At 64.8% G+C, this 91,844-nt stretch carries 91 protein-coding genes (1 of these 91 cut by a window edge); 44 read left to right on the top strand and 47 right to left on the bottom strand.

The genetic code is table 11. The annotated features are described in order from the left end of the window. The 6 genes from CO669_RS35720 to CO669_RS21910 form a co-directional block, all read left to right on the top strand. On the top strand, positions 1 to 904 hold a 904-nt coding region (locus CO669_RS35720), incomplete at its 5' end, for a hypothetical protein (protein WP_198964175.1). Between the two features lie 90 nt (positions 905 to 994). Next, complete coding sequence (locus CO669_RS21930) at positions 995 to 2,152, top strand: phosphotransferase family protein (RefSeq protein WP_097662007.1); 1,158 nt, start codon at positions 995 to 997, stop codon at positions 2,150 to 2,152. Further along, positions 2,149 to 3,219, top strand: coding sequence for a T3SS effector HopA1 family protein (locus tag CO669_RS35715; protein ID WP_158228781.1), 1,071 nt, complete (start codon positions 2,149 to 2,151; stop codon positions 3,217 to 3,219). Before CO669_RS21930 ends, CO669_RS35715 begins: the two co-directional genes overlap by 4 nt. Next, a complete protein-coding gene (locus CO669_RS21920; RefSeq protein WP_158228780.1) occupies positions 3,216 to 4,556 on the top strand; it encodes a lanthionine synthetase LanC family protein in 1,341 nt (446 codons plus the stop codon). The genes CO669_RS35715 and CO669_RS21920 overlap by 4 nt, the downstream gene beginning before the upstream one ends. A gap of 15 nt (positions 4,557 to 4,571) precedes the next feature. Then, positions 4,572 to 6,095 carry a S8 family serine peptidase gene (locus CO669_RS21915; RefSeq protein ID WP_097662004.1) on the top strand — a complete coding sequence of 508 codons (1,524 nt, stop codon included), beginning with the start codon at positions 4,572 to 4,574 and terminating at the stop codon, positions 6,093 to 6,095. A gap of 39 nt (positions 6,096 to 6,134) precedes the next feature. Beyond that, a complete protein-coding gene (locus CO669_RS21910; RefSeq protein WP_097662003.1) occupies positions 6,135 to 6,365 on the top strand; it encodes a hypothetical protein in 231 nt (76 codons plus the stop codon). 51 nt (positions 6,366 to 6,416) lie between these two features. On the opposite strand, the gene CO669_RS21905 is transcribed toward CO669_RS21910, so the two are convergent. The 4 genes from CO669_RS21905 to CO669_RS21890 all read right to left on the bottom strand — a co-directional run bounded on the left by CO669_RS21905 (position 6,417) and on the right by CO669_RS21890 (position 11,532). Further along, a complete protein-coding gene (locus CO669_RS21905; RefSeq protein ID WP_198964174.1) occupies positions 6,417 to 8,429 on the bottom strand; it encodes a putative bifunctional diguanylate cyclase/phosphodiesterase in 2,013 nt (670 codons plus the stop codon). Between the two features lie 296 nt (positions 8,430 to 8,725). Next, positions 8,726 to 9,610, bottom strand: coding sequence for a BJP family subclass B3 metallo-beta-lactamase (gene blaBJP, locus CO669_RS21900; protein WP_097662001.1), 885 nt, complete (start codon positions 9,608 to 9,610; stop codon positions 8,726 to 8,728). Positions 9,611 to 9,762: 152 nt separating this feature from the next. Next, entirely contained in the window at positions 9,763 to 10,038 is a 276-nt protein-coding gene (locus tag CO669_RS21895; protein ID WP_097662000.1) for a hypothetical protein, read from the bottom strand. Between the two features lie 63 nt (positions 10,039 to 10,101). Continuing rightward, complete coding sequence (locus CO669_RS21890) at positions 10,102 to 11,532, bottom strand: hypothetical protein (protein ID WP_245444429.1); 1,431 nt, start codon at positions 11,530 to 11,532, stop codon at positions 10,102 to 10,104. 182 nt (positions 11,533 to 11,714) lie between these two features. Here CO669_RS21890 and CO669_RS21885 point away from each other — a divergent pair, with 182 nt between their 5' ends. Beyond that, positions 11,715 to 12,050: a hypothetical protein gene (locus CO669_RS21885; protein WP_097661998.1), complete on the top strand. Its 336-nt coding sequence runs from the start codon at positions 11,715 to 11,717 to the stop codon at positions 12,048 to 12,050. Between the two features lie 62 nt (positions 12,051 to 12,112). On the opposite strand, the gene CO669_RS21880 is transcribed toward CO669_RS21885, so the two are convergent. Beyond that, the gene (locus tag CO669_RS21880) at positions 12,113 to 12,385 is read right to left on the bottom strand and encodes a hypothetical protein (RefSeq protein ID WP_097661997.1); all 273 of its coding nucleotides are present in this window, start codon (positions 12,383 to 12,385) and stop codon (positions 12,113 to 12,115) included. Positions 12,386 to 12,541: 156 nt separating this feature from the next. Here CO669_RS21880 and CO669_RS21875 point away from each other — a divergent pair, with 156 nt between their 5' ends. Next, positions 12,542 to 13,351, top strand: coding sequence for an ABC transporter substrate-binding protein (locus CO669_RS21875; protein ID WP_097661996.1), 810 nt, complete (start codon positions 12,542 to 12,544; stop codon positions 13,349 to 13,351). On the opposite strand, the gene CO669_RS21870 is transcribed toward CO669_RS21875, so the two are convergent. Both CO669_RS21870 and pstS read right to left on the bottom strand, forming a co-directional pair. After that, on the bottom strand, positions 13,325 to 14,023 hold the full coding sequence (locus CO669_RS21870; RefSeq protein WP_097661995.1) for an ABC transporter permease: 699 nt from the start codon (positions 14,021 to 14,023) through the stop codon (positions 13,325 to 13,327). The genes CO669_RS21875 and CO669_RS21870 overlap by 27 nt on opposite strands. A gap of 265 nt (positions 14,024 to 14,288) precedes the next feature. After that, positions 14,289 to 15,344, bottom strand: a complete 1,056-nt coding sequence (gene pstS / locus CO669_RS21865) for a phosphate ABC transporter substrate-binding protein PstS (RefSeq protein WP_097661994.1) — start codon at positions 15,342 to 15,344, stop codon at positions 14,289 to 14,291. Between the two features lie 402 nt (positions 15,345 to 15,746). Here pstS and CO669_RS21860 point away from each other — a divergent pair, with 402 nt between their 5' ends. The 4 genes from CO669_RS21860 to CO669_RS21845 all read left to right on the top strand — a co-directional run bounded on the left by CO669_RS21860 (position 15,747) and on the right by CO669_RS21845 (position 20,121). After that, positions 15,747 to 16,598 (top strand): 3-hydroxybutyryl-CoA dehydrogenase, encoded by an 852-nt coding sequence (locus CO669_RS21860; RefSeq protein WP_097661993.1) that lies wholly within the window; start codon positions 15,747 to 15,749, stop codon positions 16,596 to 16,598. Positions 16,599 to 16,893: 295 nt separating this feature from the next. Then, on the top strand, positions 16,894 to 17,358 hold the full coding sequence (locus tag CO669_RS21855) for a group III truncated hemoglobin (RefSeq protein WP_097662026.1): 465 nt from the start codon (positions 16,894 to 16,896) through the stop codon (positions 17,356 to 17,358). A 263-nt stretch (positions 17,359 to 17,621) separates the two neighbouring features. Next, entirely contained in the window at positions 17,622 to 18,275 is a 654-nt protein-coding gene (locus tag CO669_RS21850) for a QcrA and Rieske domain-containing protein (RefSeq protein ID WP_097661992.1), read from the top strand. A 118-nt stretch (positions 18,276 to 18,393) separates the two neighbouring features. After that, a complete protein-coding gene (locus CO669_RS21845) occupies positions 18,394 to 20,121 on the top strand; it encodes a methanol/ethanol family PQQ-dependent dehydrogenase (RefSeq protein ID WP_097661991.1) in 1,728 nt (575 codons plus the stop codon). An 82-nt stretch (positions 20,122 to 20,203) separates the two neighbouring features. Here the strand turns inward: CO669_RS21845 and CO669_RS21840 are convergent, their stop codons facing one another. The 7 genes from CO669_RS21840 to xoxF5 form a co-directional block, all read right to left on the bottom strand. After that, positions 20,204 to 20,461, bottom strand: coding sequence for a hypothetical protein (locus CO669_RS21840; RefSeq protein ID WP_097661990.1), 258 nt, complete (start codon positions 20,459 to 20,461; stop codon positions 20,204 to 20,206). Positions 20,462 to 20,533: 72 nt separating this feature from the next. Continuing rightward, positions 20,534 to 22,846, bottom strand: coding sequence for a xanthine dehydrogenase family protein molybdopterin-binding subunit (locus CO669_RS21835; RefSeq protein ID WP_097661989.1), 2,313 nt, complete (start codon positions 22,844 to 22,846; stop codon positions 20,534 to 20,536). Position 22,847: 1 nt separating this feature from the next. Beyond that, positions 22,848 to 23,300, bottom strand: a complete 453-nt coding sequence (locus CO669_RS21830; protein WP_094891237.1) for a (2Fe-2S)-binding protein — start codon at positions 23,298 to 23,300, stop codon at positions 22,848 to 22,850. Positions 23,301 to 23,946: 646 nt separating this feature from the next. After that, on the bottom strand, positions 23,947 to 24,510 hold the full coding sequence (gene gfa / locus CO669_RS21820) for an S-(hydroxymethyl)glutathione synthase (RefSeq protein ID WP_097661988.1): 564 nt from the start codon (positions 24,508 to 24,510) through the stop codon (positions 23,947 to 23,949). A gap of 34 nt (positions 24,511 to 24,544) precedes the next feature. After that, the gene (locus tag CO669_RS21815; RefSeq protein ID WP_097661987.1) at positions 24,545 to 25,654 is read right to left on the bottom strand and encodes an S-(hydroxymethyl)glutathione dehydrogenase/class III alcohol dehydrogenase; all 1,110 of its coding nucleotides are present in this window, start codon (positions 25,652 to 25,654) and stop codon (positions 24,545 to 24,547) included. A 71-nt stretch (positions 25,655 to 25,725) separates the two neighbouring features. Next, positions 25,726 to 26,256: a c-type cytochrome, methanol metabolism-related gene (locus tag CO669_RS21810; protein ID WP_097661986.1), complete on the bottom strand. Its 531-nt coding sequence runs from the start codon at positions 26,254 to 26,256 to the stop codon at positions 25,726 to 25,728. Between the two features lie 71 nt (positions 26,257 to 26,327). Then, the gene (gene xoxF5, locus CO669_RS21805; RefSeq protein ID WP_097661985.1) at positions 26,328 to 28,133 is read right to left on the bottom strand and encodes a lanthanide-dependent methanol dehydrogenase XoxF5; all 1,806 of its coding nucleotides are present in this window, start codon (positions 28,131 to 28,133) and stop codon (positions 26,328 to 26,330) included. Positions 28,134 to 28,647: 514 nt separating this feature from the next. On the opposite strand from xoxF5, the gene CO669_RS21800 reads away from it, so the two are divergent. Next, the gene (locus CO669_RS21800) at positions 28,648 to 29,616 is read left to right on the top strand and encodes a helix-turn-helix domain-containing protein (RefSeq protein WP_097661984.1); all 969 of its coding nucleotides are present in this window, start codon (positions 28,648 to 28,650) and stop codon (positions 29,614 to 29,616) included. 59 nt (positions 29,617 to 29,675) lie between these two features. Here CO669_RS21800 and CO669_RS21795 read toward each other — a convergent pair whose 3' ends face one another. From CO669_RS21795 to CO669_RS21775, 5 genes are all read right to left on the bottom strand, one after another. After that, complete coding sequence (locus tag CO669_RS21795; RefSeq protein WP_097661983.1) at positions 29,676 to 30,101, bottom strand: hypothetical protein; 426 nt, start codon at positions 30,099 to 30,101, stop codon at positions 29,676 to 29,678. Between the two features lie 226 nt (positions 30,102 to 30,327). Then, entirely contained in the window at positions 30,328 to 31,341 is a 1,014-nt protein-coding gene (locus CO669_RS21790; RefSeq protein ID WP_097661982.1) for a tripartite tricarboxylate transporter substrate binding protein, read from the bottom strand. Positions 31,342 to 31,516: 175 nt separating this feature from the next. Next, complete coding sequence (locus CO669_RS21785; RefSeq protein WP_097661981.1) at positions 31,517 to 32,446, bottom strand: substrate-binding periplasmic protein; 930 nt, start codon at positions 32,444 to 32,446, stop codon at positions 31,517 to 31,519. Then, entirely contained in the window at positions 32,443 to 32,799 is a 357-nt protein-coding gene (locus tag CO669_RS21780) for a c-type cytochrome (protein ID WP_097662025.1), read from the bottom strand. The genes CO669_RS21785 and CO669_RS21780 overlap by 4 nt, the downstream gene beginning before the upstream one ends. An 11-nt stretch (positions 32,800 to 32,810) precedes the next feature. Next, positions 32,811 to 34,475: a methanol/ethanol family PQQ-dependent dehydrogenase gene (locus CO669_RS21775; protein ID WP_097661980.1), complete on the bottom strand. Its 1,665-nt coding sequence runs from the start codon at positions 34,473 to 34,475 to the stop codon at positions 32,811 to 32,813. Between the two features lie 331 nt (positions 34,476 to 34,806). On the opposite strand from CO669_RS21775, the gene lanM reads away from it, so the two are divergent. The 4 genes from lanM to CO669_RS21755 all read left to right on the top strand — a co-directional run bounded on the left by lanM (position 34,807) and on the right by CO669_RS21755 (position 36,968). Then, positions 34,807 to 35,199, top strand: coding sequence for a lanmodulin LanM (gene lanM / locus CO669_RS21770; RefSeq protein WP_097661979.1), 393 nt, complete (start codon positions 34,807 to 34,809; stop codon positions 35,197 to 35,199). A 231-nt stretch (positions 35,200 to 35,430) separates the two neighbouring features. After that, entirely contained in the window at positions 35,431 to 35,511 is an 81-nt protein-coding gene (gene pqqA, locus CO669_RS21765; RefSeq protein ID WP_035663753.1) for a pyrroloquinoline quinone precursor peptide PqqA, read from the top strand. A 207-nt stretch (positions 35,512 to 35,718) separates the two neighbouring features. Next, positions 35,719 to 36,561, top strand: coding sequence for a DUF6662 family protein (locus CO669_RS21760; protein WP_245444427.1), 843 nt, complete (start codon positions 35,719 to 35,721; stop codon positions 36,559 to 36,561). Between the two features lie 197 nt (positions 36,562 to 36,758). Continuing rightward, the gene (locus CO669_RS21755) at positions 36,759 to 36,968 is read left to right on the top strand and encodes a hypothetical protein (protein WP_097661977.1); all 210 of its coding nucleotides are present in this window, start codon (positions 36,759 to 36,761) and stop codon (positions 36,966 to 36,968) included. A 9-nt stretch (positions 36,969 to 36,977) separates the two neighbouring features. Here CO669_RS21755 and CO669_RS21750 read toward each other — a convergent pair whose 3' ends face one another. The 4 genes from CO669_RS21750 to CO669_RS21735 are packed head-to-tail and all read right to left on the bottom strand — an operon-like array spanning position 36,978 to position 39,813. Further along, on the bottom strand, positions 36,978 to 37,331 hold the full coding sequence (locus CO669_RS21750) for a hypothetical protein (protein ID WP_097661976.1): 354 nt from the start codon (positions 37,329 to 37,331) through the stop codon (positions 36,978 to 36,980). 44 nt (positions 37,332 to 37,375) lie between these two features. Then, on the bottom strand, positions 37,376 to 38,086 hold the full coding sequence (locus tag CO669_RS21745) for an ABC transporter ATP-binding protein (protein ID WP_097661975.1): 711 nt from the start codon (positions 38,084 to 38,086) through the stop codon (positions 37,376 to 37,378). Continuing rightward, positions 38,076 to 38,813, bottom strand: a complete 738-nt coding sequence (locus CO669_RS21740; RefSeq protein ID WP_094971816.1) for an ABC transporter permease — start codon at positions 38,811 to 38,813, stop codon at positions 38,076 to 38,078. The genes CO669_RS21745 and CO669_RS21740 overlap by 11 nt, the downstream gene beginning before the upstream one ends. Position 38,814: 1 nt before the next feature. Next, the gene (locus tag CO669_RS21735) at positions 38,815 to 39,813 is read right to left on the bottom strand and encodes an ABC transporter substrate-binding protein (protein ID WP_198964173.1); all 999 of its coding nucleotides are present in this window, start codon (positions 39,811 to 39,813) and stop codon (positions 38,815 to 38,817) included. 87 nt (positions 39,814 to 39,900) lie between these two features. Here CO669_RS21735 and CO669_RS21730 point away from each other — a divergent pair, with 87 nt between their 5' ends. Further along, positions 39,901 to 40,260, top strand: coding sequence for a hypothetical protein (locus tag CO669_RS21730; protein ID WP_097662024.1), 360 nt, complete (start codon positions 39,901 to 39,903; stop codon positions 40,258 to 40,260). A 187-nt stretch (positions 40,261 to 40,447) separates the two neighbouring features. On the opposite strand, the gene CO669_RS21720 is transcribed toward CO669_RS21730, so the two are convergent. Both CO669_RS21720 and CO669_RS21715 read right to left on the bottom strand, forming a co-directional pair. Next, positions 40,448 to 41,266: a quinoprotein dehydrogenase-associated SoxYZ-like carrier gene (locus CO669_RS21720; protein WP_198964172.1), complete on the bottom strand. Its 819-nt coding sequence runs from the start codon at positions 41,264 to 41,266 to the stop codon at positions 40,448 to 40,450. Positions 41,267 to 41,324: 58 nt separating this feature from the next. Further along, positions 41,325 to 42,251, bottom strand: coding sequence for a quinoprotein relay system zinc metallohydrolase 2 (locus tag CO669_RS21715; protein ID WP_097661973.1), 927 nt, complete (start codon positions 42,249 to 42,251; stop codon positions 41,325 to 41,327). A gap of 156 nt (positions 42,252 to 42,407) precedes the next feature. Between CO669_RS21715 and CO669_RS21710 the strand changes: the two genes are divergently transcribed. Both CO669_RS21710 and CO669_RS21705 read left to right on the top strand, forming a co-directional pair. Continuing rightward, a complete protein-coding gene (locus CO669_RS21710; protein WP_198964171.1) occupies positions 42,408 to 43,289 on the top strand; it encodes a substrate-binding domain-containing protein in 882 nt (293 codons plus the stop codon). Continuing rightward, positions 43,286 to 43,843 carry a PQQ-dependent catabolism-associated CXXCW motif protein gene (locus CO669_RS21705; RefSeq protein WP_097661971.1) on the top strand — a complete coding sequence of 186 codons (558 nt, stop codon included), beginning with the start codon at positions 43,286 to 43,288 and terminating at the stop codon, positions 43,841 to 43,843. Before CO669_RS21710 ends, CO669_RS21705 begins: the two co-directional genes overlap by 4 nt. 123 nt (positions 43,844 to 43,966) lie before the next feature. On the opposite strand, the gene CO669_RS21700 is transcribed toward CO669_RS21705, so the two are convergent. The 6 genes from CO669_RS21700 to CO669_RS21675 form a co-directional block, all read right to left on the bottom strand. Next, positions 43,967 to 44,266, bottom strand: coding sequence for a copper-binding protein (locus CO669_RS21700; RefSeq protein ID WP_097661970.1), 300 nt, complete (start codon positions 44,264 to 44,266; stop codon positions 43,967 to 43,969). Positions 44,267 to 44,396: 130 nt separating this feature from the next. Then, positions 44,397 to 45,005, bottom strand: coding sequence for a hypothetical protein (locus tag CO669_RS21695; RefSeq protein WP_097661969.1), 609 nt, complete (start codon positions 45,003 to 45,005; stop codon positions 44,397 to 44,399). Further along, complete coding sequence (locus CO669_RS21690; RefSeq protein ID WP_097661968.1) at positions 45,002 to 45,850, bottom strand: lanthanide ABC transporter permease protein PedC; 849 nt, start codon at positions 45,848 to 45,850, stop codon at positions 45,002 to 45,004. Before CO669_RS21690 ends, CO669_RS21695 begins: the two co-directional genes overlap by 4 nt. Next, positions 45,847 to 46,653, bottom strand: a complete 807-nt coding sequence (locus tag CO669_RS21685; RefSeq protein ID WP_097661967.1) for a lanthanide ABC transporter ATP-binding protein PedB/LutE — start codon at positions 46,651 to 46,653, stop codon at positions 45,847 to 45,849. Before CO669_RS21685 ends, CO669_RS21690 begins: the two co-directional genes overlap by 4 nt. After that, positions 46,650 to 47,618 (bottom strand): YVTN family beta-propeller repeat protein, encoded by a 969-nt coding sequence (locus CO669_RS21680; RefSeq protein ID WP_198964170.1) that lies wholly within the window; start codon positions 47,616 to 47,618, stop codon positions 46,650 to 46,652. Before CO669_RS21680 ends, CO669_RS21685 begins: the two co-directional genes overlap by 4 nt. A gap of 8 nt (positions 47,619 to 47,626) precedes the next feature. Continuing rightward, positions 47,627 to 48,808: a lanthanide ABC transporter ABC transporter substrate-binding protein PedA1 gene (locus CO669_RS21675; RefSeq protein WP_097661965.1), complete on the bottom strand. Its 1,182-nt coding sequence runs from the start codon at positions 48,806 to 48,808 to the stop codon at positions 47,627 to 47,629. A 60-nt stretch (positions 48,809 to 48,868) separates the two neighbouring features. Between CO669_RS21675 and CO669_RS21670 the strand changes: the two genes are divergently transcribed. Then, the gene (locus tag CO669_RS21670; protein ID WP_097661964.1) at positions 48,869 to 49,441 is read left to right on the top strand and encodes a DUF3280 domain-containing protein; all 573 of its coding nucleotides are present in this window, start codon (positions 48,869 to 48,871) and stop codon (positions 49,439 to 49,441) included. Positions 49,442 to 49,621: 180 nt separating this feature from the next. Here the strand turns inward: CO669_RS21670 and fghA are convergent, their stop codons facing one another. Together fghA and CO669_RS21660 are read right to left on the bottom strand one after the other, a co-directional pair. Continuing rightward, entirely contained in the window at positions 49,622 to 50,467 is an 846-nt protein-coding gene (gene fghA / locus CO669_RS21665) for an S-formylglutathione hydrolase (RefSeq protein ID WP_097661963.1), read from the bottom strand. Positions 50,468 to 50,542: 75 nt separating this feature from the next. Further along, complete coding sequence (locus CO669_RS21660) at positions 50,543 to 51,163, bottom strand: response regulator (protein WP_014493646.1); 621 nt, start codon at positions 51,161 to 51,163, stop codon at positions 50,543 to 50,545. Between the two features lie 142 nt (positions 51,164 to 51,305). Here CO669_RS21660 and CO669_RS21655 point away from each other — a divergent pair, with 142 nt between their 5' ends. The 6 genes from CO669_RS21655 (at position 51,306) to CO669_RS21635 (ending at position 58,470) form a co-directional block, all read left to right on the top strand. Beyond that, positions 51,306 to 52,664, top strand: coding sequence for a histidine kinase (locus tag CO669_RS21655; RefSeq protein WP_198964169.1), 1,359 nt, complete (start codon positions 51,306 to 51,308; stop codon positions 52,662 to 52,664). A gap of 163 nt (positions 52,665 to 52,827) precedes the next feature. After that, the gene (locus tag CO669_RS21650) at positions 52,828 to 55,299 is read left to right on the top strand and encodes a TonB-dependent receptor (RefSeq protein WP_097661961.1); all 2,472 of its coding nucleotides are present in this window, start codon (positions 52,828 to 52,830) and stop codon (positions 55,297 to 55,299) included. Between the two features lie 89 nt (positions 55,300 to 55,388). Further along, entirely contained in the window at positions 55,389 to 55,724 is a 336-nt protein-coding gene (locus CO669_RS21645; RefSeq protein WP_245444424.1) for a hypothetical protein, read from the top strand. 140 nt (positions 55,725 to 55,864) lie between these two features. After that, the gene (locus CO669_RS36090; protein WP_198964168.1) at positions 55,865 to 56,032 is read left to right on the top strand and encodes a hypothetical protein; all 168 of its coding nucleotides are present in this window, start codon (positions 55,865 to 55,867) and stop codon (positions 56,030 to 56,032) included. Between the two features lie 60 nt (positions 56,033 to 56,092). Then, on the top strand, positions 56,093 to 56,494 hold the full coding sequence (locus CO669_RS21640; protein ID WP_097661959.1) for a hypothetical protein: 402 nt from the start codon (positions 56,093 to 56,095) through the stop codon (positions 56,492 to 56,494). Positions 56,495 to 57,084: 590 nt separating this feature from the next. Then, positions 57,085 to 58,470, top strand: a complete 1,386-nt coding sequence (locus CO669_RS21635; protein WP_245444422.1) for a hypothetical protein — start codon at positions 57,085 to 57,087, stop codon at positions 58,468 to 58,470. Between the two features lie 19 nt (positions 58,471 to 58,489). Here the strand turns inward: CO669_RS21635 and CO669_RS21630 are convergent, their stop codons facing one another. Continuing rightward, positions 58,490 to 59,188: a GntR family transcriptional regulator gene (locus CO669_RS21630; RefSeq protein WP_097661957.1), complete on the bottom strand. Its 699-nt coding sequence runs from the start codon at positions 59,186 to 59,188 to the stop codon at positions 58,490 to 58,492. 145 nt (positions 59,189 to 59,333) lie between these two features. Between CO669_RS21630 and CO669_RS21625 the strand changes: the two genes are divergently transcribed. The 7 genes from CO669_RS21625 (at position 59,334) to CO669_RS21595 (ending at position 67,331) form a co-directional block, all read left to right on the top strand. Beyond that, positions 59,334 to 60,233 carry a VOC family protein gene (locus tag CO669_RS21625; protein ID WP_097661956.1) on the top strand — a complete coding sequence of 300 codons (900 nt, stop codon included), beginning with the start codon at positions 59,334 to 59,336 and terminating at the stop codon, positions 60,231 to 60,233. Next, on the top strand, positions 60,230 to 61,852 hold the full coding sequence (locus CO669_RS21620) for a bifunctional 3-(3-hydroxy-phenyl)propionate/3-hydroxycinnamic acid hydroxylase (protein ID WP_097661955.1): 1,623 nt from the start codon (positions 60,230 to 60,232) through the stop codon (positions 61,850 to 61,852). The genes CO669_RS21625 and CO669_RS21620 overlap by 4 nt, the downstream gene beginning before the upstream one ends. Next, complete coding sequence (locus CO669_RS21615; protein ID WP_097661954.1) at positions 61,849 to 62,694, top strand: fumarylacetoacetate hydrolase family protein; 846 nt, start codon at positions 61,849 to 61,851, stop codon at positions 62,692 to 62,694. Before CO669_RS21620 ends, CO669_RS21615 begins: the two co-directional genes overlap by 4 nt. A gap of 74 nt (positions 62,695 to 62,768) precedes the next feature. After that, positions 62,769 to 63,746: a Bug family tripartite tricarboxylate transporter substrate binding protein gene (locus CO669_RS21610; RefSeq protein ID WP_097661953.1), complete on the top strand. Its 978-nt coding sequence runs from the start codon at positions 62,769 to 62,771 to the stop codon at positions 63,744 to 63,746. A gap of 122 nt (positions 63,747 to 63,868) precedes the next feature. Continuing rightward, positions 63,869 to 65,329 carry a GH1 family beta-glucosidase gene (locus CO669_RS21605; RefSeq protein WP_097661952.1) on the top strand — a complete coding sequence of 487 codons (1,461 nt, stop codon included), beginning with the start codon at positions 63,869 to 63,871 and terminating at the stop codon, positions 65,327 to 65,329. 123 nt (positions 65,330 to 65,452) lie between these two features. After that, on the top strand, positions 65,453 to 66,685 hold the full coding sequence (locus tag CO669_RS21600; RefSeq protein WP_097661951.1) for an acetyl-CoA C-acetyltransferase: 1,233 nt from the start codon (positions 65,453 to 65,455) through the stop codon (positions 66,683 to 66,685). Positions 66,686 to 67,028: 343 nt separating this feature from the next. After that, entirely contained in the window at positions 67,029 to 67,331 is a 303-nt protein-coding gene (locus CO669_RS21595; protein ID WP_025037698.1) for an HU family DNA-binding protein, read from the top strand. 72 nt (positions 67,332 to 67,403) lie between these two features. Here CO669_RS21595 and CO669_RS36085 read toward each other — a convergent pair whose 3' ends face one another. From CO669_RS36085 to CO669_RS21580, 4 genes are all read right to left on the bottom strand, one after another. Next, positions 67,404 to 67,559: a hypothetical protein gene (locus tag CO669_RS36085; RefSeq protein ID WP_198964167.1), complete on the bottom strand. Its 156-nt coding sequence runs from the start codon at positions 67,557 to 67,559 to the stop codon at positions 67,404 to 67,406. A 5-nt stretch (positions 67,560 to 67,564) separates the two neighbouring features. Beyond that, on the bottom strand, positions 67,565 to 69,970 hold the full coding sequence (gene lon, locus CO669_RS21590) for an endopeptidase La (RefSeq protein WP_097661950.1): 2,406 nt from the start codon (positions 69,968 to 69,970) through the stop codon (positions 67,565 to 67,567). Between the two features lie 8 nt (positions 69,971 to 69,978). Beyond that, the gene (locus tag CO669_RS21585; RefSeq protein WP_097661949.1) at positions 69,979 to 70,362 is read right to left on the bottom strand and encodes an Hsp20/alpha crystallin family protein; all 384 of its coding nucleotides are present in this window, start codon (positions 70,360 to 70,362) and stop codon (positions 69,979 to 69,981) included. A 177-nt stretch (positions 70,363 to 70,539) separates the two neighbouring features. Next, positions 70,540 to 71,103: a YciE/YciF ferroxidase family protein gene (locus CO669_RS21580; RefSeq protein ID WP_097661948.1), complete on the bottom strand. Its 564-nt coding sequence runs from the start codon at positions 71,101 to 71,103 to the stop codon at positions 70,540 to 70,542. A 146-nt stretch (positions 71,104 to 71,249) separates the two neighbouring features. Here CO669_RS21580 and CO669_RS21575 point away from each other — a divergent pair, with 146 nt between their 5' ends. The 3 genes from CO669_RS21575 to CO669_RS21565 all read left to right on the top strand — a co-directional run bounded on the left by CO669_RS21575 (position 71,250) and on the right by CO669_RS21565 (position 74,483). Further along, positions 71,250 to 71,876: a MarC family protein gene (locus CO669_RS21575; protein WP_097661947.1), complete on the top strand. Its 627-nt coding sequence runs from the start codon at positions 71,250 to 71,252 to the stop codon at positions 71,874 to 71,876. Positions 71,877 to 72,033: 157 nt separating this feature from the next. After that, entirely contained in the window at positions 72,034 to 72,687 is a 654-nt protein-coding gene (locus CO669_RS21570) for an L-fuculose-phosphate aldolase (RefSeq protein WP_198964166.1), read from the top strand. An 8-nt stretch (positions 72,688 to 72,695) separates the two neighbouring features. Then, on the top strand, positions 72,696 to 74,483 hold the full coding sequence (locus CO669_RS21565; protein WP_097661946.1) for a chloride channel protein: 1,788 nt from the start codon (positions 72,696 to 72,698) through the stop codon (positions 74,481 to 74,483). A gap of 12 nt (positions 74,484 to 74,495) precedes the next feature. On the opposite strand, the gene CO669_RS21560 is transcribed toward CO669_RS21565, so the two are convergent. Next, positions 74,496 to 74,741: a DUF2798 domain-containing protein gene (locus CO669_RS21560; protein WP_097661945.1), complete on the bottom strand. Its 246-nt coding sequence runs from the start codon at positions 74,739 to 74,741 to the stop codon at positions 74,496 to 74,498. Between the two features lie 290 nt (positions 74,742 to 75,031). On the opposite strand from CO669_RS21560, the gene CO669_RS21555 reads away from it, so the two are divergent. The 4 genes from CO669_RS21555 to uraD all read left to right on the top strand — a co-directional run bounded on the left by CO669_RS21555 (position 75,032) and on the right by uraD (position 79,125). Next, positions 75,032 to 75,445 carry a hypothetical protein gene (locus CO669_RS21555; protein WP_198964165.1) on the top strand — a complete coding sequence of 138 codons (414 nt, stop codon included), beginning with the start codon at positions 75,032 to 75,034 and terminating at the stop codon, positions 75,443 to 75,445. Between the two features lie 1,437 nt (positions 75,446 to 76,882). Beyond that, on the top strand, positions 76,883 to 77,296 hold the full coding sequence (locus tag CO669_RS21545; RefSeq protein ID WP_097661944.1) for a DUF3830 family protein: 414 nt from the start codon (positions 76,883 to 76,885) through the stop codon (positions 77,294 to 77,296). Continuing rightward, on the top strand, positions 77,297 to 78,232 hold the full coding sequence (gene puuE / locus CO669_RS21540) for an allantoinase PuuE (protein WP_097661943.1): 936 nt from the start codon (positions 77,297 to 77,299) through the stop codon (positions 78,230 to 78,232). It begins immediately after the preceding gene. Positions 78,233 to 78,237: 5 nt separating this feature from the next. Further along, a complete protein-coding gene (gene uraD, locus CO669_RS21535) occupies positions 78,238 to 79,125 on the top strand; it encodes a 2-oxo-4-hydroxy-4-carboxy-5-ureidoimidazoline decarboxylase (protein WP_097661942.1) in 888 nt (295 codons plus the stop codon). On the opposite strand, the gene CO669_RS21530 is transcribed toward uraD, so the two are convergent. Beyond that, positions 79,122 to 81,848, bottom strand: a complete 2,727-nt coding sequence (locus CO669_RS21530; RefSeq protein WP_097661941.1) for a molybdopterin-dependent oxidoreductase — start codon at positions 81,846 to 81,848, stop codon at positions 79,122 to 79,124. The two genes, uraD and CO669_RS21530, sit on opposite strands and share 4 nt — an antisense overlap. After that, positions 81,845 to 82,669, bottom strand: coding sequence for an FAD binding domain-containing protein (locus CO669_RS21525; RefSeq protein ID WP_097661940.1), 825 nt, complete (start codon positions 82,667 to 82,669; stop codon positions 81,845 to 81,847). Before CO669_RS21525 ends, CO669_RS21530 begins: the two co-directional genes overlap by 4 nt. 148 nt (positions 82,670 to 82,817) lie before the next feature. On the opposite strand from CO669_RS21525, the gene CO669_RS21520 reads away from it, so the two are divergent. Continuing rightward, on the top strand, positions 82,818 to 84,170 hold the full coding sequence (locus tag CO669_RS21520; RefSeq protein WP_097661939.1) for an 8-oxoguanine deaminase: 1,353 nt from the start codon (positions 82,818 to 82,820) through the stop codon (positions 84,168 to 84,170). A 102-nt stretch (positions 84,171 to 84,272) separates the two neighbouring features. Here the strand turns inward: CO669_RS21520 and CO669_RS21515 are convergent, their stop codons facing one another. From CO669_RS21515 to CO669_RS21500, 4 genes are all read right to left on the bottom strand, one after another. After that, positions 84,273 to 85,349, bottom strand: a complete 1,077-nt coding sequence (locus tag CO669_RS21515) for a BMP family ABC transporter substrate-binding protein (RefSeq protein WP_198964164.1) — start codon at positions 85,347 to 85,349, stop codon at positions 84,273 to 84,275. Positions 85,350 to 85,424: 75 nt separating this feature from the next. Continuing rightward, entirely contained in the window at positions 85,425 to 86,342 is a 918-nt protein-coding gene (locus CO669_RS21510; protein WP_097661937.1) for an ABC transporter permease, read from the bottom strand. Next, on the bottom strand, positions 86,329 to 87,420 hold the full coding sequence (locus tag CO669_RS21505) for an ABC transporter permease (RefSeq protein WP_097661936.1): 1,092 nt from the start codon (positions 87,418 to 87,420) through the stop codon (positions 86,329 to 86,331). The genes CO669_RS21510 and CO669_RS21505 overlap by 14 nt, the downstream gene beginning before the upstream one ends. Continuing rightward, entirely contained in the window at positions 87,404 to 88,993 is a 1,590-nt protein-coding gene (locus tag CO669_RS21500) for an ABC transporter ATP-binding protein (protein ID WP_502694500.1), read from the bottom strand. Before CO669_RS21500 ends, CO669_RS21505 begins: the two co-directional genes overlap by 17 nt. Positions 88,994 to 89,438: 445 nt before the next feature. On the opposite strand from CO669_RS21500, the gene CO669_RS21495 reads away from it, so the two are divergent. Next, entirely contained in the window at positions 89,439 to 90,812 is a 1,374-nt protein-coding gene (locus tag CO669_RS21495) for a hypothetical protein (protein WP_097661934.1), read from the top strand. A gap of 44 nt (positions 90,813 to 90,856) precedes the next feature. Here CO669_RS21495 and CO669_RS21490 read toward each other — a convergent pair whose 3' ends face one another. Further along, the gene (locus CO669_RS21490) at positions 90,857 to 91,078 is read right to left on the bottom strand and encodes a hypothetical protein (RefSeq protein ID WP_097661933.1); all 222 of its coding nucleotides are present in this window, start codon (positions 91,076 to 91,078) and stop codon (positions 90,857 to 90,859) included. A 347-nt stretch (positions 91,079 to 91,425) separates the two neighbouring features. Between CO669_RS21490 and CO669_RS21485 the strand changes: the two genes are divergently transcribed. Continuing rightward, positions 91,426 to 91,608 (top strand): hypothetical protein, encoded by a 183-nt coding sequence (locus tag CO669_RS21485; protein ID WP_097661932.1) that lies wholly within the window; start codon positions 91,426 to 91,428, stop codon positions 91,606 to 91,608. Between the two features lie 20 nt (positions 91,609 to 91,628). Here the strand turns inward: CO669_RS21485 and CO669_RS21480 are convergent, their stop codons facing one another. Next, on the bottom strand, positions 91,629 to 91,844 hold the end of the coding sequence (locus CO669_RS21480; RefSeq protein ID WP_097662020.1) for a vWA domain-containing protein. Its footprint extends 1,176 nt past the window's final position; the window shows 216 of its 1,392 coding nt (coding positions 1,177-1,392); its start codon lies off the right edge, out of view; the stop codon is at positions 91,629 to 91,631.

The following is a 91,844-nucleotide window of genomic DNA, read 5'->3' as shown; positions in this document are numbered from 1 at the left end:
GAACTGCAACATCACGGTGTTCACGCTGTGCACGCCGGTCTGTGGCCAGGCGGCCGGGATGCCGCAGGGCGGGATGCAGCAAGGCGGCGGGATGTCACCGCAGGCGACATTCGGTCCGGTGAACTGCAACATCACGGTGTTCACGCTGTGCACGCCGGTCTGTGGCCAGGCGGCCGGGATGCCGCAGGGTGGGATGCAGCAGGGCGGCATGCAGCAAGGCGGCGGGATGTCACCCCAGGCGACGTTCGGTCCGGTGAATTGCAACATCACGGTGTTCACGCTGTGCACGCCGGTCTGCGGCCAGGCGGCCGGGATGCCGCAGGGTGAGATGCAGCAGGGCGGCGGGACGTCACCGCAGGCGACATTCGGTCCGGTGAACTGCAACATCACGGTGTTCACGCTGTGCACGCCGGTCTGTGGCCAGGCGGCCGGGATGCCGCAGGGTGGGATGCAGCAGGACGGCGGGATGTCACCGCAGGCGACATTCGGTCCGGTGAACTGCAACATCACGGTGTTTACGCTCTGCACGCCGGTTTGTGGCCAGGCGAATGGCCCGCAGGGTGGCGGTATCGGTGGTCCCGTTCATCTGATGACGATTACGCCGACCTGCAATCCGCCGACGCTGCTGACCTGTCCGAGCGTCATCGTTCATTGCCCGATCACCGTTAATCCGGGATGCCTGCGACATACCCTGATCTGTCCGGTCACCGTTGGCCCAACCTGTCCGCGACCGACGCTGACCTGCCCGATCGTGACGCTGCACTGTCCGATTCCGAGTATCGCGTGCGGCGGTCACGGCCCGTTTGGTGGGCAACAGGGACCGGGACTGGCGCCGCAAGCAACGTTTGGCCCGGTTCAGTGCAACATCACGATCTTTACGGTGTGCACGCCCGTCTGTGGCTGAGCCATTCCGCGTGGGTCGAGGACAAGTCCTCGACCCACGCAACCTCTGCATCGTCCAAAGCCGTCTGCCTCCCCGGCGCGAGGTCACTCGATGTTCCTGACAGCAAGCAACGTGTTTCACTATCTGCGGGACGTCGGCCAGCTTTCCTCGCATGACATCGTCGAAGAGAATTTCAGGGTCGTCGAGATCGGGCGGCGCAATCGCAATTTCCGTATCCTGCGCAACAGTGGCCCGTCGCTGTTCGTGAAGCAGATTCCCATCGTCCATCCGGAAACGATCGTTTCCTTTCGGCGCGAGGCGGCCGTGGCCCAGATTGCTTCGGAAGCGGCGCCGGAATCGGCCCTGAAAAAAGTGCCGCCAACGCTGCGGCGTTACGATCCGCGCGTGCACGTGCTGGTCTATGACGCGCTCGATCCCGCTGAAACACTGTCCGATCTGGTTCGGAAGGCGCAATGCGTTCCGACCACGGTGGCGCGGCGCTGGGGACGTACCCTGGCGGCCTGCCACATCGAGACCGCGCGCCCCGGCTCCCTGCTGCGGGTCGCCGCAGTGCTCAGCGGCGATCCTCCCTGGGTTCTGAGCATGGGCCAGAAGGCCGAGATGGTCATGCCGAACATGAATGGCGGGCGGCGACAGGTCGTCGACGTCATCCGGTCGCTGCCCGAGCTCTATGGAGGGCTTGCCGAGCTGAACGCCCGGTGGCGCCGCATCTGCCTCATGCATGGTGATATGAAGTGGGACAATGTCCTGCTGGTCGGCGAGAGCGGCGAGGATCGCGAGCTGCGCATCATCGACTGGGAGCTGGCCGATCTCGGAGATCCACTGTGGGACGTCGCCAGCGCCTTGTGCACGTTCGTGCAGCTTTGGCTGCTGAACCTGCCTCTGCAGCAGATGCCGGGCGACCCGCAATGGATCCTGTCTCAGGCGACGTCGCAAATTGCCGCGGTCAAGCCCCCGGCACTGGAGTTCTGGAACGGTTATTGCGAGGTCGCCCGCATCGCGATCCCGATCGACCAGAGCGAGCTGGCGCTCTCGGGCCGGCTGGTCGGCGCGCGGCTTGTCCTGCTCGCCTTCGAGCTTCTTTCGGCAGATGCGGCCGCGATCACGCCGCACGCGGCAGCCGCGCTGCAAATGGCGCGCTATTTCCTCGCAGACCCTCTCCGCGCTTGCGGCGATCTGTTCGGCATCACAGCGCAATCCATTCGCGCTCCCGCCGGTTCGATGATGAATGAGGGCTGGTTGTCATGAGCATGCCCGCAGCGTTATCCGACGACCAGCGCCTGGATGCCTTGTTGGCGAATCTCGAGATCATGTCGCCGGTACAGTTCCGGGTCGGCGGTGGCCCGCTGATGAACGCAACCAGCGTGCCGAGGCATGCGACGCCTCTTCAATCGCAAAATGGGGCCCGTGACGGCCTGACCGTGCAGTTGCGCGACGCGCTTGCCTCCGTGGTCTATTTCGTGGCCTACAGCCGGGTCTACGAAGGCGGGCCCTTCGACCTCGAGGCCCAGCAATGGCATCTGTCCCACGATGCGTCGTTCTGCACGGGGCTGCGCGCCCATAACCCCACGATCGCGCGATCGGAGCCCGGCTGGAAAGTGTTCCAGCTCGAGCAGAATGGTGCGATTCACGTGCAGAAGGGCGAAAGCGCGACAATGCTCCAACAGGGCCGGTATGCGTTCCCGGGCGGCTACGCGCGCATACCGATGATCGGCGAGTTCGTCGAAATTCCCGTGGTGCCGGACTCGCTCACCGAGCAGGCAGGAAGTTATTTCGCCTTTGGCGATACGATCGCGAGCGATTACGACTTCGCCCGCCTGACGCGCTTCTATTTCAACGCCGCTGCGGACGAGGCGTCCTGGCTCCTGACCACGGTCGGGACCCTGTTCAACCGCTACCTGATTCCATACCGGTTCAAATGCTCGGTCGATCCGGCGGGCTACAACCGCACCGACAGTGTGGTCGTCTATCTCGCTCGCCGCTTCCTGCCCATTGCGTTGCGCCTGCTGGCACCGTTGCGGGACGAGATCGCGGCGCGTCTCAGGCCCGGTACACCGCTGTTCAGCGCGCCGCTGCTGGACGGCATGGGCGGCGCGGACGATCCCGCATCCGGGGAGAGTTTCGGCCAGTCGCGCAGCCGGCTGATCGCGGACGGGATCGTCGATGCATGGGAGGCCGGTCACGCGGATCCAGCGGGCCGCCGCGCTGCGGTCGAGGCGCGATTTTCGACCAGGGGAATCAGCCTGCAGCACCCTTACCTGGCGCAGGGGCTCGTCGATCTCTATGGCTGGCCTGCCGTCAGGGGCGCGACATGATGGAACAGCCGCACAGTGCCTTGCCGGGCCGCGCCGACGTCGCCGCGAAGGTCCGCTTCCTCACCGTCGCAGATACGATCGGGCGAACGCTGGTGCGCGACGCAATCTGGCACGAGGACAGATGCAACTGGCTCATCTGGACCAAGGAGCCGGTCGGAGGTGCCTTCAGCTCGGTGTATCGCGCCGCAGGTGTCGACTTTTACCAGGGCGTCGGCGGCATCGCGCTCTTTCTTGCCCAGCTCGTCGCGTTTACGGGTGACCGGTATCAGCGTGAAACGCTGGGCGGAGCCGTGCGCCAGGTGATGGCGCGACTTCGCGAGCCCATGCAGGACCGCATCGGGCTTTATTCGGGAATGCTGGGTGCCGCAAAAGCCGTCATATCGAGCGGCGAGATCGCGGACGAAAGCGAGTGGATCGACTTTGGGCTGGAGCAGCTCGAGACCATTAGCCGTTCATCGCCCGAGCCGTCGCAGATCGATCTTCTGAGCGGATGTGCCGGAGCAATCGTGGCGCTCGTCGAGATCGCGCAACGCTACGGCCGCCAAAACTTGCTGCAGGAGGCGCATCGCCTCGCCGAATTCCTGCTGAGCAGGGCGCAGCATGCCCGAGATACCGTGTCCTGGCCGACCAATATCGGCGAAGGGCGAAACTTGCTGGGGCTTTCGCATGGCACGGCGGGCATCGCGCTCGCATTGCTCGAACTGAATGCGGTGTCTCCCGACAAGCGTTATCTCGATGCCGCACGCGGCGCGCTGCGGTACGAGCGGCAGCACTTCAATGCATTGCAGAACAACTGGCCGGACTATCGCGCGCTCCACGGCGCGCCGCACGACGCAACCTCCTTTCCGATCGCCTGGTGCCACGGCTCGACCGGAATTGGGCTGTCGCGGTTGCGCATTCGACAGCTTCTGCCGGACGATCCGCAGATACTTCCCGAGCTTGATGTCGCGATCGCCAACGCAATTCGTGCCATCAATGCGCCGATCCATCCCTTGAGCACGGACTTCAGCCTCTGTCATGGCGTGACGGGGAGCGGGGATTTTCTGCTCCTGGTCGGGATGCTCTTTGGCCGCGCCGACGGGGTCATGGCGGCGGAACGGCTCGGTGACGCCGGCATCGAGGCGTTCGACAAGCCTCGTCTGCCGTGGATCTGCGGCGTTCCGGACGCGGGGCAAACTTCGTCGCTGATGATCGGCACGGCCGGGATTGGCCACTTCTATCTGCGTCTGTACGATCCAGTCGCGGTTCCGAGCATCCTGCTTCCGATCGGCGCGAAAGGTTCCGTTGATCTCTCGGCGTCGAAGCCCGATGCACCGGTCAGACCATCAGCGAACTGAACGGGAGTGACAGCAATGGCCAAGCAGCGTTTCGTCGTTTCGCAACTGATCTCGAAATACGCGGCCGGCCAGCGCCGCACCGATGCCCTCGAGATGTTCAGCGCCCGCCTCGACCGTGTCCTGATGCCTGCCGTCAATATCGTCAGCGACACCGAAGGCGGTACCAAGGGACAAACTGAACGCCGTGTCGTCGTGTTCGAGGCCGATCCGGTCGAGGTTCAGTCGAAGGGCGCCGAACTGACCGCCGATACGATCATCGAGCCCGAATTGCTCCGCGTGCCAGCGGTCTATTATCCGGCGGGATTGTCTTTGGCTGCGGCCGAGATCGAGGGGCCGTCTCTGGGGACGGGAGCCACGCTCGATCTCTTTCTCCAGGGCGCGCGCGGCGATCCGGTTGCATCTGCCGAGGTCGTCGTCCGCTTCAACAGTACGCAAGGCGCGGCAACGTCGCTGCTGGGAGGCGGGTTCTCCAGCGCGGCGGGCAAGGTGTCGCTGCCTTTCGATCCCAATCAGTGGCGCCCGAACCTGGCCGTTGCGCAACCGGTCGGCCAGTACTGGACCGCGATCCTGCAAATGCCGCAGTCGGGACAGGCGTTTCAACTCCAGGACCTGCCGCAGAACGGACCGTCCGGCTGGTGGCACTATCTGAGCGGGCTGTCGTCGTTCCGCGCCGACGCCGGCAAGGGGATCAAGGTCGGCGTGATCGATTCCGGCGTCGGACCGCATCCCAATCTCCAGCATGCCGTTCCCATCGGCTCGTTCCTGGACGGAAACTTCGTCGCCGGCGCCGCACTGGATGCGCGAAACCACGGGACTCACGTCAGTGGAATCATCGGTGCGCGTCCGCCCCAGGGCAGCGGCGAGTTCTCGGGGATTGCTCCCGGCGCCGACCTCTACGTCGCCCGCATCTTCACCAAGGACGGCGGCGGCAACCAGGGTGACGTCGCCAACGCCATCGACGTGCTGTCGCAGCAGCATGGCGCCGACATCATCAATATGAGCATTACCGGGGCCCCGTCCAGCATCGAGCACGATGCGGTCATTGCGGCGTTCGACCGCGGAACCGTGTGCGTCTGTGCCGCCGGCAACCAGAATGGTTCTCCGGTCGGCTATCCCGCGGCCTATCCCCAATCGGTCGCGGTCTCTGCGCTGGGGATGCCGAATGCGGCGCCCGTAACCTCCTTGCCAGCCCTGAATGCGCCGACGCAACCCGACAGAAGCGGCTTTGGCGGGCTGTTCCTGGCGTCCTTCAGCAACATCGGACAGATCTATTGTGCCGCACCGGGCAACGGAATTGTGTCAACCATCCCGACCAATGCGCTGTATCCCGGACCCTATGCCGACATGTCGGGGACCTCGATGGCCTCGCCGCTGGTGGCGGGCGTGCTTGCAAATCTGCTCGAGGGGGATCAAATCTACAGGCGGATGGAGCGCAACGTTCAGCGTGCCATCTACGCGAAAACCGTTCTCGGTCGCCATGCCCTGGGAATTGGTCTCAGCTCGACCTATCAGGGATACGGGCTTGCGCGCATGGTATGACCGGGATCTCGCCGAAACGCTGGAGTTCGGATAGTTGCCATGAGTGAAGAAGTGAAGAATGTCGTTGTGGCTCCACGCCTGTCGGCGCGGGACCAGGTCCCCGGTGACTGGCAGGAGCGCATCGCGCGAACGCCGGGCATCGAGGTCGTCGGGAAGAGTGTTGGCCGGCTGCAGCTCAGAGCAACGGATCAGGCGCTGAAGGATGCGCTCTCGGAATTCGGCGATCTCCTGCACCATGAGACGACGCTTCCGCGGAATCCCGCGGACTAGCCGTCAGTCGGAAGGTGGACGGCGGGGGCGGAGCGATCGCGGACGTCATGGTCATGCGCCGGCCGCGGCCCGCATCGGTTCGCCGAGGCGCTGACGTTCGTTCGCCAGATAGTCGGCGATCGCATCGGCCGGCATGGGTTTTGCGAAATGGTAGCCCTGGATGAATTCGCAGCCCAGCCGGCGCAGGCTGTCGAGCTGGGCGCTGGTCTCGACGCCTTCGACGACGCAGGCGATCTCCATGTCGTCGCAGAGGCCCGCGAGAGACTTGATGATCTTGTGACTGACCGGATTCTCGTTGATCTCGGCGACGAAGCTGCGATCGACCTTGATCTTGTCGAGCGGCAGCCGGTGCACGTGGCTTAGCGACGAATAGCCCGTGCCGAAATCGTCCAGCGAAATGCCGCAACCCATCGCCTTCAGAGTCGCGATCGACTGCTGCGCGCGTACGAAATCGAAGGTGACGGCCGTCTCGGTGATCTCGAAATCGATCCGGCGGGGCGACAGGCCGCTTTTCTCGATGATCGAGATCAGCGGCAAAATGCCCTCGGCAGCGCAGACGTCGTGGGCGGACAGGTTGAACGACAGGCGGATGTGATCGGGCCAGGTTCTGGCCGTCGCGAGCGCGCGCGCCAGCAGCACCTGCGTCAGGGGGCGGATCAGGCCGATGCGCTCCGCGGCGGGAATGAAGTCGGCGGGAGAGACCCAGCCGAGGCGGGGGCTGTTCCAGCGCGCCAGGGTCTCGAAACCCGCGGTGTGCTCGCTCACGGCATCGACGATGGGCTGGAACACCAGCTCCATCTCGGCGCCAAAATCGGAGGTGCGCAGCAGGTTCTCGATGACGCCGCGGCTGCGGATCTCGGCTTCGAGCTCGCTCGAGAAGATCACGGTGCGGCCGCGCTGATGGCGCTTGGCGTGATAGAGCGCGTAGTCGGCGCATTCATAGAGCGCTTCCGACGTCGTCGCGGAGTCCGGGAACAAGGCAAAGCCGATCGAGCAGGACAACCCGGTATGGGCGGTGTCGAGCTGGTAGGGCAGCTTGACCTGGCCGCCGATGCGTTCGCCGAGCCGCATCAGGTCCGTGTCTTCGGGATCACCGCACACCACGAGACCGAACTCGTCGCCGCCGAGCCGTGCAAATTCCACGCGCTGCGGGCCGAAGCCCTCGCAGACCTCGCGGATGCGCTTGCCCGCCTCGATCAGGACGCGGTCGCCGACCGAGTGGCCGTAATTGTCGTTGATCGGCTTGAAGCCGTCGAGGTCGATGATGCCGACGGCGACGCGAACGTGCCTGCGCTCGGCGTCGGCAAAGGCGCTCGACAGCTCGGCGAAGAAGCGGCGGCGGTTCGGCAGCTCGGTGAGGGAATCGAGATTGGCGAGGCGGAAGTTCTCGTCCGAGAGCGCCTGCGTCGCCGCCTGCTGCGCGAGCAGAGACTTGCGGCTGGCAACGAGGTCGGCGAAGTCGCGGTAGTAGATGAACAGCACCGTCACCATCGCGCCGGAAACCAGCAGATTGTTGACGGCGATCGCCTTCAGCGTCGGCTCACCCGTGGCGAAGAAGAACAGCACGTAGGGTACGTCGACGATCAGCGTCACGATCAGCGCGGCCGAACGCAGATGCATCAGCGAGAAGATGCAGCCGATCACCGTGACCGCCATGTAGAAGGCGACCTGACTCTTGGCGAAGGGATCGCCATAGGGGTAGAGCGCGAAGGACCAGGCGGTGAAGCCGGCGCCGATCGGCAGGGTCAGCCAGTTGGTGGCGCGCAGATTGCGCAGGATGTCGGCGTCGCTGCGCACCAGGTGGCGCTGGCGCAGCCACCAATAGGTTCGCAGGCCTGCGAGCACGGTCAGCACGCTCGGCACGATCATCGTCAGCCAGTCCGGCGCCACGTTCACATAGGTGTAGGCGACGGCGATCGTGTTGCTCATCAGGATGAAGTAGAGCAGTGGGACCTGCTTGGAGAAGGCGTTGAACTGCGCGCGCATCAGATCCGGATTGTCGGCCGGAACGTGAAACAGCCGCATTGCGGCGGCGACATGAGACTTCAAATTGGCGACAGGCATTGCAATACGCGCCCCGGATCCCCTGAAAACAGGAGCGATCTTGCATAGCGGGGGTAAAGGGCGCGTTAGGTTGATCCTGCGCCAAGGGGACAGCGCGGGTTGCGCGCTACCGCATCCCTGCCGGTGGCGCGCGCTGGTGAGGCCGCATTAACGATAAGAGGCGGCCTCAGCGACCGGATCGGCCGCAAATGCCCTGCGATGTGTCCGCTACGCTTTGCTAACCATGCGCGCCGGCGCAGCGACTTGCCGCACCTCTCTCGGGTGGGGAGAGGTGCGGCAGCGGCAATCGGATGGCGCTACTTCTTCTCCAGCGCGGCGGTCTGCTTGGCGAGCTGCTTGTCGAATTCCTCCGACAGGCCCGTTGCGTAGGTCGCAAGCTCGTCCGGTTTGACGAACGGGTTTGGCGCGCCGTCCTTCACCTGCGCGCGCTTGGCCTGCATGCCATAGACTTCCGGATGGGGGCCGAGCAGCACGTCGATCTTCATCGCTTTCACTTTGGCATAGGTCGCGCGATAGTCGTCGACGATGCCTGGATAGGTCGGCTGGCCGATCAGCCGGTTCAGTGCCACCGTGCCGCTGCAGAAGAACAGCACCTCGCGGGCCTGGTCGCCGTCCTTGACGGTCATCTCCCAGCTCGTGCAGCCCGGCGAGTGGCCGGGCGTTGCATGCGCGATGAGCGTGGTGTCGCCGAGCGTGACCTTGTCGCCTTCCTTCACGACACGGTCGACCTTCACCGGCGGGAAGGCGAGGTCCTCGTTCTTCTCGTCGCCGGGATAGTAGCCGCCTTCGAGCAGCGGCTTGTCGCGCTCGCCCGCCACGAGCTGCGCGCCCGTCTCCTTCTTGATCTCGGCGAAACCGCCGGTGTGATCGAGATGGGCGTGCGAGTTGAGGATGATCTTGATGTCGGCGACGTTGAAGCCGAGCTTGGCGATGCTGTCCTTGATCGTGCCGGTGGACTGCGGCATCGCCGTATCCATCAGGATCAGGCCCTGCGATGTCTTGATGACGTAGACGGCAATGCCTTCGGTCCCGACATAGTAGATGTTGCCGATGAGCTGGAACGGCTCGAACGGAGCCGTCCATTTCTGCATGACCGCTGCCAGGAAATCCTTGATGGTCTGCGCTCGCGCGCCCGTTGCGAACAGCGCCAGCGCGCACAGCACGGCCGTGAGTGTTCTCATTACTTGTCTCCCATATTGTTCTTGTCGTTTTGATCGGGCGGACGTCGCGGCTCGACCTGCGCGCAGGTTACGTTGCAGCCGACGTTGCGGGCAACAGCTTCGCGGCAGGAAAATTGCTGGACCGCGCGGGAATAGCGCGCGACGCGGAACGCCTACCGCCCGATCGTGACGCCCGCGGTCGAGCGCAAGGCGCCTCTCAGGCTGGTCGCGTTCATGTCGTCGAGCATCTGTCGCGTCAGCACCGTGGTCTGGCCCGGCGTGTCCAGAATTCGCTCTCCGCGCGACGACGAGAGCCTGTCGGCCTTGTAGGAACCGGCCTGATCGCCGGTGGTGCGGGCCGCGACGGCATCGCGATGCCGTTGGCCTGCGAATGCCGGCTGCGAGATGCAGAAGGCGACCACGACCAGAAGCAACGAGCTGGCACGCATAGGAAATCTCCCATGTCGGAAGATCAGCCTAGCACATCGGAGCGGCGGTCGCAGGAGAAAGGATCAGGCGAGGGCGGCTTGGCGTTCGCGTGCCGGCTCGCGGGCGCGCTCGGGTTTCCCGGGCTCGGCGAGCCGTGTGAAGCTGCGATGGCTCGCCTGCGCGGGGGCCTCGACGATGACGCCCTCACAGACGATCTGTCCGCCGAGCAGCTTGAATTCCAGCTTGTCGTAGCGCGGCATCGTCTCGCCGGGCTCGGGCGGCAGGAGTCCAACGCTGCCCTGGATGTTCAGCGTGGCTTCGCCTGTGCCGTGAAGTCGCGGATTCCACATCCTGATCCCGCTTTCCGCCCAGCGCTGCCGGATCAGCGCGGCGCGATCGGCAGGCTCAGCGGGTCTCGCGCGAACCTTTGGCGCGCTGCGGACCTCCGGGGACGGCGACACGAGTGCCGGAGCCGGCGCGATGTCGGTGACGACGCTCGCCGCATCGGTGGAGCCCGCGTCCACCGCGGCGACGGGCGCGGCGATCTCCACCGCAACCGGCGCGATGATGACTGCGTCGGCTGGCAAGGAAACGCTGTCGAGACGCTCCTCTGGAGCGGCCTCTGCCGGGACTTCGGCATCGGCAGATGTGACACACAGTTCGCTGACGGTCGGCTCGACGTCCACCATGACGTCGGAGGAATGATCGTCGGCGTCCACGAGGGCAGGGGCATCAAGCGCCGCACTCTCGATCTCGACGGGCAACGGCGACGCTTCCGCCGTGACGACGGGCTCGGCTTCGGCCGGAAGGGACTCGTTGCTGACGACGAGGTCGGCGGCGTCGATCGCTTCGCCGACGCCGTCGAAAGGCTCCGCGTCGCCGGACTCGACCTCAGCCGAGATCTCCACACCAGAATCGGTGCTGACGACGGGGGCGGGGACGGCCGCTGCCGTGGTTTCGATCTCGGCCACCTCGATGGCCGGGACCTCAGTCTCCTGCTCGGCGACTTCGGCGATGTCGGGTGGCGCCTCGCGGGAGGACTCCTCGCTGACGCCGGCATCCGTTGGTGATGCCGGCGGGCTCTCCGCGATGACGGAGATCGCGGTATCATCCTGGGCAGGGGAAGCGATGGCGGCGCTCTCGGCCTCGTGCTGCACCGAAACCGTGCTGGTCTCGCTGGTGTCGGTCGGCGCTGATTCCGCAAGACCTTCGACCTTGGTGCGCTCTGCCGTGATGTCTTGGGCCGCGATATCCGGGACTACGACGTCTTGGGCCGCAATGCGCTCAGCCACAATATCGTCGGCGATGACGGGCGAGACGTCTGTGGCGACCGGCGTGACGTCAAGGCTACCGTCATGCGGCACGGGCCGAAGCCGGGTGAATGCCCATTTCACCGCCGGGATACGGCGCAGCAACGATATCAGTCTCGAAAGCACTAGGAGTTGTCCAAGAGGTACTCGGCGTGAGGCAATCGCTGATTCGTCAGCAATATGAAAAACTGCCCCGCCCGTCACACCCCTGTCAATGTGGGTGAGACCAATTGCAGAACATCAGCGACGTTCGCCGCGTGTGGTGGTGACGGCACAACGTGATCAGCCATCGTGGATTCTACGGAACGACCGGTCAATGTGACAGCGACCACAGTAAGACCGCGCCGAAATCGACACGCTGTCCTTCATCGCGAAGGAGAGCAAACGTGATCCACAGGACCTGTCTGGCCGCAGTCGTCGCCGCCTTCATCAGCATGCCGGCGCTTGCGGATGAGCTGACGCCGAAAATCGCCGCTCACCTCATTCCGCCCAATGCGGAAATCCACATCTCCTGGACCAGCCCGGCGTCCGACCCTGAGGGCCGCACGATCGAGGTGGTCTGCGGCGAGGTCACCGTTCGCAACGACAGGGGCTTTTCGACGTCGTCCTTTGCGTATGTCATCGACGACGACAAGCTTTGGCTGGCCTGGAAGGTCGAGTGGATGAAAGCGCCGGAACCGCAGGGCGTCCGCCGCGTGATGAGATATTGTCCCGGCCGTTGATCGACATTGCTCGGCCTGCGGGAGGGGACGATGATCCCCTCCCGGCGTCTTCGGTCGTTCGGCTATTTGCCGGCGCCCGCGGAGCCGCCGGCCTGGCTGCCCATATTGTTGGTGTTGGTACCACCGGCGGAGGGGTGCTGCGCGCCCTTGCTGTCGCTGGCCTCGTTCTGCATGTTCGACGCGCGTCCGGTGGTCATGCCCTTGGTCGCGGGACCGCGCGACGAGGGGCCGACCTCGCCCTGACTGGACGCGCCTGGCGCGGGTTGTGTCTGCGCGAAGGCGCCGCCAATCGCAAGCGCCATGAGGCATGCGGATGCCAAGACGACAGTCTTCATCTCATTCTCCTCTGGATACAACGTCAGGACAACCTGCACGCGGAAAGGACGTTCCTAACCGGCCGTGCCGCGGCCTAGGGTATCGCGCGCGTGGGGTTCCCTGAGTTGTTCTCTCGGGGTAGTTTGGATCCTCCGGGATCTGGTGCAGGACGAGACATGAAAAGGATAGTCGCGATCGGAGCGGTTCTGCTCTGGTCCAACCTCGCTTTCGCGCAGGATCGCGCCATCACGGTGGCCTCGACCACCTCGACGGAACAATCGGGCCTGTTCGGTCATCTGCTGCCGCTGTTCGAGAAGGCCACGGGCGTGAGCGTGAAGGTCGTCGCCGTCGGCACCGGTCAGGCGCTCGACATCGGGCGGCGCGGCGATGCCGACGTGGTGTTCGTCCATGACGGGGTCGCCGAAGACAAGTTCATGTCGGAAGGGCAGGGCGTGAAGCGCTTCGACGTCATGTACAACGACTTCGTCATCATCGGCCCCAGAAGCGATCCCGCCAGGATCGCCGGCGGCAAGGACGTCACGGACGCGCTGCGCAAGATCGCAGCGGCCAGGGCGCCGTTCATTTCGCGCGGCGACAAGTCCGGCACGCACGCGGCCGAGCTGAGGCTATGGAGAGACGCGGGCGTCGATCTCGGTGCCGGCAAGGACAATTGGTACCGGGAGATCGGTCAAGGCATGGGCCCGGCGCTGAACATGGCCTCGTCGTCAAACGCCTATCTGCTGTCGGACCGCGGCACCTGGCTGTCATTCAAGAACCGGGGCGAACTCGCCATCCTGACCGAAGGAGACAAGCGCCTCTTCAATCAATACGGCGTCATGCTGGTCAATCCCGAGAAGCACCCGAACGTAAAGGTGAAGGACGGGCAGGCCTTCGTCGACTGGCTGGTATCGTCAAAGGGGCAGGATGCGATCGCCGGGTACAAGGTCGGCGGCGAGCAGCTATTTTTCCCCAACGCGTCCCACTAGCACGAAGGCGACCGTCGACACCGCCACGCTGAGCGCGAGCAGGATCAGTCCGAGTCCGAGCGCCAGCGGCAGGTCGCCCTTGCTGGTCTCCAGCGCGATCGCCGTCGTCATGGTGCGGGTGAAGCCGCGGATGTTGCCGCCGACGATGATGATGGCGCCGACTTCGGCAATGGCGCGCCCGAACGCCGCGAGAAAGGCCGTCAGCAGCGAGGTCCGGCCGAGCGCGAACAAGAGCGCCATGCTGCGGAAGACCGATAGTCCGTCGATCCGGGCGAGGTCGCCGTACTCCGCCCACAACAGGCTCGCGGGCCGATGCACCAGCGCGACCACGATCGGTGTGGCGAGCAGCGTCTGGGCGATCACCATGGCGGCCGGCGTGAACAACAGTCCGGCCACCCCGAGCGGGCCCGACCGCGACAGCAGAAGATACAGCGCGAGCCCGACCACCACCGGTGGAAGCCCGAGCAGCGCATTGGTCAGCACGATGATCACCTGCCGGCCGCGGAAACGGGTGATCGCGAGCAGGGCCCCGATCGGCGCGCCGATCATGAGGGCAATGATGCTCGCAGTCAGGCTGACGCGCACCGACAATGCGACGATGCCGAGCAGCTCGGCGTCGGCTTCGCCGATGAGCGAGAACGCAGCGCCAATGGATTGGGTGAAATCGTTCATCCGAGCCTGGGCGTCGGCGCCGGCCGGAGTGCCGCGGGGGCGTTGGCATCGGGGATGGGGAGGCGTTTCACGAAGGATTTCCTGCGAGTGGCGCAGTGCAATGCAGTGGCGCGATCGCGTTCCGCAGGCACTTGTGCTGGGCCTGCGACAGGAGGGGCGTTCCTCGCAGCAGGCCGATCACAGAATACTCACGTGGAGCAGTTTGCAAACCCGATTCGGCTGGAATTCAACGTCGCGGGCGGGAGGACGCGCGGCCTGCTCGGCATCAACGCTTGCCAGTGGCCGATGCCGAAACCGTCGAAGCTGTCCCAATGCTCTCCCGCCAATAGCGCTCGATCTGCTCAATCAAGGCGGGAGGGAGCGGAACGTAGTTGAGCGTCCGGGCCTCGGACTTGCCGTTCTCGAGGGACCAGCGGATGAAGTCGATGGCGGCTGCAGAGCGCTCCGGGAATTTCGGGGTCTTCGGCATCAGCACGAAGGTCGTCGCCGTGATCGGGTAGGCGTCTTCACCGGGTGCGTTGGTGAGGACCAGATGAAAGTCCTTTTCCGCCGTCCAGCTCGCGCTCGCGGCCGCGGCCTGGAATGACGCGGCATCGGGCACCACGTCATTGCCGGCGCTGTTCTGCACGATGCCGAAGGAAATCTTGTCGAGGCGCTGCAGCGCGTAGGTGTATTCGAGATAGCCGATCGCGCCGGGAATGAGGCCGACGAGCGAGGCGACGCCGTCATTGCCGCGGCCGCCGAGGCCGAGCGGCCATTCGACCGAGGTGCCTTCACCGACGCTTGCCTGCCATTGCGGGCTGACCTTCGAAAGATAGTTCGACCAGTTGAACGTGGTGCCGGAGCCGTCGATGCGGTGAACCACCGTGATTGGCGCTTTTGGCAAGCTGATGTCGGGATTGATCGCCGCGATCGCCGGGTCGTTCCAGGATTTGAGCTTGCCGAGGTAGATGTCGGCGAGCACCTGCCCGGTGAAGCGGATCTGGCCCGGTTTGACGCCGTCGATATTGACCACGGGGACGACGCCTCCGATCACGATCGGGAATTGCATCAGGCCAAGCCTGTCGAGCTCCTTCGGATCGAGCGGCATGTCGCTGGTCCCGAAATCGACGGCGTCGGTCTTGATCAGGCTGAGACCGGTGCTCGAGCCGACGGCTTGATAGCTGACGATGTTTCCGGTCTTCGCCTTGTATGCGTCGGTCCATCTCGTCATCACGGGCGAGACGAAGGTCGAGCCGGCGCCTTTGATCTCGCCTGCCAAGCCTTGCGTTGCGACGAGCAGGACGGCGAGGACGAGGGGGAATGCAAAATGTTTCTTCATTTGCGCAATGCTAACGGGGTGGACGCGAGGCCGATGTGGTTGATGTCACAATCGCGCGGCGAGGCATTCGCGCTGGCCATTACGCGCTGACTGCACCACGTCGCTGGCGGCGCTGCGTCGTCCGATTGGTGGAGATCGAGAGCTGTCGGAAGCGTGCTGGGACCACCCTCGGTCCGCGGCGCGGCGCCGGAGAGGCGCAGGCGCTATCTCGGGCTCGAATTGCCCGCCAGACGGCCAAATCGGGCCTTTTCGGGCCCGGCGGCGGCTTTATTCCAGCCAAGGATGCTTTAAGGAGAGGGCGGATCAGGTCGCCGCCGCCCGCCGGCGGTGCTAGACCCTGACGCAGGAACAATGGGCCGTGCCGCGCCGGCACGCCCGCAAGGATGAGAAGGATATGAGGCAATGATCCAGACCGTTGGCATCATCGGGGCAGGGACCATGGGGAACGGCATCGCACAGATCTGCGCGGCGGCCGGGCTCTCGGTCGTGATGGTCGACATTTCCGATGCCGCCGTGAACCGCGGCCTTTCGACCGTCGGCGGCAGCCTCGAGCGCCTGGTCAAGAAGGAGAAGATGTCGGCGGCCGATCGCGAAGCGACACTCAAGCGCATCACCGGCACCACCGACCGGGCCAAGCTGTCGGATTGCGACCTGGTCATCGAGGCCGCGACCGAGAACGAGGAGCTCAAGGTCAAGATCCTGAAGGACCTCTGCGCCACCTTGTCGCCGCGCACGCTGGTCGCGACCAACACCTCGTCGATCTCGATCACCAAGCTCGCCGCCGCGACCGATCGTCCCGATCGCTTCATCGGCATGCACTTCTTCAATCCGGTGCCGGTGATGGCGCTGCTGGAATTGATCCGCGGCCTGCAGACCTCCGACGACACCCATGCCAAGGCCCTCGATTTCGCCAAGCGCGTCGGCAAGGTGGCGATCACCGCCAAGAACAGCCCGGGCTTCGCGGTCAACCGCATCCTGTGCCCGATGATCAACGAGGCGATCTTCGCGCTGCAGGAAGGAATCGCGACGGCGGAGGAGATCGACGCCGGCATGAAGCTCGGTTGCAACCATCCGATCGGACCGCTGGCGTTGGCCGATCTTGTCGGGCTCGACACCATGCTTTCGGTGATGGAGGTCTTTTACAAGGGCTTCAACGATCCCAAATATCGGCCAGCGCCGCTGCTGAAGGAGATGGTCGATGCCGGCCATCTCGGTCGCAAGACCGGGCAGGGCTTTTACAGCTACGGGGCGTGATCTCGTCATCGCGACAAAGACGGTCCCGTAGGGTGGGCAAAGCGACTTGTCCGCCGTAGCTCGAAGAGCGAAGGCGGAAGCGTGCCCACGTTCCGTGGCCGTATCGGACTGACGGTGGGCACGGCGCAAGCGCGCCTTTGCCCACCCTACCAGGCTGATCAAGATGCAGGCGCCGGGCTCGTCGTGCCCGCCGCAGGATCCCGCACTTTGCGCTACGACAAAGACGTCGCGCGCGATTGGCCCGACAATGTCGAACGGGCGGCCCCGCGGGAACAACCGAACGGATAACAAAGGCATGTCGGATCGACTGAAGGCCGAGCGCGAGGCTGCGGCCGCACGGCGGAACCTGCTGACCCAGGATGCGATCGAGCGCACCGGGATCAGCGAAGAGATGATCGGGGAGCTCGTCACCCGCTTTTATGGACGCGTGCGCGAGGATGCAGAGCTGGGGCCGGTGTTCGGCGTCGTGCAGAACTGGGACGAGCATCTCGCCAAGCTCAAGGATTTCTGGTCCTCGGTCGTGCTGATGAGCGGCCGCTATCACGGCTCGCCGATGCGGGCGCATCTGCCGCTGAGCCTGGTAGGTGGGCATTTCGACCGCTGGCTCGATCTGTTCGAGCAGACCGCGCGCGAGGTCTGCCCACCCCCGGCAGCCAGCTTGTTCATCGATAAGGCCCGCCGCATCGCCGACAGTTTCGAGATGGCATCTGCGACCGTCGCCGGTTCAATCGCTGCGCCGCGTCACGTGCTGAGGTCCTGACCTCAACCGGCTGCCTGCGGATGATGCAGCGATATCGCGCTGCGTTCGCACAGCGTCATGGATAGCGCGCTGCACCAATTCCGACATCGTCGGTCTGATCTGCAAAATCATCATGCCGATCGCGCGGTGTGATGTTGAAATTGCAAAAACGCGCTTGAATGCGTTGATGGTCTTTCAATCAACGCGAGCAAAGCCATATTGATGCGCTGCGGTGCCAATTCTTCGCCTTGTTTTCGGCAGAGTTCCAGCGCCTGCTTGTGGACATGTCCCGCGCATCGTTCACGACCAATTCCTCATCGTCCGAGAGCACCACGGAACCTGAAGCCGACGCGCGCGCCGAGCAGACGCGGCGAACGATTCTGCTTGGCGCAATCGCCACCACCGCCTGCCTCTGTTGTTCCGCGCACGCACGCGCGGACGAGGATCCGCCTGGGTCTGACGAGCGGCCCCAGAAGGGCGATGTGCTCGTCTTCTCCGAAGGCGACAAGGAGGGAAAGCTCATCACCGCGGCCGACCTGCCCGCCGGCGGACCGCCGGTGCATGCCTGGCCGAAGGATCCCAAGACATCGGTGGTGCGCAGCGCCTCCCGGCTCAACGAGATCCTGATCATCCGGCTTGATCCCGCCGAGCTCGACGACAAGACCCGCGAGCGCGCCGTCGACGGCATCATCGCCTATTCGGCGATCTGCGCCCATGCCGGCTGTCCCGTCACCGCCTGGGTGAAGAGCGATGTCGGCGACAAGGAGGTGTTCAAGTGCATGTGTCACAACTCCGAATACGACCCCCGTGCGGGCGCACAGGTCGTGTTCGGGCCGGCGCCGCGACGGCTCGCGGCGCTGCCCTTGGCGCTCTCTGACGGCTCGCTCAGCGTCGCCGGCAACTTCATCGGAAAGGTAGGTGGCGCGCAGCCGGGATGACGGACGGTGCGGGCTCGCGCCCGCGTCACGACAGGTCGTATCCGCCGACGGGCGGACGACAGGATGAACGACAAGAATTCACGACAAGAATTCAAACGGATGAAAAAGGGGAACGTCCATGACCAGGAAGCAATGGCTATTGTCCGGCTTCGTCGCTTTTACCTGTCTTGCCTCGACCGCCGCCGTGGCTGGCCCGATCGAGAATTACTCGCCCGTCACCGCGCAGCGGCTGGAAAATCCGGAGCCAAGCAACTGGATGCTCTATCGGCGCACCTATGACGGCCACGGCTACAGCCCGCTCGAACAGATCAACACCTCCAACGTCAAGAACCTCACGCCGGTCTGGACCTTTGCCACCGGCGTCGTCGAAGGCCACGAGGCGCCGCCGATCGTCAACAACGGCGTCATGTTCGTCGCGACCCCGATGGGGCAGGTGATCGCGCTGAACGCGAAGACCGGCGACGAATATTGGCGCTACAAGCGGCAGCTCCCCGACGATCTGTTCCAGCTGCACCCGACCAGCCGCGGCGTCGGCCTCTGGGAGGACAAGCTCTACCTCGCCACCACCGACGACCACGTCGTCGCGCTCGATGCCAAGACCGGCAAGGTGGTGTGGGACACCAAGGTCCAGGACTACAAGAAGGGCCAGTACATGACCCTGATGCCGCTGATCGTCGACGGCAAGGTCATCGTCGGCGGCTCCGGCGGCGAGTTCGGCGTGCGTGGCTACGTTGCCGCCTATGACGCCAAGGACGGCAAGGAGCTGTGGCGGACCTTCACCATTCCGGGCGAAGGCGAGCCGGGTCATGAGACCTGGCAGGGCGACGACTGGAAGAACGGCGGTGGCTCGGCCTGGATGACCGGCAATTACGACAAGGAGACCAAGACGATCTATTGGGGCGTCGGCAACGCTGCGCCGTGGCCCGGCGAGACCCATCCGGGCGACAATCTCTACACCTCCTCGGTGCTCGCGCTCGATCCGAACACGGGCAAGATCAAGACCCATCACCAGTATCACCAGAACGATTCCTGGGACTGGGACGAGGTCGAGGCACCGATGCTGATCGACCTGCAGCGCGACGGCAAGACCATCAAGAGCCTGGTCCATCCGGGGCGCGATGCGATCTTCTGGATACTCGAGCGCACGCCAACCAAGATCAACTACGTCGCCGGCTGGCCGTTCGTCTCCACCGACGTCTGGAAGGGCATCGAGCCCGAGAGCGGCAAGCCGATCGTCGACCCCGCGCACAAGCCGGTGATCGGCAAGCGCGTCGAGTTCTGCCCGTCGCTGTGGGGCGGCAAGGACTGGCCGTCGGCGGCGTACAGCCAGAAGACGGGTCTCGTCTACGTGCCCGCCAACGAGAATTTCTGCGGCGGCTTCACCGGCGAGAAGGTCGCCCTCAAGCCCGGCGAGCTCTGGCTCGGCACCAAGCCGGAGGACATCGGCTTGAAGACGAAGCCGGGCGCCGACCATTTCGGCGAGCTGCAGGCCTGGGATCCTGCGACGGGCAAGAAGGTGTGGCAGCACAACTTCCCGAAGTCGCAGCTGTTCGGCTCGGTGACGGCGACCGCGGGCGATCTCATCTTCGTCGGCGGCACCAATGATCGCAACTTCCGCGCCTTCAACGCCAAGACCGGCGAGCTGCTCTGGGAGCAGAAGACCAACTCCGGCATCATGGGCATGCCGGTGTCCTATGAGATCGACGGCAGCCAATACATCGCGATCCAGTCGGGATGGGGCGTGGACGCCCAGCGCATCCAGGATGCACTGGTGACCAACAACATCGGCATCGAAGCCAATGTGCCGCAAGGCGGCGTCATCTGGGTGTTCGCACTCAAGAAGTAGCTCCGCGGGCGGATCGAAGACAGCGGAGCAGCAAGGGGGGTGGCGAATGCGGCGGACGGCAACGTCCGCCGCATTCTTGTTCCTACTTCCCCGTCCGCTCCACCTTGTCCTTTTCCTTCTGATTCATCTCCTGAACCTTGGGATCGGGAGTGTGCTGCCCGGTGGTCTGGGTGGTCGAGGCGGGCGGGGCGTTGGCGTTCGGCAGCGAGTTCTGGTCGGGCGTGGCGGGGCGCGTGGCCGTGGTTGGCGGCGTCGTGTTGCCCTGGGCGAACGCGCCTGCGGCCGTCAAAAGAAAGGCGCCCGACAGCGACACTGCGAGCGCCCTTGAGATGTTGGTCATCGATCTGCTCCTGTCAGATCGATGAAAACGGCGCGAGACGGCTTGTGTTCCGTCTCGCGCTGCCGTTTCGGCTCACGCCTCCAATTGCTTGCCGATCGGAAGCGAGCGGATGCGTTTTCCCGTCGCTGCGAAGATCGCATTGATCAGCGCCGGCGCAAACGGCGGGACACCGGGCTCGCCGACGCCGCTCGGCGGCGTGTCCGGTCCGGGCGGCACGATGTAGACGTTGGTCACGACAGGAGATTCGTCGATTCTGACGACCTGGAAGTCGTCAAAATTCTTCTGCTGCACCTTGCCGTCCTTGAAGCTGATCTCGCCGTATTTGGCGAGGCTCAGTCCCATGATCGCGGCGCCCTCGATCTGCGAGGCGATCCGCTCGGGGTTGACATAGGTGCCGCAATCGATCGCGGTGTCGACCCTCGGCACCGTCAGCTTGCCCTTGTCGTCGACGGCGACCTCGACGATGGTCGCGATATAGCTGACGAAGCTGCGGTGCACGGCAATGCCGAGACCGTGGCCCTTCGGCACTTGACGGCCCCATTGCCCCTTCTCGGCGACCAGCTCGACCACCTTGCGCAGGCGCGCGGTGTCGATCGGGTAGCTGTCCTGGGGCTCGCCGTAGTTCCAGAGGTCCTTCACGTTCGGCTTGACGATGCGGGGCGAGCCGATCAGCTCGAGCAGCATGTCTTTCTGGTCGCGCCCCGTCGCCTGCGCGATCTCGCCAACCATCGACTGCACGGCGAAGGCGCGCGGAATGTTCGAGACCGAGCGGAACCAGCCGATGCGGGTATGCGCGGCTGCTTCCGGATTCTCGCAGGAGATGTTGGCGATCTCGAACGGCATGTCGGCGAGGCCCATGCCGACCTCGAACGGCGCCTGGTGCACCGTGCCGGCGGCGAAGGTCGAGGCGATGCTGGGCGCCACGCTGCGGTGGCGCCAGGCGATCACCTTGCCGCTCTTGTCGAGGCCGGCCTCGATGCGCTCGGCCGAGACGGTGTGCAGGAAGCCGTTGCGAATGTCGTCCTCCCGCGTCCACTGCACCTTCACGGGCGTGCCGAGCTCCTTCGACAGCAGGGCGGCCTCGAGCGCAAAGTCGCATTTCGACTTGCGGCCGAACCCGCCGCCGAGCAGGGTCACGTTGACGGTGACGTTGCCCTCGGGAATGCCGAGCGTCTTGGCGACGTCGTCACGGGTTCCGCCCGGGCTCTGCACCGGCGCCCAGATCTCCGCCTTGTCGCCCTTGACGTCGGCCACCGCCACCGGCGGCTCCATGCTGACATGAGCCAGATGGGGGATGTAGTACTCGCCGACGATGACCTTGTCGGCGCCCTTCAAAGCGGCGTCCGCATCGCCCTCCTGGCGCACCACGAGGCCCGGCTTGCGCGAGGCCTCCTCGAGCTCCTTGCGGAAGGCGACCGAGTCGTACTTGGCGTTGGCGCCGTCGTCCCAGACCAGCTTCAACGCGTTGCGGCCCTTGATCGCCGCGCCGGTGTTGCGGGCGATCACCGCGACGCCGCCGAGCGGCTGGAACTTTGACGGCCACGGCCATCCCTGGACCTTCATCACCTTCTCGACGCCGGGAACTTTCAGCGCCGCATCCGGATCGAACGAGACCAGCTTGCCGCCGGTCACCGGCGGACGCGCGATCACGGCATATTTCATCCCCGGTAGCCGCACATCGGCGCCGTAACGCGCCTTGCCGGTGGTGATGTCGTGGAGATCGACGATGCCGATCTGGCCCTTGGTCAAATAGCGGAAGTCCTTGGCGTCCTTGAGCTTGAGGCCTTCGATCGCGGGCACCGATTCCTTGGCGGCATCGGCGGCGAGCTCGCCGAAGCCGAGCTTGCGGCCGCTCGCGCTGTGGACGACCTCATGATTGACGGCCTTGACCTCGGTCGCCGGCACGCCCCAGCGCTTGGCCGCGGCCTGCTCCAGCATGGTGCGGGCCGAAGCGCCGATCTGGCGCATCGGAAGCAGGTAATGCCGCGTGCTGCGCGAGCCGTCGGTATCCTGGTTGCCGAACTTGACCTCGTCGCCATGGGCCTGCTGCACCTTGACCCTGGACCAGTCGGCTTCCATCTCCTCGGCCACGATCAGCGGCAGGCTGGTGCGGACGCCGGTGCCCATCTCGGAACGGTGTCCGACGATGGTGACGATGCCGTCAGGCGCGACCGAAACGAAGACGCGCGGATCGACCACGACGCCGTGCGGCATCTTGCCGGCGCCGGTCTCATAGGCAAACGCCTGGCGCGTCATCACGGGGGCGGCGAGAACGAAGCCGCCAGTGATGCCGAGCCCCTTCAGGATGCTGCGGCGCGAGACCTTCTCGATCTTGACGTGCTTTTCGAACCCACGGAGCTTGCCGGGATTGTCGATGAAATTCATGTCACACTCCCGTCGATGCGAGATGGACCGCGTTCTCGATGCGCTGGTAGCAACCGCAGCGGCAGATGTTGCCGGACATCGCCTCGCGGATCTGGTCATGCGAGGGCTTCGGGTTGTCCATCAGAAGCGCGGCGGCCTGCATGATCTGGCCGGCCTGGCAGAAGCCGCATTGCGGCACGTTGACCTGGCGCCAGGCCTTTTGCACCGGATGATCGCCGTTCGGATGCAGGCCCTCGATGGTCGTGACCTCGCGTCCGGCAACGTCGTTGATCGACGTGATGCAGGAGCGCACCGCTTCCTTGTCGACGATGACGGTGCAGCTGCCGCACAGGGCCTGGCCGCAGCCGAACTTGGTGCCGGTCAACCCGGCCTCGTCACGCAGGAACCAGAGTAGCGGGAGATCCGGGTCGCCGTCCCAGCTCTGTTCCTGGCCGTTGATCTTCACCTTGATCATGATCATCCCTCGCTCTTCATAAGCATGCCAAATTCAAAACGCGCCGATGCCAGTCGGCGCAGTGCCAGTTGTGTCGTGTCGTCGCATCATCACCCGCGATCCCGCACGGGCAGATCCCGGCAGGCGGCCGCAATGCGAATCTCGATGTCCGGATGTGTTCGATACCTCCCGTGCTTGTTCTTGGTTGATTGTATTTCGCGCGGCATCGTGACGGCCCGACCGTAGCAGGGATCGCGCCGGCCCGGCGTTCACAGCCGGGTGTTCTCACCGGGAAAAGACTGCATCGATGATTTGTCAAAAGCAGGGCGCGGCATCACGCCGCGTGAACCGCGCGTTCGCTGGCGGGCAGGTGCAACAAAAAAGGCTTCGTCCGCCAGAATGACTGCGCGGACGAAGCAAGATGCCTCAGTCGAGGGAGGGAGAAACGCAGCGGACCGGGGACTTCAAGTCGGAAGTTGGCGGCACTGCGCAGTCATTCAGAGACCAGGACTGAGGAGCTGATGCCCTCACAGACGCGTGGTACGAAGCGGCGCATCGCCGCCATGGTCTTAAAGTGCGGACCGGTCCGGCTCGCTGGCGGAGGTCGTCGCCAGCGAGCCGGGGAGGTCTGGCCGAAGCTCGGACCCGGCCAGCCCGGAGGGCTTTCCTAGGCAGCCTTGGCTTTCGCCACGTGGGTCGCGATCGCGTCCATCAGTGCCGGTGACAGGCAATCATAGGGCTCGAGCCCGATTTCCTTCAGCCGCGAACGGATGCCCGCCATCTGCTCCGGCTTCACGCCGGATTCGATCACGGAGGAGACGAAGGCGGCGAATTGCGGCGCCTGCGAACCCTGCTCCTGGAACAGCTCGGGATGGATGAAGTCGAGGCCGTAGAACGGGTGGCCCTTGTTCTCGATGCGGCCGTACATGTGCGTGCCGCAGGCCTTGCAGGCGTAGCGCTGGATCACGGCGGAGGGATCGACGATGTGGAGCTTGTCGCCGTTCTCGAGCACGGTGACGTTCTGGCGCGGCACCACGGCGACGACGGAGAACGTTGCGCCCTGCGGCTTCCAGCATTTGGTGCAGCCGCAGGCGTGGTTGTGGGCGACGTCGCCCTTGATGCCGACCTTGACCTGGTGGTCCTTGCATTTGCAGGCGAGCGTGCCGCCGGCGAAGCTGCCGCTGCCCTGTTTGAGGCCGTTGTCGATCGATGGATGGAGTGCAACAGTCATGGGTCGATCCTCCTTGGGGGTGACGTCTTCCGGTTCAGTACACGACGACGGAACGAATGGATTTGCCCTCATGCATGAGGTCAAAGCCCTTGTTGATCTCTTCGAGCTTGAGCACGTGGGTGATCATCGGATCGATCTGGATCTTTCCGTTCATGTACCAGTCCACGATCTTCGGCACGTCGGTCCGGCCGCGCGCGCCACCGAAGGCGGTGCCGCGCCAGTTGCGCCCGGTGACGAGCTGGAACGGACGGGTGGCGATCTCCTTGCCGGACTCGGCAACGCCGATGATGATCGAGGTGCCCCAGCCGCGATGGCAGGCCTCAAGTGCCTGGCGCATCACGGTGGTGTTGCCGGTGCAGTCGAAGGTGTAGTCGGCGCCGCCGTCGGTGAGGCCGACGAGATGCTGGACGATGTCGCCAGTGACCTTCTTCGGATTGACGAACTCGGTCATGCCGAACCTGCGGCCCCAATCCTCCTTGGCGTCGTTGATGTCGACACCGATAATCTTGTCGGCGCCGGCCATCTTGGCGCCCTGGATGACGTTGAGGCCGATGCCGCCGAGGCCGAACACGACCACGTTGGAGCCCGGCGTGACCTTCGCGGTGTTGACGACGGCACCGACGCCGGTGGTGACGCCGCAGCCGATGTAGCAGCTCTTGTCGAAGGGGGCGTCCTCGCGGATCTTGGCGACCGCGATCTCCGGCAGCACGGTGAAGTTCGAGAAGGTCGAGCAGCCCATGTAGTGGTAGACCGGCTTGCCCTTGTAGGAGAAGCGGCTGGTGCCGTCGGGCATCACGCCCTTGCCCTGCGTTGCGCGGATCGCGGTGCACAGATTGGTCTTCTGGCTGAGGCAGCTTTTGCACTGCCGGCATTCCGGCGTGTAGAGCGGGATGACGTGGTCACCCGGCTTCACCGAGGTCACGCCCGGGCCGATCTCGCGGATGATGCCGGCGCCCTCATGACCCAGGATCGACGGGAAAATGCCCTCGCTGTCGAAGCCGTCGAGCGTATAGGCGTCGGTATGGCAGATGCCCGTCGCCTTGATCTCGACCAGGACTTCGCCGGCCTTCGGTCCTTCCAGATCGAGCTCGACGATCTCGAGCGGCTTCTTTGCCTCGAAAGCGACGGCGGCACGTGTCTTCATCGTAAACTCCTCAGATTCTCGTCAGGCGCCAAGAGTTCGCCAAGAGTTCGTCTCGGCAGTCCTCGTAACGTTCATTTATGGCCCATGCAGGCGTCTTCGGCCTTGGTGTAGGCTTCCGTCTTCGCTTCCTTGTTGGCCGGACGCTGCCGGCCCCATGCCTCGGTGGAGCGCGCGCGCAGATAGACGTACAGGTCGTCCATGTAGCAGGCGACGTTCGGGTTATCGCCGAAGGCTGGCATCACGTTCTCCTGCGCAGTCGAGATGTTCTTGCGACCGGAGGCGACCACGCCGAGGAAATCGCCGTAGCTCATGGTCTTGACGGAATCCTTGAGCGCCGGCGCGTAGGTGGAGCCCATGCCGTCGGGTCCGTGGCAGACGTGACAGTCGGAGTGATAGCGGCGGTATCCGGAATAGGTGAACCAGTCCACGGTGCCGTCCGCGGAAATCTTGTAGGTCGGGTTTCCGTCCTTATCGAGCCACTTCCCGTCGTCTTCCTTCTTCACGGCGGTCGGGTCGCCCGGACCTTCCGCGACCGCAATTCCTCCGGACGCAACCAGGATCGTCGCAGCAATGGCAAAGCAGATTTTACGCAAGAGATTCATCCTCGAAGGAGCCCGGGGGAGACGAGCCGGCGCGTGGAGTTGATCCACGCGCCGGAGCGATGCTGAGGGGCCTAGTTCGGCAGCGAGAACACGGTCAGCGTACCGCCGAGAGCCGTGTAGTTGCTGAGGGCCGCGTAGCCACCGACCGCGCCGAGACCTGCGGTCGGATCGGTCAGGCCTGCGGCCAGACCAATGCCGGCCCAGCCGCCGACGCCGGAGAGCACTGCGACATACTGCTTGCCGCCGTTCTCATAGGTGGTGACGTTGCCGATGATGCCGGAGGGAGTCTTGAACTTGTAGAGCTCCTTGCCGGTCTTGGCGTCGACCGCCTTCAGATAGCCTTCGAGCGTGCCGTAGAACACCACGCCGCCGGCGGTTGCGAGCGCACCCGACCAGACCGAGAACTGCTCCTTGTTCGACCAGACGATCTTGCCGGTCTTGCCGTCCCAGGCGATGAAGTTACCCATGTGGGTTTCACCCTGCGGCGGATACATCGAGAGCGTCGCACCCACATAGGGCTGGCCCGCGGTGTAGCTCACCTTGAACGGCTCGTAGTCCATGCAGACGTGGTTGGTCGGAACGTAGAACAGCTGCGTGTCCGGCGAGTAGGCTGCCGGCTGCTCGTCCTTGGTACCGAGCGCGGCCGGGCAGATGCCCTTCACGTTGTGGTCTTCACCGGCCTTGTCGGTCGAAGCTGCGTCGAGCACCTTCGGACGTCCGTAGGTCGGCGAGTTCTTGTCCATGTCGACGCCGGAGGTCCAGTTCACCTTCGGATCGTACTTTTCGGCGACCAGAAGCTCACCGGTGGCGCGATCGAGCGTATAGCCGAGGCCGTTACGATCGAAGTGCGTCAGCAGCTTGCGCGCCTGGCCGTTGATCGACTGATCCGAGAGGATCATCTCGTTGACGCCGTCATAGTCCCACTCGTCGTGGGGCGTCATCTGATAGACCCACTTGGCCATGCCGGTGTCCGGGTTCCGTGCCCAGATCGTCATCGACCACTTGTTGTCGCCGGGACGCTGCTTCGGATTCCAGGTCGAGGGATTGCCCGAACCGTAGTAGACGAGGTTCAGCTCGGGATCGTAGGAGATCCAGCCCCAGGTCGCGCCGCCGCCGATCTTCCACTGATCGCCTTGCCAGGTCTTGAGGCTCGAGTCCTTGCCGACGGGCTTGCCGAGCGCGGTGGTCTTCTCGGCATCGACCAGGATCTGATCGTCCGGACCTTCCGAGTATCCGCGCCAAGCCAGCTTGCCGGTCTTGATGTCGTAGGCCGACATATGAGCCTGGACGCCGAACTCACCGCCGGAGATGCCGATCAGCACCTTGTCCTTGATGACCATGGGCGCCGACGTGCCGGTCTCGCCCTTGCTCGGATCACCGTTCTTGCTGGACCAAGCCACCTGGCCGGTCTTGGCATCGAGTGCGACGAGAGTGGTGTCGGCCTGATGCAGGAAGATCTTGCCGTCGCCGTAGGCCAGACCACGGTTAACCGTGTCGCAGCACATCACGGGGATGACGTTCGGGTCCTGCTTCGGCTCGTACTTCCAGACGATCTTGTTCTCCTGCGAAAGGTCAATGGCATAGACCTTGTTGGGGAATGGCGTATGGACGTACATCATGTTGCCGATGATCAGCGGGCCGCCTTCGTGGCCGCGCAGCACGCCGGTCGAGAAGGTCCAGGCAACCTGGAGCTTGCCTACGTTTTGTGCGTTGATCTGGTTCAGCTTGGAATAGCGAGTATTGGCGTAGTCACCGGTCGGCATCACCCAGTCTTTGGGGTTCTGCGACATCTTGAGCACTTCGTCATTGGCTGAGGCGCTCCCGACGGCGAGAGCCGCCGCTGAGCCAAGAAAGGTCGCCAGTAGCACCTTGCGCATAGTCATTCCTCCGTTGGTCTCGTTTATTTTTCCCGAAGCATTGGTAACTCACCGGGCTTCTCGTCCGGCGTCTGCTCGTGCAGGGCGGTCGCGTTTCGGACCAGAAACGATGCTGTGCTGTTTCCTCCTCCTGATGAGAGCCACGGGTCCACCTGCAGGAGCGGCCCGTTCTTGTTGTTCCTGCCGCAATCCCTAACGACTTCGTCATCGGGAAACTTGCCCAAGAGGGAAGCCGGTTTGCTTGATAGCGCACGGACGCGAAGATTTTGATTTTGCAGTAGCGAATTCAGCGGCTTCCACGGCGCTTTGGCAGCACTCTCAACGCTCAGGTTCCCCTTGACGGCGCTGCAACTAAGGCGGAGGATTAACTTTCAAGGGTGGCAATGGAACGATGGCGCTCGTGCCAAAAGACCACTCAAATTCGAGGTAAACGTCACGCAATCACGGCTGAGGGCTCCAGCAGCGCTGGTCGCGATTCGCGTCGAATCTCCGGATCAAACCAGTGGCTGGATTAATGTCCGACACCATTCACACGCTCTCGACGACCGGCATGACGCCGAAGCGCCAGATCCAGAGCTGGATCGACGGGCTGACGAGCCTGTGTGGGCATTTCGACGTCGATCCGCTGGAGGCGTCCTCGCTCGAAGGCCGCATCGACTACACGAGTGTCTCGCGCCTGAAGCTCTGCCAGATCGAGGTGAGCCAGCATCGCATCGCGCACACGCTGGCGCGCGCCAAGGCCAATGAGCACCCCTATATCAAGATTCACTTCCAGACCTACGGCGTGTCTTACTTTGAACAAGAAGGCCGTCACATCGAGATCAATCCCGGCGATATCATCGCCTATGACGTCTCCTGTCCGCATTCGATCATCAGCCCGGCCTTCACGCGTCACGACGTCGTGATCGTGCCGAAGGCGTTGCTGCGCGACCGCGGCTTCCCCTCGCAGCGGATGCCGGCCTGCAAATTGACGGCGAAGACGGGAACTGGGCGGATCGCCCACGATTTCGTCCACGCCACCTTCGACGAGGCGGCGAAGCTGTCGGCGAACAGCGCGGTCGGCGTCGCCGATTCGCTGATCGACCTGCTGCTGCTGCCGCTGCGCGAAGCCGACACGATGTTCGACCGTGTCGGGCCCGAAGCGATGTATGTGCGCGCGCAGTTCTTCATACGCGAGCACTTGCGCGATCCGGATCTGTGCATCGACCAGATCTCGGCCGAGCTCGGCTGCTCCAAGCGCTATCTGCACATGCTGTTCTCGGAGCGTGGCACCACGGTGAGCGACTACATCTGGCAGGCGCGCTTGCAGAACTGCCGCCAGGAGCTCGAGGCCCACGCCGGCAAGACCATCACCGACGTCGCATTCTCATGGGGCTTCTCCAGCTCGTCGCATTTCAGCCGGGTGTTCCGGAAATACTTTGGCGTGGTGCCGTCCTCGATCCACAAGGCGCAGCAGGGCGCGGTCAGTTCGGGCGAGCATTAGGCTTTCGAGCGCAGGCCCTGGGGCCGCGATCGTCGGACCGCTCGCGCGGCAGCGATATCTCACGCCGACGCGGCAATGTAGGGAATGCCGGCCAGGAGCGCGACGAGCAGCACCGCATTGGCTAGCATTCCGCTCCAATGCAGCCGCCGCAGCCGACGCGGCGCATCGGCATCGCCGGCGTTCCCCGCGCTGAGTTGATCGTCAACCCTTCGCATGAACCAGCGGCGTCCCCAGATCGCCAGCGCTGCGATGATGCCGACACCCACCGCCGCAAGCAGGCGGCCGTCGAGAAGAAGGGCCACCGACCCGATCAGGGCGGCGACCCGCATCACCAGGAAATGGGCGTTGAACATGCCGCGCAGCAATTGGGCGACGGGCTGAATATCGAGCCTCACCAGCAGGAAGGCGGGCGAGGCCAGGGTGAAATAGCCCATCGGAAAGAGCAGGATGATCATAACGGCAACAGCGACTGCATCCGGTGTCATGCGATCGGTCCTTCTGTCCGCAGAGGCGTGCAATCATAGCGGGAAGATGCATTTCCGACACTAGGCTTTGGTCGGATTCCGGGCCGGGAAGGGGGACGACCGGCCTGTCGACCCCGGCTCGAAGCCTAAGGCGCGATGAGATTTGGGTGAATCGTCATCGCGCTTTAGGTCGTTGTTTGCACATGATCTTTCCGGAAAACCGCTTCTCACTTTTCCGGATCATGCCTTAGGCCGGCTCGAGGCCGAGCGACTTGGCGCTCTCGATCCAGATCGGCAACTCGCGCTGATAGAGGGCGTTGGTCTCCTTGACGCCGATCGCGGGCTCGAGCACGAAGGTTGCGAGCACCTCCTTGACCTTGGGATCGCTGTTGGCGGCGACGCAGAGCTCCGACAGACGGTCGACGACGGCTTGCGGTGTTGCCTTGGGCACGGCCCAGCCCGAAAAGCCGCTCACGGTGAAGAATTTCGAGGTCGCGCCTTGCTCGGGAAGGGTCTTGATCGCGGGGATCGCGTCGACCTTCTTCGAATGCACCGCGAAGACGGTGCCGCGGTCGCTCTGCAAGACCGATTGTGCCGCCGTGTAGCTTCCCATTGCGGCATCGAGCGTGCCTTCGAGCATGCCGGTCCACATCGGGGCTTCGCCGCGGTAATGGACCGGTTCGATGTTGAGCCCGCACTGCTTGTTGAGTTCGTTGATCGTCATGTGCGGGGCCGAGCCTGCGCTATAGGTGCCGAAATTCACCTTGCCGCTCTTGCGCGCGAAGGCGACGAAATCCTCCAGCGTCTTGACCCCGGTCTTCGGGTTCGCCACCAGCAACAGGCCGGCGCCCGGAATGACGCTGACGAGCGTCAAATCCTTGTCCATGTCGTAGCCGGGATTCTTCATCACCACGCGGTTCATGATGTAGGTGGTCGAGATCGAGCACAGGATGGTGTGGCCGTCGGGCTCGGCGCGGGCGACCTCGGCCGTGCCGATCGCGCCGGAGGCGCCGGGCTTGTTCTCGACGACCACGGTCTTGCCGACCTGCTTGGAGATGAATTCGCCGTAGGCGCGCGCGAGCAAATCGGTCTGCCCGCCGGCAGGATAGCTGCAGATCATGCGAATCTGCCGCGCCGGCCAAGTCACCTGAGATGTGCCTTGTGAAGCCCCTTGGGCGGATGCGCCGCGCGAGACGAAAGGCACCGCGAATGCGCCGGCTCCGGCGGCGATGAAGTGGCGGCGATCGATTGTCTTGGACATGATTCTCTCCCGGTTCCCTGGAGGGTACTGCACCGGGCGGGCCCTGCCATCGGCATCAGGCGAGACAGATTGGCGCATTCCGTCTGATTACATTTGGCTCATGCCGGGCGAAGTTCGTGCCCCGGACGCAGCGCAGCAGCGCTCGCGCGTTGCAGCGCGTCCGGGACATGAGACCTCACCGCTGAATGATCTTGGTCCACACGTCGCCCAGAATGGCGGGCTCGCGTGGCGGCAAATAGGTGAGGCCGGCCTGCTTGCCGAATTCCGCGATCTTGCCGTCCGCCGCAAGGGCGCTCAGCGCCTTGTTGACGGCCTCGATCAGGGCGGGATCGCTGCCGAGCCCGACATAGCCGCGATTGGCGCCGATCGGATAGTAATAGCCGGATGCGGAGAGCGCAGTGTCGGGGTGCGCGGCGCGATGCGCATCAAAGCGGCCGAGGTCGATCAGCGTGGCGTCATAGTCGCCGCGCTGGAGCGTGCCGAGGAGATCGTCGCGGCCAGGGACGAGATGGGTGATGTTGTCGATCAGCCGCCCCTTGTCGAAGGTCATCAGGATGGCGTCGCCGAGCGAGCCGCTTTCGATGACCAGACGAAGGCCGGCGAGATCGCCGATGTCGCCGATCTTGCGGCCGCTTGCCTTCGGCCCGAGCACCACCGTCATCGGCGAATAGACGTAAGGTTGGCTCGGCGCGAGCACGCCGAGCGCGACGCGGCGCCGCCGATCGTCGCGCGTGGCCCCGGCGAAGTCAGGCAAGCGCGCCGTCTTCATGCCGGGGACGACCAGCGAATCCTGCGTCAGCGCGTAACCGCCGACCAGCGAGCAGCGCCCATCCGAGAGCAGCGCGTTGGCCTCGAGCTGCGGACTGGAATCCTCGTCCAGCTTGCTTTCGAACCACTGGATCGCCAGTGGCCGTCCGAGCCGCTCCGCGATCGCCTGCGCCAGCAGCACGTCGAAGCCGGCATCCGGCTGGCCGCGGTGGTGCATCGAGAGCGGCGGCCGGTCCTCGTCGAGACAGATCCGCAAGGGACCGTCGGCCGCCACAGCGACCGACGCCATCGTCGACAGAAGCGCAGCAAGGCTCCACGCAACGGTCCGGCCCTTCATGGCTTCCTCCGGCTGGAGATGAAGGCCCAGAGATCCCCGATCTGGTCGTCGCTGAGGATGTCGCCCCACGGCGGCATCCTGTTGTTCTTGCCGTTCTTCACCGTGGTGACGAACCGCGGCTTGTCGTCAGGGAAGACGCGCAGGTCCGGCGTGATGGTGCCGGAGTTCATCAGGTTCGGGCCGTGGCAGTGCGAGCACTTCTCGGCATAGGTCGATTTGCCGTGGTCGATCTGCGCCTGCATGGGATTGCCGGTCGGCTCGTCGGCGGCGCGAACGGTCGCCGCAAGCGCGACCGTCAGCGCCAGGGCGGCGGCGAGGATCGCCGCCGTCCTGTGAGACATTTCTCTCAGCATCATGCCGTGGATTACTGTTTCACCGCAAAGACCCACAGCGAGCCGCCGGGCGGCACCTTGGCAAGCCGCTCGTCGCCGGAGAACAGCGAGTAGACGCCGCCATAGCCTGATGTCACCGCGACATATTGCACGCCATCCTGCTGCCAGGTCACCGGCTGGCCCTCGATGCCGGACCCGGTCTGGAATTGCCAGAGCTTCTTGCCGGTGTCGGCGTCGAAGGCCTCGAACTCGCCGGTCAGTGCGCCCGAGAACACGACGCCGCCTGCGGTCGACAGTACGCCCGAGAAGCGTGGGATGTCGCTCGGCGCTTCCCATTTCGACTTGCCGGTCATGGGGTCGATCGCCTTGAGATGACCGCGCGGCCCGTCGCCGAACTCCCAGGGGTCGGTCAGGTCCATGCCGAGATACCATTCACCCTGCTTGAAGGTGACGGGCTCGGCCTTGTACTTGCCGCCGAAGTTGAGCGTGTTGGCGTAGGCGAGTCCGGTCTGCGGATTGAACGACATCGGCTCCCAGTTCTTGCCGCCGAGGATCGACGGATAGACCGTGACTTTCTTGCCCTCGCGCGCATCCTTGGCGACGTCGGTCTCGATCGGACGGCCCGTCTTCATGTCGACGCCGGTCGCCCAATTGACCTTCACGTAAGGATTGGCCGCGAGCAGCTTGCCGTTGGTGCGGTCGAGCACGTAGAAGAAGCCGTTGCGGTTGGCATCCATCAGCACCTTTGTCGGCTTGCCCTCGACATTCATGTCGGCGAGGACCATCTCGGCCACGCTGTCATAGTCGAACGGATTGTTCGGCGAGAACTGGTAGTGCCACTTGATCTTGCCGGTCTTGGGGTCCATCGCCAGCACGGAGCAGGTGTAGAGGTTGTCGCCGGGACGCACCGCCGAATTGAACGGTCCTGGATTGCCGATGCCCCAATACACGGTGTTCAGCTCCGGATCGTAAGAGCCGGTGATCCATGTCGAGCCGCCGCCGAGCTTCCAGGTGTCACCCTTCCAGGTGTCGCCGCCGGGCTCGTCCGGCGAGGGGATCGAATGGGTGCGCCACAGATGCTTGCCCGTTGCCGGGTCCCAGCCGTCGATGAAGCCGCGCGTGCCGAACTCGGCGCCTGAGATGCCGGTGATGACGACGCCGTCGGCGACCAGCGGGGCCACCGTCATCGAATAGCCTTCCTTGATGTCGGCCGCCTTCTGCCGCCACAGCTCCTTGCCGGTCTTGGCGTCGAGCGCGATCACGTTGGCATCGAGCGTGGTGCGGAAGACCTTGCCGTCGAACAGCGCGGCGCCGCGGTTGATGATGCCGCAGCAGACGATGCGCGGCGTCTCGGCGGGATATTCGACCTTGGTCTTCCAGATCTGCTTGCCGGACTTGGCGTCGACCGCCATGGTCGCGTTGTGCGAGGTCACGTAGATCACGCCCTGGTACACCAGCGGCTGCGATTCCTCGCTGCGATCGTCGTTGAAGGAGTAATTCCAGACCGGGACAAGGTTCTTGACGCTGTCCTTGTTGATCTGGTTCAGCGTCGAGAAACGCTGCAGATTGTAGCCCATCCCGTAGTTGAGAACGTTCGATGTATCGGTCGCGCCCTTGACCAGCTGCTCGGTGGTCTGTGCGCTTGCACAATTCGATGCAAGCATGACGAGGCTCGCGGCCATCGCAAAGCGTTTCATCCGTTCCTCCCAATATGCGCGCCTTTTGACGCTGCGACAGCAACACTCGGTCGGAAACCAAAACGCGTCAATACGAAAGTCGCATGTGCCGTGCCGATATCATTGGTCTCAGGTGCCGGTCACCTTACGGAAACCCGCGTCACTTGTGCGGAGACGCTGAGAAAATTCCGCGCCGCGAACCAGCTCCGGACCTCGCTCGTCGCGCGCAGCGTCGGGGTTCCCCCGGTTGCCGCGCGCGCAAGTTGCAATTCCGGACTTGAACCGGGAGCCGCTTGTGGATTTATGTCGTCTATGTCCCGCCTCGAACCGAGGCTCTTGCTGGGAGGTCCCGATGATTTCGCGTCGCTCGCTTGCGCTTGCGCTTACAATTGCATTGATGTCCGGTCCGGCGTGGTCGGCTTCCGGCAACGCAGTCAAGCTGTTCGATACCGACAATGACGGCACGCTCGATCTTGCCGAGGTCAAGAAGGCGGCCGCTGCTTTGTTCGCAAAGCTCGATCCGGACCACGACGGCACGCTCGATGCACGCGAACTGCGCGGACGGTTGACGGCCAAGGAACTCGCCGCCGCCGATCCTGACCGCGACGGGACCCTGACGCTCGACGAATATCTGTCGGTGGTCGAGCAGCGCTTCAATGCAGCCAATCCCGACAAGGATGGGACGCTGGACGCGAAGGAGCTGAACTCGCGGGCGGGCCGCGCGCTGCTGCGATTGTTGCGGTGAGCTGGCGCAGCGCTGTCGTTGGTGTCGATTCGACCTGCGGTGCGTCGCACAAGCCGGCGTCTCGCGGGTCGTGTTTGACCAAGAGAGAACTGGCTTTGTCCGAGAGAGAAATGCGGTCGCGAAGAATGGGCACGGACATGCGCGCTGGTCGAATCGAGGCTTGAACTGCACCTGACGCAGCCCTAGGTTTTGCGCCGCGCGATGTCGCGCTCAATACCTTGGGAGACCCGAATGGCCTGGAAAGCTCCGAAGATCGTGGAAGTGTCGGTCGGCATGGAAATCAACATGTACGCCTGCGCTTCGCGCAAGTAAGACTGACGACCTGCCGCGGCTTCGGCGGTGAACACCGTCGAAGCCGTGGCAGTGTCGGATATGCGAAGGCCGTAATCCGCTCCCATCAAAATCTCGACTTTGATCGGCTGCAGTGTGTTACGCTGATGCCTGGTCAGCGCTGCTGCCGCGTCGATGCGGCGCGCGCGTTCGGGGCACGGGATGCGCAGCGGAGCTTGTCAATTCCGGATGGTCGTTGCGTGTGCGCTCGCGCTGATGCCGGCATGCGCCGGTGCCGAGGAGGGCTTCGACACCGAGCACATCTTCGGCTTCATGATCGGCACCGATGTCGGCAATCCCGGTGAGCGCGAATTCCAGAGCCAGACGACGGGGCGCTTCGGCAAGGGCGGCGGGACCTATCGCGCCCTCGAGAAGGAGTTCGAGATCGAGATCGTGCCGTTGCCGAATTTTCGCGTCGAGATCGGCGGCGCCGCCAGCCTGCACGACATCACCGGCGTTCCCGATATCGATGATCGCCGCCAGTTCAATTTTCAGGGCGCCTCGCTCGACCTGCGTTACCGCCTGCTCGACCGCGAGCATGCGCCGTTCGGGCTCACCATTGCCGCCGAGCTTCATGGCGACCGCATCGACGAGACCAGCGGCGCCAAAGGGCGGATGTACGGCACCGATTTCACCATCGCCTTCGACCGCGAGCTGATCCCGAACTTCGCCATCGGCGCGCTCAACCTGATCTATCAGCCGGAATGGGCGCGTTTCGAGGTGGCGGGGGTGTCCGAGAAGAGCTCGACGATCGGTGCGGCATTCGCCGGACTGATGCGGGTGCGGCCCAACATGCTGCTCGGCGGCGAGCTGCGCTACTTCCGGCAATATGAGGGCATCGGGCTCGGGGAGTTCTCGGGCCAGGCCCTGTTCGTCGGCCCGACCGCCTATTTCCAGCTGTCCGAGCGCTCGCGGCTGACCTTGAGCTGGAGCATGCAGGCCTGGGGCCGCTCGGCCGGATCGGGCGGCAATCTCGACCTCGTCAATTTCGAGCGCCACCAGGCCCGGATGGTGTTTGGGGTCAATTTCTAACAGGTCGCCCTGCCCGAGCTTGTCCCGGGCATCCAAGCCCGGCCATGACGATGGAGAGGCTTTTTGAGCTTCGCTATGGCTGAACATGGGGCGAGCCAGTTCCGCCCCCCAATCTCTCGCGCCGGTTTGAAACTTCCCGCTCCTTGCCACGTATTTTTTCATGCTAATCTCGATCGTCCCCGTGAGAGGATCCCGGCATGAACCCGATTGACCTGGTGGTGACCGTGTGCGCGGTGCTCTCGCCTGCGACCTGCGAGGAGCAGCACCTGATGTTCAACTATGGCGGCTCGCCGCGGCAATGCGCGATGGCGGCGCCGCCCTATATCGCGCAATGGGTCGGTGAGCATCCGAAGTGGCAGGCCGTGAAGTGGCGCTGCGAATATCCGCACCCGAACGACAAGGCGTAACGCGCCTCGCTATTTGGTGCAGTCCTTCAGATCCTTGTCGGCGATCGAGAACACTGCATCCGCCCTGATCTCGATGTCGCGGACGACGCATTGGCGTCCGTTGGGATAGCCGACCTTGGCATCGTAGCGGCCCGGCTCGACGCCGGTGATGCGCAGCCGCTCGTCATGGTCGACCTCCTTGTCCTTGTCGTTCAAGCACTGGTTCTGGCCCCAGTCTGTCTTGCCGGCCGGCGAGAGCTGGAAGCCGGAGATCGTCTCCGCCGTCAGGTTCCAGAGCCTGACGCCCTTGCCTTTGGTCTGCGCCAGCGCCGCGCCCGGCACCGCTACCAGGAGGAGGCCGATCGCAATCAGCGTACGCCGCATTGATGAATCTCCATCGACAAGTCGGTCCAGTTGATCACGAGTTTTCATTTCGATTCAAGCTGCAACGCCGCGAGCTCGGCCCGGATCCTGCCGAGATCGGCCTCGCTGCGCATCGCGCGCGGAATGGCGATCGGCACGTCCTGTACGATGCGCGCGGGGCGTGGCGACAAAAAGAACAGGCGGTCGCCGAGCCTGATCGCATCGTCGAGACTGTGGGTGACGAGCAGCGTCATCATCGGACGGCTCGCCACCAGCGTCGCGATCTCGTCGCGCAAGCGGCCGGCGAGCGCGTCGTCGAGCGAGGCGAGGGGCTCGTCGAGCACCAGGAGATCGGGCTCGACCGCGAAGGCGCGAGCGAGCGCGACGCGCCGGGCAAGGCCCAGCGACAATTCGCCGGGGAAGTGATTGCGGTGTGCGTCAAGCTCCAGAAAGCGGAACAGCTCCGACAGCTTCGCCTCGGTCACGTCGGGCGCCGCCAACCGCACATTCTGCTCGACCGAACGCCACGGCAGCAGCCGCGGCTCCTGGAACACCATGCCGATCCGCGCCTCGGGCGGTCGCGCGACATGGCCCCCGAAATCGTCGTCGAGCCCGAGGATGATGCGCAGCATCGTGCTCTTGCCGCAGCCGGATGGGCCGATCAGCACCCCGACCTCGCCGGATTGAAGCGCGAATTTGAGCGGCGCGAGCACCTCGTGCGTTCCGCCCGCGGCACTTTTGAACGTCTTGCCTGTGATCTCGACCTCAAGCCGCACGGGGCCGCCACCGTGTTGCGCGGGCTTCGAACGGCTGCACCAGCAAGGTTTCGATCACGAACACGACCGCGGCGAAGGTCAGCGAATAGGCCAGCAGCCGCGGCGTGTCGAACAGCTGGAAGGCGACGCCGATCTCGAAGCCGACGCCGTTCGGCCGGCCCAGCAGCTCGGCGACCAGCACGATCTTCCACACCAGCGACAGTCCGGAGCGAGCGGAGGCCGCGATATAGGGCGCAAGCTGCGGCAGCACGACGTGGCGGAACGCGCGCCAGCGCGGCATCGCGAACACGCTCGCCATCTCGTCGAGCGAGCGGTCGAGCGCGCGGGTGCCCTCGCGCAAGGTGACGACCGCGGTCGGCAGCTTGTTGATGGCGATCGCCGCGATCGCTGCGGCCTCGGTCAGGCCGGCCCAGATATAGGCCAGCACGATCACGACCAGCGCCGGCAGATTGAGCAGCAGGATCAGCCAGGGATCGCCGAGCTTGTCGGCGAGCCTGACCCGTCCCATCAAATAGCCGATGGCGCTGCCGAGCGACATGGCGAGCACGAAGGCGAGGATCACGCGCGCCAACGTCGCGCCGAGATGCAGGAACAGCGCGCCGGATGAGGCTTCCGCGATCATGACCTCAAGCACCGCCGGCGGCGAGGGCAGCTTCGCGCCGCCGACGAACAGCGCGGCAATCCACCAGATCACGAGGAACAGGGCGAACGAGAGAAGACGCAGCACCTCAGTCTCCGGGAACTGCGTGATAGAACGTGCCGGGGTCGAGCTCGGCGGCGGGCCCGACGAGGTCGCGGCCGCCGATCTCGGCCAGCACGCGATAGAGCACGCGCGCGTCCTGCTCCTCTTCAGTGATGCTCCGGCGCGGAATGCCGTCGCGATAGCGCTCGCGATAGGTCTTGAGCAGGGTGGCGTCGCTCGTGCCGGTCAGCGGTGCGATCTGGTCCCAGGCGGCATCCGAAGTCACCAGCAGCTGCTTGGCCTTGCGGGTCATCGCGATGAAGCGCGCCACGGCGTCCTTGTGGCTTGCGGCCCAGCTCTCGTCGAAGACGTAACCGACCGCGGAGACGGCCCCCTTGGCGCCAAGCTTCGGCAGGATCTCCTCGATGCCAGCGAGGCGCCGAAAACCCTTGGCTTCGAGCTGGGCGCAGAAATTCCAGAAGTTCAGGCTCGCCTCCATCTCGCCGTCGAGCGCCTTGGCGGCGATCAGCGGCGGGGCGCCATAAACGATGGTCGCGTCCGACTTCAGGTCGATGCCGTCCTGCTTCATGCGCGCCTGGAGCAGCAGCCAGCTCTTGTCGATCGCCCCGCCGGCGACGGCGAGCTTGCGGCCCTTGAGGTCGGCGAGCGTCTTGATCGGCGAGGCGGCCGGCACCATGACGGCGCCGAGCGCACTGGAATAGGGATAGAAGGTAAGCTTGGCGCCGAGCGCCCGCTCGCGCGAAACCCAGAGCCAGTCCGACAGGATGATGTCGGCGCTGCCTGCGCGCATCGCGATCTTGCCGGCCTCGGTGCTCGCGAGCTCGGCGACCTCGAGCGTGAGGCCCGCCTCCTTGTCGAGCCCGCTCGCGCGGATCGCGGCCAGCTCCCAGGAGAATGTTCCGGTCTTCTGCACCGCCAGACGGATCGTATCCGCGGCGCGGCCGGGTGCGGCCAATGTCAGCGCCAGCGTCGTCGCGAGCACCAATGTTCGACCAAATGCCCTTATCACACCGCGTGCTCTCATCACCTTGTGAGCCGTTTCCTCTGACAGAATGCTTTTCAGGACAATACGCATAGCATAGCTTTGGTCGCAACCCGCGGGAGGATGCGCATGAAACTGGCCGGACAGCTACGACCGATTGTCGCCGCATTGACGGTGCTGGCGGCGACCGCGTGCGTGGCGCGGGCCGAGGAGGCCAATGACTATCCGACGACCGCCCGCGCTGAGTACGTCTACGGCTGTATGAAGGCCAATGGCGAAAGCCGGCAGTCGATCGAGCAATGCTCCTGCTCGATCGACGTGGTGGCCTCGATCGTCCCCTATGAGCGCTATGTGACCGCGGAGACCGCGCTCAGCATGTCCCAGGTCCGCGGCAATCTCGGCGTCCAGTTCCGTACTTCCGAGCAGGCGAACACGGCGGTGAACGATCTCAGGCGCGCGCAGGCGGAAGCTGAAGTGAGGTGTTTTTAGCTGTAGCGGCGATGTCTTACCCTCCCCTGGAGGGGGAGGGTCGATCGCGCGCAGCGCGAGCGGGGTGGGGTGATTTCTCCACTCGGGCAGTGTCGGATGTGGAGAGACCGTCACCCCACCCCGTCTCACATATCGCTGCGCTCAATGTGAGCCGACCCTCCCCCTCCAGGGGAGGGTGATCCGCCTCTCACGTCCCCGGCTTCTCCACGTCCCATTCGTTGCGGAACACGTGTCCCTCCGTGTCCTTGGCTTCCGCGCGGAAACGCTTGGCGCCGTTGGACACGTAGGTGAAGCGCAGATTGGGATCTTCCGAGATCGAGATGCCGCCTTCCATCGACAGCACGGGGCTGTCGTCCTGGGTGAGCTTCAGCTGGTTGACGAAGAAGGCGGGAATGTAGAGCTGCGTGACCTGGTCCATCTGCAGGCCGGAATTGTTGGGATGGCCGATCATGATCTGCGCTTCGCGGATGCGACTCGCGGGCGCTTCCTCGCGCGCGAACTGCCGGTAGCGCATCTGGCCGAGGCGGTTGTTGGCCTCCTCGGCGTTCTTGCCTGCCGGCGCGGAGCAGCCGCCCGAGGCCTTCACATAGACTTTCGAGACATACAGCTGACCGTCGCTGAGCTCGGCCACCGCATGCACGTCGGTGTAATTGTTGACGCGCACGCGCGTCGAGATCTCGGTGACATTGGCGTCGGGGCCGAGCTCGAACTTCGCCGCCATCGGCGCCGGGTTGCGGTCGATCACAAGCGTGATCGAACGGATCCGGCGGCTGTCTGCGGGTGATAGCTTGCTGCGCAGGGTCACCGGCACGATCGCCGCGTCCTCGGCGCGATACGGCATCTCGATGCCGATGACGGTGCCGCCATCATTCATCGGACGATTGTTGAAGATGTCCTGCACCAGGCCCGGCCAGGGATCGTAGGCCTCTTCGGCCTGCACCGGCACGGCGTAGGCGAAGCCGAGCAGCGCGGCGATCAAGGGCAGGCGGCTTGTCCATCGGGTCATGGTCACGGTCCTCCGAGTCAGCGAAGCTGATCTCAGCGCACCTATCGTAGCGCGCCTGCTACTCCCATTCAATTTCCGAGAATGCTGCAGTTGCGTTCCGGGCGTTGTAATCGCCGAACAGCTCCCAGCGGGGCTTTTCCTCGGCGGCCGCCTTGTCGGCGGCGGCCCGGAGCGGCTCGCCGCTCTTGTTCAGGGCGCGCACGTCGGACAGCAGCGTTGACAGGTAACGCCGCTCGTCGGTCAGCGCGGCCGGCCAGTCGCTCACGGACCCGTGACCGGGCACGACGCGTTGCGCCGGGATGGTCTGCAGTTCCTTCAACGTGTCGAGCCAGCCGCGGATGCTGCCATCCATGACCGGAATGTGGCGGAGAAAGACGAGGTCGCCGGCGAACAGCGTCTTCGTCGTCTCGTCGTACACGGTGAGATCGTTGTCGCTATGCCCGGTCCGCCACGCCCGCAGGACGAGGCGACGGGACCCGAGATCGAGCGTCATCGTGTCCGACACCAGGAGGGTCGGCGGAATGATCTTCACGGGATCGATCAACGCGCTGCCCATGATGCGGCGGAAATTGTCGAGATAGTAGGGGCCGCGCGTCGCGAGTGCCTGCGGCAGCTTGCCGTGGCCGACGAAGGTGGTGTCTGTGGCGGCAAAGGCCGCATTGCCGAAGACATGGTCGGGGTGGCCGTGGGTGTTGATGACATAGCGGATCGGCTTCGTGGTGTGGGCCCGCACGGCCGCCAGCAGGGCCTCGCCCTCGCGCAAGCTGCCGCCGGTGTCGATGACGGCCACGGCCTCATTGCCGACGATGAAGCCGACATTGGCAATGTCGCCCTCATTCTCGCGGGTCATCAGCGCAATGGTCCCGGAGTGCACGAAGATACCCGGTGCGACTTCGCTCACAGGCAATTCGGCCGCCCCGGCCCGTGCTAGCGTTGCGGTCCCCAGCAGGGACAAGGCTGCGATCATTCGAGCGATGCGAGACACTTTTCCGCCTCAGTTCAAAGGATTGCCTGCATTGCACTGCAACAAAGCGAAGCCTGCCAAAGTCGGGCAAGACAATGCCTGCAAGACCAGACATGCAAGACATGGCGCGTCATGCGTTGCATGAATAGCATTCAAACAAAACGAGGAGGAAGCGCGATGATGGAGGCCGGACGACATCGTCGCTGGTTGTTTTCCCTGTGGGTCCTGGTTGCGTCCTGTGCGCTCGGCGACGTCGCCATCGCGCAGACCAATGACAGCGGCGACCTTTCGTTCGAGCTGGTCGACCCGAACGTGCTGCGTGTCTGCGCCGATCCGCGCAATCTGCCGTTCTCGAACGAGAAGGGCGAGGGATTCGAGAACAAGCTCGCCGAGTTCTTTGCCGAAAAGCTCAAGAAGAAGCTCGACTACGTCTTCTTCCCGCAGGCCACCGGCTTCGTGCGCATGACGCTCGGGGCGCATCGCTGCGACGTCATCATGGGTTTCCCGCAAGGCGACGATCTCGTGCAGGGCACCAATCCTTATTACCGCACGAGCTATGCGCTGGTGGCGAAAGCCGGCAGCGGGCTCGAAGAGGTCGACACGCTCGAAGATCCGAAGTTGAAGGACAAGCATGTGGGCATCGTCGCCGGCACGCCGCCGGCGACCAACATGGCGTTGGCCGGCCTGATGGGCAACGCAAAACCCTATCCGCTCATGATCGATACCCGCTACGACAATTCGGCGCAGGCCATGATCGACGATCTCACAGCCGGAAAGATCGACGCCGGCGTGCTGTGGGGGCCGATGGCCGGGTTCTATGCCAAGAAAGCCGGCTCGCTGCACGTCACGCCGCTGGTGAAGGAAACCTCAGGGCCGAAGCTGGTCTATCGCATCGGCATGGGCGTACGCCCCGCCGACCAGAACTGGAAGCGGCAGCTCAACAAGCTGATCCAGGAGAACCAGGGCGAGATCAACAAGATCCTGCTCGACTTCGGCGTTCCGCTGCTCGACGAGAGCGACAAGCCGCTCGGCGCGGAGACGGCCAAGAAGTCGCAATGAGGCGGCGCCTTGCCGCTGCGCTCGTCGCTGCCGCGTTCGCGGTGCCGGCTTTCGCGCAGCAGCAGGAGCCGTTCGAGCCCGAGGGTTATCGCGCCGACAATTACCGCGCGCCGGTGCCGGCAACGCTCGCCGGCGCACGCGTGCTCTCCACCGCGGAAGCCGAAGCGATCTGGCGCGCCAAGAGCGGCGCCTTCGTCGACGTGCTGCCGCGCCCGCCGAAGCCGAAGAACCTGCCCGCAGGCACGGTGTGGCGCGATGCGCCGCGCAGGAACATCCCGGGCAGCATCTGGCTGCCGGATACCGGCTACGCCATTCTGTCGCCGGCCATGGAGGATTATTTCCAGCGCGGGCTCGCCCGTGTCTCGGGCGGCGACAAGGCCGCGCTGCTGGTGATCTATTGCCTCGCCGATTGCTGGATGTCCTGGAACGCCGCCAAGCGCGCGCTGGCCTATGGCTATTCCAACATCGCCTGGTACCCCGACGGCACCGACGGCTGGGAGCGCGCCAAGCTGCCGACGGAAGAGCTGCAGCCGGAGGCGAGGCCGGAGCAGTAGACGTCGTCATCCCCGGGCTTGTCCCGGGCATCCACGTTCTTCACGCTGCGTTGCCAAGCGTGGATGGCCGGGACAAGCCCGGCCATGACGGCGGTGCGAACGGAGAGAGGCGAAGCAAGCGCCCTATTGCTTCTGCAACTTCGTCAGCGTGCCCGTGCCGTTGTTGTCGGTCGCAGAATAGTTCACCCTGTCGCCGGCATGCACGGCGTCCAGCATCGCGGCGTCCTTGGTCTTGTACTCCTGGAGGGCGCCGGCGCCACCGGCACTGCCGCCGACCGTGCCCTTCTGCGTCTGCTGTATCGAGATGGTGCCGTTGAGCCGGTCGATCCGCATGACCAAGCCAGTCAGGTCGTCAGCAAAAGCGCTGGTTGCGAGCAAGCCGAGGGCTGCAGCGCCCGCAAAGATCAATCTCGTGGTTCCCATCGAGGCCTCCCGACGTCTTGGAGTTCACGTCGACAAGCAATCCTAGATCGATTTGGTTCCGGCAGATAGCGTGGCAAAGGTTAACCGGGCCGGTCCGGGAACCTGGCGGGAGCCGTCGGCGCGGCGGACGCTATTCCATCTCCTGCTGGATCACGCGGCCGAGCGCGAACAGGCGCTGGTCGATCGTGGTGGGAACCTCGCAGACGAACCGCACCACTTTATTGCGGTCCTCGAAAATGCGGGTCTTCCAGATCAGCTCGTTGCCGAGCGCCTCGACCTTGGCCTCGTCGCGGGGCGTGGCGCCCTGCAGCGCCTGGAGCTGAATTGTCTCCTCGCGGATCTTGTCGGCGGCCTCGCGCTGCTTGCGGCTGACGCGCTCGAGCCCGGCCATCACCTGGGAGCGCTGGGCATTGAGCGTATCGAACAGCCCGGCGAACAGCAGCTTCGCATTCGTGGACTTGTCGGTGGAAGAGGCGGCCAGGAAGTCCTTCACCGACTTCTCGGCCTCGTCCATCGACGTCTTGCGCGCCGACAATTTTGCGACCAGCGCGGTGACCTTCGTGTCGTTCTTCCATTTGGTCTCGGCGTCGTCGAGGGCTGGACCAGCCCACACCGCGGCGAGCGAGATCTCCGGCACCTTGGCTTGCGTGCAGGGCCAGTTGGGATAGCGCGGATCGGCCGCGCGGGCGGCCGTGCCCGACAGCGCGAGCACCAGTACAGCCATCGCCAGAATCTTCATCCCTCGCCTCCTGCAGGCCCCCGTCGCGCCAGCCCACGCGAGGGATCATAGGCCCAAATCGCGCCGATCATGAAGACGATTGTGCACGCCGCGACCACCGCGAGCGAGATCCAGTTGATTTGCCCGTAGAGTGCAAAACGGATCAGCTCGACCGCATGGGTGAACGGATTGGCCTCGCAGAGATAATACAGATAAGGGCTGCCCTCCTGCACCCGCCAGAGCGGATAGAGCGCGGAGGAGGCGAAGAACATCGGGAAGATGACGAAATTCATCACGCCGGCGAAGTTTTCCAGCTGCTTGATGCCGGAGGAGATCAGCATGCCGAGCGAGCCCAGCATCAGCCCGGAGAGGATCAAGGCCGGCAGCACGGTGAGATAGCCCGATGACGGCGGGGTGATGTCCCAGAACCAGGCGATCAGGAGGAACGCATAGACCTGGAGCAGCGATACCGCGGTGCCCGCCAGCAGCTTGCAGAACAGCAGGAACCCGCGCGGCAGCGGGCTCACCAGCAGCGTGCGCATGTTGCCCATCTCGCGGTCATAGACCATCGAGAGCGACGATTGCATGCCGTTGAACAGCTGGATCATCGCCATCAGCCCGGGCGCGATATAGACCTCGTAGAGAATGTAGGTCTCGTAGGGCGGGATGATCGAGATGCCGAGCACCTGGCGGAAGCCGGCGGCGAAGATGAACAGCCAGACCAGCGGCCGCACCAGCGCCGAGACGAACCGCTCGCGCTGATGCAGGAAGCGCAGTCCCTCGCGCCAGACGATGCCCGTGAGGCAGGTCAGGTACTCCTGCATCGAGAAGCCGCGCGGTGCGTCGCGCGTCGTGATGCTGCTCATGCGCCGCCTCCCGGCATGGTTTGCGCGCCGGTCAGGCGCATGAAGGCGGTGTTGACGTCCTGCGCGCCTGTTGCGGTGACGACCCGGCTCATCGGCCCCTGCGCCAGCACCTTGCCCTGGTGCAGCACCACGAGGTCGTCATTGGGCATGATCTCGTCGAACAGGTGTGTCGCCCAGAGCACGCCGATGCCTTGCTCCGTCACGAGCTGGCGGACCTGGCTGATGATGTCGGCACGCGCCTTGACGTCGAGGCCGACCGTCGGCTCGTCGAGCAACAGCAGCCGCGGCCGATGCAGCAGCGCGCGGGCGATCTCCAGCCGCCGCATTTGCCCGCCGGAGAGATCGCGCACCTTGCTGCCGGCGCGCTCAGTCAGCCCGATGCGACCGAGCAGCTCGGCGCTGCGCGCGGCGGCCTCGCGGCGGCTGATGCCGTGCAGGGCGGCGTGATACAGCAGGTTCTGCGTCAGCGACAGGTCGAGATCGAGCGTGCGCGGCTGGAACACCACTCCGAGCAGCCGCAGCGCCTCGCCGGGGCTCTTGCTGATGTCGTGGCCGAAAATGCCGACCCGGCCGGACTGGATTCCGAACAGGCGCGTGATCAGCGAGAACAGCGTGCTCTTGCCGGCGCCGTTGAGGCCGAGCAGGGCCGTGAAGCTTGCCGGCTGCACGTTGAAAGAGACGTCGATCAACGCCCGGCGCGGCCCATAGGCATGGCTGACGCCGTCGATCGACAGCGCCGGCACCGCGGCCGGGTCGGGTCTCGGCGCCTCGCGCGGGTCGGGGATCGGAGCAGGACTGGTCATGGCGCGATCGCGATGCCCCAGGGCAATTCGCCGACCTGAATGGTCTTGATCACCTTCTGCGCGGCGACGTCGATGACGGAGACGTCGTTCGAGACCCCGTTGGTGGTCAGCAAGTATTTTTCATCGGGCGTGAACGCCATGTGCCAGACCCGCTGCCCGACCAGCAGATATTTCGTCACCTTGCGCGAGGCAACATCGACGACGGCAATGCGGTTGGCCGGCCCGAGCGCGACGAAGGCGGTCTTGTCGTCCTTGGTCATGCCGATGCCGACCGGCTGGATCGCCTCCTTCCGCAGGCCCGGAATCTCGAATGTGACCTTGCCGATGACCTCGTGCTTTTTGGGATCGACGATGGAGACGGTGCCGCCGATCTCCGAGGAGACCCACACTTCCGACGAATCGTGCTTGAACTCGGCAAAGCGCGGCCGGGCGTCGACCAGCACGTTGGCGACGATCTGGCGCGACGACGTGTCGATGAAATGCGCCATGTTGGTCGTTTCCGACGTGTTGATCAGGGTCTTGCCGTCGGGGCTGATGGTCATGCCCTCGGGCTCGACGCCGACCTGGATGTCGCCGAGCCGGGCGCGCTTCTCCAGGTCGATCACGGTGACCGTATTGTCGTTCTCGTTGGCGACATAGAGAATTTTTCCCGCCGCATCCTGGGCGAACAGTTCGGGGTCGGGGCCGGAGGGCAGGCTGTCCACCACGGCCTGCGTCTTGGCGTCGATCATCTGGATGGTGTCGTCGTCGCCGACCGCGACCATCACGAACTTGCCGTCGCGCGTGAAGTCGATGCCGCGCGGGCGCTGGCCGACCTTGATCGTCTTGGTCACGGTCCAGCTGTCGGTGTCGATCACCGAGACCGTGTTGCTCTTCTCGTTCGAGACATAGGCGATGAAGGCATGCGCGGGCGCCGCCGCCAGCGCCAGTCCGGACAGGAGCCCAACACGCCACATGCGCAACATCTGCGTCCTCATTTCAGCTTGCATTTGCTCTCCGGACGATCATAGCCGAGCGTGTCGAGCTCGGAGACCTGATGCAGAAATCCCTCCTGCGGCGACACCGATACCACCATGCGGCCGTCGACCAGGAGGATCGGCTGGCGCAGTTGCCAATTCCAGTCGCGCAGGGTCAGCCGCGTGCCCTTGAAGGCGGCGACCGAGAAATCGGGACCCTTGATGAAGTCGGTGACCTTCTTGACGTCGCCGGAACTGGTGCGCGAGGTGGCCTCGCCGATGATGCGGGCGGCGGTCCAGGCCTGCATGTCGAGCGCGGTCATGCGCCGTGCGTTCAGCTTCATGAAACGGTTCTGCATCTGGATCGCGCCCCACTGGTCCTGCGCGGCGTCCCAGCTGCGCGGCACGAGCCCGGCCGAGCCCGCGACGGGCCGGGGATCCCAGGTGCGGTAGGGCAGGTAGGCGCCAAACACCTCGCTCTCGTCGGCGGCGACCAGCACGTCGTAAGCCGGCGCGCCTTGCGTGAACACCGGCATCTGACGCTGGATCAGCGTCACGCCGCTATCGGTGCGGCGGGCGCCGCCCTTGTCCTCAAAAGTCTTCTCCTGCACGATCTTGGCGCCGAACCGCGCGGCGGTGCGCCGGAGTGCATCCGCAAACAGCTTGTCCTCGTCATGCGAGCCGACCACGAGCAGCCAGCGCGACCATTTCTTCCACACCAGATATTGTCCGAGCGCGTCGGCCAGCATCGCGCGCGTCGGCGCGGTGTGGATGACGTTGGCGCGGCAATCGGCCTCGCGCAGCCGTTCGTCGATTGCCCCCGCATTGAACAGCAGTGTGCCGCGATCGCGCAGGGCGTCCGAGACTTTCAGCAGCGCATCGGCGGGCAGGTCCGCGATGATGAAGCCGTTCTTGTCGGCAAGAGCCATCGCGGCCTGGACCGGATCTTCGCCTTCCTTGATGCGGCGCTCCTCCAGCGTGAAGCGCTGGCCCAGGAATTTCCCGGTGGTGTTGTTGTCCTCGATGGCGAGCCGCGCGCCGGCGACGCCGTCATTCTCGGCCGGTTGCTCGACCAGCGACAGCGTCGATCGGGTACCGGCGACGCCGAGATAGCCGACGCCGATCAGGGCAGGCTCCGCCGCGAACGCGCTCGTCGCGGCAAGACCAAAGCCGATCAGACCGGCCAACCATCGGATCATGTTTCCTCCGAGCGATCCCCCCGGCTTGACCGCAGGTGGAGAATTGTCTCTGCTTCAAGCATGACCAATTTGTCAGGGCATGCAACCCCGCATTTCGTCCCCGCGCGCGCGAAGCGCGGAATCACGATCATGCGAGCATTGATGATGATCGCCGCTTTGCTGTTGACGCCGTCGGTCGCGCGCGCCGATCCGCCGAAGCTCGCCGTGTTCGATTTCGAGCTGATCGATACCAGCCTGCCGGGCGAGTTCTACGGCTCCCGGCCCGAAGAGGCGCGGCTCGTGCTCATCAGCGAGCAGCTGCGCAAGGAACTGACGGAGTCCGGCAAGTTCCAGGTGCTCGACATCGCGCCGGTCAGGGACGCGGCCCGTCACGCCAACCTGCAGGCCTGCGGCGGCTGCGATCTCAAGCTCGCCGAACAGCTCGGCGCCGAGCTCGAGATCACCGGCATGGTGCAGAAGGTCTCGAACCTGATCATCAACCTCAACATCTATCTGCGCGACGTGAAGACCGGCAACATGATCGCCGCGGCCAGCGCCGACATGCGCGGCAATACCGACGAAGCCTGGACGCGCACGATGAGCTATCTGATCCGCAACCGCCTGCTGGCGCCGAATTACGGCAAGCGGGAGTAGGGCTCTCTACCCTCCCCTGGAGGGGGAGGGTCGATCGCGCGAAGCGCGAGCGGGGTGGGGTGGGGTGACAGTCTCTCCATTGAGACGCTGCCCGTGTGGAGAGATCACCCCACCCCGCCACGCATTTCGCTTCGCTCGATGCGTAGCGACCCTCCCCCTCCAGGGGAGGGTAAGCAAGCATCACCCCTTCAGTTTCTGCGCATGCCAGTGCAGATGGTCGCCCATGAAGGTCGAGATGAAATAATAGCTGTGGTCGTAGCCCGCCTGACGGCGCAGCGTCAGCGGGATGCCCGCCTTGGTGCAGGCGGCTTCGAGCAGTTCCGGCTTCAACTGCTCTTTGAGGAAATTGTCGGCCTCGCCGACGTCGACCAGGAAGCCCGAAAACTTCGCGCCGTCCTCGATCAGCGCCACCGTGTCGTGGCCGCGCCAGGCGTCGTTGTTCGGTCCGAGGTAACCGGTCAACGCCTTGATGCCCCAAGGCACCAGCGAGGGCGCCACGATCGGGGCGAACGCGCTCGCCGCGCGAAAGCGGTGCGGGTTGCGCAGCGCCACCGTCAGCGCGCCATGGCCGCCCATCGAATGGCCCATGATCGACTGCCGCTTGGCGTCGACGGGAAAATTTCCCGCCACGAGCTTGGGCAGTTCGTCGGTGACATAGCTCCACATGCGATAGTTACGCGCGAACGGCTCTTCCGTCGCATCGACATAGAAGCCGGCCCCGAGACCGAAATCATAGGCGTTGTTGGCATCACCCGGTACGTCGGGCCCGCGCGGCGAGGTGTCGGGCGCGACGAAGATCAGGCCGAGCTCGGCGCAAGCCTTTCGGAATTCGCCCTTCTCGGTGACATTGGCATGGGTGCAGGTGAGCCCGGACAGATACCAGACCACGGGCAGCTTGGCGCCGTCGGCATGCGGGGGAACATAGACCGAGAACACCATGTCGGTTCCGGTCGCCTGGCTGGCATGGCGATAGACTCCCTGCACGCCGCCGTAGGATTTATTGGTCGAGACAGTCTGAATCGTCATGACTTAAGCTCCAGTGGCATCTCACCACATCAACATTGCAACGCTTGTATGACCGAATTTGTGGCGGCGGCCGCGTCAGGCGACGCCGCTGTCGATCGCCAGCCGCACCAGCTCGACCGAGGTCTTGACCCCGAGCTTCTGGCGCATGATGGACGAGGTGTTGGCGACCGTCTTGTACGACGATTGCACCAGCCAGGCGATCTCGGACAAGCTCTTTCCGGCGCTGAGCAGCCGCAGGATCTCCATCTCGCGCGCGTTCAGTTTCGACAGCGGGCTTTGCGCCAGCGTCGGCCCCGCAAAGGCGATGCTGCGCGCGATCGCGGTCGGAAGATAGGTGCCGCCGCCGCCGACGGCGCGAATCGCCTCGACGAGATCGTCGGGATCGCCAGTCTTGGAGACGTAGCCCTTGGCGCCGCACTCGATCGCACGCGCGGCGAAGGCCGGGTCGTCGTTCATGCTGAACATGATGATGCGGGCCTCGGGTGCGCGCTCGAGGATGCGGCGCGCGAGCTCGAAGCCGGAGACGGTCGGCAGATTGATGTCGATGATGCAGAGGTCCGGGCGTTCGACGATGAAGACGCACTCGCCGTCCTCGGCGTCGGCGGCCTCCAGAATCTCGATCTCGCCCTCGTCGGCCAGCACGGCACGGCAGCCGGAGGCTACAATGGGATGATCGTCGACGATCAGAATGCGCATAGGCGTTTCCTTGTGACAGCGCCGACCTGTTTCGCGCCCGGCCGGGATTGCTGTACGCTTCCGATTAGATATCCGCCGCTTCGCCCCTGTCAACGTCATCGGACAGTGGCCGGCAAAGCTTCGCGAGGCACGAGCGACACCCATGTGGCAAAATCTATCCTTGCGCGGGCGCATCAACCTGCTGCTGGCGCTCCTGCTGGCGCTGGGGCTCGCCGTCAATATCGGCCGCCAGGTCGCGGAGGCGGGCCCCCGCGTGCAGGCCGAGGACCAGAGCGTGATCCGCCTCGCGCGTGAATTCATCGAGATGATCGTTGCCGATCTCAACGAGGCGCCCGACCCGGATGCCAGGCTGAACCAGATCGCGCGCGACCTCAGCCGTCTGCGCCACGTCAGCATCACGCTCCGCGATGCCGGCGGCAATCCCCAGTCGCCGCCCCGGCTCGACGCCGAGGCCGACACGCACGGGCCGCCGGCCTGGTTCGTCAGCCTGGTCCATCCCGAGCAGACGGCGGTGAGCGTTCCGGTGTCGATCCGCGGCAAGCCCGGCTCGCTCCTGATCACCTCGCATCCGGACGACGAGATCGCCGAGATCTGGGACGGCATCGTGACCCAGCTCGAGGTCGGCACCGTGATCGCGCTGGCGCTGTTTTTCCTGATGATGAATGTGGTCGGCCGGGCGCTGGCGCCGTTGCAATCGCTGGCGGAGGCCATGGGGAAGCTCGAAGGAGGGCACTACGAGGCCCGCGTCACGCCGGGCGGCGCGCCGGAGCTCGCGGTGATCTGCACCAAGCTCAACCACCTTGCCGCAACGCTTCACGAGGCGGTCGAGGACAAGCGGCGTCTCGCCGAGCGGGCGGTGTCGCTCCAGGACATCGAGCGCAAGGAGATCGCGCGCGAGCTCCATGACGAGTTCGGGCCGTATCTGTTCTCGCTGCGCGCGCATGCCGGCGCGCTGGCGAAGCAGGCGGATGGGCGCGTTCCCAGTGCGGAGGCGGTGCGAAAGCATGGCAGCGCCATGCTGGAGCAGATCAACGCGCTGCAGCAGTTCAATCGCCGCGTGCTGGAGCGCCTACGCCCCGTGGGCCTTGCCGAGCTCGGCCTGCGCCAGGCGCTGGAATCGCTGTCGCGGCTGTGGCGGGAATCGCATCCCGATGTCGCGATCGAGACGTCGATCTCTCCCGCGCTGGGCGCGACGGGCGAGACGGCCGACCTCACCATCTATCGCATCGTGCAGGAGGCGCTGACCAACGTGTTCCGCCATGCCGGCGCGACCTCGGTCAATGTCGTGATCGAGCCGGCGGAGCAGACCGCTCAGGATGGCCGCTGCTGCGCCCGGGTCCGGGTCAGCGACAATGGCCGCGGCATGGAGCCGGACCAGAAGCTCGGCTTCGGCCTCGTCGGCATGCGTGAGCGGATTCTGGCGCTGGGCGGCACGCTCAATGTCGTCTCTGGCGCCGGCGGCTTGACGGTGGAGGCGCTGGTTCCGACCGCGGCCGCCTGATCGCGCCCGAAATGATCGGGAATTATTCCCGATATCGTCGGGAAAACGGGAGCGGATATTGCCCGACCTTTTGTGGCTGGCGCACCCATCGCGGCCGAATACACTCGCCTCAACCAATCGGCGAAGATCAAAACAGCCGGCGGTCACGGATGGGAAGGCGGGGATGGGCAAGGTTCTTTCGTTCAGGCGTGGTTTGTTGATGGCCTCGGTGTCATCAGGCCTGGTGTCAGGCGTGGTCTTCGTAAGTCCTGCCGTGGCGGCGCAAAACGAGGAGACCAACGTCCAGAATCTGCCGCCGGTCGAGGTGGCGGCGCCGCCGCCGTCGGCGGCCCGGCGTGTCGCGCCGACGCGGCCGGTCGCGCGTATCGGGGCCGCGTCGTCCGCCGCGCCGAGGACACGGCTTTACGTCTATCCGACCTCGCCGGGCACCGGCAGGGGTCTCGATGTCGACAAGGTCGCCTCGTCGATCAATGCCGTCGATGCCAATCAGATCAAGCGGACCGGCTCACTGAACGTCACCGACGCGCTGCGCGACAACATCGCCGGCGTCAACATCACCGAGGTCACCGGCAATCCGTTCCAGCCGGATGTCGAATTCCGCGGCTTCGTCGCGTCGCCCGTGACGGGCACGCCGCAAGGCCTTGCGGTGTATCAGAACGGCGTCCGCATCAACGAGGCGTTCTCGGATGCCGTCAACTGGGACCTGATCCCAACCGCCGCGATCAGGTCGGTCACGCTGGTGACCAACAATCCCGCCTTCGGCCTCAACGCGCTGGGCGGCGCCATCAACCTGCAAATGAAGGACGGCTTCACCTATCAGGGCGCCGAGATCGACGTGATGGGCGGCTCGTTCGGCCGCGTCCAGGGCTCGGCGCAATGGGGCAAGCAGGTCGACAAGAATTTCGGCGTCTATGCCGCGCTCGAAGGCCTGCGCGACAATGGCTTTCGCAACTTCTCGCAATCGACCGTGCGGCGCTTCTACGGCGATGTCGGCTACAAGGCGGGCGACAGCGAATTCCACGCCAACATGGGCGTCGCCAAGAACGATTTCGGCGCCAGCGCCACCGTTCCGGCCGAGCTGCTCGACAAATATTGGGGCGCGACCTACACCACGCCGCAGACCACGTCGAACCGCGTCGGCTATCTCAACCTGACCGGCAAGGCCGATGCGACGCCGACCTGGACGCTCGAAGGCACCGCGCATGTGCGCAGGTACGAGCAGAAGCTCGTCGACGGCAATCCGACCGACGTGCAGGAATGCGCCGCCCTGGGCCTGTTGTGCTTCGGCGACGATACGACGCCGGCCAACGGCACCAACGGCGCGCAGCTCGTCAATCCCTATCCGCTCGGAACCATCCTCGGCGAGATCGACCGCAGCACGATCCGTTCCACCAGCTTCGGCGTGTCGGGGCAGGCCACCAACACCGATCAACTGTTCGGCCACGACAACCGCTTCGTGATGGGCACCAGCTATGATGCCAGCGTCACGCGCTACAACGCCACCGCCGAAATCGGCGCGATCGGCGAAAACTACGTCGTCAGCGGCAGCGGGCTCTTCCTGGGGCCGACCGGTCAGCCGGAAACGGTCGCCGGTCCCGTCTCGCTGCGGACCGTCAACCAGTATAACGGCCTCTACGCGATGGACACGTTCAACGTCACGGATGCGTTCGCCATCACCGGCGGCGGCCGTTTCAACGTGGCGCGCATCTCGCTGGAGAATCAGCTCGGGACCGATCTCAACGGCGATCACACCTTCACCCGCTTCAATCCGGTGATCGGCGGCACCTACAAGATCACGCCGGAGCTGACCGCCTATGCCGGCTATTCCGAGGCCAACCGCGTGCCGACGCCGCTCGAACTCGGCTGCTCCGATCCCGCGAGGCCCTGTCTGATCGCGGCGTTTCTGGTCTCCGACCCGCCGCTCAAGCAGGTGGTGTCCAAGACCATGGAGGCGGGCTTCCGCGGCACCAAGGAGTTGAACATCGGCACGCTCGGCTGGAAGATCGGCGGCTTCCGCGCCACCAATTACGACGACATCGTCGCGGTGCCCGTGGTCGGCCGGACCGGCTTCGGCTATTTCACCAATGTCGGACGGACGCGCCGGCAGGGCCTCGAGGCCGAGGTCAACATCAAGTCGCCGACGCTCCAGTTCCAGGCGAGCTACGCCTTCGTCGACGCACGCTACCTTGACCCGCTCGAGCTCGGCTCGGAAAGCCCCTTTGCCGACCCGGCGACCGACACCATTCACGTTTCGCCCGGCAACCAGCTCCCCGCGATCCCGCGCCATCGTGTCAAGGTCGGCATCGACTATGCCGTGACCGACGTCTGGAAGGTCGGCGGCAACGCGCTGTTCGTCTCCAGCCAGTATCTGGTCGGGGACGAGTCGAACCAGTTCGCGAAACTGCCGTCCTATACGGTGTTCAATCTCCATACCTCCTACCAGGTGGCGAAGAACATCCAGCTCTATGGCAAGATCGACAACATCTTCGACAAGCGCTACGCGACCTACGGGCAGTTCTTCGATCGCGAGGCCTTGCCCAACTTCACCAATGGCGGCAACGACTTCACCGACCCGCGCTCGCTGAGCCCGGCAAGGCCCCGCGCGTTCTATGCGGGGATGCGGGTGACGTTCTAGCGCGAAGGCGCAGCCGGCTGCGACGGCCGCGGATGGCTTGCGCAAAATATCCCGCTTCCGGCATCATACGGCCGGAGGCTCGCTTTGCCGTGTCGTTGAAGAATCCAGATGCCGTCGCCGCTATCGTTGCGGCGCTCCGACGTGTTTACGGCGACGAGGTCGCCCGCCTCATGCTCGTCGAGGGCATGAGCCTCGCCAACCTGATCGATGCGATGTTTTCCGCCCCCTTGACGCACCGGGAGGCCATCAAGGCCATTACCGACGGACTGGATGACTTCGTCGTGTCGCCCGACCTCGGCCTGATGTGGCACCTCAAATACATCTATGGAAAAGAGCCCGGCTCCTTGCATGTGGTGGACATGGAGATCGCCACGCCGAACGGCACACTCGCGAGCAAGGACGTCTGGCTGCGGCTGTCCGCCTAGCGAGGGGGGCTCTTTGGACATTTGGCCCCAGCGGGTGAAGCTCGCGCGGGTTTACCGATCAGCAACCATGTCAAATGATCTGAAAATTGTAACGAAACTGCACGGCTCTCTGTGCGTCGGTTTGCTGGAGGGTCCGTCTGATGACAGAGCACCAGTTGCGAGAGCAGGAATGCCAGATCGCGCGCTATCGGCGTCTGGAACGGGAGGTGACGGATCCGCTTGCGGCGTGTCTGCTTCACGGCATCGTCGAGGACCTCGAAGCCGAGCTGCGCAAGGAAAGGCCGGAATGGCACGGTCCGCGTGATTAACGCTTTCTTAGCGCTAATCATGCGGATGATCGCGCGGGAATGCCAGGGGAGACAGCTCCCATGCTGAAGGACGGGACATATGCGGCGTGGTACAAGACGCCGCTCGACCAGGGGACCGGTATCGTCCATGTCGCGGATGGACAGATCTGGGGCCGTGACAGCCTGATGACGTATCATGGCTCGTGTCAGGTCGATGGAGATCGCTTCACCGCCACGGTGTCGACGAAGCGCCATACCGACGGACGCGCAACGGTGTTCGGCGTGGAAGACGAGCTCACCCTGGACATCGAGGGCAAGTGCCCCGGCAAGATCGCGACCTACACCGCGAAGGCACAACAAGTGCCGGGAATGATTCTCCAGGGAACGCTTATTCTCACCGAGCAGCAATCGCCGGCGCGCGTCGAGCCGCGTCCGCCGTTCAAACCCGGCAAGCTGCCAAAATTGCCGAAGCGCTCGCGCTGACCGGGGGAATGGCGCCAGGCGCACGATCGTCTTGAACTGACGTCCAGCCGGCGGCGAACTCCGCCCGCGACCCGCGAACTCCCAGCTCCGCTGCCGCCTTGCGCTCACCGCCTCGCACGCGTTGAGCCCGGCAAGATCGTGGTCGTCTCATCCGCAGATGCAGCACGAGGCGGCGTTTCAAGCGCCGACATTCATTAAAGCGCTTGAGGCGAACCCTCGCACGGACGTGCCTTGTGTTCGCCCCTGAAACTCCAAGGTCGAATTGCCCATCAGCCCCGATGCTCTTCTTCGGGTAGATCCCGCTCGGTTGCACAACCGATTAACGCATTGTTAGAAGACTCTATCGCAAATAGTTCTGAACGATAACAACAACCCTGCCGGGTTCAAATACCCGGAGCATTTGCGTGAACGTACTGGCTCCCCTGACCACAGAAGACTTCGTCGCGCACGGCACTCGCTCGGATCGATCGGTCGCGACCGTCGTGTTCGCCCTGCTCGCCGTCGCCTCGCTTCTCCCGACGCTGCTTGCTCCGATTCCGGCGATGGGGGATTACGTCAATCATCTCGCCCGCATGTATCTCCTGAGCGAGATGGGCGCCGCCGATGCCAATCCATACTACCAGGCGGCGTGGGCCTTCTATCCGAACCTGGCGATGGACCTGGTGGTCCCGCAGATGGCGCGACTGTTCGGCGTCGAGACCGCCTCCCGGCTGTTTCTTCTCGTCAGCCAGATCCTCATCGTCGGCGGCGCACTTGCACTCGAATGGGTCGTGAAGCGGCGCGTTCATCTCGCCGGCTTCGCGGCGCTCATGTTGCTCTACTGCCTTCCATTCTCCTGGGGATTCATCAATTTCGAATGCGGCCTCGGCATCGCCCTTTGCGGCATCGCGGCCTATCTGGCCGTTGGCGATCAACCGGTGCTCGTGCGTTTCGTCGTCAACGCAGCTTTCGTCGTGCTGCTGCTTGCGGCGCATCTCTTCGCCTTGGGGGTCTATGGCGCGACGCTCGGATTCCATGAGTTGTGGCGTGCCGCCGAACGAAAGTATCCTGCGCGAGACGTCGCACTTCGGTTCGTGACGCTCGCAACACCGGCCGTCGCGTCGTTGGTCATCATGCGGTTGACCGCCGGGTCTGTCGGAAGCGAGGGGACCTTTTGGAGTCTTGGCCACAAGCTGCTCTGGCCGTTCTTCATCATGAACGGCTACAGCATGGCCGTCTCGGGTGCGAGTGCGATCGTGCTGATGGCGACATTATACGTCGCCGCCAGATGCAGCATGCTGAAGCTGGCGCCTGCCGGGATCTGGATCGCAACCGGCTTTGCGCTGCTCTATCTTGCGATTCCGCCACGGCTGTTTGACACGGCGTTTGCGGACATCCGGGTTCTGCCTGCCGTCGCCCTGATCCTTCCGGCCTTCTGCTCGCTGTCCCTGCCAAGCCGACGATGGACGATGGCCGCGCTTGTCATTGTCAGTGGCATCACGCTCGCAAATCTGGGCCTGGTGCTCGATGTCTGGCTCTCCTACCGTCCGGAATATTCGGCCGTCATCGAGTCCTTTCAGCATATCGATCGTGGTTCGAAGATTCTGATCGGGACCAGCGCGGAGAGCGAGGATCCACCGTTCCAGGATCTCACCCAGTTCCCGGTGTACTACGCGCCGACGCTCGCCGTGCACTACGCGAAAGCCTTTGTGTCGAACCTGTTCACCGAGACCGGCAAGCAACCGATTCAGGTGCGCCGCGAAGTTCGCCGCCTCGGCGTCCCCAATGGGGGGCCCGTGCCGATACACCTGCTCCGTGCCATCGCCGCAGGAAGAACGACCGAAGCCGAAGACACCGCTGCCGTCAGCACCTGGCATCGAGACTACGATTATCTCTATCTGGTCGGCCCTGCCATCGCGAACCCGCTGCCAGACCTGCTGCAGGAATTGGACAGGTCCGGGCGCTTCGCTCTCTACAAGATCCGCCATACGCCCTGAGAGTATGGCTGAGAAGAAGTTACGCCAGCAGTCCGTCGAGATCGGAATAGATGACGTCGGCCGTACGCTGATAATGCTGCTGCAGCAGGCGGACTGCCTGCTCGCCGTCCCTGGCGAGAACCGCCTGAAGGATATCGCTGTGCTCGGCGCCGACCTTGCGCGCCGGATAGGCCTTCGCAATCGACATCATGCGGTACCGGTAGAGACGGTCGGCGAGCTGCTCGCAGAAGCCGAGCAGGGGGCGTGAACCGCAAAGGCCTATCAGCGTCGCATGGAAGGCGCGGTGCACCTTCTCCCAATCCGGATTGTCCTCGAAGGTGTCGGGCTTGAGCGAGCGCAGCGTGCGATCGAGCCGGTGATGCGCAACCAGCAGCGCCTCTTCCCAGGCCTGGGTCGCATTCTGCATGGACTCGCGCAGCGCCAGACCTTCGACCCAGCACCTCGTCTTGGTCAGCTCCTGGAGTTCCTCCTTGCTGACCTCCTTCACATAGAAGCCGCGCTGCTCCATGCCGACGACGAACTCTTCGGTGGTCAGGCGGTTGAGCGCCTCGCGCAGCGGCGTCTGCCCGACATTGTACTGCTCCATCAGGAAGCGCGACTGCAGCTTGCGACCGGGCTCGAGCCGCGTCGTCAGGATGTCGGCCTTGAGGCGCGCGTAGATGGTGGTCGCCAGTGTTGCCGGCTGGTCCACCTTCTGGCTTGGCAGGTCAGGGCGCATGTCTGGGCTCACGGCAATCCATTGGAATCTCAGCGCTTGTGTACATTAGCAGATCTGCCGCCAATTATTTATAAATTTTTGCTTTACGGGCTATTTTGTACATATTAAAGGATCTGCGTTTCGCGTTTCCTGACAAGGAAGTCCAATGTCCGACTTTCCGGTGACGGCCCTGCGCAGCGTCGAGATCACGACGCCGCAGCTTGCCGGCTCGGTCGAGTTCTACAGCAAGGTCTGGGGCCTCGACGTCGCGGCGGAGGCGGACGGCACGGTGTACCTTGCCGCGACGGGCAGCGACTTCCACGTTCTCGAGCTCACGCCGGGCGAGGCGACGTCGCTCCGCAAGATCAGCTTTCGCGTCCGCTCGCACGACGATCTGCACAGCTTGTTCGCGCGTGCGCGGCAAGCCGGCTGCGAGGTGATCAGCTCGCCCGCGCCGTCGCCTGCACCCTCGGGCGGGACGAGCTTCGTCGTTCGCGAGGCGCAGGGATGCGTCATCGAGTTCGTTCATGGCGATCGCACCAAGCCGGCACGCGTGATCGCGGATCGCCCCGAGCGTCTCGCACATGTCAACATCAACAGCGCCGACATCGAGAAGCTCTCTGCTTTCTATCAGGAAACCCTGGGATTCCGGCTGTCGGATCGCTCCAAGCTGATGGCGTTCCTGTGCTGCAACAGCGATCACCACGCGATCGTGCTTGCGCAAGCCCCGCGCAACGGCCTCAATCACGTGGCTTTCCTCATGCCCGATCTGGAGTCCGTCATGCGCGGCTCAGGTCGCATGATCGATCACGGCTATCCGATCGGCTGGGGCGTCGGCCGCCACGGCCCGGGCGACAACGTGTTCGCCTATTTCGTCGATCCGGCAGGCAGCGTCATCGAATACACCGCCGAAGTCCTGCAAATTGACGACACCTATGTCGCGAAAGGCCCGGCCGATTGGGTCTGGCCTCCGGGGCGAACCGATCAGTGGGGCATCGCCCCGCCGAAGTCGGACGCCTGTAAGGCGGCGCAGCTCGCCATTCCCTTCGCGGCGGCGCGCGCATGACGGATGCGGCTGGCACCACCGATTACGACGTGCTCGTCGTCGGCTTCGGCCCGACCGGCGCAGTGGCCGCAGGCCTGCTCGGGCGCCTCGGTCATCGAACCCTGGTCATCGACCGGTTGACCGGCGTCTATGACAAGCCGCGCGCGATTGCACTCGATCACGAGATCTTCCGTCACTTCGACAATATGGGCCTCGCTGATGCGATCTCGCCCCATGTCGAGCCTTTCACCGCGTCGGAGCATTTTGGCGTCGACGGCCAGTTGATCCGACGCATCGACATGGTCGCAAAGCCCTATCCGCTCGGCTACACGCCGAGCATGGTGTTCAGCCAGCCCGCTGTCGAGGCCGAGCTGCGCCGCCATGCAACCGGGTTTTCCAATGTGCGCACCGAGCTCGGCGTCGAGCTGATCGATCTCGTTCAAACGTCCGATCGCGTCGAGGCGCAGCTGAATGAAAATGATGGACGGCGCCGCTCCGTGACGGCGCGCTACGTGCTCGGCTGCGATGGCGCATCGAGCATCGTGCGTCAGATCGCAGGGCTCGCGCTCGAGGATCTCGGCTTCGACGAGCCCTGGCTGGTGGTCGATGCGCGTGTCAACGAGGGTTCACTGGCTCGCCTGCCGCAATGCTCCGCGCAATTCTGCGATCCGGCGCGCCCCGTGAGCTTCCTGATCGGTCCGAACAACCACCGCCGCTGGGAGATCATGCTGCTGCCGGGCGAGGATGCGCGGCAGATGGAGCGGCCGGCGAGTGTGTGGAAGCTGCTCGCGCCCTGGCTCACGCCGCAGGACGGGGAGATATGGCGGGCGGCCTCCTATCGCTTCCATGCCCTCGTTGCCGCGGACTGGCGCAACGGCAGGATCCTGATCGCCGGCGATGCCGCGCATCAGCAGCCGCCCTTCATCGGCCAGGGCATGTGCCAGGGTCTGCGCGACGCCACCAACCTCGTCTGGAAGCTCGATCGCGTGCTGAAGGGCGTCTCCTCCGGCGGCCTGCTCGACAGCTACGCGGTCGAACGCAAGCGGCACGTCATCGAGCTCACCGGCAAGATCAAGGCAATCGGCCAGTCGATCTGCGAGCGCGATCCGGCTGCCGCCCGGCGGCGCGATGCGCAAATCCTGGCCGAAGGCGGCGGCAAGCCGCTGCATCTGACGCGGCAGGAAATCATTCCGCCGCTGCGCGCAGGATGTCTGTCAGATCACGAGACGCCGGCGCGCGGCACGCTGTTTCCGCAGCCGCGCATCGCACGCGGTGCGACGACCGGCTTGCTGGACGAAATGACCGGGCCCGGCTGGCGGCTGGTGATCGACGGCCGCAGCAACGACGCCGCTTCCATGCTGGCCTTCTGCGCCGCGCGCGCCGACATGTCTGTCGCCGCAATCGCACCTGTCGGCGCAGGTCGTCCGAATGTGCTGGAAGAGACCGACGGGGTGCTGGCGGGCTGGTTCGATCGTCACGGTGTCGTCGCAGCGGCCGTTCGGCCCGATCACTACGTGTTCGGAACCGCGCGCAATGCCCGCGAGCTCGGCGATCTCTTCGCCGAGATCGCCTTGCGTCGTTGCGACGTCGCGGCTGGGCAAGACAGGATTCCCGATCTGAAAATGGAGAGAACACCGTGAAACTGGCTACCGTAGCGATCGAAGGCCGCACCACCTGGGGCATTGTCGAAGGCGAGACCTTTTTCGACGTCGGCGCGGTGCTCAAGACGCGCTATCCCGATCTCAAGGCCTCAATCGGCGCCGCCTTCGCCGGCGTGGCGGATGCCAAGACCTCCGCAACGGCCGTTCCGATCTCAAAAGTCACCTGGCTGCCGGTGATCCCGAATCCGGACAAGATCCTGTGCGTGGGCCTGAACTACGAGACCCACCGCAAGGAGACCGGCCGCGCCGAGGTCGAACATCCCACCATCTTCTCGCGCTATGCCAACAGCCAGACCGGACATTTGCAGCCGATCGTGCGGCCGCGCGTCTCGACCCACCTCGATTTCGAAGGCGAGCTTGCGGTCGTCATCGGCAAGGCCGGCCGCTACATCTCCCGGGCGGACGCCATGAACCATGTCGCGGGTTACTCCTGCTACAATGACGGCAGCATCCGCGATTTCCAGCGTCACACGCATCAGTTCACGCCGGGCAAGAATTTTCCGGACACCGGCGCTTTCGGGCCCTGGATGATGACGCCGGACGAGCTCGGTCCGCTCGGCGAGCTCAAGCTCGAGACGCGTCTCAACGGAGAGGTCATGCAGGAGGCGCGGATCAAGCAGATGATCTTCGATATCCCGCGCCAGATCGAATACTGCTCGACCTTCACGCGGCTCGAGCCCGGCGACGTCATCGTCAGCGGAACGCCGGGCGGCGTCGGTTCACGGCGCGAGCCGCCGCTCTGGATGAAGCCCGGCGATGTCGTCGAGATCGAGGTCGATCGTCTCGGCGTGCTCAGGAATGTCGTCGCCGACGAAACCTGACCGAACGTCGGCCGCCGGCGGCGGCGAGCGAACCATAAAAACCCGCAAAGCGGGATCTTCCAGGGAGGAACACCATGTCCGGACTGTCCCGTCGCGTGCTGCTCGCCGGCGCTGCGCTCTGCCTGTCGCTTCCGGCCTCTGCGCAATTGTGGCCGCAGCGGCCCGTGACGGTCGTCGTGCCGCAGCCGGCGGGCAACAGCCCGGACGTGATGTGCCGTCTCATCACCGAAAAGCTCTCGCGGGTCCTCGGTCAGCAATTCGTCGTGGAGAATCGTCCTGGCGCCGCAAATCTCGTCGGCACCCAATCGGTCGCCCGTGCCGCTCCGGACGGCTACACGTTGCTGTTTGCGACGTCGGCCGCGCTCGTCACCAATCCCTACACTTTCAAGAAGCTTCCCTATGATCCCGTCAAGGACTTCGTGCCGGTCGCGATGGTGGCGAAGAGCAACCACGTCCTGCTCGTCAATCCCGAGGTGAAGGCCAATACGCTGCCGGAATTGATCAAGCTCGAGCAATCGGCGCCGGGTTCCCTCAGCCTGGCCGTGGACGGTGCGCGCAACCTCTCGGGTCTGATCGCCCAGGCCATCAACAAGAGCGCCGGAACGGGCTTCGTCCTGATCCCCTACAATACGACCACGAATGCCGTGCAGGACGCGATCTCGGGCCGCATCCAGGTGACGATCCAGTCGGCCTCCATCGCCGAGGCCTTCATCAAGGCAGGTACGCTCCGCCCGGTGGCCGTTGCCGGCGCCAGGCGGCTGGATTCGCTGCCGGACGTTCCTGCAATTGCGGAGACGCTGCAGAGCGTCGATCTCCAGGGCTGGTTCATGTTCATGGCCCCGGCCGGCACCCCGGCTGACGTCGTCGAAAAGCTGAGTGCCGAGATTGCACGCGCCCTCGAATCGTCCGACGTGCGCGAGCGGGCTCCCACACTCGGATTCGATGTCCGTGTCGGCGATGCGGTGACGCCCATGGGCGCAAAGCGGTTCCTCGAAGACCAGCTCGCCTCGTCAGGCAAGATCATTCAAGGGCTTGGCATCGAGCCTGAATAGCGGTCTGCAGAACGGGCGTGCCCTTCTGCATTTTTGCATCGTCAAGGCTTGCCTCCGCTGCTTCTCAAATCGCCTGCGACCCGTCATTGTGCGCCCGCAACAAGCATCGGGGACAGCATCGCATGTCGGAGAAGGTGTCGCGTCGCCAGTTTGCCAAGCTGGCGGGATTGTCCGCGGCCGGAATGGCAAGTCCTCTGGAGGCAGCCGAGGCCAAGCAGGCCCGGGCGCGCAGCACCGCTGGCTTTCCGGCCGGCTTCGTCTGGGGCACGGCGACCTCGTCCTACCAGGTCGAGGGTGCGGTCAACGAGGACGGGCGAGGGGCCTCGATCTGGGACAAGTTCGTGCGCATCCCCGGCAAGATCGAGGACGGCACCACCGGCGACCGCGCCAACGAGCACTATCACCGCTACAAGGAGGACGTCGCGCTCATCAAGGCGCTCGGCTGCAAGGCCTATCGTTTCTCGGTGGCCTGGCCCCGGGTGTTTCCGGACGGTGATGGCAAGCCGAACCCGAAAGGTCTCGACTTCTACAATCGTCTCGTCGACGAGCTCTTGAAGAACGGCATCGAGCCGTGGCTGACGCTCTATCATTGGGACCTGCCGCAATCGCTTCAGGACCGCTTCGGCGGCTGGCGCTCGACCGAGACCTGCAAGATCTTCGGCGACTATGCGGCCTATGTCGCCGAGCATCTGACCGACCGCGTCAGGAACGTGTTCACGCTGAACGAGAGCGGCCGCTTCGTCTATTTCGGCTACGGCATCGGCATCGACGCGCCCGGCCTGACGCTGCCGCAAGCCGAGGTCAACCAGATCAGGCACAACAGCGCGCTGGCGCATGGGCTCGCGGTGCAGGCGGTGCGCGCCCATGGCCGCCGCGGCACCAGGGTCGGCCCGGCCGAAAACGTCGATGCCTGCGTGCCCGCGATCGACACGCCGGAGAATGTGCGTGCCGCGGGAATTGCGCTGCGCGAAATGAACGCCGGCTATCTCAATGTCATCATGACCGGCCGCTACACCGACGCCTTTCTGAAATTCGCCGGCGCCGACGCACCGAAACACACCGAGGCGGAGCTGAAGATCATCTCCTCGCCGGTCGACTTCCTCGGCCTCAACATCTACGCGCCGCAGCACTACGTGGTGGCCTCCGACCAGGGCGCGGGTTTCGTGCCGCTGCCGATCCCGAAATCGTTCCCGCATATGAACTCCGACTGGCTGCGCGTCGGGCCCGAGACGCTCTATTGGGTCCCGAAGCTGGCGGCCACGATCTGGAAGACGGATGCGATCTACATCAGCGAGAACGGTGCATCCGGCGACGACGTCGTGACGCAGGATGGCAAGATCTACGACACCGACCGCATCATGTACCTGCGCAACTATCTCGCCCAGCTCCAGCGCGCCACGGCGGAAGGCGTGCCGGTGCGCGGCTATTTCCTCTGGAGCCTGATGGACAATTTCGAATGGGTGTATGGCTTGAACAAGCGTTTCGGGCTGTACCATGTCAATTTCGACACCCAGGTGCGCACGCCGAAGCTCAGTGCGAGCTTCTACCGCAACGTGATCGCGAGGAACGCGGCGGGGGTGTAGCGGCGTTTTGGTGTCTTCGTCCTCCCCGCAAGCGGGGAGGGCGAAGGGAAGGCTCACCGCATTGACTCACCTCATCTCCTGACCCACAAACCTCTCAACACTCACAACAAGAGGATAACGCCCATGACCGACGCGCTGATCATCGATGCCTGCCGGACCCCGCGCGGTGTCGGCAAGGCCGGCAAGGGAGCGCTTTCGGGCATTCATCCGCAGCAGCTCGGCGCCACCGTGCTGGGCGCGCTCGCGGAGCGTACCGGCATCGATACCGCCGACGTCGACGACATCGTCTGGGGCTGCAGCGCGCAGGTCGCGACCCAAAGCGGCGATCTCGGCCGGATGTCGGCGCTCGATGCCGGCTACGACGTACGCGCCAGCGCCGTGACGCTGGATCGATTTTGCGGTTCCGGCATCACCAGCGTCAACATGGCGGCGTCCTCGATCATGGCGGGGTCCGAGGACCTCGTCATCGCCGGCGGCTGCGAGATGATGTCGATGGAAGGGCGCCGTGGCTCGGGTCCGATGATGATGGACAACGGCAATCTGCATCTGCGCGCCAGGCATCCACAGTCGCATCAGGGCGTCTGCGCGGACGCGATCGCGACCATGGAAGGCATCACGCGACGGGATGTCGACGCGCTCGGACTGGAGAGCCAGAAGCGTGCCGCGCATGCCATGGCGAACGGGTACTTCAAGAAGAGCCTCGTGCCTGTTCACCGCGAGGACGGCAGCCTTGCGCTCGACCACGAGGAGTATCCCCGGCCGCAGACCACGATGGAGGGGCTCAGCGGACTGAAGCCGGCATTCCCCGCAATTGCCGACTACGCGCTCGACGACAAGGGCACGACCTATCGCGGCCTGATCCTGCAGAAATATCCTGACCTCGAGATCGACTTCGTGCACCATGCCGGCAATTCGTCCGGCGTCGTCGACGGCGCCGCCGCGATCCTGCTGGCCTCGCCCGCTTACGCGAGGGCGCATGGCCTCAAGGCCCGCGCCCGCGTGGTGGCGATGGCGAATATGGGGGACTCGCCGACCCTGATGCTGAACGCGCCGGTCCCGGCGACGCGCAAGGTGCTGGCGAAGGCGGGGCTGACCATCGACGACATCGACCTGTTCGAGATCAACGAGGCCTTTGCGGTCGTGGCGGAAAAATATATCCGCGACCTCAAGCTCGATCGCGCCAAGGTCAACGTCAACGGCGGCTCGATCGCGCTCGGTCATCCCATCGGCGCCACCGGTTCGATCCTGATCGGCACCGTGCTCGACGAACTCGAACGGCGTGATCTCAAGCGCGGTCTCGTCACCATGTGCGCCGCCGGCGGCATGGCGCCGGCCATCATCATCGAGCGCGTCTAGCCGATCGACCTCTCGCTTTCTCCCTGTTTTTACGGGCAGGAAGACCGCGACATGCGATCCGACCCTTATATTTCAGGGTGAAAAACGACCGGCCTTTCACAAAGAGGCCGGTCTTCGCTTGTCGAAAGCGGCGAATCAGTTCTAGCAAGATGTCGTGCGGGCCTTTGAAACAAGGCAAAATCCGCTGCTCGAGGCTCCTTCCGCACTGGAAGTGGCTAAAATGCAGGGTTTTTTGCCACAGAGGGCCAAAAATGCCCGTAAAACCGCGACAAAACTGTGCAGAAGGCTATAGGCCTTCGCCGGTTGGTCTAATATGCAGCCGTCACGAATCAGAGGAGACACGATGGCAACCCAAATGTCCAAATCGCAGTTGATCGAAAAGATTGCGACCGCCACTGAGCTTTCCAAGCGCGACGTCAAGAACGTCATGGAGACGCTGACCGACGTCGGTCACAAGGAGCTCAAGAAGAACGGCCTGTTCCTGGTGCCGGGCTTCGCCAAGTTCGTGGTCATCAAGAAGCCCGCGACCAAGGCTCGCAAGGGCACCAACCCGTTCACGGGCGAAGAGATGATGTTCAAGGCCAAGCCGGCCCGCAAGATCGTCCGCGCCCGCCCGGTCAAGGCGGCCAAGGACGCCGTGGGCTAACAACGCAAAGGCCCCCTCAGGTTGGAGGGGGCCTTTTGTTTGGGGCAGCCGCGAGGGCCTGAGACGGAGGGCTCAACCCTTGCGGCGCTTCACCCGGACCGGGATCGGCTGAAGCCGCGGCTCGGGTGCTGCCAGTGCATCGCGAACCCGGTCGACGGCACGACCGAGCAGCTGGCGCAGCCGCTGCGTTTTCCGCGATCGCTTCGCTTCTTCCAGCAGTTTCTTCATCGTAGTCACTCCGCCGCTTCGACCTTCGCATCGACCTTCGCATTGACTTGGGCCTCGACCGGCTCGAGCGCCGCGGCGATGGCTTCGTCGACGCGCTCCAGCCAGATGAATTCGAGGTTGTCCCGTGCGCTCTTCGGGATGTCGTCGTAGTCCCGCTTGTTGCGTGCCGGCAGCATGACCCGCTTCAGGCCCGCCGCCGCAGCCGCCACCACCTTCTCCTTGATGCCGCCGACCGGCAGCACCAGGCCGCGCAGCGAGATCTCGCCGGTCATCGCCGTGTCGCTCCTCACCGTGCGATTGGTGAGCAGTGACGTCAGCGCCGTGAACATCGCAACGCCCGCGCTCGGTCCGTCCTTCGGGGTGGCCCCCGCCGGCACGTGAACGTGGATGTCGCTCTTCTCGAAGACCGACGGATCGATGCCGAGCTGCGCGGCCTTGCTCTTCACCAGCGTGAGCGCTGCCTGCACGCTCTCGCGCATGACCTCGCCGAGCTGGCCGGTCAGGATCATGCCGCCGCGGCCGGGCACGCGCGAGGCCTCGATAAACAGGATGTCGCCGCCGACCGGCGTCCAGGCAAGGCCGGTGGCCACGCCCGGAATGCTGGTGCGCTGCGCGATCTCGCCCTCGAAGCGCGGCTGGCCCAGCACGGTGGCGATATCCTTCGGCGTCACCACGACCTTGGCAGCCGAGCCCTCGGCGACCTGCACCGCGGCATGGCGGAACAGCTTGCCGATCTCGCGCTCGAGGTTACGCACGCCGGCCTCGCGGGTGTAGCCCTTGACCACGAGCTTCAGCGCCTCCGGCTCGATCTCGGCCTGCGCGGCCGTCAGGCCGTTGGCCTCGAGCTGCCGCCGCACCAGATAGCGCCGCGCGATCTCCAGCTTCTCATCCTCGGTGTAGCCGGCGAGGCTGATCAGCTCCATGCGGTCCAAGAGCGGGCCCGGGATCTGGTCCAGCATGTTGGCGGTCGCGATGAACACCACGCGCGACAGGTCGAAGGGCACGCCCAGGTAATTGTCCCGGAACGTCCCGTTCTGCTCGGGGTCGAGCACCTCCAGCATCGCGGCCGAGGGATCGCCCTGCACGCCACGGCCCATCTTGTCGATCTCGTCCAGCATCATGACGCAGGCGCGGCTGCCCGCCTTCTTGATGCCCTGGATGATGTTGCCGGGCAGCGCACCGATATAGGTGCGCCGGTGACCGCGGATCTCGGCCTCGTCATGCACGCCGCCCAGGCTGACGCGCACGAAGGGGCGATCCATCGCGCGGGCGATGGATTGTCCGAGCGAGGTCTTGCCGACGCCGGGCGGACCGACGAAGCAGAGGATCGGCGCCTTGCCCTGCGGCGCCAGCTTGCGCACCGCCAGATATTCGATGATCCGGCTCTTGATCTTCTCGAGGCCAAAGTGGTCGGCATCCAGGATGGCTCGCGCCTCCTTGATGTCGATCGGCTTCTCCGCGGGCAGGGCCCAGGGCAGCTCGATCAGCCAGTCCAGATAAGTGCGGACCATGCCGGCCTCACCGGCAGCCTCAGGCATGCGCTCGTAGCGGCGCAGTTCCTTCTTGGCATGTGCCTCCGCCTCCGGCGGCATGTTGGCCTTGGCGATCGCAGCGGTCAGCTCGGCGACCTCGGCCGCCTTGCCGTCGCCTTCGCCGAGCTGGCGCTGGATCGTCGCCATCTGCTCGCGCAGGATCGCCTCGCGCTGCCGCTCGTCGAAAGAGGCCCTGGTCTTCTGGCCGATCTCGTTGGAGATGCGCAGCACCTCCAGCCGCTCGGCCAGGTGCTTCGACACCTTCTCGACGCGCAGGGTCAGGTCGATGGTCTCCAGCACCTCCTGCTTGTCCTGCGGCCTGATGTCCATGAACGAGGTCGCCAGATCCGCCAGCGCGCCGGGCGCGCTGGTGCTCTGGAACATCGCGACCAGCTCGGGCGGCGCCTGCGGCAGCAGCTCGATCGCCTCGATCGCCTGGCGCTGCAGATTCAGCGCCCGCGCCTCGATCTCGGGCGAGGTCGTGGTCGGCTCGGGGATCTGCTGGAAGCGCGCGACCGGGAACGGCGTCCCCGGCAGGAAGTCGAGGATGCGTGCGCGCTGCACGCCCTGGCAGACGATGTGGTGGGTGCCGTCGGGCGCGGTGATGTAGCGCACGACGTTGGCGATGGTCGCGACCCGGTAGAGGTCGTCGGGCCCGGGTTCCTCGATCTCGGGGCTGCGTTGCAGGACGATGCCGACCGGCCGCTGCTCGCGCAGCGCCTGCTGCGCGGCGGCGATGGACTTCGCCCGGCCGATCGCGATCGGGGCGATGGCGCCGGGGAATAGCACCATCTCGCGCACGGGGATGATGATCAGCGCGTCGTCGGGGATCTTCACGTCGTTATGGGTCTGTTCGTTGTTCATCTGTTCGGTGGCCATGATCGACCTCAGGATTTGGCGAGGCGCAGAGCGACGCAGCCGTCCATCACGAAGCGGCTGATGGCGTAGCGGCCGAGCGGTAATGCAATGCGGCGCTCAAAACGCCCCTGCGGCAGCTCGAGCCGGTGGATGCGGGCGTTGCGAAGCTCCGGCGGAAGGGTGCGCTGACCGGAGATGACGAGCACGCCGTCATGAATGAGCGTCTCGACATTGTCCGGATTGACGCCGGGAAGCGCGACCAGGATCAGGAGCTCGTGCTCGGTTTCCAGCACGTCGATCGGCGGCTCCCAGCAGGCGTCCTGGCGGCCGAACTGCTGGCGCAACCGGTCGGCGCGGGTCAGCGAGTCCAGGGCTTCGGACAGCATCCAGTCGAGGGGATTTTTCGGTTGCATGTTGGGGGCTCGGGGGTGGGAAAGCCTGCATATGGGGCTGGTTCCCGGGAAATCCAGTGCGCTGGCGCTGACGTGCCATGCGCCGTCGTGCGATCCAAAAACAAACGTCGCTCCACGGGCCCAAACGGCAACGCCGCGGCAGGGCCGCGGCGTTTCGTCCTCGTCAACGCGCAGGGATCAGGCCGCGGCGCGGTACTCTTCTTCCGCCTCGAGGTTGATCACGGACGTCGCGAGCTCGGTCAGCGCATGATCGGTCGCCTCTTCCTCGTCGAGCGTCGCCTGAAGCAGCCTTGCCGCGTCCGGCATGCCGAGCTCCTCGGCCCAGGTGCGCAAGGTGCCGTAGCGGGAGATCTCGTAGTGCTCGACAGCCTGGGCGGCCGCGAGCAGTCCTGCATCGAGCGCCGGTGCGCCCTTGAAGTCCTTCATGATCTCGGCGCCCTCATCGGTGATGCCGTTGATGGCCTCGCAGGGCTTGCCGCGCGCCGGCTTGCCCAGCATCTTGAAGATCTGCTCCAGGCGCTTGACCTGGCCCTGGGTCTCGCGCAGGTGCTTGTTGAAGGCCGCCGTCAGATCCTTCGAATGCGCGGCCTTCGCCATCTTCGGCAGGGTCTTGATGATCTTGTTCTCGGCGAAATAGATGTCCTTCAGCGTCTCCAGAAACAGGTCGCTGAGCATCTTCGGCGCCTGACGCGGTCGGCGCGCTGCGGTCTTCTTGGTCGTGCGTTTCTTCGCTTTAGCCATACATCCTCCTCATGAGGTGACACGGGAAGGCATCTCCTTCCTCAATCCTCAGGCGATCAAGCATCGGGATGGTCAAATGTTCCTCGCGAAGACGGGCGCGAGCGGCTATGGCTTGCCGCCTGTGCCCACGCCCGAGACGCCGACCCATGCTCGACTTCGCCCTGTCCGCTTTCGTGACGCTGTTGCTGGTGGTCGACCCGGTCGGCCTCGCGCCGGCGTTTCTCGCGGCCACCGGCGGCATGTCCGACAAGGTCAAGCGCATGATCGCGCTGCGCGCGCCGCTGATCGCGGCCTCGATCCTGGTGGTGATCGCGCTGGCCGGAAACTGGCTGCTGCGCCAGCTCGGGATCGGCATTCCGGCCTTCCAGATCGCCGGCGGGCTGCTGCTGTTCGGCGTGTCCTACCAGATGATCTTCGGCGATCGTCCGCATCGCGAGGCCCGCGAGGCCGACAAGGCGACCTCCGAGCACGCCTCCGACGTCGCGGTGTTCCCCCTGGCGATCCCGATGATGGCCGGTCCCGGCGCGATCGCGACCACGCTGCTGCTGTCGGGAGATGCCGGCTACGGGACGAAGCTCGCGATCATCATCGCGGTCGTCGTCTCGGTCTGCCTGATCTGCATGCTGTGCTTCGTCTCGGCCCACCTGATCGCGCGCACCCTGGGGCGCACCGGCAATGCCGTGCTCTCGCGCGTCCTCGGCATGCTGCTCGCGGCCTATTCCGTGCAGTTCGTGATCAACGGGATCGCCGCCGTCCGGGCCAGCCTGTCATAGGGCTGCGACATCAAGTGAATCCATTGATTTTGCCGTCCATTTCGTGGTTTGGCAGGAGCCTCGCCGGGACGGCGCCGGATCCGGGCCGCTTTCGCTTGCACAGCCATGTTGCTTTGACGTACTTCCGTTCTAACAAGTCGATCGTCGGGAAATCGGGATGTCGATGACAGCGGACGAGCTCGCCAAGAGACAGGCCATTATCGACGCGTGCCGGCGCATGAACGCGCTCGGCATCAATCAGGGCACCTCGGGCAACATCTCTGTCCGGCATGTGGACGGGCTCCTGGTGACGCCGACCAGCGTGCCCTATGAGGCCATGACGCCGGACCAGATCGTCTTCATGACAATGGACGGTGCCCACGCGCCCAACCAGAAGCCGTCGAGCGAATGGCGCTTTCATCGCGACATCCTGAAGTCGCGACCCGACGTCAACGCCGTCGTGCACGCCCATCCGGCCTATTGCACCATCCTGGCGATCATGGGCATGGAGATTCCGCCGGTGCACTACATGATCGCGGCGGCCGGCGGCGACAGCATCCGCTGCGCGCCCTATGCGACCTTCGGAACCGCGGAGCTGTCCGAGCATGCGGTGCGCGCGCTGGAGGGCCGGCTCGCCTGCCTGCTCGACCATCACGGCATGATCGCAATCGGCAAGACGCTGGACAAGGCGATGTGGCTGGCCGTCGAGGTCGAGACGCTGGCGCGGCAATATCACGGCTGTCTCCAGATCGGAAAGCCGCCATTGCTCCCCAGCGACGAGATCGAACGGGTCCGCCAGCGCATGGCCGGTTACGGACTGTCGGAAGGTTAGGGCGGGCGGTGTTCGCGCGGATCAGACATCTCACCGATCGCAAGGGATCCAACCGCGTCATGGTTCGGCTGCGCGCGCTGTTGCGCAGCAACGAGTTCTATCTCATCCCGCTCGCACTGGTCATCGGCGCGCTGGCCGGCGCCATCGTGACGCTGATGGCCGAGATCGCGCAGATTGCCCATATGGTCATCTACGGCATTCCGGTCGACGTCCGCCTCTCTGCCAACGCCCGGGTCAGCCCCTGGGCGGCACTGATCGCGCCTGCGCTCGGCGGGCTGGCGCTCGGCATCATGGAATGGTCGCGGCGGCGGATGAAGATCTCGAGCGCGGTCGACCCGATCGAGGCGAACGCGCTGCGCGGCGGCAATCTGTCGATGCGCGACAGCGTGGTGGTGTCGAGCCAGACGCTGATCTCCAACGGCTGCGGCGCCTCGGTCGGCCTCGAGGCCGGCTACACCCAGATCGGCTCTGGCGTCGCCTCGCTGTTCGGCAAGTTCTTCAATCTGCGCCGCAACGATCTTCGCCTGATGGTCGGCTGTGGCGCTGCCGCGGCGATCGCGGCGGCGTTCGGCGCCCCGATCACCGGCGCCTTCTATGCCTGCGAGCTGATCGTCGGCGTCTATTCGGTCGGCAGCGCGGCGCCGATCCTGGCCGCCTCGCTCGCCGGCGCGCTGACCGCGCAATGGCTCGGCGGCGCGCCATACTCGCTGGAGATCCCCAAGGTCAGCGCCGTCGGCGTCGAGCAATATCTGGCCCTGATCGGGCTCGCGCTCGTCACCAGCGGCGTCGGCATCGCCGTGATGCGCTCCTCGCCGAACTTCGAGCGCCTGTTCGCCTGGCTGCCGGTCTGGCTCCGCCCGGTGGCCGGCGGCCTCATCGTCGGCGGCTTTGCGATCATCACCCCGCAGGTGCTGGCGGCCGGCCACGGCGCCATGGTGCTCGATCTGTTTCACGAGATGACGATCGGCCTGATCGCGCTGATCATCGCCCTGAAGGTCACGGCGTGCCTGATCTCGCTCGCCTCGGGCTTCCGCGGCGGTCTGTTCTTCGCTTCATTGTTCGTCGGCAGCCTGATCGGAAAGTTCTTCGCGGCAGTGCTGCTCCTGATCAGCCCGAACTTCGTGATCGATCCGCTGGTCGCGATGCTGACGGGCATGGCGACGCTCGGCGTCGCCATCGTCGGCGGTCCCCTGACCATGTCCTTCCTCGTGCTCGAGATGACGCGCAATGTCGACGTCACCGCCGTGGTGCTGGCCGGCTGCATCGTCACCTCGATCTGCGTCCGCTTCATGTTCGGCCATTCCTTCTCGACCTGGCGCCTGCATCTGCGCGGCGAGACCATCCGCAGCGCCAACGACGTCGGCTGGCTGCGCAACCTCACCGTCGAGCGCCTGATGCGCTCGGACGTCGGCAAGGTGCCTTCGACCACGACGATCGCCGCGGTCCGCCGCGAATTCGTGCTGGGCTCGCGGCCGGGCGTCGTCATCGTCAACAATTCCGACGAATATGTCGGTCTCGTCCTGCTGCCCGATCTGTTTTCCAGCGACCTCGATACCATCGCCGACGACATCCAGGTGATCGAGCTCGCCCGCCTGATCGACATCGTGCTGATCCCGGAAATGAACGTGAAGTCGGCGATGGCGGTGTTCGACGAAGCCGAGGCCGAGATGCTGGCGGTGGTGGATTCCACCGACAGCCGCAAGGTGGTCGGCTTCCTCACCGAAAACTTCGCCCGCCGCCGCTACGTCGAGGAGATCGACAAGGCGACGAGGGGCGTGCTGGGCGCGCTGTCCTAAGGCGCAGGCCGTCTACCGGCCCGGTTGAGGCGGAGCCGCGACGAGGCAGGCCACGATCCGGCGGACCAGCGGCAGCACCAGGAGCAGGGTCGGGAAGGCGACGGGCCAAGACAGGCCGCAGGCGCCTGGCCAGGTCGCCGGGAATGCCGGGGTTGGGCCGAGGCTCCGCAGCGTCGAAATGACCGACACGATGGCGGTGATGAGGATGGACAGCACGATCGGCGCATAGCGCGCCGGCAGTTTGCGAACCAAAGTCATCTGGCTTCTCTTGGAAAAGGACGCTCGATCACGTTGAACCCTGCAAATGGCACCGATCCCGACGGCGTCGGTTGATGCCTTGGTTCACGTAAAACGCTTACGGCAGCCGGAAAACGGCGCGGCTGTTCATTATCCGCTCAGGTTGGATGGTCCAAGCTGGGACTCGGCCGTTCGGTTTACAATCGTTCAAAGCGTGGCAGATTGCCGCGATCGGAAACCGTTTCAGTGGTTTGTGCGTTACACGATGTTTGCTTACTCAATTTCTTTGGCGAGAACAGAGGAAGATCAAGATGAGTGATGGACCGATGAAATCCGTAGCCGGCCGAAATGCGGTCCTGGCCGCGTTCGCAAGCGTGGCGCTGCTCGCAACCTCAGCGTCGCCCTCGGCCGCGGCGTCCGCGGGGGTGGGCCCGGCGGTGTCGGCAAAGGCTGCGGCCGTGAGCCAGGTTTCCTCTGATGCCACCGACTTCAGCGCAGCCCGGCGTCGTTATTACCGGCGCGGACCGAATGCCGCAGGTCTCGCCTTCATGGGCGCCGCCGCGGGTATCATCGGCGGGGTGATCGCCGAGCAGCGGCGCCGTGACTACTACGAGAATCGCTATTATTACGGCCCGCGGCCTTATTACGGCGGTCCCGGCTATTACGGTGGCGGCGGCTATTACGGCGGCGGCGGTAGCCCGTTCTATTACGATCCTGGCTACTGATACGGGCCGCACTGAGCGGTCGTTTTCGATCTGCGCGGCGGGAATGGCGCAAACAGGGCGGCACGAGGTGCCGCCCTTTTTTGATGTGCCGGTCTTCTCGATGTCCTTGTAGCCCGGGTGAGCGAAGCGATACCCGGGGCCGCTCCTCCGGCATCTGACGCTGTCCCGGATCTCGCTGAGCCTGTCATCGGACGGCGCCTCGCGCCGATCCGTTGGCCCGTCCGGGCAACGCCCCGTGCCTGTGTCGCCCCCTGTCAATCCACTCCGCCAAAAATATTCCACTTTACCGAAATTCGGTTTTGGCGCATATATCGTCCATCCCGGCTCACCAGGAGGGGCGATCATGCTGGTCGTCACGATCGCGAGCCGGGTTTGCGGTGGACGCGGCAGCGTCGGCACGAGATGGGACGGGCAGGGCGGGTAGTCCCTGTGAGCCCGGTTCCCGCGTGCGGACGAACGGCGCTGCTAGGCTCGTTTCGTCTGTAAGTTTCCGGCTTCGTCGACGGGGCTCGGGAAAACTGCGGCGAGAGGGCGGGCCGTGCGTACGGCAAAACCGTGTGGTCCTGGCCGTCGTTGCTACGGTCAAGCCGGATCGAAGATGTGCGCGAGCCCAACCGGGCAGACGGCATCATGCAATTCGAGCGGCGAGGGAGGCCAGAGGGAAAGTTCGGCTCCCGGGAGAGCACGGCATAAGCCGTCCAGCCACTGCGCAGGGAAGGCCGAGTGATCGGCACCACCTGTATGCTGCTGTGCGGTCTCCTTTGCGCATCATTCGCGCAGCGGACCGCGGGTGCGTTGTCAGCACCCGGCCTTCCCTGCGCCCTCTTGGATTTAGAGGGTGAGAGACGAAGCAAAGCTCGGGCGAATTGAGCCGCGAGGCTGCGAACGCATGTCTGCAAGCCGAGCTGCGTGCCACAAGCTCGATGTCGTAGGGTGGGCAAAGCGCAAGCGTGCCCACGTCCTGTTGCTCATGGAGGAAGATCGTGGGCACGGCGCAGTGCGCCTTTGCCCACCCTACGGCCCTTGCGCACAGGGCGAGGAATAACAGTGTCGCGATGACGAGGAGACAGCCAGCGCCACCCACCACTCTCGTGCTGCAGAGCCGGGACACGCGAGGGCGGCGATGCCTTCTGCTCCATCATCGCGAGCCGACGGCTCTTGCGAAGGCGGCGGCACATGCCGGTCAAATATTCAGCAATCGTGCCCTCTGGCATCAATGGACTTCTATCCGTCAATCCGCTTCAATGAGCCGACCACGCGTGGAGGCCGCAGCGGGCGGAACTTGAGGTGCTGCGACCGAGCCTTGAGACGCCTGGGCCGCATTTCCGCTGATCCTGCGCTCGCTCGCAATGCGCGGCCCTGCCTCTTGCGCGAAACGGCCGAGAGTGCTCTTTGCTTGAGGGCTTTCCGGGGGCAGCCCCGATCCAGAGAAATGAGATGAGCAAGCTCGTTATCCGCGCCGGCGAATTCACCTTCGATGCTCGCTTCGAGGAGCAGCTGGCACCGAAGACCGTCGCCGCCTTCCGCAAGGCGCTGCCGTTCGAGAGCCACATCATCCACGTGCGCTGGAGCGGCGAGGGTGTGTGGATGCCGCTCGGCGACCTCGACTTCGGCGTCGGCTACGAGAACCACACCAGCTACCCCGCGCCCGGCCAGATCATTCTTTATCCCGGCGGCATCAGCGAGACCGAGATCCTGCTGGCCTACGGCGCCGTGCATTTCGCCAGCAAGATGGGCCAGCTCGCCGGCAACCATTTCATCACGCTGACCTCGGGCCTGGAAAATCTCGCCACCCTCGGCAAGAGCGTGCTGTGGAAGGGCGCCCTGCCGATCCGCTTCGAGGAAGTCTGAGTGACTGAACCACGCTACCCCCGCGATCTCCGCGGCTACGGCCGCAACCCGCCCCACCCGGAATGGCCCGGCGACGCGCGCGTCGCGGTGCAGTTCGTCGTCAATTTCGAGGAGGGCGGCGAGAACAACATCCTGCATGGCGACCGCGCCTCGGAAGCCTTCCTGTCCGATGTGCTCGGCGCGCAGCCCTGGCCGGGCCAGCGCCACGCCAATATCGAATCCATGTTCGAATACGGCTCGCGCGCCGGCTTCTGGCGGCTGTGGCGGATGTTCACCGCGCGTAATTGGCCGACCACCGTGTTCGGCGTCGCCACCGCCTTGAAGCGCAATCCCGAGATTGTCGCGGCGATGAACGAGGCGGGCTGGGACATCGCCAGCCACAGCCTGAAATGGATCGAGCACAAGGACATGACCGAGGCGCAGGAGCGCGCCGAGATCGCTGAATCCATCCGAGTCCATACCGAGGCGACCGGCTCGCGTCCGCTCGGCTGGTACACCGGCCGCTCCTCGATCAACACCAACCGTCTGCTGATGGAGGAGGGCGGCTTCCTCTATCTCTGCGACTCCTACGCCGATGATCTGCCTTATTGGGTGAAGGGTGCGAATGGGAAGCAGCTCGTCATTCCCTATACGCTCGACGCCAACGACATGCGCTTCATCAACCCGCAAGGGTTTGCCGAAGGCGAGCAGTTCTTCACCTACCTCAAGGACGCCTTCGACGTGCTCTATGCCGAAGGCGAGACGGCGCCGAAGATGATGTCGGTGGGACTGCACTGCCGCCTCGCCGGGCGGCCCGGCCGCGCCGCGGGCCTGATCCGCTTCCTCGACTATATCGGCAAGCATGAACATGTCTGGGTGCCGACCCGATTGCAGATCGCGCAGCATTGGCACGACAAGCACGCGCATCTGGCTTCCGACGCATTCGAGATCGGGTGAGGGCGATGCCGAAGATCTCGCTCGTCGAGCTCAACGCTGCAAGCAAGGCGGATTTCGTCGCCGTGCTCGCCAATGTCGTGGAATATTCACCGTGGATTGCCGAGCAGCTTGCCGAGAAACGGCCGTTCGCCGGCGTCAACCAGTTGCACACGGCGCTGATGACGGCGATTCAGAGCGCCGACCCCGAGGTGCAGCTGGCGCTGATCCGGGCGCATCCCGATCTCGCCGGCAAGACCCAGCGCGCGGCGGGGCTGACGGCCGACTCGACCGATGAGCAGAACAGCGCCGGCCTCGACCGCCTGTCGGAGGCCGAATACGCGGCATTCGAGCGCGCCAACAATGCCTATCGGGACAAGTTCGGCTTCCCCTATATCGTCTGCGTGCGCCGTCACACCAGGGATTCCGTGCTGCGCGATTTCGAGATCCGGTTGCGCAACATGCTCAAGACCGAAACGCGGCGCGCGATCGAGGAGATCGGCCGCATCTCCGCGCTGCGGCTCGACCAGCTCGTCGTGGCCGAGGACAGGCTGAAGGTGCACGGCCGCCTGTCAACCCATGTGCTGGACAATCACATCGGCAAGCCCGCGGCCGGCATTGCGGTCGAGCTGGTCGAGCTGGCAAATCTCGGCGAGAGCCGCGTGATCACGCGCGCCGTGATCAATGCGGATGGCCGCACCGACGAGCCGCTGATTGGTGGCCGGCCGCTGCCGATCGGCCGCTACGAGCTCAGATTCGGCGTCGGTCGATATTATGCCGAGCGCAGCGTGCCGATGGCCGATCCGCCGTTCCTCGACGAAGTCCCGCTGCGCTTCGGTATCAGCGCGCCGGAAGATCATTATCACGTGCCGCTGCTGATCACGCCGTGGAGCTATTCGACCTATCGCGGCAGCTAACCGCCGAACTTGTCGAGCAGCGCCGGAAACAGCCGGTCCGGCTTGAACGGCGGCGCGGTGAAGCGGATGCCGGTGGCGTCAGCGATGGCGTTGCCGAGCGCGGCGGCGACCGGATTGTACGGGCTCTCGCTCATGGACTTCGCGCCCAGCGGCCCGATCGTGTCGGACGTCTCGGCGAAGAACACGTCGGTGCGCGGAACGTCGGCGAACGAGGGCAGGTGGTAGTCGCGGAATTTCGGGTTGGTGACGCGCCCCTCGGCGTCGATCACCATCTCCTCGTAGAGCGCAGCGCCAAGCGCCTGCGCAACGCCGCCCTCGATCTGACCGCGGCACTGCATGGGATTGGCGACGACGCCGGCATCGGCGGCATGCACGCTTCTGAGAATCCTGAGCTCGCCGGTGCCCTTGTTCACGGCGACGCGAAAGCCCTGGACGTTGAAGCCGACCGAACGCGGCGTCCCGGCGGAATCGCCGTTGCCTGCGAACCGCTCTCCGCGTTCGCGTGCGAGCTTTGCCAGCTCCGCAAACGGCATGCGTCGGACCCCGCTGACGACCGCATTGTCCTCGAGCACGCAGGTGCCGGCGTCGCACAGCCACGCATCGGCGGCGGCCGCCTTCAGCGCGGCCGCAAGCTGCATGGAAGCCGCATGAGTCGCCTTGCCTGCGACGAACATGCCCGCGCTGCCATAGGCGCCGGTGTCGTGGCCGCCGTGGGCCGTGTCGGACTGCCGCAGATGGATCCTGTCGACGGTGGTTGCCAGGGTTGTCGCGGCGATCTGCCGGTGCACCGTGCTGGTGCCGTTGCCGAACTCGGCGGTGCCGACGGTGAGCGCGAAGCCGCCGTCCTCGCCGAGCGCGATCGTGGCGTCGGCGAAGTGCCCGGCCGGCGGCGCCGTGTCGATCATGGTCAGCGCGACGCCGTCGCCGATCAGCCAGTCCGGCGACAGCTCCGGCCGAGGACCATCGGCTTGCATCGCGCGCTCGACGAGGTCGAGGCATTGGTCGAGCCCGTAGGAGCCGTAGAGCACGTCGTGAAATTCGGACGGCGGCGGCGACAGCATGGGATCGCCGGGCCTGACGATGTTGCGCCGGCGCATCTCGTAGGGGCTGAGGCCGAGCTGCACTGCCAGCTCGTCGATCGCAGCCTCGATCGCAATCTGCGATTGGGGCAGACCGTAGCCGCGAAACGCGCCCGCCGGCACCGTGTTGGTGTAGACGGCGTAGCCGTCGACCCGCTTGTTCGGACAATTGTAGACGGCGATGGATTCGGACAACGAATGAAACATCACGGGCCCGGCATGATTGCCGTAGGCGCCGGTGTTGGAGAGCAGGTCGAGCTGCAGCGCGGTGAGCTTGCCGTCGGCATCGGCGCCGGCCCTGATGTGGATTCGCATCGGATGGCGCGTCGAGGTCGCGATGAACTGCTCCTCGCGGGTCAGCTCCAGCTTCACCGGGCGTCCGGTCTTGAGCGTTGCGAGCGCCAGGACATCCTCGACGAACATCTCCTGCTTGCCGCCGAAGCCGCCGCCGACGCGCTCGCAGAACACGCGGACCTTGTCCAAGGGAAGCTGGAAGATGTCGGACAGCGCGCGCCGGGTCAGGAACGGCACCTGCGTCGAGGTGCGGACATTGAGCACGCCCGCCTCGTCGAGCCAGGCGAGGCCGCCATGCGTTTCCAGCGCCGCATGCTGCACGCGATGGCTGTGGAAGGTCGCTTCAAAAGTGACGGCGGACGTCGCGAGCGCGGCCGCGACGTCGCAGAACTCGCCATGCGTCTCCGCCGCGAGGTTGCGCTGGGGATCGGCGATGCGGTTCGCAATGGTGCGATCGGGATGAATGATCGGCGCGCCCGGCGCCATCGCCTGTTCAGGGTCAATCAGCGCGGGCAGAATCTCGTAATCCACCTTGATACGCCGGCAGGCCTCCTCGGCGGCGGCTTCGCTCTCGGCGACGACGGCGGCGACCTTCTGGCCGATGAAGCGGACGACGTCGTCGAGGATGCGGGTGTCCTCGGGGTCCATCCAGTCCTTCTCGTGCCGCGCGGTCGAGATCAGGACCTTCGGCGCGTCCTCGTGGGTCAGGACCGCATGCACGCCAGGCACGTTCAGCGCCCCGGACTTGTCGATCGCCACGATCCTGGCGTGGGCGTGGGGAGAACGGAGCAGCTTGATGTGAAGCAGGCCCTCGATTGCGGTATCGAACGTGTAGCGCGCTTTGCCGCGGACGATGTCGGGGCCTGCCGGCGCCGGGAGGCTGCGGCCGAAGGCGGCGCCGGGCTCGACGCTCGTCTCGACATTGGTTTTGCCGAGCAGCGCGTCCTCGATGGCGCGATAGCCGGTGCAGCGGCAGATATTGCCCTTCAGCGCAGAGCCGAGATCGGTGCGCTGAGCCTGGTCCAGCGAGGCGCAGGTCAAGATCATGCCGGCGGTGCAGAAGCCGCATTGAAAGCCTTGCGCGTCGAGGAAGGCGTGCTGCATCGGATGCGCGCCGTCCTCGCCGCCGAGCCCTTCGATCGTGGTGACGGTGTGCCCGTGGGCGCGGAAGGCCGGGATCAGGCAGCTATGCACCGGCTCGCCGTCGAGCAGCACCGTGCAGGCGCCGCAATCACCGGCGTCGCAGCCCTTCTTCACGCCGAAATGGCCGAGCTCACGCAGGAACGTGCGCAGGCACTGGCCGGCGCGCGGCTCCTGCGCAAACGACTTGCCGTTGATTTCGAAGCTCACCGCATCGCTCCCTGGAGCTCGCCGCGAATCTCCTCGGCAAGCCGCAGCGTCATGTGCTTGCGCCAGAGCGGCTGGCCGTGGATGTCGGTGTGGTACAGCTCGTCCGTGATCTGCTGCGTGATGGCGTCGTGCAAAGCATTCGCATCGGGAAGCTTGCGGAAGGCCAATCGGATCGGCCGCACCGTGGATGCGGTGACCGTCAGCGCGAGCGTGCCGTCAGTATCGCGGCTTCCGATCAGCAACGCCGCCGAGCGGCCGACCGGCGCCAGGGAGATCTGGCGAAAGGCCGTGCGGCGCTTCAGCGCAGCGATCGGGATGTCGATCTGCCGGATCAGGTCGCCCGGCGTCAGGCGATTGCGCTGGTTGCCGGTGACGAATTCGACCACGGGAATCCTCTGCTCGCCGCCGCCGGCCTTCCAGATGGTACAGACGCCGTCGAGCGCCGCGGTGAGCGAGATCATCGGTCCCGCCGGCAGCGACATGCAGAGATTGCCGCCGACCGTCGCGGTCTTCCATATCTTGAACGAAGCAAGGAAAGCCCGACAGCACTGGCTGATCAGCGGCGCGGCCAGCCAATCGGGCGGGCAGGTGAAGCCGTCGAGCTGCGCGACGGTGCAGGTGGCGGCGATCGACAGATGGCTGTCGGTGCTGGTCAGTGCCGGCCATCTCAGGTCGGTCAGATCGATCAGCCGGCGCAAATGGACTTGTGGCTCCGAGAACAGCCAGGTGCCGCCGGCGAGCCAGGCGTCGCCGGCCGTCCAGGCCGGCAATTGCGCCCGTGTTTGCGGATGGGCCACGGTCGTGATGGTGTTCAAATCCATGGCTGCGCCAACGCTTCCGCAGGTGAATCGTGATGATGAGTCTTGCAAGACCGGAGCCAAGTCGCAACAAACAAGTCGTGGCGCGAGGGTGATCGGGCCGTTGACCTGGCTTGCCTGTCGTTAGCGGATGTGAAGGAGGAGCGGGATCATGGCCGATACAAAGCCGATCTGGATCAGGGATCCCCTGGCCATCCATGCCGACGGCGCGGGGCGCGGGATCGTGGTCAAGGAGGGCCGGATCGTCGAGCTCGTGCCGGCCGGAGGTATGCCTGCAACGGCGGATGTTGTGGTGTTCGATGCGAGCGACCATGTCGTGCTGCCGGGCCTGATCAACACCCATCATCATTTCTACCAGACGCTGACGCGGGCGCTGCCGGCTGCGATGGACCGCGAGCTGTTCCCCTGGCTCCAGGCGCTCTATCCGGTCTGGGCGAAGCTGACGCCTGATGCGCTCGAGCTCGCCGTCACCGTGGCGATGTCCGAGCTGCTGCTGTCGGGCTGCACGACGACGACCGACCATCATTACGTCTTCCCGGCGGGGCTCGAGGACGCCGTGGATATCGAGGTCGGCGTGGCAAGACGGCTCGGTGTGCGCGTGCTGCTGACGCGCGGCTCGATGAATTTGTCGCAGCGCGACGGCGGCCTGCCGCCCGACAGCGTCGTGCAGGACGAGGACACGATCCTCGCCGATAGCGCGCGCGTGGTCGCAAAGCACCATCAGCGCGGGGCGGACGCGATGGTGCAGATTGGGTTTGCGCCATGCTCGCCGTTCTCGGTGACGACCTCGCTGATGCGCGCCACCGCCGATCTTGCCGAAAAACTCGACGTGCGCCTGCACACCCATCTCGCCGAGACCGAGGACGAGAACGAATTTTGCCAGCAGAGATATGGCTGCCGCCCGCTCGACTATCTCGAACAGTGCGGCTGGCTCAATGCGCGCACCTGGCTCGCCCACGGCATTTTTTTCAACGCCGACGAGATCAAGCGGATCGGCAAGGCGAGGACGACCATCAGCCATTGCGCGTGCAGCAACCAGATCCTGGCGTCGGGCTGCTGCCCCGTGTGCGAGATGGAGGAGGCCGGTGTCGGCATCGGGCTCGGCGTCGACGGCTCGGCGTCGAACGACGGCTCGAACCTGATGCAGGAGGTCCGCGCCGCCTTCCTGCTGCAGCGGGCCCGCTATGGCGTGGGCAGGGTCAGCCACAAGGACGCGTTGCGCTGGGCCACCCAGGGATCGGCGGCCTGCGTCGGCCGGCCCGAGCTTGGCGCGATCGCCGTCGGCAAGGCGGCGGACCTTGCGCTGTTCAAGCTCGACGAGCTGCGCTTCTCCGGCCGTGGCGATCCCCTGGCCGCGCTGGTGCTGTGCGGGGCGCATCGGGCCGACCGGGTGATGGTGGCGGGGAAATGGGTCGTGATCGACGGCGCGATTCCCGGTCTCGATGTCGCCGATCTCATCCGCCGCCACGGTTCCGCGGCGCGGGCGATGCAGGCGGGCTCGTGACGAATTGAAGGAGGGGGCGACCACAAGTGCCGGGTGCTTCTGGCCACCCCCTCCGAACCTCCTCCGGGAGGAGCAGGTGAATTGGGTAAAGCAAGAAGCGTGCTACTTGCCCGGCAGCTTGTCGTCGATGCCCTTCACGTAGAAATTCATGCCGAGGATCTGCCCGTCGTCGAGGTGATCGCCGCCCTTGCACTCGACCGGTTTGCCGTCCTGCCCAACGATCGGGCATTTGAACGGATGCAGCTTGCCCGAGATGATCGCGGCCTGGGCATCCTCCGCCATTTTCTTCACCTCGTCGGGCATGTTGGTATAGGGCGCCATCGCGAACATGTGGCTGTCGAGGCCGCCCCAGCTGTCCTCGGACTTCCAGGTTCCCGCGAGCTCGGCCTTGACGCGCTCGATGTAGTAGGGGCCCCAGGTGTCGAGGATCGAGGTCAGCTGGGTCTTGGGCCCGAACTTGATCATCTCGGAGTCCTGGCCGAAGGCGAGCTTGCCGCGCTCGCTGGCGATCTGCATCGCGGCGGGCGAATCCGTGTGCTGCATGATGATATCGGCGCCCTGGTCGATCAAAGCCTTGGCGGCGTCGGCCTCCTTGCCCGGGTCGAACCATGTATTGGCCCAGATGATCTTCACCTTGATGTTCGGGTTGATGGTCTGCGCGGCCAGCATCGTCGCATTGATGCCGGAGACGACCTCCGGAATCGGGAACGAGCCGATATAGCCGAGCACGCCGGTCTTCGACATCTTGGCCGCGATCAGGCCCTGGATGTAGCGGCCCTGCCACCATTTGGCCGAGTAGGTCGACATGTTCGGGTTACGCTTGTAGCCGGTGGCGTGCTCGAAATGCACGTTCGGATATTTCTTGGCGACCTTCAGCGTCGGGTCCATGTAGCCGAACGATGTCGTGAAGATCAGCTTGTTACCGGCGCGGACGAGCTGCTCGATGGAGCGCTCGGCGTCGGGGCCTTCGGGCACGTTCTCCAGATAGGTGGTCTCGATCTTGTCGCCGAGCTCCTTCACCAGCGCCAGGCGCCCCTGATCGTGCTGGTAGGTCCAGCCGAGGTCGCCGATCGGGCCGAGATAAATGAAGCCGACCTTGAGCTTGTCGGCGGCGGAGGCTGCACTGATGCTCCCTGCAAGCAAGAGCCCGGCGGCCAACGCAAGAAGTGATTTGCTCATCATCGATCTCCAAACATCAGGGGAAAGCCACGATCCGAACGCGTGCGCCCCATCGCGCGCGTTTCGAAAATGAATTCAGCGGTCAGGCACGAACACGGTGCCGAGCGCGGCGGGCGCGGTCGAGCCGCCGCTGCGCGCGCGGGAGATCAGCACCAGGACGACGACCGTTGCGAGATAAGGCAGTGCCGACATGAACTGCGAGGGAATGCCGACGCCCCAGCCTTGGGCGTGCAATTGCAGGATCGTCACCGCGCCGAACAGATAGGCACCGACCACGAGCCGGCCCGGCCGCCAGGACGAGAACACGACCAGCGCCAGCGCGATCCAGCCGCGGCCCGCGGTCATGCCGGGGATGAAGAACGGGGTATAGGCGAGCGGCAGATAGGCGCCGGCAAGTCCGGCGCAGGCGCCGCCGAACATCACGGCGAAGGTGCGGATGCGCAGCACGGGATAACCGAGCGCGTGCGCGGAGGCGTGATTGTCGCCGCACGCGCGCAGGATCAATCCGGCGCGCGTGCGGTAGAGAAACCACGAGACACCGATCACGAGGGCGATGGAGACGTAGACGAAACCGTCCTCGCCGAACAGCACGCGGCCGAACAGTGGGATGTCGGTGACGCCGGGAATGTGGAGATGCGCCGCCGGCGTGATGCGCTCGCCGACGAAGCCGGCGCCGATCAATCCAGACAGCCCGACGCCGAGAATGGTCAGCGCAAGACCCGTCGCGACCTGGTTGACGGCGAGGCCGAGCGCCATCAATGCGAAGATCAACGACATCAATGTGCCCGCGGCGATGCCGAACAGCGCGCCGATGAATATCGATCCGGTGAGCCAGGCGCCGGCAAAGCCGCAGGCCGCGCCGACGATCATCATGCCCTCCACGCCGAGATTGAGTACGCCGGATCGCTCGGTGACGAGCTCGCCGGTCGCCGCGATCAGCAGTGGCGTCGACGCGGCGAGCACCGAAAGGATGATGGCCTCAACCAGCTCCACGAGTCACCTGTCGATTGGGGAAGACCAGCTTGAATCGATAGAGGATCAGGGAATCGCAGGCGAGCACGTAGAACAGCAGGATGCCCTGAAAGACCTTGGTGACATCCAGCGGGATCTTCATCGCGATCTGCGCCTGCTCGCCGCCGATGAAGGTCAACGCAAGGAAAAGGCCCGCGACCAATATTCCGAGCGGGTTCAGCCGGCCGAGGAAAGCAACGATGATCGCCGTAAAGCCGTAACCCGGAGAGATGCCGGGCTGGAGATGGCCGATGGGACCTGCAACCTCGATGATGCCGGCGAGGCCCGCGAGCGCGCCTGATATCGCGAAGGTGAGGATGACCAGCCGATCGGCTTTGAAGCCGCCAAACCGCGCTGCACGGGGCGCTGCGCCAACGACGCGGATCTCAAAACCCTTGATGGTTCGGCCGAGCAGGATTGCGGCGGCCGCCACCACGAGAAGCGCGATGATCGAGCCGAGATGGAGCCGACCGCCCTCGATCAGCAGCGGGACCGTCGCGACGGGATCGAACTCGGCCGTGGTCGGGAAGTTGAAGCCATGCGGGTCGCGCCAGGGGCCGCGCACGAGATAGTCGAGGAAGAGGTCGGCAACATAGACCAGCATCAGGCTGGTCAGGATCTCGCTGGCACCGAACCTCACCTTACAGATCGCCGGGATCAGCGCATAGAGCGCACCAGCCGCGGCAGCAAGGATGAGCATGGCGGGCAACACCCAGGCCCCGGCGTCGGTGCCTTGCGTCCTCACCGCGATCCAGCTTCCGGCGACCGCGCCGATCAGGAATTGCCCTTCGGCGCCGATGTTCCAGGCTTTGGCGAGGTAGCACAGCGACAACCCGATCGCGATCATCACCAGCGGTGTCGCCTTCACCGCGATCTCCTGAAGCGAATAGCCGTCGGTCAAGGGCGCGATGAAATAGGCGTGCAGGGCAAGGAGCGGATTCTTGCCGAGGATCGCAAACAGAATGACCATGGTCGCGATGGTGAGGCCGACCGCGATCAGCGGCGAGACCAGCGCGATCGTGCCGGAGCGCTCGGCGCGCTTCTCAAGCACCAACTGCATGCACGGCCTCCTGCGGCTCGAGGCTGCTGCCGCCCATGAGAAGGCCGAGCTTTTCGCGCGTCGCCTCGCTGGCTGCAAGCGGCGCCGAGAGCCTGCCGTGGAACATCACGGCGATCCGGTCGGCAATCTCCGCGAGCTCGTCGAGGTCCTGGCTGGTCACGAGCACGGCGGCGCCTGCAGCCGCGAGATCGAGCAGCGCCTGGCGAATGACGGCGGCGGCGCCGGCATCGACGCCCCAGGTCGGCTGACTGACAACCAGCACCGCGGGATTGCGCAAGATCTCGCGCCCGACGATGAACTTTTGCAGATTGCCGCCGGAGAGCGATGCGGCCTCAGGATCGCGCTTGGCCTTGCGGACGTCGAACGTCTCGGTCGCGAGGTCGACGGTCTTCAGTGCGGCGGCACTATTGATGAAGCCGCGACGGACCATGCCGCTCGCGGCGTGTCCGGTCAGCAGCGCGTTCTCGGAGAGCTTCATGCGCGGCGCGGTGCCATGGCCGAGCCGTTCTTCGGGGACGAACGCCGCGCCCAGCCTGCGCCGCTGCGTGATCGAAAGTCGGCCGGCGGCGATGCCTTCGATCACCACGGTGTCCGGGTGCTTCGACAACCGCTCGCCGGAGAGTGCGGCGAACAATTCGTCCTGGCCGTTGCCGGCGACGCCGGCAATACCGAGGATCTCGCCCCCCCTCAGCTCGAAAGAGATATGATCGAGCCGTACGCCGTGCGCCTCGCCTGGTTCAAGCGAAAGATCGTTGACGACGAGCCGCGGTACGGTGGTCTTCCGGCTGGAGGCCGCGTTCACCTCCCTGATCTCACCGCCGACCATCATGCGCGCGAGGGAGGCTGCGGTCTCGCGCCGGGGATTGCAGGTCTCGACCTTCCTGCCGCCGCGCAGGATCGTTGCGGTGTCGCAGAGGCGCTTCACCTCGTCGAGCTTGTGGCTGATATAGAGGATGGCGCGGCCTTCGGCCTTGAGGCGCTCGAGCACGATGAAGAGTTGATCGGCCTCCTGCGGTGTCAGGACTGCGGTGGGTTCGTCCAGGATCAGGAATTTCGGGTCTTGCATCAAGGCGCGGACGATTTCGATGCGCTGGCGTTCGCCGACCGACAATTGCCAGACCTCGCGCCGGGGATCGAGCGGAAGGCCGTAGGTCTTCGACACCTGTGCAAGCCGCGCCGATATGTCCTTGAAGGACTCCTTGCCGTCGAGACCGAGCGCGACGTTCTCGGCGACGGTGAGATTGTCGAACAGCGAGAAGTGCTGGAACACCATGCCGATGCCGCGCTTGCGCGCATCCGCAGGGCCGGACAGCACGATAGGCTGCCCCTGCCAATGGATCTCGCCGGCGCTGGGTTGGACCAGGCCGTAAATGGCCTTGACCAGCGTCGACTTGCCGGCGCCGTTCTCGCCAAGCACCGCGTGGATCTCGCCGGGCCTGATATCGATGTCGATGCAATCGTTGGCGAGGAAATCGCCATAACGCTTGGTGAGCCCGATCGTCCGCAACAGCGGGGACTTGCCGGAATTCAGGCCGTCAGGTGTCGAATCCAACATTCGCAGATGCGCTTGCATGGTGAAGTGACCCAATAGTGGTCTAGTTTGAACCCCGGCGTAAGGTGTGAAAATGCGTCATCCCTTGCTCAACGCTTCGGCGGGCGGGCGGTGCCTGCGGCCGGGTAGCCGGCTTGCGTCCGTGCGCTCTGCAGGGGCCCTCGCGCAAGGTTGGGATCGCGCCGCTTGTAGATTTGTGACGGTTCAAGTCAAATCGGGGGTCGGCTGACCACGCCGGCCGCGGTCGCTGCCGCCCCGTTCCTAACCGATTGAAAAATATTGCGTATGTGGGCCGGCTCAGATGCCGGCTGCTGCGGTCCGGAGAAAGAGGGCTCCCATCGGGATGTGGGCGCCAAGATCGTTCCAAAGGCGTCGCTCGGCGAAGGGATCGCGCGTCATCTGGAGGAAATACGAATCAGCCATGCTCTGGATGGTGGCCGCACCATCGGAGTGATCCTGGCCACAGATGAATAGCGATATCTCGTTGCCCTCAGAACGTGGAAACCGATTCTACCAAGGCGCGGCTGCGACGCTCCTCGCCAACGCCCTCCAGGCGGTCAATTTTCTCGGCGATCGCTTCCTGAGAAAATGGCCTCATTCGTTGTCGGCCATCGAGGACCTCTACCGGCATGCGATGGACAGCGCGTTTTCGGCGACCGAAGCCTTCCTCGTCACGGGCGCACCCCACGCATCCGCCTATTATCCCCGAGACTTCGCCTGGTTCTATCCCGACGTTCTCGATCCCGACACCATCATGGACGCGCAGGACGCGGTGCGGCGGGCTCGGTTGCTCGACAAGAGCGTCCGCTTACTGCTGGAAGCGGTTCGCGCCGGCGTCGTCACGACGACCATCGTCCCGGCGGGGCGAGGACGGTACCTCGGCGTGAACTACTTCTCGCCTCCGTCGGATACGCTGCTCGGCATCCTGGCCGGCCTGCAGCAAATGATCTCGGCCGATCAGAGGGCACCATCCTATCTGGCGCTGTCGCAATGTGCGCATGCCGGCCGTCTGTTGCTGGCCGAATATGGCGGCGACCTGAAGCGTTCGGTCCTCAAGCTTGCGAGCGAGCTCGAGCCATTCGACCATGACGGCATCAGGTACTTTTTGTGTGACGCCAGCGGCCCTCGTTCCGCTGCGACGGACACCCGCGCCGAGCGACGGCGCTTCGTGACAAATGCCTGCGTCTACACGACATTCGTGTGGAGCGTGCAGCTCGGGATCGTCGACGAGAACGAACTGAAGCGGCTGCTCGGGCGCGACCTCGTGCAGTACAAGAAGGACCTGCTTCACTTGTTCGGCAGGGACGGCTTCATCAGGCATTCCCTGGATGGTCCGAAAGGCCCGCCGGCGTCTGCGGTCGCTCTGGATTTCGTGAGCGTGCATCGCGGCTTCTGGGATCTGAACGATGCGAGCGAGCGCGCACTGTTCGCGGCCACGGCGGATCTGATCATCGCGGAGCCGCGTTTTCGCATCCCCAGCACGTTCCACTTCCTGGTGTCCGCGGATAATCCACGCAACAAGATGATCCACAAGATCGCGGCGCCCGCCTATCAGGGCCGTTCCTCCTGGCCGACGTTCAACGTCGAATTCGCAGATCGCATGCTAGACTATGATGAATTCTCGGCGAACGATACCTACCGTTCATGCGCCCAGGGAATATTGAAGGATATTCGGACCGCGACCGAGCTGCATGGCGGATATCCAGAGCTGATCTCCGAGCAGGGTCTGAAATATCGCACCTGGGCCTATCAGGGCGCGGTGGCTCACTCCTGGTTTCCGCGTTTCCTGTCGGTCTGGAGGAGGGCATATGGATCGCCGCTCCTGAAGTGGGATGACTGACCTCCGCGCTGAAAATGCCGGCGGAGATGATCAGCGCGAGCGCGTCACGCCGCGAGGTCGAGCAGCCGGCACGATCCGCGCACCAGCACCTTGCGTCCGGCTGGCGTCATCACAGGCGCGCCGTCATTGATGACGACGAGGCCGAGCGCGACGAGGCCATCGATGAGATAGGGCTTCGACAGACGACCGTTCGACGGCGGGCTGCGAAGTGTGCGCAGCGCTTCCCACTGGTCCGGGCTAAGTTCGAAGTCGAGATCGTTGCTCATGTTGCCTCAAGCGATGGTGCCGTTGGCGCCTCTGTTAGCGACGCCGCGTGAAGACCGTGCGACGACAATGAGTCGGGAATCCGGTGAGCCGTTTAGAACGTCTCTTCACAAATTGCCGCACTTCGTTGCGACACGAGAAATAGATCGCTCAATCACGAAATTCGTCCGCGTGCCTTGATCACTAATTGATGATCTGCAGTTGATGCTGCGCTGCAAGCTACCGCAGTGCACGGGAAGTATCGCTGTCCCATTATGCGACGGGACGGCGCGAAATCATGAGGCCGTAAATCCGGGATTCTGCTAGTTTGATTCGCGGGGAATGACTTCACGCGGCAGGAGTGGAGTGCATGAACAGGCTGGTTGAAATTCGCAGTCAGGAATCGCTGTGCCGAGAGCGTGCGGCGCTCGATTTCGATCGCCGGATCTTCTGGCTCGCCCAGGCCGAAGAATGGGAGCAGCGCGCGCTCGACGAAATCGCCACTCACTTCCGGGAGTGCAACGGAGGGCAAGCGGAGCTTGCGCGAAACTGACGTCGGCTCGCGAGCGAGGCCTACTGATAAGTCGCCACAATGTCGGACACAGCGCGCTCGAGCTGCTGCGCGGTGGCGCATTGGCGTACGACGGTACAGAACGTCGCATAGCGCGGCATCTCGGAATCGCCAAAGCCCCAGGCGAGGCGCCCTTCCGGATTGAGCCAGACCAGTCGCTTGGAGCGCTCGGAGATGCGGCGCAGGATATCGGCGCGCGGGTCGAGGTTGTTGCTGCG

Source organism: Bradyrhizobium sp. Y36 (assembly GCF_002531575.1).
GTDB lineage: Bacteria > Pseudomonadota > Alphaproteobacteria > Rhizobiales > Xanthobacteraceae > Bradyrhizobium.
The sequence above is the reverse complement of the archived record's forward strand: the minus strand, read 5'-3'. Positions and strand labels throughout refer to the sequence as shown.

Excerpts from the sequence above, each read along its gene's own strand:
- CO669_RS21815 (WP_097661987.1), bottom strand. The coding sequence starts at position 25,654 with ATGAAGACACGTGCCGCCGTCGCTTTCGAGGCAAAGAAGCCGCTCGAG.
- CO669_RS21655 (WP_198964169.1), top strand. The coding sequence starts at position 51,306 with ATGTGGCAAAATCTATCCTTGCGCGGGCGCATCAACCTGCTGCTGGCG.
- CO669_RS21855 (WP_097662026.1), top strand. The coding sequence starts at position 16,894 with ATGTCGGATCGACTGAAGGCCGAGCGCGAGGCTGCGGCCGCACGGCGG.
- CO669_RS21485 (WP_097661932.1), top strand. The coding sequence starts at position 91,426 with ATGAACAGGCTGGTTGAAATTCGCAGTCAGGAATCGCTGTGCCGAGAG.
- CO669_RS21680 (WP_198964170.1), bottom strand. The coding sequence starts at position 47,618 with ATGTTGCGCATGTGGCGTGTTGGGCTCCTGTCCGGACTGGCGCTGGCG.
- CO669_RS21600 (WP_097661951.1), top strand. The coding sequence starts at position 65,453 with ATGACCGACGCGCTGATCATCGATGCCTGCCGGACCCCGCGCGGTGTC.
- CO669_RS21625 (WP_097661956.1), top strand. The coding sequence starts at position 59,334 with ATGTCCGACTTTCCGGTGACGGCCCTGCGCAGCGTCGAGATCACGACG.
- CO669_RS21880 (WP_097661997.1), bottom strand. The coding sequence starts at position 12,385 with ATGAAGACTGTCGTCTTGGCATCCGCATGCCTCATGGCGCTTGCGATT.
- CO669_RS21755 (WP_097661977.1), top strand. The coding sequence starts at position 36,759 with ATGAACCCGATTGACCTGGTGGTGACCGTGTGCGCGGTGCTCTCGCCT.
- gfa (WP_097661988.1), bottom strand. The coding sequence starts at position 24,510 with ATGACTGTTGCACTCCATCCATCGATCGACAACGGCCTCAAACAGGGC.
- lanM (WP_097661979.1), top strand. The coding sequence starts at position 34,807 with ATGATTTCGCGTCGCTCGCTTGCGCTTGCGCTTACAATTGCATTGATG.
- CO669_RS21850 (WP_097661992.1), top strand. The coding sequence starts at position 17,622 with ATGTCCCGCGCATCGTTCACGACCAATTCCTCATCGTCCGAGAGCACC.
- CO669_RS21570 (WP_198964166.1), top strand. The coding sequence starts at position 72,034 with ATGTCGATGACAGCGGACGAGCTCGCCAAGAGACAGGCCATTATCGAC.
- CO669_RS21675 (WP_097661965.1), bottom strand. The coding sequence starts at position 48,808 with ATGATCCGATGGTTGGCCGGTCTGATCGGCTTTGGTCTTGCCGCGACG.
- CO669_RS21710 (WP_198964171.1), top strand. The coding sequence starts at position 42,408 with ATGATGGAGGCCGGACGACATCGTCGCTGGTTGTTTTCCCTGTGGGTC.
- CO669_RS21670 (WP_097661964.1), top strand. The coding sequence starts at position 48,869 with ATGACCAATTTGTCAGGGCATGCAACCCCGCATTTCGTCCCCGCGCGC.
- CO669_RS21520 (WP_097661939.1), top strand. The coding sequence starts at position 82,818 with ATGGCCGATACAAAGCCGATCTGGATCAGGGATCCCCTGGCCATCCAT.
- CO669_RS21915 (WP_097662004.1), top strand. The coding sequence starts at position 4,572 with ATGGCCAAGCAGCGTTTCGTCGTTTCGCAACTGATCTCGAAATACGCG.
- CO669_RS21920 (WP_158228780.1), top strand. The coding sequence starts at position 3,216 with ATGATGGAACAGCCGCACAGTGCCTTGCCGGGCCGCGCCGACGTCGCC.
- CO669_RS21750 (WP_097661976.1), bottom strand. The coding sequence starts at position 37,331 with ATGCGGCGTACGCTGATTGCGATCGGCCTCCTCCTGGTAGCGGTGCCG.
- CO669_RS21515 (WP_198964164.1), bottom strand. The coding sequence starts at position 85,349 with ATGAGCAAATCACTTCTTGCGTTGGCCGCCGGGCTCTTGCTTGCAGGG.
- uraD (WP_097661942.1), top strand. The coding sequence starts at position 78,238 with ATGCCGAAGATCTCGCTCGTCGAGCTCAACGCTGCAAGCAAGGCGGAT.
- CO669_RS21555 (WP_198964165.1), top strand. The coding sequence starts at position 75,032 with ATGAGTGATGGACCGATGAAATCCGTAGCCGGCCGAAATGCGGTCCTG.
- CO669_RS21735 (WP_198964173.1), bottom strand. The coding sequence starts at position 39,813 with ATGAGAGCACGCGGTGTGATAAGGGCATTTGGTCGAACATTGGTGCTC.
- CO669_RS21660 (WP_014493646.1), bottom strand. The coding sequence starts at position 51,163 with ATGCGCATTCTGATCGTCGACGATCATCCCATTGTAGCCTCCGGCTGC.
- pstS (WP_097661994.1), bottom strand. The coding sequence starts at position 15,344 with ATGAAGAAACATTTTGCATTCCCCCTCGTCCTCGCCGTCCTGCTCGTC.
- CO669_RS21930 (WP_097662007.1), top strand. The coding sequence starts at position 995 with ATGTTCCTGACAGCAAGCAACGTGTTTCACTATCTGCGGGACGTCGGC.
- lon (WP_097661950.1), bottom strand. The coding sequence starts at position 69,970 with ATGGCCACCGAACAGATGAACAACGAACAGACCCATAACGACGTGAAG.
- CO669_RS21775 (WP_097661980.1), bottom strand. The coding sequence starts at position 34,475 with ATGAAACGCTTTGCGATGGCCGCGAGCCTCGTCATGCTTGCATCGAAT.
- CO669_RS21800 (WP_097661984.1), top strand. The coding sequence starts at position 28,648 with ATGTCCGACACCATTCACACGCTCTCGACGACCGGCATGACGCCGAAG.
- CO669_RS21780 (WP_097662025.1), bottom strand. The coding sequence starts at position 32,799 with ATGCTGAGAGAAATGTCTCACAGGACGGCGGCGATCCTCGCCGCCGCC.
- xoxF5 (WP_097661985.1), bottom strand. The coding sequence starts at position 28,133 with ATGCGCAAGGTGCTACTGGCGACCTTTCTTGGCTCAGCGGCGGCTCTC.
- CO669_RS21575 (WP_097661947.1), top strand. The coding sequence starts at position 71,250 with ATGCTCGACTTCGCCCTGTCCGCTTTCGTGACGCTGTTGCTGGTGGTC.
- CO669_RS21810 (WP_097661986.1), bottom strand. The coding sequence starts at position 26,256 with ATGAATCTCTTGCGTAAAATCTGCTTTGCCATTGCTGCGACGATCCTG.
- CO669_RS21700 (WP_097661970.1), bottom strand. The coding sequence starts at position 44,266 with ATGGGAACCACGAGATTGATCTTTGCGGGCGCTGCAGCCCTCGGCTTG.
- CO669_RS21605 (WP_097661952.1), top strand. The coding sequence starts at position 63,869 with ATGTCGGAGAAGGTGTCGCGTCGCCAGTTTGCCAAGCTGGCGGGATTG.
- CO669_RS21875 (WP_097661996.1), top strand. The coding sequence starts at position 12,542 with ATGAAAAGGATAGTCGCGATCGGAGCGGTTCTGCTCTGGTCCAACCTC.
- CO669_RS21505 (WP_097661936.1), bottom strand. The coding sequence starts at position 87,420 with ATGCAGTTGGTGCTTGAGAAGCGCGCCGAGCGCTCCGGCACGATCGCG.
- CO669_RS21830 (WP_094891237.1), bottom strand. The coding sequence starts at position 23,300 with ATGATCAAGGTGAAGATCAACGGCCAGGAACAGAGCTGGGACGGCGAC.
- CO669_RS21500 (WP_502694500.1), bottom strand. The coding sequence starts at position 88,993 with ATGCAAGCGCATCTGCGAATGTTGGATTCGACACCTGACGGCCTGAAT.
- CO669_RS21835 (WP_097661989.1), bottom strand. The coding sequence starts at position 22,846 with ATGAATTTCATCGACAATCCCGGCAAGCTCCGTGGGTTCGAAAAGCAC.
- pqqA (WP_035663753.1), top strand. The coding sequence starts at position 35,431 with ATGGCCTGGAAAGCTCCGAAGATCGTGGAAGTGTCGGTCGGCATGGAA.
- CO669_RS36085 (WP_198964167.1), bottom strand. The coding sequence starts at position 67,559 with ATGAAGAAACTGCTGGAAGAAGCGAAGCGATCGCGGAAAACGCAGCGG.
- CO669_RS21630 (WP_097661957.1), bottom strand. The coding sequence starts at position 59,188 with ATGCGCCCTGACCTGCCAAGCCAGAAGGTGGACCAGCCGGCAACACTG.
- CO669_RS21690 (WP_097661968.1), bottom strand. The coding sequence starts at position 45,850 with ATGAGCAGCATCACGACGCGCGACGCACCGCGCGGCTTCTCGATGCAG.
- CO669_RS21910 (WP_097662003.1), top strand. The coding sequence starts at position 6,135 with ATGAGTGAAGAAGTGAAGAATGTCGTTGTGGCTCCACGCCTGTCGGCG.
- CO669_RS21895 (WP_097662000.1), bottom strand. The coding sequence starts at position 10,038 with ATGCGTGCCAGCTCGTTGCTTCTGGTCGTGGTCGCCTTCTGCATCTCG.
- CO669_RS21640 (WP_097661959.1), top strand. The coding sequence starts at position 56,093 with ATGCTGAAGGACGGGACATATGCGGCGTGGTACAAGACGCCGCTCGAC.
- CO669_RS21495 (WP_097661934.1), top strand. The coding sequence starts at position 89,439 with ATGAATAGCGATATCTCGTTGCCCTCAGAACGTGGAAACCGATTCTAC.
- CO669_RS21720 (WP_198964172.1), bottom strand. The coding sequence starts at position 41,266 with ATGACCCGATGGACAAGCCGCCTGCCCTTGATCGCCGCGCTGCTCGGC.
- CO669_RS21785 (WP_097661981.1), bottom strand. The coding sequence starts at position 32,446 with ATGAAGGGCCGGACCGTTGCGTGGAGCCTTGCTGCGCTTCTGTCGACG.
- fghA (WP_097661963.1), bottom strand. The coding sequence starts at position 50,467 with ATGACGATTCAGACTGTCTCGACCAATAAATCCTACGGCGGCGTGCAG.
- CO669_RS35715 (WP_158228781.1), top strand. The coding sequence starts at position 2,149 with ATGAGCATGCCCGCAGCGTTATCCGACGACCAGCGCCTGGATGCCTTG.
- CO669_RS21705 (WP_097661971.1), top strand. The coding sequence starts at position 43,286 with ATGAGGCGGCGCCTTGCCGCTGCGCTCGTCGCTGCCGCGTTCGCGGTG.
- CO669_RS21635 (WP_245444422.1), top strand. The coding sequence starts at position 57,085 with ATGGGCGCCGCCGATGCCAATCCATACTACCAGGCGGCGTGGGCCTTC.
- CO669_RS21840 (WP_097661990.1), bottom strand. The coding sequence starts at position 20,461 with ATGACCAACATCTCAAGGGCGCTCGCAGTGTCGCTGTCGGGCGCCTTT.
- CO669_RS21730 (WP_097662024.1), top strand. The coding sequence starts at position 39,901 with ATGAAACTGGCCGGACAGCTACGACCGATTGTCGCCGCATTGACGGTG.
- CO669_RS21870 (WP_097661995.1), bottom strand. The coding sequence starts at position 14,023 with ATGAACGATTTCACCCAATCCATTGGCGCTGCGTTCTCGCTCATCGGC.
- CO669_RS21620 (WP_097661955.1), top strand. The coding sequence starts at position 60,230 with ATGACGGATGCGGCTGGCACCACCGATTACGACGTGCTCGTCGTCGGC.
- CO669_RS21545 (WP_097661944.1), top strand. The coding sequence starts at position 76,883 with ATGAGCAAGCTCGTTATCCGCGCCGGCGAATTCACCTTCGATGCTCGC.
- CO669_RS21610 (WP_097661953.1), top strand. The coding sequence starts at position 62,769 with ATGTCCGGACTGTCCCGTCGCGTGCTGCTCGCCGGCGCTGCGCTCTGC.
- CO669_RS21580 (WP_097661948.1), bottom strand. The coding sequence starts at position 71,103 with ATGGCTAAAGCGAAGAAACGCACGACCAAGAAGACCGCAGCGCGCCGA.
- CO669_RS21760 (WP_245444427.1), top strand. The coding sequence starts at position 35,719 with ATGGTCGTTGCGTGTGCGCTCGCGCTGATGCCGGCATGCGCCGGTGCC.
- CO669_RS21790 (WP_097661982.1), bottom strand. The coding sequence starts at position 31,341 with ATGTCCAAGACAATCGATCGCCGCCACTTCATCGCCGCCGGAGCCGGC.
- CO669_RS21490 (WP_097661933.1), bottom strand. The coding sequence starts at position 91,078 with ATGAGCAACGATCTCGACTTCGAACTTAGCCCGGACCAGTGGGAAGCG.
- CO669_RS21845 (WP_097661991.1), top strand. The coding sequence starts at position 18,394 with ATGACCAGGAAGCAATGGCTATTGTCCGGCTTCGTCGCTTTTACCTGT.
- CO669_RS21905 (WP_198964174.1), bottom strand. The coding sequence starts at position 8,429 with ATGCCTGTCGCCAATTTGAAGTCTCATGTCGCCGCCGCAATGCGGCTG.
- CO669_RS21595 (WP_025037698.1), top strand. The coding sequence starts at position 67,029 with ATGGCAACCCAAATGTCCAAATCGCAGTTGATCGAAAAGATTGCGACC.
- CO669_RS21560 (WP_097661945.1), bottom strand. The coding sequence starts at position 74,741 with ATGACTTTGGTTCGCAAACTGCCGGCGCGCTATGCGCCGATCGTGCTG.
- CO669_RS21650 (WP_097661961.1), top strand. The coding sequence starts at position 52,828 with ATGGGCAAGGTTCTTTCGTTCAGGCGTGGTTTGTTGATGGCCTCGGTG.
- CO669_RS21695 (WP_097661969.1), bottom strand. The coding sequence starts at position 45,005 with ATGAAGATTCTGGCGATGGCTGTACTGGTGCTCGCGCTGTCGGGCACG.
- CO669_RS21685 (WP_097661967.1), bottom strand. The coding sequence starts at position 46,653 with ATGACCAGTCCTGCTCCGATCCCCGACCCGCGCGAGGCGCCGAGACCC.
- CO669_RS21585 (WP_097661949.1), bottom strand. The coding sequence starts at position 70,362 with ATGCAACCGAAAAATCCCCTCGACTGGATGCTGTCCGAAGCCCTGGAC.
- CO669_RS21525 (WP_097661940.1), bottom strand. The coding sequence starts at position 82,669 with ATGGATTTGAACACCATCACGACCGTGGCCCATCCGCAAACACGGGCG.
- blaBJP (WP_097662001.1), bottom strand. The coding sequence starts at position 9,610 with ATGAGAACACTCACGGCCGTGCTGTGCGCGCTGGCGCTGTTCGCAACG.
- CO669_RS21860 (WP_097661993.1), top strand. The coding sequence starts at position 15,747 with ATGATCCAGACCGTTGGCATCATCGGGGCAGGGACCATGGGGAACGGC.
- CO669_RS36090 (WP_198964168.1), top strand. The coding sequence starts at position 55,865 with ATGACAGAGCACCAGTTGCGAGAGCAGGAATGCCAGATCGCGCGCTAT.
- CO669_RS21795 (WP_097661983.1), bottom strand. The coding sequence starts at position 30,101 with ATGACACCGGATGCAGTCGCTGTTGCCGTTATGATCATCCTGCTCTTT.